The organism is Variovorax sp. dw_308 (assembly GCF_019207085.1).
Taxonomy (GTDB): Bacteria; Pseudomonadota; Gammaproteobacteria; order Burkholderiales; family Burkholderiaceae_C; genus Variovorax.
The window spans coordinates 567124-681812 of sequence record NZ_JAATOM010000001.1 but is presented as its reverse complement, the minus strand read 5'-3'; the positions used below and the strand labels follow the sequence as shown (position 1 = coordinate 681812).

Sequence of the window (114689 nt, the reverse complement as noted above, 5' to 3'; positions counted from 1 at the left end):
TCGTGCGCCTGGGCCCGCGCCAGGCCAACCTCACGATCTCCCTGCCCTGATGGCCGCTGAAACCATGCTCGACCTCGACGCACTGCTTGCCCCGATTCCCGGCCCGTCCCCCTGTGGGCCGGACATGCTCTTCTCACCCCAGTTCGACGCGATCCAGGCGGCGCGCTTGCAGGACGACCCATCGCTCGAGCAGGGCGACTGGGTGATCGATCTCAAGGAAGCCGACTGGCCCTTCGTCATCGCCGAGTCGCAGAAGCTGCTGACCGATTCCACCAAGGACCTGCGCCTCGGCGTGTGGCTCACTGACGCGCTGGCCAGCCGCCAGGGCTTTGCCGGATTGAACGACGGCTACCGCTTGCTGACCGGCCTTTGCGAGTGCCATTGGGACGACCTGCACCCCCAAGCCGAAGACGGCGACATGGACATGCGCTTTGGCAGTGTCAGTTGGCTGGCATCGCGCTCCATCGAACTCGTGCGACGCGCGCCGATCGTGAACGACGGGAAGATCTCCTACGGCGCCCACGCCTGGGAGCAGGCCCTCGCCCTCGAGCAGGCCGTCAAGCGCGCGCCATCCGACGCCGACGAACTGACGCGGGGCAAGATCACGACCGATCAGTTCGACCGCGTGCGTCGTGCGACGCCGGCAAAGTTCCTGCAGGCCGTGCATGCCGACCTGTCGGCCTGCGAGGCGTCCGTGAAGCGCTTCGAACAGGTCTTCGACGCGCGCACCGACTCGCAGGGGCCGAGCTTTGCGCGGGTCAAGGACATGCTGGAGTCCGTTCGCGCCATCATCGAGCGCTTTGCGCGTGATGCCGGTGTTTCACTCGGCCGCGCAGCCGCGCCACCCGCGCCAGTCGCCAACGACGAATCGCTGCAACGCGTCGAGCGCATGCTTGCAACACCCATCGGCGAGGCACCCGGCGCCGTCGCAGCCCCGCAGCGCGGCGGCATTCACACCCGGGCCCAGGCGATCGCGCAGCTCAATGAGGTGGCGGATTTCTTCGAGCGCACCGAGCCTTCGAGCCCGACGGCGTACATGGCCAAGAAGGCAGCGTCCTGGGCCAACATGTCGCTGCATGCCTGGCTGCGCAACGTGGTCAAGAACGAGCAGGAACTCGCGCAACTGGAAGACCTGCTCGGCGTCCGCGGGCAAACACCGGAAGACGGCAACTGAGGGAAGGCCACCCTCCCCGGGGAAAGGCGCTCAGTTCAGCGCCCGACCCTGAACTCGATGCGTCGATTGCGCGCGCGGCCCGCGTCGTTGTCGTTGCCCGCCAGCGGCTGGTCCGGCCCGACGCCACTGGTGGTCATGGTGGCAGGATCGATGCCCTTGCCGACCAGGTACCCCTTGACGGCCTCCGCTCGCGCCTGGCTCAACGCCAGGTTCGACGCCCGGTTGCCGGAGTTGTCGGTATGGCCAATGATCGCCACCGACTTGTTGCTGAGCTTTGCCAGCGCTGCGGCAATCTCGTCGAGGATGGCCCGACCCTTCGCTGTGAGCGTCGCGCTGCCGACTTCGAACTCGATGATGCGGTTGCCGAGGGCCTGGTCCACCACGACCTGCTCGGACGCCGGCACCCGAAGGCTGTTCTTGATGGTGTAGGTCGGATTCAGCGCGCTGGCCATGTCGCTGACGATCTTCTGGCGCAGCGCTTCGTTGCCGACTTCACCTTGCGCGGTGATCTGGGTGCCCTGGATCTGCAGTTGCCCGCGATGAATCTGCCTGAGCGAAGGGTTGAGCAGCTTCTGCACATTGGCCGACCAATTGGCTGGCGTCCCGACGGAACTGACGACCTCGATCCGGTCGATCACGTTGGCCGGGCCATAGACCTGGCGCAATGCGCCGATGACTGCGGCGCGCGTCGCCTCGTCGGGCACCTGGCCGCCCGCCACGACCTGCTCCGGCTTGCCGGCGGTACCGCCCGGGCTTTCGATGTTGGCGCCCTGCGCGGGTGCGATTGCAGGCGACTGGGCCTGCGTCGGCGGCGACAACGCAAGGAGCCCGGCCCAGGCCAGGATGCGCAACGACGCGATATTCAATTTGCGCATCTCAATCCCCGATGAAGACTTCGCGAAACGCGGACAACACGATTTCCAGCGGCAACTGCGGCTGCTCGAGATAGCTCACCAGCTTGTACATCGCGTAGTTGCTGTGAATGCTTTCCTCAACCCATTCCGGGTTGTCGATCTCGATGTTCTGCTCGGCATGCACCTGCAGGTGCAGGACGCTCTGCAGCGTCCGTGGCGACAGCCCGTTGAACCCGACGATCAGGCGCGGCAGGCCGCTGACGGCCGAGACGCAGAGCACCAGCTCGAAGTCCGCCCTCGCGAAGAACCTGGACACGATGTCGAGCCAGAAGGTCGCAAGCAACGGCTGGAGGAACGGATCGCGCGGCAGCGGCAGGGTCAGCCCCTTCTCGAGATGCGACACCGTGCTGGCCATGACCGGTTGCAGCAGCAGGCCCAACGCCAGCGTCAAGCGCCGCAGCGACACCTTGTGGCCGTCGGAGTTGAGCGTCTGTTCGATGCGCAGCAGGCTGTAGTCGCGAATGAAGTTCTGATAGGCCGCTTGCGCGCTGGAGCCCTTGAAGATGGTTTCGACATGGCAGGGCACGGCCTCGAGGCTGCGCAGGTCGGCCTCGATGTCGCGGCTCGTCTCAAGGTCGGCCACACGCCGCGACACCGTGTCCCACCACGGCTGCAGCAAGGCCGGCGCGCCGCTCATGAAATCGGTCGCCCTTTCGACGTCCAGCGGCACCGCCGCCAGGAACGGATAGCGGCGCGACGACTCGTCGTGGCTGGGCCGCACATGACCCGCGATGGCCAGGCGGCTGCGCGAGCCAAGGCACACGAAATGCAGCGGCGCCGCATCGTCGTAGATGAGCTTCCAGCGCGGATCCTCGGACAGGAGTTCCATGCCTTGGGAGAGCCAGTTGTCGAGCACGCGCAGCAATTGCGGGTTGTAGATGCCCTTGACGAAATCGCCGCGCATCGGCAGCTTGCCGAAGTACGACATTTGCTGGGCCTGGAGCGACGGATGGCTCATGGGGTCGCTCCTGTCATTACCGCGCCGCCCGGAGCGGGCGCGAGTGCTGCTGCACCCGGTGCAGAGGCCACGGGGCGGACATCGACCACCGATGCGGGCAACGCGATGCCGCGCAATCCTTTGCCCTGCGGCGAGTCGGAGCTGCTGGCGCCGGCCTGCGCGCTCTGGATCAGGCGCAGCTTCACCGAGACGGAGGCAGTGCCCTTGCTCCACGTCAGCTCGAAACTGTTGTCAGGCAGCTTCTTGCGCTGCGCAGTGGCAAAGAGCTTCTCCAGCCCGAAGTTGCCCGGCTCGTTGACCAGTTCGACCGTTGTGCCATCGAAGGTCACGGCGCTGATCTTCGAACCCGGCGTGCCCTGCGCGTTGGGCCAGACGAAGTTGGACCATTGCGGCGGCGTGTTGCGGTAGCGCAGTTGCTGGCCATCGATCTCGATCACGTACTCGGTCAGGCCCGACGCCGGCTGCGGCAGGATCTGGAACAGGGTCTGCGGCTGTGCCGCCGCCGCGCCGCCGGACGCCGCGCCCCCGGCCAGCGGTGCGACCCATTGCGCAAAGCCGCCGACGAATTCCGGGTTCAGGCGCAAGCCTTCGTCGCCCCAGGTGCGCGCAGAAAGCAGATCTCCACGCCGATTGACCAGCGGCCCCATCGTGGTCGCAACGAACTTGCCGATCGCGCCCTCGGGTCCGAAAACCTGCGCAATTTCAGCCGGTGCGGCCTCGATGGTGGAGCGCGCCGCAAACGGGTACTTGGTCGCCAGCGATTGCTGGAACAACTGCTGGACCTGCGCACTCCAGACCTTGTTCAATTCGACCGCGGTCGGCTGGATCGTCACCGAATACGCGCTCAGCAGCGGGCGCACCAGCAAGGGACGCAGAGCCTGGCGCTGCGACGGGTCCATGCCGGTCAGCATCTGCTCGTCGACGTACTTGAGCGCGTCGGCCAGTTCGGAGCCATTACCGTCGAGCGTCTGCTGCATCAGCTGGCGCGCGCCGGGGCCGGGGTCGCCCTGGTTCTTGATCTGGTTGAAGCGCGTCCGCAACTTCGATAACGCGTTCAGATAGCCCTTCAACAACGAGGTGTTGTCGCGGTCCACGACGATGCGGCCGACGCCTGCGAACTCCTTGCCCACGGGCCCCATCGGGATCTCGACCGGGTTGCTGGCATCGATGTTGACGTTGACGTTCAACTGCGACGGCGTGGCGCGTGAGAACAGCCCCTTGACCCATGCCATGGCGCCGGTGCCGGCCTGTTGCAATCCGGCATTGACTACCGACGGGTTGTCCCAGGATGTCTGGTCGTAGACGGTGGTGAACACCTTGCGGATCGGCGAGTTCTGTGGGTCGCCCAGCACGTTCATCGCGCCGACGGCCTGGTCGAAATTGGCAAGGTCGCGCACGGCGATGCCCTGGAGGAAACGCCTCCACTCCTTCGCGTACTCGAGCTTGTACATGTTGACCAGCGTCTTGCGGATCTGCTCCGGGCTGCCCTCGAGCGTGAGGTCGTCGTTGCTGGCGACGTTCAGCACCCAGTCCTTGTTGCTCGTCTCGCGATTGGCCGCGTCGCGGATGGCCTGGTCGACGTACTGCCGCCAGGCCTCGCGGGTGAAGGCGCCCGAGATCGCCGTGCTGCCTGCGATGACCGCCTCGCTCTCCCCTGTGCTGGCGCCGCCGATGATGCGCGACACGGTCATCGGCGCGAAACGGGTCGATGCGCGCGCCTTGATCTCGGCATAGACGCGCTCGCGCGCCGGCATGCCGCGCACCACGTGACGCAGGGCGTCGCGCGTTTGCTCGACCGCCGTGAGATTGATGTCGGTGATCACCGGCCAGTTGTCGTCGCCGACGCGGCTGAGGTAGAAGCTGATCGCGCGCTCGGCATCGCGGATGACCTGCTGGCGCGTCATGTCGCCACGGTTGGCCTCGAGCCACACACGCCAGAAGCGGGAGATCTGGTCGGTCAGGTGCGCGGTCTCGACGTGCCGCTTGTCGGCCAGCATGAGGTAGGTCTTCAGGGCGTTGTACGTGTCCTGGACATCGGTGGGCGATGAGCCGGCATACAGGCCGCCGGCATCGGCGCGCGGGGAAGCGTGGGTGGCCACGACGGGCGTCACCGCCGGCGGGGCGCCGTCGGCGAGCGGCACGTTGGGGCGCTTCAGCAACTCCGGGTGGGCGTTGACCTCTTTCAGGAAAGCCTGCAGGTTGTCCGACACCGGCGACAGCATGAGCTGCTTGATGCCGCCGTAGTACTCGGCCAGCAGCTTGTCCTCCAGCGCGTTGCCCTGGTAGAGGCCCAGTGACAACGCCAGCGGTCGGTCGCTGCGGAATTTCTCGAGTTGCTCGATCCGGTCCTGCAGGATGCCGAGGCTCTCGAAGCGTGCCTTGAGCCCGGGTCCGCCAGCCTGCAGCTTCACGACCTTGTCGAGGTCGGCCTGCACGTTCTCGATCAGTTGCCGGTTGCCCAGGTAGGACCAGGTCCAGCCGCCCAGCATGAGGCCGAGCGCGGTGACGAAGCCGAAGAAGACCAGGTATCGCAGGCGCGTCTTCATCGGGCTGGAGAACTGGCGGACTGTCTTCTTGTCGGCGAAGATGACCTTGGAGAACAGGTCGCGCAGGAAGAATCCGTTCTGCGAATAGACCTCCTTCGCCTTGCTCGACGGGTCGGTCAGCCGAAGCCCGAAGCGCGATGCGATGCGCTCGGTCGACAGGCTGCGCAGCGTGCCTTCCTGCAACGCGCTGGTGAAGTAGAAGCCGCGAAACACGGGCTTGTACTGGAACGGATTGCTTTCGAACAGCGTGGACAGGAACGCGCGCAGCGCCGGCTTGGTGGCCGCGAACTCCAGCGGAAAGATCAGCAGTCCAGGCGATGGATTGGTGTTGCGGCGCGTGGCGATGTGCGCCACGCTGATTTCCTTCAAGCCGGTGTAGAGCTCGTCAAAGCGCTCGTCGAACAGCGCGACGGCATCCTGCTTCTCGTCATGCTCGTAGGGCAGCGTCGCGCCCCAGACGCGGTCGCGCTCGACCTTGTCGCTGTCGCCGAAGAATTCGGCGAAGCCGGTGATCAGGTCGGCCTTGGTGAACATCACGTAGACCGGCGCGAAGATCTCCAGCCGCTCAGTGAGTTCCTGCACGCGCTCGCGCAGGCTCTTGGCCAGTTCGATTGCGAAGTCGGGGCGGTTGCCGATGAGTTCCGGCACGCTGGCCGTCACGATGATTCCGTTGATCGGCGCCTTGGGCCGGTACTTCTTGAGCAGGTCGAGGAAGCCGAACCATTCCTTGCGGTCTTCCTGGTGCACCGAGTAGCGCCCGGCCGTGTCGAGCACGATGCCTTCGGTGGTGAAGAACCAGTCGCAGTTGCGCGTGCCGCCGATGCCCTGGATGACCGCGTTGCCTTTTTCCGCGAACGGGAACTGCAGGCCTGAATTGAGGATGGCCGTGCTCTTGCCGGCGGCGGGGTTGCCGATGACCATGTACCAGGGCAGTTCGTACAGGGCTTCGTTGCCCGAGACCTGGCCGATCTTGGAGGTCTTGATGGTCTTGACGGCCTCGATCATGCGGGCGCGCAGCACCTCGATCTCGGCCCGTCGCGCGGGGTCGGCGACGGGTGTGACCGGGGCCGTCTCGCCCTGGTGCTCCAGCATGTCGCCGAGCTCCTGGTTGGCCTTGCGCCTGCGCCAGCGGCGGATGAGCCAGACCACCAGCCAGATGCCCAGGGCCACGGAGAACGCGGCCACGGCCCACATCAGCGCGAGTTCGAGCTGTTGCACGCCCAGGAACAGGACCCCGGCGAGCGCCAGGAACCCGATGGCGGACAGCGTGCGCGTGTCCAGCAGGAAACTGAAGAAGCGACTCATGACTCAGGCGGGCCGCGATGCGGCAGCGGTCATGGCGCAGGGCGCTCGGCCGGAATCCGCGCGCATGCCGCGGCGGCTTGATGATGTCGATTGATTGCTGGACGCGGCATCGGAGACGCCGTGACAGTCGGATCCATCGCCCGGCACGTTGTGCGGTCGATTCATTTTTATCTACTCCCTTGGCTGCCCTGCGCACCGCATTCTTGGCGGCGCGCAACTCACACAATGTCAATCCCGTGGCAGCTTGAAACCTGGCCTGCGGTATTCCACGTGCCCGTAGTCCTTGAACGACCACCGGCCGCCCCAGACAAGCCCGAGCGACTCGGCCACTTCGCCATACAGGCGGTAGCCCTCCATCGCCCACGCATCCTTCTCGGAAATGACGAGCTTGCCATTTCGATAGAACGCGTTGTCTGCTGCCAGACCATACTGATGGTAACTTTGATTTGCCTTCGCTCGCGTCACGTGCTCGCCCAAAGCAGCAAGTTTTGCCTGACGCTCCGGACTTCTGTAGCCCTCGAGCAGCGCCAGGTCGTAGCCGTGCTTGTCCTTCATGACCTTGTAGACGAGCAGCAGGCGCGCGCGAAAATCGGGGTCCAGCACATCCCAATTGCGGCTGCCTTCGCGGGTCAGCGGCCGCACCTGCTCCACCTCGGCCGTCGCGAAGACCTCGGGTGGCAAGGCTTGCGGCGGCACCAGTTGCTCGCCTCGAAGCAATGCCTCGACCTTCTCGTCGGTGTCGCGGGCGGCGTCTTCATAGAACACCGTCTTGCCGCTGCGCAGCACCACGCTCAGCAGCACGGGAACGGCCACGACCGCCAGCACGCCGAGCAGCATGAGTCGGCGCCGGACCAGGAACTGCATCGCGCCGGACCCCGCGTGGCCCGCGGCGCGCACCGATGCGGCGGAGGTCTGCGCGGCGCCATGCCGCGCACGACGCCAGCTATCGGTGAAGGACCGCCACGCGCCGCTCGCCGCGGCCATGGCTCGCGCCCGCGCAGCCGGCAGAAAAAAAATGGCGGCCGCGGCCACCATCAGTACGAAATAGAAGAAAAGCGCGAATGCGAACAAGCAAAACCGTGAGCGATGCGAAGACACGGAAATTGTAGGTTGGCGGAATCATTGGAAAACCTGCTAATCTGCGACGGCTGTCACCTTGTGCTGAAAAGTACTGGTTCATCAGGGGGAAAACAAATGAGCAATTCAAACAACAAGGCGTCCGCGAGCCGTTGGCCCAGCCTCATGGACTCCGCGCCTTCCTCGCCTTCGGACCCGCGAAATTCCACGGAACCCACCCGCGTGCTGGCCGACCTCGGCGGCCACAAGCCGCCGGGCATTTCGGGCGGCATGATCGCGGTGGCCTGCTGCATTGTCGCGATGGGTATCGGGGCCGGCTTCTGGGCCACGTCGGGCGCACCCAGGACGGTTGCGGCGGCGGCGCCGCCCGCGGTGGTCGCAAGCGCGCCCGCGCCGGTTGTGGCGCGCATCCTATCGACCGCGCCCGCCAGTTCGCCCGCGCCCGTCGTGGCCGAGGCGCCGAAGCCGACAGTCGCGGCCCTCGCGCCGCCGAAGGTCGAAGCAGCGCCCGCTGCGGAAATAAACGTCGCAAAGATCTCCGAAGAGCCCTCGGCCCCGCCCAAGGCCGTTGCGGCCAAGCCCATCGGGGAACACAAGGCGGCCGCACCCGTGGCGGTTGCCGCCAGGGTCAAGGCGCCAAGCGCATCGAAAGCCGGATCCGACAAGCCACGAAAGCTCGCGGCGAGCAAGCCCACTCAGAAAACCGCGTCGGTGAAGCAGCCTCGCCAGCCCGTCAATGTGGTGGCCACGCGGGACAGGGCGCACGCGCCAGGCAAGCCCGGCAGCACGATCGTCACGAGGGCACGCGACGACAAGCGGCGCGAGGCAGGCAGCGCCGCACCCGCCGCCCGGAAGTACACCGATCCGGACACCGACCTGCTGGCGGCCATGTTGCGGCGCAACGGCGGCGGCCCGCAGTAGCCCTCACGGGTTCCTGCCCGACCTCTCTTTCAATTGCCACCACGCACGGGCGCAAAGGTGAGCGGCGCCTCGAGCTGCCCCACCGCCTTCACGAGTTCGGCCAGCGAGCGCACCTCCATCTTTTCCATGACGTGCGCGCGATGGGCCTTGACGGTGCGTTCCGCCGCACCGAGTTCCCAGCCGATCTGCTTGTTGAGCGCGCCATTCACCACCATGTCAAGCACCTGCCGTTCGCGCGGGCTGAGCCTGGAATAGCGGGCTTGCAGCGCGGTCTGGCGCAGTCGCGCGCGGCGGCGCACGGCGTCATCCTCGATCACCTTGGCCACGACCGGCAGCAACGCATCGCTGTCGACCGGCTTGAAGAAGAAATCGGCGGCGCCGGCCTTCATGGCGCGCAAGGTTTCATGCACCGTGGCCTGCGCCGTCACGAAGATGACGGGCAAGGGTTCCGGCTGCGTGGCAATCATTTCCTGCAGGTCCAGCCCGCTCGGTCCAGGCATGTGGATGTCCAGCACGAGGCACCCTGGGGCGTCTCCGATTCCGTCGAGCAACATCTCGCCGACGGAACCGTATTGCGCCGTCCTGTACCCTGCCGCGCAAAGGACCCCGTGAAGCGCACGCCTGAACCTCACGTCATCGTCAATGAGACGTATCAGCGGCGCAGCTTCGCTGTCATCCAACAAGTCGCTCTCGATCATCTCGACCTTCCGCGCCCCATGCGCGTCCATGCAGTCAACTCCCTGACGGCTGTTATGTCGTTGCAGGCGGCTATTGAAACTGGCGGGTCGACGCGCGGCAACCTGACTTTTGGTCTAGTTCCGCATGCCGATGCTTCCGAAGAAAGCGGGCGCCATGGGAGCACACCGGCAACCCGCGGACAAGGCTGTTCACAAATATTTTCATATTTGCCGACCAGAACCCAGCAGGTGTCCAGCGGCTTTCTGCGGCGCTTGGAGACCCGGCGCTCCGGCGCAAATGCGTCTCTCAGGCCGGCGCCACGTGTGTCGGGGGGCGCCGCAGAATCAGCCGCGCAGACCGATCAATCGCAGCGGAAGCTCACCTCGGCGCCGGGCGCCGGCTTGACCTTGGGGTTGGTGAGCCGCATCGGCGCACCGAAATTGCGGCAGTAGGCTTCCGCCTCCTGCAGGGTCGGCGACGTGAAGACGCCATCACCCAGCCGCGTGACGCGAGGCGCAGGACCTGACGCGCAGCCGGCGACGACCGAAACGATGACGAGGGCGAAGAAGCGTGTGGCGAACATCGGGAGCAGCATGACTGCTGTATAGCTTGGAGGAAGTGCGCCACTTTAGCCGCAGTGCCCTGCCGCGACGATGCAGTGTCAGAAGCTGTGGCGCATCCCGAGGTCCATGCCCCGAGAAGACCGGTTGGGCGCGGTGCTGGCGCCGTTGAGCGCAGTGGTCGAGCCACCGCTGTTGTGCACGTACGCGCCAGTGGCGTAGAGCGCGGTGCGCTTCGACAGGTTGTAGACATAGCCGAGCGACAGCTTGCGCGCCGCCGGGTCGCCGGACTCGCGCGTTCCGTAGCTCGAGTACGCCATCTTGAGCTGGTTCAGGCCCACCGGAACGATGGCGCCCAGCACGAAGCCCTTGCGGACAACGGGCAGCACGCTGTCCACCTCGTCGCGGTAGTAGCCGACCGTCATCCTGACGAATTCGAAGTCATAGGCGGCGCCGATATTGAAGACACGGACAGTCCCGAAGTCGGCCGTGGACGCATAGCGGGCTCTCGATCCCGCCACCGCCAGCGCGAAATTGCCGGCGCTGTAACCGAGCCGGGCCGCATACCCCGTGCCGTCGTGCGTTGGCGGCAGGCCCGTGCCGGTCACGTTCTCGCCGAGGAAGTACTGGACTTCGCCGAAGAAACCGTAGAAGTCCGGGGGCAGGAAGTAGCCCACCATGTTGGACGCGCGCGTCGACGTGGGTCCTGCGATCGATTCGACCTGCGGCTCGGTGGTGCCAACGCCGTTGTTGGCGAAGGGGTCCATGTCCTCCCTGTTGCGGTACGAAGCCGTCTTGTCGCGGCCCAGGCGCAGCTCACCCCACCGGTCGATCAGGCTCACCGTCGCGCGACGATTGAACGAGATGACGTCCGATGGCGTCGCGCCGCCGGGCTGGTTGTTGGAGTTTCCGGCCATGCCCAGCCCGTTGTCGAGCGTGTAGCCCGCCTCGAGCCAGAACCCCGCCGCGAGCCCGCCCCCCAAGTCCTGGACGCCCCGGATTCCGAAGCGCGACGTCGCGTTGCCGCCGCTGTATAGCTGGATGAGACGCGATGTGCTGCCCTCGCCGTAGCCGATCGCTATGTCGGCAACACCGAACAGGGTCACTCCGGTGCGGTCGACGGTCGTCTGGCTCGTCTGCGCGGAGACCGTCAAGCTGGCACCGCCCAGTCCCGAGACAAGAACGCCGAAAACGGCTCGCTTCATCGTCACGCTCGTGGCGCTCAGGCCAGCATGCCCCGCCACGTGCCGCGATGGCCCGCCAACGAGCATCCGTTGCGAGTCATGCGTGCCGCGGCATCGCCAACCAGTGCAGCTTCCGCGAGGAGCGCCTTCATGGTGTCGTCGGGCGCGAAGCGATGGCCGAAGCGCATGCCGATCTGCGCCAGGTGGAAGCGTTCGAGCGGCGTCACCGCGCCGGCCGGCTCCTGCTCGACCAGTTGGCCGAGTTGCTCGAAGTAGCGATAGTCGGCGGGCGCGCTCGTGTCGATGGGGCCATGGGACCGGTTCAGGTACTGCACGGCCGGCACCCCCGATGCCTGCTGCGCCAGCGGATAGATGCGCAGCCCGGCGAAGCGACGGACGGCCCGCAGCGGATCACCATCGACCGGTTGCAGCAGCATCCATACCCCGTAGGTCGGCGAGCGCAGCACGAGGTAGCCCGGCCAGTCGCTTTCCGCGTCCCCCGGCCGGTCGCACTCCGCGTCGCCAGGCGGCAGCACCAGGTACTTCCCGCCCTTGGCCACGGCCCGCCCAATGCGCGCAACGTCACCCACCGGGCGCTGCCACATGTCGTCGAACACGCTCGCGATCCCGGCCGGAACGTCGATCACGATGGGGCCGTTGCGGAGGTTCAGGAAACTGCACACCTGCACTCTTTCGCGGACGCCGGACGTCGATTCTCCAGCGCCCTCCTGCAGGGTCTTCCAGATGACGACCTGGCAGGTCTGGCGGATGCCCGAGTTGGCCAGTCCCTGCCTGAAGCGGAACATGGCGACCGCTTCGGCGTTGTGCTGGTAGATGTCGACGGCGCGGCTGAAGGTCAGCATCTGCGCCAGGTGCTCGGCCGATTCGACGGTGGGGTGGCCATTGTTGAAGGTCAGGGCGCCGTAGCGCGTGTTGAAGGTTCCGTTGTCGATGCAGCGGTCGGGCGGGCGCTCGCTTCGAATCATCATGGTGGCATAGTTCTACTTCTTCCCGCGCAAATTTCCAGTCGTCTGATGGGGATGCTGCACCTGCACCTTGGTGCAATCCGCGGCACAAGTGCAACGGCTGCGCGACACTTCACCCCTCGCCCGAAGTACCGGAGGTGTGCGTTGACCCACGATGCAGAACAAGCCAGGCTCGATGAGGCGCGCATGAAGCGCGCGGACTGGAAGAAATGGGGACCGTACCTCAGCGAACGCCAGTGGGGCACCGTGCGCGAGGACTACAGCGACAACGGCGACGCCTGGAACTACTTCACCCACGACCACGCCCGCTCCCGCGCCTACCGCTGGGGAGAGGACGGCCTCGGCGGCATCAGCGACGACCACCAGGTGCTGTGCTTCGCGCTCGCGCTATGGAACGGCCAGGACCCGATCCTCAAGGAGCGCGCCTTCGGCCTGGCGAACGAGGAAGGCAACCACGGCGAGGACGTGAAGGAGTGCTACTTCTACATCGACTCGACGCCGACGCACTCGTACATGAAGTACCTGTACAAGTACCCGCAGGCGGCCTATCCGTACCTCGACCTGATCCAGACGAATCGCCAGCGGGGCAGGCTGCAACCCGAGTACGAGTTGCTCGACACCGGCGTGTTCGACGGCAACCGCTACTTCGACGTCTTCGTCGAATATGCCAAGGCGGGGCCCGAGGACGTCCTGGTGCGCATCACCGCGGTCAACCGCGGCCCCGATGCCGCGCCGCTGCATGTGCTGCCGACGCTCTGGTACCGCAACACCTGGGCGGCCCCTGGCGGCGGCACCCAGCCCGTGGTGGAGAAGATCGACCTGCACGGCCCCGCGGCGATATACGCGCATCACACCGATCCGTTGTTTCGGGAGTCGCTGTCCGACTACTACCTGAGCTGCGATACGGACGCTCCGTTGCTGTTCACCGGGAACGAGACCAACAACGCGCGCCTGTTCGGCACGCAGAACGCAACGCCCTATGTGAAGGACGCGTTCCACGACTTCGTGGTGCATGGCAACGCCAACGCGGTGAACCCGGCGCAGCAGGGCACCAAGGCCGCCGCGCACCACGCGATGACGCTGGCCGCGGGCGAGACCCGCGTGATCCGCCTGCGCCTGAGCACGCGCAAACCCGATGCCTCGACCTTCGCCGACTTCGATGCCGTGTTCGCCGAGCGCCTGGCCGAGGCCGATGCGTTCTACGACGTCGTCACGCCGCCCGCCGTGCGCGCCGACCCGGACCGCGCGAACGTCATGCGGCAGGCGCTGGCCGGCATGCTGTGGTCCAAGCAGTACTTCTACTACGACGTCGGCCTGTGGCTCGACGAGCACGGCGCGGGCTCTGACGTACCACAGGCGCGACGGCGCCTGGGCGTGCGCAACATCGACTGGGGCCACATGTTCAACGACGACATCATCTCGATGCCGGACAAGTGGGAGTATCCGTGGTACGCCGCGTGGGACCTGGCCTTCCACATGATCCCGCTCGGCATGGTCGACCCCGAGTTCGCCAAGCAGCAACTCGGCCTGATGCTTCGCAACGATTACCTGCATCCCAACGGCCAGTTGCCGGCCTACGAATGGAACTTCGGCGACGTGAATCCACCGGTACACGCCTGGGCGACGATGCAGCTCTACCTCGTCGACAAGGAGCATCGAGACGACGACGGCGACATCGAGTTCCTGAAGTACGCCTTCTCGAAACTGCTGGTCAACTTCACCTGGTGGGTCAATCGCAAGGACCGCACCGGCGCCAACGTGTTCGAGGGCGGCTTCCTCGGGCTCGACAACATCGGCGTGTTCGACCGCTCCAAGCCGCTGCCCACCGGCGGCTACCTCGACCAGGCCGACGGCACCGCGTGGATGGTGTTCTTCAGCCAGCAGATGTTGCGCATTGCCGGCGAGCTGGCGGTGCATGAGCCGCTGTACGAGGAGTTCGTCGAGAAGTTCTACCACCACACCCTGTCGATCGCCGGCGCGATGGACCGCGTGGGCGAGTGCAACGACGAGATGTGGGACGAGGAAGACGGCTTCTTCTATGACGTGCTGCGGTTGCCGGACGGCAACGCCCAGCGGCTGAAGGTGCGCTCGATCGTCGGGCTGCTGCCGCTGGCCGCCGTCGCGATCTTCGAGGAAGGCACGCTCGAAAAGCTGCCCAACTTCCGCAAGCGCGCCGCCGAGTACCTGATGCGCCATCCCGAGCTGCGGGGCAGCATGCACCTGCCCGACCGGCCCGGCGTGGCAGGGCGCCGCATGCTGGCGATCGTCGACGAGAGGAAGATGCGGCGGCTTTTGTCGCGCATGCTCGACGAGTCCGAATTCCTCAGCCCGCACGGCATTCGCGGGCTGTCGCGCCAACACCTGGAACACCCCTACGTGTTCGAGCATGCCGGCGGGCAGTACCGCGTGGGCTATGTGCCGGGCGACTCCGACTCCGGCATGTTCGGCGGCAATTCCAACTGGCGAGGCCCGGTGTGGATGCCGATCAACTTCCTGCTCATCACGGCGCTGCTGCGCCTGTATGCGTACTACGGCGACGACTTCACCGTGGAATGCCCGACCGGCTCCGGCCAGATGATGACGCTGATGGAAGTGGCGCACGAACTGGGCGAGCGCATCACCCGCCTGTTCCTGCGCGACGCCTCCGGCGCGCGGCCGGCGAACGGCAGCGCGCACAAGTTCAGGGACGATCCGCACTGGCGCGACCTTGTGCTGTTCCACGAGTACTTCCACGGCGACACCGGCGCGGGCGTGGGCGCCAGCCACCAGACGGGCTGGACCGGATGCGTGGCTCGCATCATCCAGACCAATGCCGTGCTGACCCCCGACATGCTGACTTCGACTGGTGCGGAGGCTAAGGTGATGGACGCGCTGCAAACGGGCCGCACGCGGCCGCCCCCTTGAGCCGTCAGCGATTCTCGAGCCGGTTGTAGTCGAGCACACCTGCTTCCAGGGGCTGCGTCTTGCGATAGCGCGCGAGCACGTCGTCGCTGACGGCCCAGAACGCCGGATTGGTGCGACGTACGGCCCAGCGTTGCGAGAAGACGGTGTAGTCCCTCTCCGAGCGCAATTGGCGTATCGCATCGGCCAGCGCGGGAATCTGCGCGACATCAAGGCGGTAGAACGCATTCGGATAGCTGCCGACGATGCCGGGCACGACAGTGAGGGTGTCCTCCTCGGGCCGCAGCTCCCGCTTCTCGCCGACCAGGTGCGAGACGCTGGCATGCCCGGTGTCGCGCAGCAGCGTGAAGGTACTGGTTGCGCCGTCGGGCGTGTCGATGACGAGCAACGCCACTTCGGGCAGCCACTGCAAGGACGTGCCGCTGATGGCGGCGAGGTCGCGCAGCGGCGCACGCAGAGCGGGGGGCGCGTTAAGCGCAAGGTCGAGGCGTGTGTCCAGCACCGGCGCGAGCCGCGTCTTCATCTGTTCCATCAGCTCGCGCCTTGCATCCGAGGTCTTGTAGCGCACATCGCTCTCGGAGCGCAGCGTGGTGCCCTTGCCGCCGTAGACCTGCTCGCGCGTGCTCCGGCTGTCGCCGCGGTACCAGGCGTCGCGCGTGGGGATGCGCTGCGCGCGCGGCAGCAGCGCGATGAAGTTGAACTCGCCCTCCATCCGGAGGAAGTCCATGTACATCCGCGAGTTGAGCTGGTGCCCGACGTTGCCGTAGACGTCGTAATCGGCCACCAGCAGGTAGTGGATGCGCTCCAGCAACGGATAGCCGATGACCCAGGCGGTGCGCGGCGTATCGCCCACCATGCCCTTGACGACGCTCGCGCTGTCGTAGTGGCGGAAGATCGTGAGCGCCGCGTTGTCGTTGCGGCCGTCGCCATCCCAGACCAGGTTGAGGCCAAGCTTCACCCGTTTCTCGAACACGCCGGTCAGGAGTTTGGACCGGGACTCGAGGTATTTGTTTTCCAGGCGGGCGTACTGCACCCACGGCACCAGCAGGTCCGTGTTGCTGCTGCCCGTGGGCAGTCGCAGCAGGTTGGCATCGCGCGCCAGTGCTGCGGACAGCGGTTTGTCGAAGCGTTCATCCGGCGCAAGGAACACCACCCAGAAGCGGTCGCGGATCACGTCGAGCGCCATCTGGCCACGGCAGACCGGGCCTTTGATGAAGCCCATGATGGTGAACTCCGCCTCCTCGAGCATGAAGCGGTAGCGCGCATTCACCGGCAGCGCCGCGAAGGTCGAGAACGGGTTGGCTGCATCCTGCGCGCTGTAGCCAGGCAGGCTTGTCACGGCATAAGGCGGATCGAGGAACATCTCGCGCCAACGGGCCATGCGCTGCGCCGACAGCACATACGGCATGTGCGTCTTGGCGACGATGGTCTCGCGCTCGGGGACCATGCGGTAGTAGACGCGGTCCACGCCGGGGCTGTCGACAGGCCGCCGGCTCGCGATGACACGCACCGGCTGGCCCGGCGGCGTGGCCGAGCGCACCAGCTTGAAGAACTGCCGCTGCGGGTCGTCGTCGAAGTACAGGTGCGCGAGGAACAGGTGCTCGTAGGCGTAGCGGCTGAACAGCTGCGCCTTGAGCGAATCGCCGTTGAGGAACTGCTCCCACTGCGCGACGCGTTGCATGGCCAGCGCGGTCGGTGCGGATGGCGCGACCGCGGGTGCGCCCTCCGCCAGCCAGCGCGTCAGCGTGTCGTTCTCGGTCGTGCTGAGGGCGGGCAGGCCGAAGGGCATCCCGGCCATCGGCGTGTTGCGCTCGTAACGGTCGATTTCCTCGCCGGCCGGGCACGATGCGGCACGCTCCAGCGAGAAATCCAGCCCGCCGCCAACGACGCCTTCGGTGGGCCCTGGGTGAGCCTGCTTCAGCGCCAGCAGGCGGTGCATGAGCCCGGCTGTCCGGTTGGCTTCCGGCGTCTGGACCGCGTGCTCGTTCAACACGGCGAAGAAATCGAGCGCACGCCATTCCGAAGTCTTGTCGGCATCGACATACATGCGCGAGGGCTGCGCGGCGCGCAATCGCGTGGCGTCATACACCGGCGTCTTGCTGGCGCCGCGGGCAAGCCCGTCCCAACTCGTGGCCTTGAACTGGCACGGCGCGTCGTTGCAGGCATGGCACACGACGCAGCGACGGTCGAGGATGGGCTGGATCACCTGCGCGTAGGAGGCCGATGCGGGCCCGGCAGGCGGCGTGTCGAAGCGCGTCGGGTCGGCGGGGCCGAACAGCTTGTCGAAGCCGGACCCGGCAACGACCGCGCAGCCAGCGACCAACAGGATGACGATCAGCCACAGGATCCGTTTGCTCGGCACGAGGTTGCTCCTGACGAAATGTTGCTCGCGGCAATTCTCACCCAGGTGATTTGAAGCGGCGCCAACCTGGCTTGCTTGTAGGAGGGTTGCCAAAAATGCCGGGTCCATGCAAGTCGCGGGACAGGCCATGGTTGGCCCCGCGGCGACAGGGGCCGCTTGGATCGGGCCCGGGATGGCATCGACAATGGCACTTCATGCAAGCCCCAACCTCCGCCATCAACTCGCCAGCTCCCCAAACCCCATCGACGCCGCGCCCGATACGCGCCGCAGCCACGCTCCTCGTGCTGCGCGACGGCCGCGACGGTCTCGAGGTCCTGCTCCTGCGCCGCGCTGAAAAAGCCAACGACCAGAACAGCGGCGCCAGCGTGTTTCCGGGCGGCATGCTCGACGCGCACGACCGCAGCCTGCATGGCCACTGCACCGGCCTGGACGACACGACGGCGAGCGCACGTCTTTCGGTGAGCGCGGGCGGGCTCGACTACTACGCCGCCGCCGTCCGCGAGTGCTTCGAAGAGGCCGGCGTGCTCTTCGCGAGCGATGCCAGCGGCAAGTCGATCGATCTGGCGGCGCTCCCCGCGCAGGAGCTCGACGCCATGCGCCATGCCGCGGCGCAAGGCACGGATGCGCTGCTGGCGCTGTGCGACCAAAGGGGCTGGCGCCTGGCCGTCGATCGCCTGGCCTATTTCGCCCATTGGCTCACGCCGCCCGGCATGCCGCGCCGATTCGACACCCGCTTCTTCGCGGCACTGATGCCGCCAGCGCAGGTGGTCAGCGAGGACGGTCTCGAAACCGTCGAGCACATGTGGCTGCGGCCAGCCGATGCGCTGGCCCCGGCGCGTGGTCTCAAGCTGATGAACGTGACGCGTCGCATCCTGCAGCAACTGGACGCATTCGGCAGTGCCGGGGATTGTCTGGCCCATGCGCGTTCGCTGCAGCAGATACCCCTCAACATGCCGCGACTCGCACAAGGCCCGCAAGGCCAGCGGGCAGTGAACATCGAGGAGCCGGCATACGAGGAATTGGGCCACGTCGATCCAGACGGCCAATGCACCGGGCGCTACGCGCTGGAGGCGGGCCTTGCGATGCGGCTCTCGCCCCAGGTCTGGCGCGTGACGGACAGCGCGGATGGCACGCCGACGGCACCTGGCCTGAACAGCTACTTCATCGGCGAGGCGGGTGGCGACTGCGCACTGATCGACCCGATGCCCGCGGGATCCGCGCACTTCGCCGCGCTGCGTAGTGCAGCACCCGGGCCGGTCCGCTGGATTCTTTCGACAGGACCGCGCGGGAGCCTGGATGCGGCGACAGTCGAAGGCCTGCGGGCGGCATGGCCCGAGGCCCGCCCGCTGCAAGCTTCAACGGACGAAGTGCTGAAGGTGGGCGGCACGACGATCCGTGCGGTGGTCGACGCCGAGGACGCCGACGCGCTCGCTTTCCTGCTTGTCGAAGAGCGACTGCTCTTCACCGGCAGCGGCGCCACGGTGCCTGCGCACATGCGCGATTCCGTCGACTGGATCGTGCCGGCCCAGGGCTTCATGCGCAGGCGCGCGCGCTGAGCGTGCGGTCTGCGGCTTGTCGCCGAAGAGCGCGCCTACGCCCCCAGCAGATGCAGCACGAGTTCCCGCCGATGCGGGCGCGTCCGGTGTTCCCAGAGATAGATGCCTTGCCAGGTCCCAAGCGCCAGCCGGCCACCGTATAGCGGAATCGACAGTTGCACGGCCGTCAGCGCCGCACGCACATGCGCCGGCATGTCGTCAGCGCCTTCGTCCCGGTGACGGAACAACGGATCGCCGTCGGGAGCCAGGCGCGCAAAGAATCGATCGAGGTCGCCTCGCACATCAGGGTCCGCGTTTTCCTGGATCACCAGGCTCGCCGAGGTGTGCCTGACGAAAACCGTCAGCAATCCTTCTGCCAGCCCCGCCTTGGCCACCCAGTCAGCCACCTCCGGGGTGACCTCCAGCAGCCCACGACCGCGCGTCTGGAAGATCAACGACGTGGTGAACTGCTGGATCATCCCGCCTCAGGACACGTTGGCCAACTGCGCACGCAGCGGCAACTGCCGGATTCGCTTGCCGGTCGCTGCCGCGATCGCGTTCATCAGCGCCGGCGCGATCACCGGCACCCCCGGCTCACCCACGCCGCCCAGGGGCACGTCATAGCTCGAGGGCATGATGTGCACGACGATCTTCTTCGGCGCCAGGTTCATGCGCATCACCTCGTACTGGTGGAAGTTGTCCTGCTCGGCGCGGCCGTTCTTGAAGGTGATCTCGCTGACCACCGCCTGGCTCAGCCCCATCACGCAAGCGCCCTCGATCTGCGAGCGCACGCGGTCGGGGTTGACCGTCGGGCCGCAGTCCACCGCCACATCGATGCGCGGAATCAGGATGTCGCCCGACGGGTCGACGCTCACCTCCACGACCGCGGCAACATAGGTGACGAAGCTGTAGTGCGCCGCGAGGCCCAGCCCCTGGCCGTTGCCCATCTTGCGGCCCCATTGCGCTTCCTTCGTCGCGCGTTCGATCACCCCGCGCAGCCGGCCCACGTTGATCGGGTAGCGCTCGGGCGACTCGCCATGGTTCCAGCCGTCGCTGATCTTGGTCGGATCGATCAACCGGTTCGGCCCCAGCAACTCGATCAGCAAGTCGCGATGGTCCTTGCCCTGCGCCTGCGCAATCTCGGCGATGAACGACTGCGACGCGAACGCATGCTGGATGTTGTTGACTGAACGCAGCCAGCCAATGCGCGCATGCGCGGTCGCCTCGGGGTTCTCGATGCGGATGTTCGGAATCGCGTACGGCAGACCGGCCAGGCCCAGCCCCAGTTCGAATGGCGCCAGCGTCTTCGGGTCCGGCGCGAAGATCGACGCAATCGTCGGTTCTGCCGTGCGGTGCAACCAGGCCGTGACCTTGCCGTTGGCGTCCAGGCCCGCTTCCAGGTGCTGCGCGCAGACCGTGTGGAAGTAGTCGTGGTGCAAGTCGTCCTCACGCGTCCAAGTGAGTTTGACTGGCTGGCCGCCCATCTCTTTCGACGTCAAGGCGGCCTCGACCACGAAGTCCTGCTTCGACTTCCGCCCGAAGCCGCCGCCCAGCAGCGTCACGTTGACTTTGACCTTGTCCGCAGGCAGGTCCAGCCGTTTCGCGACGCGGTCATGCGCGGCCTGGGGCGACTGCGTGCAGGCCCAGACCTCGCAGGCGCCATTGACGATGCGTGCAGTCGCAGCCGGGCACTCCATCGACGCGTGCGCGAAATGCGGCACGTAGTAGTTGGCCTCGATCTTCTTCGTCGCCTTGGACAGCGCAGCGTAGGTGTCGCCTTCGTTGCGGACTTCCTTGCCGCCGGTCTTCAGCACGGCCTGCTCGAGTTCGGCCCTGAAAGCGGGCGAGTTGTAGCTCGCGTGCGCGCCGTCATCCCATTCGATCTTGAGCATGCGACGGCCCTTGATCGCGGCCCAGGTGTCGTTGCCGACCACGACGATGCCGCCGACGGGCTGGAACTCCGAGGGCGGCGGCGTGCCTTCCATCGCAAAGACCTTGATCACGCCGGGCACCTTCATCGCCTCGGTGGCATCGAAGCTCTTGACCTTGCCGCCGAGCACTGGTGGGCGCGCGATCACCGCGTACAGCATGCCCGGCAGGCGGGTGTCGATGCCGTACCAGGTCTTGCCGGTCGCGATCGCCTGCCCGTCGGTCAGGAAAGTGTCCTCCTTGCCGATGTAGCGGTACTGGCTCGGGTCCTTCAGCTTGACCGAGGCGGGTTCCGGCACATCCAGCTTCGCGGCAGCGAGCGCAAGGGCGCCATAGCCGAGCTTGCGACCGCTGGGCTTGTGCACGACTTCGTGGTTCCTGGCCTGCACCGAGTCGAGCGGCACCTTCCATTGCGCGGCCGCGGCCTGTTCGAGCATCACGCGGGCACTCGCACCGCACCGGCGCATCGGGTCGAACCAGTGGCGCGTGCTGCGCGAGCCGTCGGTGTCCTGGTTGCCGTATTTGGCCTCGTCGCCCGGCGCCTGCACCACGCGCACCCGCTTCCAGTCGGCCTCCAGCTCATCGGCCACGATCTTGGGGATGCTGGTGCGCACGCCCTGCCCCATCTCGGAGCGGTTGACGACGATGCTGACGGTGCCGTCAGGCGCGATCGAAACGAAGATCCTGGGGCTGTCGCGCAGGCCTTCCGGCATGCCGTCGCCGCCGTACTTCACGGGCGCATCGGCCGCGGCGCCAATGGCGGGAAGGCCGACGTACAGTACGAGGCCCGTCAACGGCGCAGCCTGGAGGAAGCGGCGGCGGCTGGTGCCCGCCGAGGGCGCCGACGCAGCCATCGAAGCGCCGGAAGCAAGGTAGTCGGCAAGCGAATGGGGTTGGCGGCGCGCGTTCATGCTGCATCTCCCATGCCGGCAGCGGACTTGATGGCCGCTCGGATCCGGGTGTAGGTGCCACAGCGGCAGATGTTGCCGCTCATGGCCTGGTCGATGTCGGCGTCGCTGGGCCTGGGGTTGGTCTGCAGCAGCGCAGTGGCGCTCATGATCTGGCCCGACTGGCAGTAGCCGCATTGCGCCACGCCGACTTTCATCCACGCGGTCTGCACGGCTTTGCCCGCCTGGCTGGCGCCGACGCCCTCGATCGTCGTGATCTTCTTGCCCACCGCCGTGGACAGCGGCGTCTGGCAGGCGCGCACCGGCGCGCCGTTGAGATGCACGGTGCATGCGCCGCACAGTGCCATGCCGCAGCCGAACTTGGTGCCGGTCAGGCCGACATGGTCCCGCAAGACCCAGAGCAAAGGGGTGTCATCCGGCGCCGCGACGGTGGTCGCCTTGCCATTGATAGTCAACGTGGTCATCGTGATGTGCTTCCAAGGTGGGTGGAAATCACCAAGCCGTTGATCTTTGCTCGCCGAACTCAGCCTCGCCACGCTGTGCCGTCTACCGGTGCGGGCCGAGGCAGGCACGCACTGTCGACGGCCCTGGCATCGAGCGCGCTTGGCGCTCCGCACGATTGTGCTGCCGCGGCCTGGCAAGCACAACTACCTCGAAGACGGGACTCAGGGCGCCATCGGTTCGATGGCTTGCCGCTTTGCGTCGAAGACCTTGACCTCCGCGTCGATCTCGAAGCGTGTCAGGTCCTCGCCAATTACAAGGGGGCCGTCGTAGGTCGTTCGTGTACGCGCCAGCACTTCGGTCGGCGGCACGTCCAGCGGCGCGTTCGCCCTGAACACGATGATGTGCGTGAAAGCGGCCACCTTGGGTCGTGCCATCGAGAAGATGCGGCCCGCCTCTTCCGGCGTGGTGTGGTGTGCCGCGATCTCCTTGAAGCGCGGGTAGGCCTTCAACAGGCCGGGATCGATGTCCGCCACCTCATGGATCAGCAGGTCCGCGCCCTTGGCCTGGGCAGCGATGCGCTCGTCGTAGGTGGTGTCGCTGGAGATCACGACCTTCTTGCCCTCGTACTCGATCCTGTAGCCGAAGTTGTGTTCGATGAGGTCGCCATGATGTGTAGCAAAGGCGGTGACCTTGACGCCGTTGCGCTCGTAGACCACGCCCGCCCCGATGTCGTGGGCGTCGAAGGCGATGCCCGCCGGCGGCAGCTTCTCGTCGGCGATGCGCGTCCGGATGTCCTCGGCAAAGGCGGCCGTGAGGTTCCGGGTCATGGCCTCGGTGCCTTTGGGTCCGTAGATGACCATCGGCGTGGTACGCGAACCGAAGGGCGTGGGCAGCCAGCCGGTCAACCACAGGTCGGGCAAACCCACCAGGTGATCCGAATGAAAGTGTGTGATGAAGCTGGCCGTGACGTCCTTGAACGGGATGTTCAGTTGCGCGAGCCGGATGCTGACGCCGCGCCCGAGGTCGAACACCAGCTTCTCCTTGCCGGCTTCGACCAGGATCGACTGGCTGAAGCGCACGTTGCTGGGCACGGGACTGCCGGTGCCGAGCAGCGTGACGTTGAGGGGTGCGGCTTGCGCAGTGACAGCGGCGCATGCGAAGGCGAGCGCGCCGAGGGCGCGACGGGCGAGGGAGAGGCTGTTCATTTGAACCATCGATTTAGTTGGGTGCTTTGCCCGGCCGCTGGTGTTGGCCCGGTCGGGTGGCAGAGTGAAGCGAAACCGGGGGGCGCGTCAGGCCTTTCCAGGCGCGGTTTCCTTGAGCGACAGCGCCACGAAGAACCCGATCACCAATGCCACGGCTGCCAGATGCATGATGTATTGAATGCCGAAGTGCTGGGCCACATAGCCCGCGATCACCGGCGCAATGCCACCCCCGAAGATCTCGCCCGTCCCCACCACGATGCCCGACGCCGTAGACATCAGCTTCGCCGGCACCGACTCGGCACTCAGCGGGCCGACCGTCAGGCAGATCATGCTGAAGATGAAGAACAGCGTGACGAACAACCATGCGAACAGGCCATAGGGCTGCGCACCGGTGTGCATGAGGAAGTACAGTCCGATGCCCGCGCCGATGACCGAGATGATCATCACCGGCTTGCGGCCGATGCGGTCCGACAGCGCAGGCATCACCAGCGTGCCCATCGTGCCGCCGAAGCCGATCGCCGAAAGCACCAGCCCCATCTGCTCCAGCGACAGGTGCAGGTAGTCGATGAGGTAGCTGGGCAGCAGCGCGCTCAACACGACCAGGTTCGTCAGCCAGCACAGCATGCCGATCATGTTGAGCGGTACGTTGCGATACCGGAACACGTCGGACCACTTGTGCGGCAATGCGTCATGCGTCGACGTGTGCGTCGCGGCGACGGCAGCCGGCGTGTTGCGCAGCGTGCGATACAGCAGGTACGCAATGAGAAGCCCCGGGATCGACACCATCGCGAAGATCCAGTGCCATTCGACCACCTTGAGCAGTTGCGTCACCAGGATCGGCGCGATGCCCAACCCGAACAGCGGCAGCGCCGCCTGCTGGATGCCGATGTTCATGCCCTGCCGCGAAGGCTTCGACGCATCCAGCGTCGCGACGATGCTCGACGGCGTGTACGCGCCCTCCGCAAAGCCGATCAACGCACGGATGAACATCAGGCTCATCACGCCGGTCGCGAGCCCGCTGAAGCCGGCCAACAGCGAGAACACGATGATCGCGGGAATGATCACCTTGCGATGCCCGAGGCGGTCCGACAGGTTGCCCATGAACAGCGCAGCCACGCCCCAGGCAATGGCCAGCACGCCGGTCACCTGGCCGAGTTGCTGGTAGTTCAACCCCAGGTCTTTCGCGATGACCGGGAACAGCGGCAGGATCATGAAGCGGTCGATGCCGACCAGGCCGAAGCCCAGGCACAGCAACGCAACGGCTTTCCATTCATAGCTGACGTCCCGGCGTGATGAGGTCGGCAGGACGCCCGGGTGGGCGGCGGTGTGGATGTTCATGGTGCTTGTCTCCAGTTGTCTTCGTGCTTGCTCAGGCGGCGAGCGCTTGCGGTTCTTGTGCGGAAGCGATCTTCACGCCATGGAGCTGCAGGTCGGCCGCGAGGTCGTCGACCAGCGCGTCGAGGTCGGACGCATCGACGGCGGCGCCGTAGAGGTAGAAGTCGGGCCGCACCAGCATCGTCTCGACGCCATGGCGTTCCATCCAGGGGATGAACTTCGCGTCCACATCCGTCAGTGCGCCGGCGGTGTCCCGTGCCGCGACCGTGACGCGATGCGCGCCGAGCGCATCCAGGAAAACCCGCTGCGACGCGCCGAGTCGCGACAGCGCGCCAGCATTGCGCGACACCAGCACGAAGCCCAGCCCGACGACGTCGTCGAAGCGACCGGTGCGGCTGCCCGAGCGCACGATGCCGTGCGGGCACAGCAAGCCGGCCGGCGACTGCACCGCGCCGTCCTGGCCCCGGCGCAGGATGCCGTCGGTCAGGCTCGGGAACGGCGGTGGCGGCGGCACTTCGCCAGCGAAGAAGGCGCGGTCGCGCTCGGCGGCCGCTGCGGGGTCGGGGATGCAGATGATCTTGCCGAGGAACATCGACAGGTCGATCACGTCGCTCACATGCGGGCGGCGCTCGGGCTGGTAGGTGTCGAGCAGCGAATCGTCAGCCCTGCCCTTCAGGATCAGGTCGAGCTTCCACGCGAGGTTCCAGTCGTCGCGCAGGCCGGCGCACATGCCCTGGCCCATGAAGGGCGGCATCACGTGCGCGGCGTCGCCGGCGATCAGCATGCGGCCCTTGCGCCAGGTGTTGGCCAGCAGCGAGCGGAAGGTGTAGACCTTGTGCCGCACGATGGTGGCTTGGTCGCGCCTGACCCACGGTTCGAGCAGGTCCCAGGCAACGTGTTCGTGTTCCAGCTCGGCGGCCGTCTCGTGCGGCAGGCGCATGAACTCCCAGCGGCGGAAGTAGCGGCCGTCCTTGACGCCGGCCGGCACGATGGTGGTCGGGCGGACCGGGTTGCAGTACTGGGCGGCCGGCGGGATGTCGAGGGTGACGCCTTCGTTCGGCAGCACGTCGATCACGAGCCAGTCGGCTTCGAAGCCGCGGTCTTCCTGGGTCGAGCCGATGGCCTGGCGCACCAGGCTGTTGGCACCGTCGGCGCCGATCAAGTACTTGCAGCGCACGGTGCGCGTTTCACCTGATTCGGTGTCGCGCACCACGAGCTGCGCATAGTCCGCCGTCTGCGTCGCCTCGATGGCTTCCCAGCCCAGGTTGAGCGTGACTTCGGGGCGCGCCTGCACGACTTCCTCGAACATCTTCTCCAGCGTCGGCTGGTGCACGAAGTTCACCTCGGGGCCGCCTGAGATCGATTCGGATTGCCAGTCGATCGAGAGCAGTTCCTTCCACTCGGCGTTGAACCACTTGTAGTGCGGGCCGGCATGGCTCACGGCGGGCAATTGCTCGCTCATGCCCAGCGCCGAAAGCACCCTGTACAGCTCATGGTCGATGCACACCGCACGCGGCAGTGCATAGCGCTCGCGCCAGCGTTCGAAGATAGCTACCTTATGGCCTTGCCGCGCGAGCGACAGGGCCATGATCTCGCTGACTGGGCCGTAGCCGATCTGCACGACGTCGTAGAAGGGAATGTTGCTGCTGTTCATGACGAGTCTCCTTGCGGCGGTGCGGCTCAGCGCGCGGCCAGTTCGTGGTTGACGATGAAATCCTCGGGAAGCGATGGGCCCCAGACGTAGAGCGAGTCCTCGCCAGGGTGGTCGGCGGCGGGCCAGGTGTTGCCGGGCTCGACAAAGTCGATGTCGAACGAATACTCCGCATAGCTGCCCCACGGGTCGCGCACGTAGCGGAAGTAGTTGGAGCCGAGCACGTGGCGGCCGACGCCCCAGCCCTTCTCGTAGCCAGCCTCTGCCATCTGTTGCGTGCCCTGGCCGACCTCGTCGATGGACGGCACGCACCAACTGCTGTGATGCAGTCCGCCACCGTTCGACAGCGCCAGTGCGATCAGGTGGTGGTCGCTGCCATGCGGCGTGTGCAGGAAGGCGATGACCGAGCCCGACTTGTCGGAGAGGCGCAGGCCCAGCACGTCTTCGTAGAAGGCGCGCGCCGCATCGACGTTGGCGCTGAACAGCAGGATGTGGGAGAGGTACAACGGCCGCGCCGCCTTGGCCTTGCTGCGACTTGGCGACCGGCCGGCGTTGGCGTTCTCCGGCGGGAACTCGCGCGGTGCCGGTTGCGACGGCGACGACTTTTCGGCGACACGCAATTGCAGCGGCATCGCGTCCGGCCCTTCGATCCAGATGCCGCCTGCATCGGCACGCGCAGGCGGCGCAATGGCCGGGATGCCCCTGGCCGCCAGGTGTTGCTGGAAGCGCGCCTCGTCTCTTGCGTGGATCCCCAGGCTGACCCATTCCAGCCGCTTGGCGTCGCCGCCCTTCAACGCGCGGGCCCAGCGGTGCGGATGGCCGAAGGTGTAGAGCGCCAGCGCGTCGCCTTCGTCGCGCACATCGAGTCCGAAGGCCGTGTAGAAGTGGCGCGCCTGTTCCAGGTCCGGCACGCTGTAGACGAACTCGTCGACGGAGTGCACCGCCAGGAAGTCCTTGTCGTCGTGATGGCTTGTCGTTGCAGTCATTCGTTGTCTCCTTGTTGACTTTTGGCGCGGGCAAAGCTCCGCCTGCGGCGCGCTGCATTTCGTGCAACGCGGCCTTTTCTTGAAAGGGTTCAGCGGCTGGGGCGGACGGTCAGATGACCCGTTGACGCTGCGTGCCCAGCACGCCCGCGCTCAGCGTCATGACGTCGCCGCGCTTCAGGAACTGCGGGCTTGGCTTCATGCCCAAGCCGACGCCCTGCGGGGTGCCGGTGATGACCACGTCGCCGGGCAGCAGGGTCATGAACTGGCTCAGGTAGGACACCACTTCCGCCACCGGAAAGATCATGTCGGCCGTGTTGCTCTGCTGCTTCACTTCACCGTTGACAGCCAGTTCGAGCGGAATGTTCTGCGGGTCAGGCAGCTCATCGGTGGTCACCAGCCACGGACCGATCGGGCCGAAGCCGTCGAAGCTCTTGCCCTTGCCCCACTGGCCGTTGCGCTTGATCTGCCAGTCGCGCTCCGACACGTCGTTGGCCAGGCAGTAGCCGGCCACGTGCTTCAGCGCATCGGCCACCGGCACCTTCCTGCACTGCGTGCCGATGACGAAGCCAAGCTCGATTTCCCAATCGCCGGCAACCGAGCCCTCGGGAAGCTCGACGTCGTCGTCGGGGCCGGCCAGCGAGGTCAGTGCCTTGGTGAACACCACCGGCTCCTTGGGGATCTCCAGGCCCGACTCCTCCGCATGCTTGCGGTAGTTGAGGCCGATGGCGACGAACTGGCGCACGCCCGCGACCGGCGCCCCGAGCCGCGTGCCTTCCGGCACCAGCGGCAGCTTCGACAGGTCGATGGCGGTGAGCGCCTGCAGCTTGGCCGGCGACATCCACTCCGGCGTGAAGTCGGGGATCAGCAGGGACAGGTCGCGGATCTTGCCGTTGGCGTCGAGTGCGCCCGGTTTTTCTGCCCCTGCGGGGCCGTGACGTAGCAGCTTCATGGGTGTGCCTCTTGAGTGGTTGATTTGGACTGTTTGTCTAAAACGAACTTTAGTCGAACTGACAAAAACATCAATATGACAAACCAGAGAAAATGGTAGGTGGTTTCCCTGAGCGCCATTGCCCGAGTCCGGTCGAAACCCATCGTGTACCCTCGACAGCCATGGCAATGAAGCAAGCAGAAACAGCCCCCGAAGATCACCGTGTGCGGGTCGGCGCGCAGCGGCGCGAGAAGACGAAACTGCGCCTGCTCGAGAGCGCGCTGTCCGTGTTCTCGGAGAAGGGACCGGACGTCGCCGTCATCGACGACTTCATCGCCGCGGCCGGGGTTTCGCGCGGCACCTTCTACAACCACTTCAAGACGACGAACGAGTTGCTGCTCGAACTGGCGGCAGCCATGAGCGACGAGGTGCTGCGGATCGTCGACCCGCTCGTCCTGCAACTTGAAGACCCTGTCGCACGCGTCGCATGCGGCACGCGCCTCTACATGCAGATGGCCGTGCGCTACCCGCTGTGGGGCGGCTTCATCACCCGCGTTGGCACCCGCATCGCCACGCGCGGCCAGCTCATCGACCTCTACCTCACGCGCGACCTCGAGGCCGCGCGCAAAAGCAAGCGGATCCAGGTCGACAGCGTGACGGTCGCGCGCGACATCGTGCTGGGCTCGATCTTCTACGGCATCGAGACCATGCTCACCGAGCCGACACAGAAGCACCATCCGGAACACATCCTGCGCAGCGTGCTGGTGGGTTTCGGTCTCGATCCGAAAGAGGCGGAGACCATTGCCTACATGCCCCTGGCCATGCCCGGTGCTGTGGAAGGCCCTATCTTTTCCGGTTTGAAACGCGTCGACGGCACGACCGGCCGCAGCAAGCGAAGCTGAGGTGGCCAGCCAGCTGCCGGCCGAGCTGAAGAGCTTGCCTGCGATCGCGCCCCGCGCGCTTCTCACTCAATCCGAAAAGTAGCTTTCCGGCGCCTGCTCGCGCAACGCGGCCAGGTGCCCGCTGATGTGATTGATGTGGGAGGACACGCTGGCGCCAAGTCCCGCGACGTCGCGCGACGCCATCTGCGCCAGCATTTGCTCGTGCTCCTGCAGCGCGCGTTCGGCATGGCCCGCCACGTGGCCCAGCAGCAGCCAGCGCACACGGTCGAACTGGCGCTTGATGGGCTCCAGCATCTCCCAGACGTGTCCTCGCCCGGCAAATTCGAACAGGCGGCGATGCATCAACTCGTCGAGTTCGGAGAATCGATCGATCTCTCCGCTCGACACGGCGCTTCGTTGCCGCTGGACGATCTGTCCGAACTCTTCCAGCTGTGAAGGCGTGATCGTCTGCACCAGTTGCACGTGGCTGGCGCACTCCAGCGTGCTGCGCACGAACCGCCCCTCTTCCAACAATTGCGTGCGCACTGGCGCGACGATGGTGCCCACCTGGCGATAGATCAGGACCATCTGCTCGTCGGCCAGTTGCGCCAGCGCCTCCCGCACGGGCGTCCGGCTGACGTCGATCAGCTTGGAGATCGTGGCCTCAGACAACGCGGTGCGCGGAGGCAAGGTACCGCGCACGATGGCCTGCAGCAGCTGGTCATGCACCTGCGCCGTGTAGGAGCGCGCGGGATCGAGGCGGAAGCCGGCAAGCGCAGTGACCAGCGGACCCTCTGCGGGCGACGGTTCGGCGGTCTTTCGCCCCTTGACGGGCACGCGGTCGGACGTGGCGATGGCTGTTCCTTTAAACGAGGTTTCCGCCATGGTAGTACACAAAACAAAAGCCACTTGCATGGGGTTTTCCCGGTATTGCGAGACGACATTCGCATCCTAGACTTCGTTGCACCACATTTACTACCATGGTAGTGCGGTAACAGGAACAAGCATGACAACGAGCGTCCTCGATCAATTGCATCTGTCATCGGACCATCTGCGCGCCGCCAACGCTTCGGTCACCCAGCCGAACTACGATCGAACGCGCCTGCAGACAGGCATCGTGCACCTGGGCCTCGGCGCCTTTCATCGTGCGCACCAGGCCCTGTACACCGAAAAGGTGATTTCAGAAGGCGACCTGCGCTGGGGCATCCTCGGCGTCAGCCTGCGCGACCCGCGCGTGCCTGATGTCCTGACGGCGCAGGACAACCTGTATTCGGTGACCGAGCGGCACGGCGACGAGGCCCGCACGCGTGTGGTCGCTTCGCTGCGCGGCGCCCTCTTCGCACCGCGCGACCTGGCGCGGGTCATCGCGGCCATCGCCGATCCGTCCGTCTCCATCGTCAGCAGCACGGTGACCGAGAAGGGCTATAGCCAGAACCCGGCGAGCGCCGACCTCGACATGGACGACGCGGATGTCCGTCACGACATCGCGCATCCAGAGGCGCCACGCACCACGCTCGGCGTGCTCGCCGCCGGCATCCGCCTGCGCCCCGACAGTTCGCCCCTGACCCTGGTCTGCTGCGACAACATGGCCGGCAACGGCGACACCCTGCGCAAGCTGCTGGTGCAATACGCCGGCCAGTTCGACCCGAAGCTCGCGCGCCGCATCGAGACGGAGATCGGCTGCCCCAACAGCATGGTCGACCGCATCGTGCCTGCGGCGACACCCGCTTCGCTCGACTGGGCGGCAGCGCGGCTCGGCCTGCGCGACGAGGCGGCGATCGTCTGCGAGCCCTTCACGCAATGGGTGATCGAAGACCGCTTCGCAAGCCCTCGCCCCGCATGGGAAGACGCCGGCGCCTTGCTGACCAGCGACGTGCGCCCTTACCAGGCGATGAAGCTGCGCCTGCTGAACGGCACGCACTCCGCTCTCGCCTATGCAGGCCAGCTGTGCGGAATGGAGACGGTGGCCGACGCGATGGCGGACCCGCTCGTCGGCGCCTTCGCGCGCCGCCTGATGCTGGAAGACCTGCGCGCCACGGTGGCCGCGCCATCGGGCTACGACGTGACCTCCTATTGCCACGACCTGCTCAAGCGCTTCGAGAATCCCACGCTGCAACACCGCACGCAGCAGATCGCGATGGATGGCACGCAGAAGATTCCGGTGCGCTGGCTGCCCGCCCTGCGCGAGAGCCTGGCGGCCGGCGTCGAACGCCCGTTGCTCGAGCGCGCATTGGCAAGCTGGCTTCACTACCTGGCCACGGGCCGCAGCGACAGCGGCGCCGCGTTGGTCATCAGCGACCCGGGCGCGGAGGCCCTCGCATCGCTCTTGCGACAAACCGGCAACGACGTCGATGCGGCCCACGCCGCGTTGGCGCACGGCCCCGTGTTCGGCGCGCAGCCCTGGCCGCACGCCTTCGTCGAACGCCTGGCGCTTCACCTGAGCACCTTGCGTCAAGGCGGCATGAAGACGCTGCTCGCCCCCTGAACCCGCACATTCGTCCATTCACAAGACCCAACGGAGACATAGCCATGACTTTCGCGCCCACACGCCGCCAGTTCGCCACCACGCTCGCCGCTGCCGGCGTCGCCGCATCGCTGCCCCGCTTCGCCTTCGCCGCGGGCGAGATCAAGCTCAAGTACGGCACGGCCTTCCCCGCCGACCATCCGGGCACGCTGCGCATCAAGGAGGCGGCCGAGGCCATCAGCAAGGACACCGGCGGCAAGGTCGACCTGCAGGTCTACCCGACCAGCCAGCTCGGCAGCGAGCCCGACATGATTTCGCAGACGCGCGCCGGCGCCATCGACATCATGTCGACGGCCGGCACCAACCTGCAGACGCTGGTGCCCACGGCCGGCATCAACGGTGTGGCCTTCGCCTTCAAGGACTACGACGCGGTCTGGGCCGCAATGGACGGCGACCTGGGTGCGTACGTGCGCAGCGCGCTGGCCAAGGTCAACCTCTACGCCTTCGACAAGTGCCTCGACAACGGCTATCGGAACATCACATCGGCCAGCAAGGCCATCGCAACGCCGGCCGACCTCAAGGGTTTCAAGATCCGCGTGCCGGGCATCCCGCTGTGGATCTCGATGTTCAAGGCCCTCGGCGCCTCGCCCACGGCGATCCCCTTCGGCGAGTTGTATTCGTCGCTGCAGACCAAGGTGGTGGACGGCCAGGAGAACCCGCTTGCGCTGATCCAGAGCGCCAAGCTCTACGAGGTCCAGAAGTTCTGCTCGCTGACGGCCCACACCTGGGACGGCCACTTCATCTTCGGCAACGCGAAGAAGCTGCAGGCCCTGCCCAAGGAAGTGCAGGAGTCGCTGGCGAAGAACCTTAATGCGGCGGCGCTCAAGCAGCGTGCCGACATCGCAAAGCTCAACACCGATGCGCAGGCGCAGTTGACCAAGCTTGGCGTGACCTTCAACAAGCCCGATGCCGCGCCGTTCCGCGAGATGCTCAAGAGCGCCGGCTTCTACACCGAGTGGAAGGGAAAGTACGGCGACGAGGTGTGGGCCAAGCTGGAGAAGTATTCGGGCAAGCTCGCCTGAGGACCTGCGCCATGCAGTCCACCATCGACCCCCTCGACATCGTGCCGGACACCAGCACACGCTGGTTCGACCGCTTGCTGGCCTGGATCACCGAGGTCCCGGCCGCCGCCATCGTGGTGGCTGAAGTCCTCATCCTCGGTGGCGGCGCCTTTGCGCGCTATGCGCTGCATGAGCCGCTCACCTGGACCGACGAACTCGCGAGCATCCTGTTCCTGTGGCTCGCGATGCTCGGCTCGTGCATTGCGTTGCGGCGCACCGCCCACATGCACCTCACGACTTTCGTCAAGGACCTGTCGCCCGAACGGCGCGCCTGGACCGACGCACTGGGCATGTGCCTGGTCGTGGCGTTCCTGGCCATGTTCATCGGGCCGGCCTGGGAGCACTGGCACGAGGAAATCGAGGTGTCGACACCGGTGCTCGGCATCAGCGAAGGCTGGCGCGCGGGCGCCGTGTTCGCCGGCGCGATCCTCATGCTGGTGACCGCGGTGACGCGTCTCGTCGAGCAGTCGCCATGGAAGCAGATCGCCGTGTGCGGCATCGCGGTCGCCGTGGGTGGCGGTGCGCTGTGGCTGCTGTCGCCAGCGCTGGCAAGCCTGGGCAATCTCAACCTGGTGATCTTCTTCCTGGTGATGCTGGTCGGCTGCATCGTGATCGGCGTGCCGATCGCGTTCGCCTTCGGCTTGGCCACGATGTCGTACCTGGCCTTCTCGACGACGACACCGATGTCGATCATGCCCAACCGAATGCAGGAGGGCATGTCGCACCTGATCCTGCTGGCGGTGCCGCTGTTCGTGTTCCTCGGTTCGCTGATCGAGATGACGGGGCTGGCGCGCGCCATGATCAACTTCCTCGTGAGCCTGATCGGCCATGTGCGCGGCGGCCTGCAGTATGTGCTGCTGGGCGCGATGTACATCGTCTCCGGCATCTCGGGCGCCAAGGCGGCCGACATGGCGGCGGTGGCGCCGGCCCTGTTCCCGGAGATGAAGAAGCGCGGCAGCAAGGACGGCGACCTGATCGGGCTGCTGTCCGCCTCGGGCGCCATGTCGGAGACCATTCCGCCGAGCATTGTGCTGATCACGGTGGGGTCGGTGACGGGCGTGTCCATCACTTCGCTCTTCGTCGGCGGCCTGATGCCTGCCGTGGTGGGCCTGTTGCTGATGGCCTTCGTCGTCTGGTGGCAGACGCGCCGCGAAGACATGACCGGCGTCACCAAGGCCTCGCGCAAGGAGATCGGCAAACTGCTGATGGTGGCGCTGCCCGCACTGCTCCTGCCGGTGATCATCCGCACGGCGGTGGTGGAAGGCGTGGCCACGGCTACCGAGGTGTCGACCATCGGCATCTTCTACACGGTGCTCGCGGGCCTGTTCATCTACCGGCAGTTCGACTGGAAGCGGATCTATCCGATGCTGCTCGACACGGCGTCGCTGTCGGGTGCGATCCTGCTGATCGTCGGCTGCGCGACGGCGATGGCCTGGGCGCTGACGCAGTCGGGCTTCGCGCAGGACCTGGTCAAGATCATGACGGCCGTGCCGGGCGGAAAGATGGGCTTCCTGCTGGTGTCGGCGCTCGCCTTCGTCGTGCTCGGCAGCCTGCTGGAAGGCATCCCGGCGATCGTGCTGTTCGGGCCGCTGCTGTTCCCGATCGCCAGGATGGTCGGCGTCAGTGAAGTGCACTACGCGATGGTCGTGATCTTCGCGATGGGCCTGGGCCTGTTCGCGCCGCCTTTCGGCGTGGGTTTCTATGCCGCATGCGCCATCGGCCGCGTGTCGCCGGACGTGGCGATGCCGCGCGTCTGGCCGCACATGGCGGCGCTGTTCATCGCGCTCCTGTTGCTTGTCTTCGTGCCCTGGTTCTCGGTCGGCTTCCTCTGAAGCGTCCCTCATCTTCTTCCTGGAGTCTCACTTGAAAATCGAACGCATCACGATCATCGTGACCTGCCCCGGCCGCAATTTCGTGACGGTGAAGATCGTCACCGACGAAGGCGTGGTCGGGCTCGGCGATGCCACGCTCAACGGCCGCGAACTCTCGGTCAAGTCCTACCTCGAGGACCACCTGGTCCCCTGCCTCATCGGCCGCGACCCGCGCAATATCGAGGACATCTGGCAGTACATGTACCGTGGCGCCTACTGGCGGCGCGGCCCGGTGACGATGACCGCCATCGCCGCCATCGACATGGCGCTGTGGGACATCAAGGGCAAGCTCGCCGGCATGCCGGTGTACCAGTTGCTCGGCGGCAAGAGCCGCAACGGCCTCATGGTGTACGGCCATGCCAACGGCCGCGACCATGAAGAAGCCATCGACGCCGTGCAGAATCACATCGAGGAAGGCTACAAGGCGATCCGCGTGCAGTCCGGCGTGCCGGGGCTGGCCAAGACCTATGGCGTCGGCAAGACCAAGGGCCACTACGAGCCGGCCGAGAAGGGCCTGCCGCCCGAGGAGCCGTGGGACACCTCGCTCTACCTGCGCCACACCCCCGAGCTGTTCCGCAAGGTGCGCGAGGCGGTCGGCTTCGGACCGCACCTGCTGCACGATGCGCACCACCGGCTCACGCCGATCGAGGCCGGCCGGCTCGGCAAGGAACTGGAGCCCTACAGCCTGTTCTGGATCGAGGACGCGACGCCTGCGGAGAACCAGGAGGCCTTCCGCCTCATCCGCCAGCACACGACCACGCCGCTGGCCATCGGTGAAGTGTTCAACTCGATCTGGGACTGCAAGGACCTGATCAGCGAGCAACTGGTGGACTACATCCGCTCGACCATCGTGCATGCGGGCGGCATCACGCACGTGCGTCGCATCGCGGACTTCGCAGCGATGTACCAGGTGCGCACGGGCTTCCATGGCGCAACGGATCTGTCGCCGGTGTGCATGGCCGCCGCGGTGAACTTCGGCATGTGGGCGCCCAACTTCGGCATCCAGGAACTGATGCCGCATTCGCCGCTCACCGACGAAGTATTCCCCCACAACTATCGCTACGAAGACGGCTACCTGGTCATGGACGAAGTGCCCGGCCTGGGCGTCGACATCAACGAGGAACTGGCCGCGAAGTACCCGTACGAGCGCGCCTACCTGCCGGTGGCCCGGCTCGCCGACGGCTCGATGTGGAACTGGTGAGGCGCACCGCGCCTCCTCTCCCAACCCAAGGAATTCAACATGCTTAGCGTCGTCGTCGACCAACCCAACCACATGGCCGTGCAAGAGCGGCCCATGCCTGAGCCACAAGCCGGCGAAGTGCGCGTACGCGTGCGCTTTGCCGGCATCTGCGGCTCCGACCTGCACATCTTCCACGGGCACAACCCCTTCGTCTCCTACCCGCGCGTGATCGGCCACGAGTTCGTCGGCCGCATCGAATCGGTGGGTGAAGGCGTCAGCGCATCGCGCATCGGAGAGACCGTGGTGGTCGACCCGGTCATCAGTTGCGGTCAATGCCATGCATGCCTCATCGGCCGGCAGAACGTCTGCAGCCGGCTGCAGGTGATCGGCGTGCATCGCGACGGCGGCTTCAGCGAATATGCCTGCGCGCCGGCCAGGAATGCCTACGTAGTGCCGAAGGGCCTGGCGCATGCAAGCGCCTCGGTGATCGAGCCCTTTGCCGTTGCGGCCAACGTGACGGGGCGCACCGGCGTGTTCCCGAGCGACGTGGCGCTGATCTATGGCGCCGGGCCGGTGGGGCTGAACCTGATGCAGGTGCTCAAGCGCGTGTACGGCATTCGCGCCTTCATCACGGACCACTTCGACGAGCGGCTCGCGCTGGCATTGAGCTGCGGCGCGGGCGAGGACGAGATCATCAACACATCGCGCGAACCGCTGCAGGAAGCGTTGGCGAAACGCGGCGTGGAAGGCGGCCCGACCCTGACCTACGACGCCGTCTGCCACCCGTCGATCCTGGAGGAGGCCGTGCGCATCGCCGCGCCCGCCGGTCGCATCGGCATCCTGGGCTTCTCCGCTTCGCCGTCCGCCATTCCGCAGCAGGAGTTGACGAAGAAGGAACTCACGCTCTACGCCTCGCGGCTGAACTGCGCGATGTTCCCGACCGTCATCGACTGGATCGAGCGCGGCCTCGTCGACCCGGGCCGCATCATCAGCCACAAGGTGGACTTCCGCGACGTGGCCGGCGCCTTCGACATCGCGGAGAAGAATCCGCGCTACAGCTGCAAGGTGCTGCTGGACTTTGGCGAGGAAGTCGGGGCGACCTGAATCGCGTATGCGGCCTGTCGTTCCGCTCCTCGCATGGCGTGCGAAACCAGAGGCCGCCTCGGTGACCAACGGGTTCTAGTGGTTTACCAGATTCGCCGGATTGCCGCGCCACTTGTATGGTCGTCACGCCCGCCTGACGCTCGCGCAGGCACTTCCCCAATCCCGGAGCGCCGGGGCTCGAACAACAGGAGACCAGAGATGATCCCACCCATCAGGACCTTGATCGCAGGCGCGCTGCTCGCCACCTTGGCGTGCCAGGCCGCGGCGCAGGCCGTCCCGGCGCCCGGCACGAGCGCGCGCATCGACGCGATCAAGAAGTCCGGCGTGCTGCGTGCCGCCGTGCTCTCGAATCCGCCGTGGCTGGTCGAGAACACGACCGGCTCCGGCGACGCATGGGCCGGCCCGGCGTGGCTGCTGGCTGTGGAAGCAGCCAAACAGTTGGGCGTGAAACTGCAACCCGTACCGGTCTCGCACGAGACCAAGGTGCCGGTGCTCGCGTCGAACCAGGCCGACATGACGATCTCTCCACTGTCCGTCACGCCGGAGCGCCTGAAGGTGGTCGACTTCGTGACCTATTCGCGCACCGCCTTGTGTGTGTTCGGCCGTGCCGACAACCCCAAGGTGGCCAACGCCAAGTCGATCGACGAGTTCAACAGCCCGGACGTGACGGTCGCCTACTTCACCGGCGGCGGAGAGGAGAACTGGGTCAAGAAGCGCTTTCCCAATGCCAAGCTGCGCGGCGTTTCCACCGCGGGCACGGCCGCGCCGGTCGAGGAGATCATGGCCAGGCGCGCCGACGTCACGCCGATCAACCGCGTGCCATGGCAGGCGCTCAACCGCAAGGTCAAGGGCCTGAAGGCATTGCCGGATGGCAACAACTGCCAGGACTCGACCGAGATGGCGACGCCAATCGGCCTGGCGATCGACAAGAACCAGCCGGAATACCTGGCCTGGCTCAAGGCGCTGAATGAATCGATGAAGGCGAAACTGGACGCGGACGAGGCGCGCATCATCAACGCCATGTAGGCATCCCGACGGCTCGCCCGATGGATTTCGACTTCTCGCCTCTGCTCGACAGCTGGCAGTACCTGCTGGGCGGGTTGGGCATCACGCTGCTGCTGTCGGCGATGACGGCCGCGGGTGCGCTGGTGCTGGGCACCCTGCTGGGGCTGGGTCGGGTCTACGGCCCGGCATGGCTGCGCATCCCGATCGTGTTCTACATCGACACACAGCGCGCGATCCCGGTGCTGGTGATCCTCGTTTGGTTCTACTTCGCCGTGCCGATCTTCACGGGCATCAGCTTCCATCCCTTCTGGGCGGCCTTCATGGCGCTGACGCTGCACATCGCCGCCTACGTCGCGGAGATCGTGCGCGCGGGCATCGAGTCGATCCGTCCCGGCCAACTTCGCGCGGCGCTCGCCCTGGGCATGTCGCGCTTCCAGGTGGTGCGCAAGGTCGTCATGCCGCAGGCGCTGGTACGCATGCTGCCGGCATTCGGCTCCATCCTCTCGATCACCATCAAGGACACCGCCATCGCCACCGTCATCGCGGTGCCTGAACTCATGAAGCGCGCGGAGACGATCGCCGGCCAGAGCTATCGCCCGATCGAGGTCTTCACCGTCACGATGGTCATCTACTTCGTGATCCTGTTTCCCGGTACGCGGCTCATCGATGCGCTGTACCGCCGCGTCGCGCACCTGGGACGCTCATGAACCTGGACTGGAGCATCGTCTGGGACCATCGCGAAGATTTGCTGCACGGCGCCCTCCTCACCGTGTTGCTGACCGTGCTCACCATGCTGGTCGCCGTGCCGGCCGGCATCGTGCTCGCACTGATGCGCCTCTCGCGCTCGAAGATCCTGTCGGGCGCCAGCCAGGCCTTCGTCGAATTTTTCCGGAACCTGCCGCTGATCCTGGTCGTGTACTGGGCCTTCTACGTGATGCCGGTGCTGTTGAATATCCAGTTCTCCGCCTTCACCACCGGCCTGGCGGCACTGTGCCTCAACGTCTCGGCCTACAACGCCGAGACCTTCCGTGCCGGCATCAACTCCATCCGCAAAGGCCAGACCGAGGCCGCCATTGCGGTCGGCATGAGCCGCTGGCAGGCCATGCGCAAGGTGGTGATTCCGCAAGCCTGGCGGCGCGTGCTCCCTGTGCTTGCAAGCACCTGGGTGTCGCTGTTCAAGGACACCTCGCTGGTCTCGGTGATCGCCGTGGGTGAACTCGCGCACGTCGCGCTGCAGATCCGGTCGTCCAGCTTCCGGGTGCTGGAGATGCTCACGGCCATGGCAGTGATCTACTGGTTGATGGGCTACCCGCAGGCCAAGCTCGTGGACTGGGTGCAGAAGAAGTTCGAGGTCAAGGAATGAGCGTGCCAATGGCTGAACGCAAGGGCGCCGAGCGCCCTGCCGTGGTCGTCTACGAGAACGTGCGCAAGCTGCATGGCAGCTTCGTCGCCATCGACGGCGTCTCCCTCCAGGTTCACAAGGGCGAGGTGATGTGCCTCATCGGGCCCTCGGGTTCCGGCAAGTCGACGCTGCTGCGTTGCACGAATGCGCTCGAGTCCATCGAGGGTGGACGCGTGCTGATCGACGGCGTGCCCCTGCCCACCAACGAGCGGGAAGCGCGCAAGGTCCGTCAGCGCATGGGCATGGTGTTCCAGAACTTCGAGTTGTTCCCGCACAAGAGTGCGCTCGACAACGTCGCGATGGGGCCCGTCACCGTCCTCGGGCTCAGCCAGCACGAGGCACGCGAACGCGCCATGGCACTGCTGAAGAAGGTCGGCCTCGCGGACAAGGCGCACAACTTCCCCAGTGGACTGTCTGGCGGCCAGCAGCAGCGCGTGGCCATCGCGCGGGCGCTTGCGATGGAACCCGAGGTCATGCTCTTCGATGAGCCCACGTCCGCACTCGACCCCGAGACCATCGGCGAAGTGCTCAACGTCATGAAGCAACTCGCCGAGGAAGGCATGACGATGGTCGTCGTGACGCACGAGATGGCGTTCGCCCGTCGTGTCGCGAACTGGGTGGTGGTGCTGGACCATGGCAAGGTGGTCGAGCAGGGGCCACCGGCGCAAGTCTTTGAAGCGCCGAGAGCGGAGCGCACACGCGACTTCCTGAGCCACCTCGGCTGGCACGGCTAGTCGTGGCGGCCAAAGGACTGCCCGCGTCACGCATCGCAGAAACAAAAAAGGCCACCCCGGTGGGGTAGCCTCATATTCCAGGAATCTGGAATTCAGGCTCCGGTGCTACGATTTTCATAGCACTGGAACCAGTGTGACTGGCGGAGTGGACGGGACTCGAACCCGCGACCCCCGGCGTGACAGGCCGGTATTCTAACCAACTGAACTACCACTCCTGGTAGGCAACGTTCACTCTGAAAACAGAGCCAAGTGTTGCCACTTGTGCCTCGCTGACTTGTAAGTCAATTTGGCGACCCTACGGGGATTCGAACCCCGGTAGCCACCGTGAAAGGGTGGTGTCCTAGGCCTCTAGACGATAGGGTCAAAACCTTGGAACATCTTCCGACTCGACAAGAAATTTTGGTGGAGGTAAACGGGATCGAACCGATGACCTCTTGCATGCCATGCAAGCGCTCTCCCAGCTGAGCTATACCCCCGAATTCCCATCAAGACTTTCGTCTTTTCGCTGAGCCCCTGCTCCTGCGTGTCGAGCCTCAAATTATATACCGAAAATCAGGCCGTTCTCAATCTCGTCAAAATAGTTTCGCGAGAAAACAGTGCGAGCACTGAATCCAGCGACGGTGTCTGCGGTGTTCCGAGAACAAGCACACGCACCGGCATGGCGAGAGCCGGCATTTTAAGGCCGTGGGCAACCAGCACTTCCTTGATGGCTGCGGCAATGGTCGGCTTGTCCCATGAGACGTCGGCCAACTTGTCGGCAAGCGCAGCAACCGCGGGTCGCACCGCATCGGTCAGGTGTTGCGCGCGATCGGCCTCGCTGGCCGTCACGTCGGCATAGAAACCCGTTGCCCAATTGGCAAGTGCGACGGTGGTGTCGCAACGATCCTTGAACAGTGCGCAGATGTCGGCGAGGCGTCCGTCGGCATCGATGCCGCGCTTCTTCAATTGAGCGGCCACCAGTCCGGCCAGCGCCGCGTTGTCCATCTGCTTGATGTAGTGCGCGTTGACCCAGCTCAACTTGGCCGCATCCCATTGGGCAGGGCTCTTCGACAGGTGCGAACCATCGAACCATTGCACCAGTTGCTCGCGCGAGAACAGCTCGTCGTCGCCATGGCTCCAGCCCAGGCGCGCGAGGTAGTTCAGCATGGCCTCGGGCAGGTAGCCGTTCTCTTCATAGGCCGTCACGCTCACGGCGCCGCGGCGCTTGGAGAGCTTCTGCCCGTCATCGCCGAGGATCACCGGCACATGGCCGAACTGCGGCAGCGGCGCACCGAGCGCGTTGAAGATGTTGATCTGCCACGGCGTGTTGTTGATGTGCTCGTCGCCGCGGAACACGTGGCTGATGGCCATGTCCCAGTCGTCGACCACCACGGCGAAGTTGTACGTGGGCACGCCATCCGGTCGCTGGATGATGAGGTCGTCGATCTCGCGGTTGTTGATGGTGATCGGTCCCTTGACCAGGTCGTCCCAGGTCACGTCGCCTTCGACGGGGTTGCAGAATCGCACCACGGGCGGCACGCCTTGCGGCACCGGCGGCAGCACCTTGCCCGGTTCCGGCCGCCAGCGACGGTCGTACAAGGTCTTCTCGCCGCGCGCGCGCTGCGCTTCGCGCATGGATTCGAGTTCCTCCGGCGTGCAATAGCAGTGGTAGGCGGTGCCCGCCGCCAGCATCTGCGCGATCACTTCCTGGTAGCGCGCGAGGCGCTGCATCTGGTAGATCGGGCCTTCGTCGTAGTCGAGGCCGAGCCAGTGCATGGACGCGAGAATCTGGTCGGTCGATTCCTGCGTCGAGCGGGCCACGTCTGTGTCTTCGATGCGCAGCACGAATTCACCACCGTGGTGGCGCGCATAGGCCCACGAATAGAGGGCGGTGCGGGCGGTGCCGAGGTGCAGGAAGCCGGTGGGGGAAGGCGCGATGCGGGTTCTGATTTTTCGGGTCATGTGATTCAAGGTGCGAGCGTGCCGAGGCCGCGCAGCAGGTCGGCCTGGATGTCGTCGATGTGGTCGAGGCCGGCCGCGATGCGGATCAGGCCCTGGCCGATGCCGGCCGCTTGGCGTTGCGGTTCGGAGAGGCGGCCATGCGACGTCGTGGCAGGATGGGTGATGGTGGTCTTCGTGTCGCCGAGGTTCGCGGTGATGCTCAGGACGCGCGTGCTGTCAATGACATGGAACGCATTCGCTCGCGCCTCATCGGGCGTGTCGCCGATCACGTCGAACGACACCACGGCGCCACCCTGCCCCGACTGCTGCTGCATCGCCAGTGCATGCTGCGGATGCGATGCCAGGCCGGGGTAATAGACGCGCTTGACCGCTGGTTGGGTTTCCAACCACTTTGCCAATGCGAGTGCGTTGTCGCAATGCGCCTTCATGCGCAGGCCAAGTGTTTCGAGGCCTTTCAGCACGACCCACGCATTGAACGGCGAGAGCGCCATGCCTGCAGTGCGAACCACCGGTCCGAAGACTTCGTTGACGAGCTTTGCGCTCGTGCAGATGGCGCCGGCCAGCACGCGGCCCTGCCCGTCCAGGTACTTGGTGCCAGAGTGCAGCACGAGGTCGGCGCCAAACTCGATGGGTCGCTGCAACGCCGGCGAGCAGAAGCAGTTGTCAACCGCCAGCAGCGCGCCGACACCATGCGCGATGTCGGCCAGCGCGCGGATGTCGCAGACCTCGGTCAGCGGATTGGTCGGCGTCTCGGCGAACAACAGTCGCGTGCTGGGCCGGACGGCAGCGCGCCATTCGGCCACGTCGGACTGGGATACGAAGGTCGTCTCCACGCCAAACTTGGCAAATTCGCGGCCCAGCAGGTTGAAGGTCGAGCCAAACAGCGAACGCGAACTCACCACATGGTCGCCCGCCTTGAGCAAGCCCATGCACATCATGAGGATCGCGCCCATGCCGCTCGATGCGCCGATGGCTGCCTCGGTGCCCTCCAGCGCGGCCAGGCGGCGCTCGAAGCTGGTCACGGTCGGGTTCGATGTGCGGGTGTAGGTGAAGCCCTCCTCCGTGCCCGCGAAGCGTCGCGCCGAGGTCTCGGCATCCGGCTGCACGAAGCTGCTGGTGAGGAACAGCGCCTCGGAGTTTTCGCCGTACTGGCTCGGCTCCAAGGACGTGCGCACCGCCAGCGTGTCGCGGTGCAGGCCCGCGGGCAGGGATCGATCTGTCACGGGGTCTTTCAGTTCAGGTTGGGCAGTGCCAGGCGGGAGGCGTCTTCCTCGGTCTCTTCGACGCGCGGGCGGTTGTTGTTCATGCGGTTGATCGCATCGGTGTCGATGTCGCCGGTCACGTAGACGCCGTCGAAGCACGAGGCCTCGAAGCCCGCGAACTTCGATGCGCCTGCGGCCACGGGCGCGGCCTTCATCACCGCGCGCTTCATGGCGTCGACGTCCTGGTAGATCAGCGCGTCGCAGCCGATGAGGGCGCGGATTTCCTCGATCGTGCGGTCATGCGCCACCAGCTCGCCCTTGGTCGGCATGTCGATGCCATAGACGTTGGGATAGCGCACGGGCGGCGCGGCACTGGCAAGGTAGACCTTGCGCGCACCGGCGTCGCGCGCCATCTGCACGATCTCGCGGCTGGTGGTCCCGCGCACGATGGAGTCGTCGACCAGCAGCACGTTGCGGCCCTTGAACTCGCTCGCGATCGCATTGAGCTTCTGGCGCACCGACTTCTTGCGCTCGCCCTGCCCGGGCATGATGAATGTGCGGCCGACGTAGCGGTTCTTGACGAATCCTTCGCGGTAGGGAATGCCCAGCAGGTGTGCGAGCTGGGTGGCGCTGGGCCGGCTCGACTCGGGGATCGGAATGATCACGTCGATGTCGCTCGGCGGCACCGTCGAGACGACCCGCTTGGCCAGTGTTTCGCCAAGGTTGAGGCGTGCCTGGTAGACCGAGATGCCATCCATCGTCGAGTCGGGGCGCGCGAGATAGACGAACTCGAAGATGCACGGATTGAGCGTGGCCGCCTCGGCGCACTGGTGCGCATGCACCTGGCCCTGCATGTCGATGAAGACCGCCTCGCCGGGCGCGATGTCGCGCTCGAACTTGAAGCCCAAGCCTTCCAGCGCGACCGACTCGCTGGCCACCATCACGGTGCCTTCCGCATTGCGGCCGAGGCACAGCGGCCGGATGCCGTAGGGGTCGCGAAACGCGAGCAGCCCCTGTCCGGAGATCAGCGACACCACGGCATAGGAGCCGCGCAGGCGCTTGTGCATGCTCTTCACCGCGGTGAAGAGTTGCTCGGTGTGCAGCTGAACGCCGCGCGTGGCACGCTCCAGCTCATTGGCAAGCACGTTGAGCAGCACTTCCGAGTCGCTCTCGGTGTTGGTGTGCCGATGGTCGGTGGTGAACAGTTCGGCACGCAGCGCATGCGCGTTCGTGAGATTGCCGTTGTGCACCAGCACGATGCCGAAGGGCGCATTCACGTAGAAAGGCTGTGCCTCTTCCTCGCTGTAGGCATTGCCCGCGGTCGGGTAGCGAACCTGGCCGAGGCCCACGCTGCCGGGCAGCGCGCGCATGTTGCGGGTGCGGAACACATCCTTCACCATGCCCTTGGCCTTGTGCATGAAGAACTTGCGGTCCAGCAGGGTCACGATGCCGGCCGCGTCCTGGCCCCGATGCTGCAAGAGCAGCAGCGCGTCGTAGACCAGTTGATTGACGGGGGCGTTGCTGACAACGCCGACGATTCCACACATGAAGCGATCCTCTCAGGGCAAATAGCTTGCCAATTTCTCGGGCAACGCAGGCTTGATGGCCTGCAAGGCCGTATCCAGAACAGTGGCACTGCGCGACTCGCGCCACCAGGCACTGTCGCTCAGCGAAAAAAGGTGGATCCCTGTGGCCAACGCGAGCAATGCGACGGCCCCACGCACAAAACCAAAAGCGGCGCCCAGGGTGCGGTCGACAGGCCGCAGCCCCGCCGCCACGACCATCTTGCGCACCAGCGCGGTGATCAATCCGGCGGCGAAGGCCACTGCCACGAACACCAGCACGAAGGCCACCGCGTAGCGCCACACCGCATCGGGCGCTCCCACCGGCAGCCAGGCCGCGACAGGGTCGGCAAACAACTGGGCACAAATGAAGGCCACGACCCAACCCGCCAGCGACATCAACTCGAACACCAGGCCGCGCACCATGCCGACCAGAACCGACAGCAACAGCAGCGCGACGACAACCCAATCCAGCAACGCCACGGAACGCGATGCTTACAGCGTGAGCACGGCCGCGGACAAGGCCAGGCCCTTGACGCGGGCGGCCGCCTTGTCGGCATCGGCACGCGTGCTGAACGGGCCGACGCGCACGCGCGTGCGCTCGCCATCGGCCGTCTTCGCGACGTGCGTATAGGTCTTCAACCCGGCCCGCTCCAGCTTCTGGCGCACCTCGCGCGCCTTGTCGGCGTCGGCGAAAGCGCCCACCTGCACCACGAAGCGGCCCGCTTCGTCGGCGGCCGATGCCGGCTTGGCGGCGGCGGCATCGGCAGACCGGCCATCGAGCAGGGCGCGAGCGCGTGCTGCATCGTCGTCGGCCGGCTTGGGCGTCTTGGGGTCGGGTTTGGCCTCTGCCTTGGCTTCCTTCGTGTCGGGCTTGGGCTTGGTCTCGGGCTTTGTCTCGGGCTTCCGTTCCGGCTTGGCCTCGGCCTTCTTGGGCTCGGGCTTGGGTTCCGGCTTGGCCTCCGCCTTCGGTTCCGGCTTGGCCTTGGCTTCCGGCTTTGGTTCGGGCTTTGGCGGCGCATCGGCCATTGGCTTCGAAGGCACGATTTCCGTGCCGTCGGCCGCCTCGGTGATCATGCCGCCGCCCGGGGTAGCAGCTGCCACGCGGGTCGATGCGTCCTTGCCCGGCGCAGCGGATGTGGTGGGCGCGGGCGCGGCCGGCAGGGCCAGCGGCTTGACCTTGTTGCGATCCGGGATCTCGATCGGGATGTCGACCGCCACCGGGCGCGGTTGGGTGTCGAACAGCAGCGGGAATCCGACCACGCCCAGCAGCACCAGCACGGCCGCACCGAGCAGGCGGTGGCGGGCGCGGCGGCGCATGGTCTCGACGCTTTCCGCAGGCACCGCACCGGCGACGTTGCGGGCTTCGTTGCCTTGCGGACCGCGTGCGCGGAACTTGAAAAACGCCATGAAAGTTCGATTCCTGATGGAGAGAAGCGTGGGTGCGATGATGCGGCGGAAATCAGGCCTTGTCAGGCCCTTCAGGTCCCATTTCAAGCCCCATTTCAAGCGTCCCGCAGCAGGTGTCTGGCTTGCAGGCGGGGTGTTCCGTTTACGAGCACGCCACCGACGGTAAAGAACGATCCGAAGACCACGATTCTATCAGTGGGGTCCGCCTGATCGATGGCTGCCTGGAGGGCCTGCATGGGGCTGGCGCACGCCGTCCCCGACGCATCCTTGCGCGTGTTTTGCGCCTGCCAGCGCGCCTGCAGATCCGCGGCCGGCGCGGCGCGCGGCGTGGGCAGGTCGGTGAAGTACCAGCGGTCGATCAGCGGCCCGATGCGCGCGAAGATCGGACCCAGGTCCTTGTCCGCCATCACGCCGAAGACCGCGTGCGTGGTCGGATAGAAGCCCATCGCATCGAGGTTCTCTGCCAGCGCCGCCACGGCATGGCCGTTGTGTGCCACGTCGAGCACCAGCGTCGGCTCGCCCGGCACGATCTGGAAGCGGCCGGGCAACTCGACCATGGCCAGCCCCGTGCGCACGGCTTGCGCGGTGATCGGCAGCACGGGTCTCAGCGCCTCCAGCGCTGCAAGAACGCCCGCCGCGTTGATCAACTGGTTGGCGCCGCGCAGCGCCGGATAGGCCAGCCCGCTGTAGCGCCGGCCGCGACCGCTCCAGCCCCACTGCTGCTTGTCCCCCGCCACGTTGAAATCCTGGCCGAAGCGCCAGAGATCGGCGCCAATGGCTTGCGCGTGCGCGATGACGCTGTCCGGCGGCATCGGGTCGCTCACGATGGCGGGACGGCCGGCGCGCAGTATGCCGGCCTTCTCGTAGCCGATGCTCTCGCGATCCGGCCCGAGGAAATCCATGTGGTCCAGGTCGATGCTGGTGATGACGGCGCAGTCGGCATCGACGATGTTGACGGCATCGAGCCTGCCGCCGAGGCCGACTTCGAGGATGGCGACCTCGACGCCGCTGGCCGCCATGCAACGCAGGAGCGCCAGCGTGGTGAATTCGAAGTAGGTGAGCGAGGTCGATCCGCGCGCCTCCTCGACCGCGGCGAAATGCGGCAGCAGCGCGGCGGCATCGACTGACTCGCCACGCAGGCGCAAGCGCTCCTCGAAGTGCACCAGGTGCGGCGAGCCATAGACGCCGGTCCGGTAGCCGGCATGCCGCAGGATCGATTCGAGCATGGCGCAGGTCGAGCCCTTGCCGTTGGTGCCCGCCACCGTGATCACAGGGCAGTCGAAGCGCAGGCCGAGCCGGTCGGCCACGGCGCGCACGCGGTCCAGGCCGAGGTCGATGTTCTTGGCGTGCAGTTGCTCGCAGTGGGCGAGCCAGTCGGCGAGGGTTTCCATGGCGGGCGGAATTGTCGCCGACCCGCCGACGCGGCATCATTCCGGGATGACAACAACCCTTTTCGGCATTCCCAACTGCGACACGGTCAAGCGTGCGCGCACCTGGCTGGACACGCAAGGCGTGCCCTACACCTTCCACGATTTCCGCAAGAACGGCCTGCCTGGCGCCTCGCTGGACCGCTGGTTGCGGGCTCCGGGCTGGGAGGCGCTCCTCAACCGGCGGGGAACCACGTGGCGGCGACTGGACGAGGCCACCCGCGCTTCGGTGGTCGACGCGGCGTCGGCTCGCACGGTGCTGGTCGCGAATCCGACGCTGATCAAGCGTCCGGTCGTCGAATGGCAGCCCGCGAGCGTTGTGACTGTCGGCTTCGACCCTGCCGAGTGGGCGGCCCATGCTGCCGGGAAGGCGACGCGGTAAGGCTTCCGCAAAAGCCAGGCAAAAAAATGTGAAGCAGTGAACCCGGCGCGTCGGACTGCATCCAACCCACGTGAACAAGCGGAAGCGCCGCGATCTTGAGGAGAAATTTCATGCGCACCCCCACCCGAACCATCATCAGCCTCGCCCTCGTCGGCCTGCTCGGCGGCGCCGCGTCGCTGGCACAGGCGCAGCAGGTCTCCGGCCGCGTCATCTCCAGCACCCCGATACACGACGCGAACGGCCAGGCGGGCTACAGCGTGACCTACGAATACGCCGGCCAGCGCTACGCCACGCGCACAGACAGCCCGCCCGGCCAGACCATTGCGCTGCAGCTGAGCCCGATGGGTGTTGCCACCAACTCGCCCGCGCCCGACCAGCCGCCGCCGGCCGCGTACAACGACGGCAATCCGCAGAACTGGAACAACGTGGAGGCGCAGCCCGGCGTGGTGGTCGGCGCCGGCGGGGCGCCGGCGCCCGCTTACGGCGCTCCCGTCTATGGCGGCCCGGTCTACGGCGCGCCGGGCTACGCGCAACCCATGTATGTGCAGCCGGCCTACGGTTACGGTTACGGCTATGCGGCACCGTGGCTCGCGGTCGCGCCCATCGGACTGTCGCTCAACTTCGGCTATTCGCACGGCTGGGGCGGCGGCTACTACCGGCACGGCTGGCATTGAGCGCCTGCGCGCTGGATAAACTCGGGCGATGACCGAAACCATCCACAGCGTGGCCGTGGCCACCAAGGCCAATGTTTATTTCGACGGCAAATGCGTGAGCCACAGCCTCACGCTGGCCGACGGCACGCGCAAGTCCGTGGGCGTGATCCTGCCCTCGACGCTGACCTTCAACACCGGCGCGCCAGAAATCATGGAAGGCACTGGCGGTGCCTGCGAATACCTGCTGAACGGCACCACCGAGTGGAAGAAGGCGGGCGTTGGCGAGAAGTTCAGCGTGCCGGGTGATTCGTCGTTCCAGATCCGCGTGGCGGGCGAGCCGTACAGCTACATCTGCCACTTCGGTTGAACAATTCACCGCGTCACATCCACCGAGCCACCTCCGGGTGGCTTTTTTGCGCCGGCCGGGCTCGTCAGTCGCCTCCGCCGCCGCAACCGCCGCCACAGCCGGAACCGCCGTCTCCACCTCCGCTGTCGCCTCCTCCGCTGTCCGAGGAGGACGACTCGCTGCCGCCGAAGCCGCCCGCGTCACCCGATCCAGAATCGGAGTCGCTGAAGCTGGTTCCGCAGTCGGAGCCGGCAGCGCGGTCGATGGCATTGCAGTCGGGCGTGTACTTGAAGCCGCCTTCGACGTCGAACTTGGCATCGAGCGCGAACAACAGCGGCAGGCGCGTTGGCTTGCGCGGGTCGATGCTCTCCTCCTTGCAGGCCCAGTACCAGGTACGGCGCAGGCCGTCGTTGCGACGTGCATCGTTGCCGAGCACTTCGGCCGGCGTGTGGTGCAGCATCCCGCCGAAGGCCGCCTTGCACCAGCGTTCGTAGCCCCGCGTATGCAGGATGTACTCGTGCCAGGCTTCGTCCACGATCCTCGATGGCATTGCCACGAACTTGCGGCCCGAGCGCAGGTGCGCCATGAAGAACTGCCGCAGGCCGCGCAACACCAGATCGGTGTCACGCCGCTGCAGTTGCGGGAAGGCGGCCGTCAGCTTGCCGACGAGGAATCCCGGGAATTCGGCCTCCCGAATGAACTGGCGCCGCAGGCTCGCTTGCCATGACACCAGCGCGCCGAGCAGCGTCATCACCAGGATAGCCCCTGCCACCAACCAGCCGAATCGGCAGGTCCAACCCAGGACCAGCCCTGCCGAAACGCCGCCAAGAATCGACAGCCGGCGAGCCCACGACAGCAAATGGATGCGACGGCGAAAGTTGAGCTGCGGCAGAACATTCATCGTCGACTCCCCGTCACTTCCCCTCGCTCATCGGCTTGCCGTTGAGCAGCACCGCGCCCTTCTCCAGGACAACGGTGCTTGCCAGGAATTCGCCATCGCGCACGGCGAAGCCCTTGCCGACAGCCAGGTCGACCATCGAGTGGGCCTGCGCCACGCGCTGCGGTGCGCCGGCCGGGTCGCCGCTGCGCTCGCCGAGCAACTGGACCCAGGCTACCGGCAGCCTGGCACTGGCCTTCACGAGCATGTTGGCATGCAGCTTGGCCTTCATGACCACCGGCTCTTCGACGTCCTCGGCCGTCAGGCCCGGCGCACTGGCCGAGAAAGACATCTCGCCGCGCTGGCCCTCGTAGGTGACGGCCAGTTTGTCGACCGATATCTCGGGTGCGTGGGGCAGCAATTGCGCCAGCGTCCGCATCATCTCCAGGCCCAGCGCGGCGGCGTCTTCTTGCGACACCTTGCCGCCCTCGCAGGTCGACGATAACTGCGCCATCGACGCTTCAAGGACCTTCTGCAGGGTCGGCCCGTGCAGATGCTTCAGCGACTCCTGGAATTCGAAGTTGTCGAGCTGGATCGGCTTGGCCTCCTCGCCGATGCGCAGCGTGGCATCCGCGGTGAAGGCGGCCTTGGCGTCGAGCAGGTCCTTGTCGGCCTTCACTTCAGCGAGGTACTTGAACTTGCCGATCTGTGCCGAGACCGGCTTGCCGCCGGCGTTGGCCAGCACTTCCAGGCGCTCGATGTCCAGGGTGCTGGTGCCGGGGCGCAGCCAGAAGCTGTCCGCGGGCAGCGAGGTGCCTTGCCAGCGCAGCTTTGCCAGCTTGACATCCAGCGTGGACTTGCCGCCTTTCTCCGCGCCGACGAAGGCCAGCTCTGGCAATGTGCCGTCGAAGGTGAAGGCGCCGCCGTCGAAGTTGCCGGCGCCGCTCAGGTGCACGTCGGGCCAGGTGAGCTTGCCCGTTGGCAGCGCGATGTCGCCGCCCGGCAGCCGCACCCTGGTGTTGTAGTCGCCGCCGTAGCCGACCACCGTGCGGATGTCTTGCGGCTTCATGCCGGCGAGGTATTTGCGCACGCCCTCCGGCACTTCGTCTGGCAGGACGACTTCGGATTCGATCACCGCCGCGCCGATGGTGCTGAAGCCCGGCAGCGGACCGGCAAGCACACGGTCCCGGAAGCCGATGTCGAGGGTCTTGCCCGCCTTGGCCGCCTCGCCGCCCGCTCCCGCGGCCGGCGCGCAGCCGATGCGCAGCTTGCCGCTGTAGGTCGACGAGAACATGCCCTTCTCGGCCTGCCGGTGCACCACACGCACGAACGGAAACTGCTTTTCCAGCTTTTCCGCGCGCGCATCGTAGGCCGCCGCGATCTTGTTGCCCGTGACGACCGTCGCGCCCAGGTACCCGCCCACCACGACGACCGCAACGGCCGCCAGTGCTTTCATCTTCACTTTCACACTCCCTGTTGTTGACTCTTTGTTCTGGCTATACGACGACCGGCTCGGGCTCGAGCAGGATGCCGAATCGCTCGTAGACGCTGGTCTGGATGGCCTTTGCCAGCGTCATCACCTCGCCTCCGGTGACCGGATGCGTCCGGCCGCCGCGGTTGACCAGCACCAGCGCCTGCTTCTCGTAGACGCCGGCATTGCCGATCGATTTTCCCTTCCACCCGCACGCGTCGATGAGCCAGCCGGCCGCCAGCTTGATGCTGCCGTCGGCCATCGGGTAGTGCACGATCTTCGGGTCGCGGGCGATGATATCGGCGCACTGTTCGGCCGTGACGGTCGGGTTCTTGAAGAAGCTGCCTGCATTGCCGAGTTGTCGCCAGTCGGGCAGCTTGGCGCGGCGGATGGCGCAGACCCAGTCGAACACCTCGCGCGCGTTGGGCGTGAAGTTGCCGGTTTCGGCCATCTTGCGTTCGAGGTCGAGGTAGCCCATGACGGCCTTCCACGGCTTGGGCAGGCGGAAGCGCACCCGCGTGATCAGCGCCCTGCCCGCCAGGCCGAAGCTGTTGGTTCCGCTGGCGATGTGCTTGAACACCGAATCGCGGTAGCCGAAGGCGCACTGCGCGGCATCGAGCGTGAAGGTGCGCCCGGTGTCCAGCGCGATGGCATCCAGCGACTCGAACCGGTCCTGCAGCTCGACACCGTAGGCGCCGATGTTCTGCACCGGCGACCCGCCCACCGTGCCGGGTATCAGCGCCAGGTTCTCCAGGCCAGGGAAGCCGTTGTCCACCGCCCACTCGACGGCCTCGTGCCAGTTTTCCCCGGCGCCGGCCTCCACGATCCAGGCGCGCGGCGTGTCTTCGACCAGGCGCAGGCCCTTGATCTCGACCTTCAGCACCAGCGGCTTGACGTCGCCGGTCAGCACGATGTTGCTGCCCCCGCCGAGCACGAACTTGGGTGCATCGCGCCATGCCGCATCGGCCAGCACAGCCAGCACGTCGGCCTCCGAGGCGATGCGCGCAAGGTGCTGCGCGCGCGCCACGATGCCGAAGCTGTTGTAGGGCTGCAGCGGGACATTGTGCTCAACGATCATGGGAGAATTGTCTCATTCAAGCTTGCGCCATTGGCCTTACAGGAGGCATCACATGCCCTCATTCGATACCGTCTGCGAACCTAACCTCCCCGAAGTCAAGAACGCCGTGGAGAACACGGCCAAGGAAATCGGCACCCGCTTCGACTTCAAGGGCACCTCCGCCGCGATCGAACTCAAGGAGAAGGACATCACCCTCATCGGCGATGCCGACTTCCAGCTCGTGCAGGTGGAGGACATCCTGCGCAACAAGCTCACCAAGCGCAGCGTGGACGTGCGCTTCCTCGACAAGGGCGACGTGCAGAAGATTGGCGGCGACAAGGTCAAGCTGGTCATCAAGGTCAAGAGCGGCATCGAGAGCGAGCAATCGAAGAAGATCCAGCGCCTGATCAAGGACAGCAAGCTCAAGGTGCAGGCCGCCATCCAGGGCGATGCGGTGCGCGTGACCGGCGCCAAGCGCGACGACCTGCAGGCGGCGATGGCATTGATCAAGAAGGACCTGCCCGACATGCCGCTGAGCTTCAACAACTTCCGGGACTGATCTTGCAGCGAACCCTCCTCGTTGCCGCGGCTCTGTTCGCGGCCAGCATGCTGGCGCATGCCGATTCGGTGATGCTCACCGGCACCATCGGCAGCCGCGCCATCCTCATCGTCAACGGCGGCGCGCCAAAGACGGTGGCGGTGGGTGAGACCTGGCAAGGCGTGCGCGTGGTGTCGGTGCAGTCGGACCAGGCGCAGGTCGAGATGGGCGGCAAGCGGCTCGCGCTGCGGATGGACACGCCGGTGAGCGTGGGCGCTTCCGGCGGTGGCAAGCCGGAGGGCAAGCGCATCGTGATGACGGTCGACAGCCGTGGGCACTTCATGGGCGGCGGCATGATCAACGGACGACCGGTGAGCTTCATGCTCGACACCGGCGCCACCAGCGTGTCCCTCTCGGCCGCGGACGCGGTGCGCATCGGACTCGACTACCAGAAAGGCACCGCGGTGCAGATGAACACGGCCAACGGCGTGATCCAGGGGTATCGGGTGAAACTGGGTTCCGTGCGCGTGGGCGACGTCGAGGTCTACGACGTCGATGCGGTCGTGTCGCCGCAGCCGATGCCCTACGTGCTGCTGGGCAACAGCTTCATCAACCACTTCTCGATGCGGCGCGACGCGGACCAGATGGTCCTCGAGAAGCGCTTCTGATAAAAAGCGCGCGGCCCCTCGTCTCGGTTTTCCACCGCGCGACCCGAGGCTTCGGGGGTGGGTTTCGTTTCAGCCCTGCGCGGCAGTGACCACGACCTCGATCTTGTAGCCCGGGTTGGCCAGCTTGGCCTGCACCGTGGCGCGCGGCGGCGTGTGGCCCGGGGCGACCCACGCATCCCACACCTCGTTCATTACGGTGATGTCGGCGATGTCGGGCAGGAAGATCTGCACCATCAGCATGCGCGACTTGTCGCTGCCCGCTTCGGCCAGCAGGCGGTCGATCATGCCGAGCACCTGCTGCGTCTGGCCGCGCATGTCGGCGGTGGTGTCGTCGGGCACCTGGCCCGCCAGATAGACGGTGCCGTTGTGGACAGCCGTTTCGCTCAGGCGCGGGCCGACGTGGAAGCGCTGGAGTTCAGCCATGGTGTGTCATTCCTTCTTTTTCTTCGAGCCGAGCTTCGACTCCGTGCCGGCAATGAGCCGCTGGATGTTTTCGCGATGACGCCAGGCGAGCAACAGGCTCATGCCGACCATCGCGACGAATGCCGTGGCGTCGAGCTTCCAGACGATGCCGCCGCCGAGCAGGTAGTAGGCCGGCGCGAACAGCGCCGCAGCGAGCGAGGCCAGCGACGAATAGCGGAAGAACAGCGCCACGATGAGCCATGTGCCGCCCGTGGCCAACCCGAGCAGCCAGTCGAGCCCCAACAGCACGCCGGCCGCCGTCGCCACGCCCTTGCCGCCCTGGAATCCGAAGAACACCGGATAGAGGTGGCCGAGGAATGCTGCCAGGCCAGCCAGTGCGGCGATGCCCATGTCCATGCCCCATGCAGCGCCGAAATGCATGATCAGGAACACCGGCAACCAGCCCTTGATGGCATCGAGCAGCAGCGTGGCGAATGCGGCGGCCTTGTTGCCCGAACGCAGCACATTGGTCGCGCCGGGATTGCCGCTGCCATAGCTGCGCGGGTCAGCCATGCCCATGGCCTTGCTCACGATCACCGCAAAGGACAGCGAGCCGATCAGGTAAGAGGCAACGATGGCGACGACAGACGGCCAATGAAAATTCAACGTGGACTCCGACCGGAAAAATGGTCGCTCATTCTGCCAGCGCGCACTGCACTGGTTTCGCGCCCAGCAAGGTGATGCACACCTGAGGGTCGATGCCGACGAGATAGCCGCGCCGGCCGCCGTTGATCGCAATCCTGGGCAGCTCGAGGATGCTCGACTCGATGTACACCGGCATGCTGCGCCTGGTGCCGAACGGTGACGTGCCGCCCACCAGGTAGCCGCTGTGCCGGTTCGCGACGTCCGGCTTGCAGGGCTCGACCGACTTCGCGCCGATCTGCCGCGCCAGGTTCTTGGTCGACACGGTGCGGTTGCCGTGCATCAGCACCAGCAGCGGCTTCGCGTCCTGGTCCTGCATGACCAGCGTCTTGACGACGGTGAAGGGGTCGAGGCCGAGCACCGCCGCGCTGTGCTGCGCGCCGCCGTGCTCGAGATACTCGTAGGGGTGCTCGGTAAAGGCGATCTTGTTCGCGCGCAATAGTTGCGTGGCGGGGGTTTCGCTGACGTGCGCTTTCTTCGCCATCGGCCGGTCACATCGCAGGGTCGCGAATCTCCCAGCGGATCTTGTCGATCTCGACCAGAACTTCCGCCGGCAGCGTGGTGCCGAACGCATCGATGTCCTCGTCGAGTTGCGCCACCGTGGTGACGCCGATGATGGTGCTCGTGACGTGCCACTTCGTGTAGCAATAGGCGAGCGCCATCCGCGTGGGCGTGAGGCCGTGGTCGCGCGCCAGCTGGTTGTAGCGGCGCGCGGCGCGCAAGGCGTCGGGGCGGCCCCAGCGTTGCTTGCGCACAGACTCGAAGCTGGAGATGCGCGCACCCTTCGGCGCATCCGGGCCGTCGATGCCGCCCTGGTCGTACTTGCCGGTAAGCAGCCCGAACGCGAGCGGCGAATACACGAGCAGCGACACATGGAGCCGATGCATCGCCTCGTCCATGCCGTTCTCGTGCGCGCGGTTGACCAGGTTGAATGCGTTCTGCACGGAGGCCACGCGCGGCAGGCCGTGCTGCTCGGCCTGCCGCACGAACTCGTGCACGCCCCAGGGCGTCTCGTTCGACAGGCCGATGTGGCGCACCTTGCCGGCCTTGACGAGGCCCGCCAGCGCTTCGAGCTGGTCATGGATGGGTGTGGCCGAAGTCTCCTTCGCGGGGTCGTAGTAGATGTTGCCGAACTGCGGTACATGGCGCTCCGGCCAGTGGATCTGGTAGAGGTCGATCACGTCGGTCTGCAGGCGCTTCAGGCTCGCGTCGCACGAGGCCACGATGTCGGCCGACGTCATGCCCTTGCCCTCGCGCACCCACGGCATGCCGCGCGACGGGCCGGCGACCTTGGTGGCCAGCGTGATCTTCTGGCGCACGCCCGGGTTGGCCGCGAACCAGTTGCCGATGATGGTCTCCGTGGCGCCGAAGGTTTCCTTGCGCGTCGGCACGGCATAGATCTCGGCCGTGTCGATGAAGTCGACGCCGCGCTCGAGCGAGCGGTTGAGGATCTGGTGCGAGGTCGCTTCGTCGACCTGCTCGCCAAAGACCATGGTGCCGAGGCAGATCGGCGTGACATGAAGATTGCTCTGGCCGAGCGGGACTTTGCGGAGTTCGGTTTTTTGCATGCGCGGGATGCTACCGCCGCGATCGGGAACGCGTGACCTCGCCGCCAGAAACCCGCGCGGGCACGGACCGATGCCGCATGGCAGGGCCGCGCCAGGCCGCGCCCGCGCAGTGGCGCGGCAGCGCCACGAGCCTTCGAAGGTGTCACGTGTGGCTCCGCCTCTCGCGGAGTCGCTGCTTATGATCGGCCGCATGTACCAGCCTCTCCGTCCTGCCCGCAGCGAATTCATCCCGGTGCGCGGGCTCCAATATCACGTGTTGCATTGGGGCGATCCGACGCCCGGCCAGGCGCCGCTGGTGCTGCTGCACGGCTGGATGGACGTGGCGGCGTCCTGGCAGTTCGTGGTGGACTCGTTTGCCCAGGAACGCCACGTGATCGCCCCCGACTGGCGCGGCTTCGGCCTCACCGAGGCGCCGGGCGTGGACAACTACTGGATCGCCGACTACATGGCCGACCTCGACTGGCTGCTCGACCACTACGCGGGCGAGGCCAAAGTCGACATCGTCGGCCACAGCATGGGTGGCAACGTGCTCATGCAATACGCCGGCGTGCGGCCGCAGCGCGTGCGTCGCGTGGTCAACCTCGAAGGCTTCGGCATGCCGGCCGCACAGGCCGATGAAGCGCCGGCGCGCTACGGCAAGTGGATGGACGAGATCAAGCGCATGCACCGCGGCGAACTGGACCTGCACCCCTACACGACGCTGGCGGGCGTGGCGCGGCGGCTCATGAAGACCAACCCGCGCCTGAGCCCCGACAAGGCCCACTGGCTGGCCAGCCAATGGGCGCGCGAGACCACCACCGAGGACGGCCGCCCTCAATGGCAGATCCGCGGCGAACCGGGCCACAAGATCACCAGCGCGCAGAACTACCGGGTCGATGAAGTCCTCGCGATGTACCGCCGCATCACGGCCCCGGTGCTCGCGGTGATCGCTGACGGCAACAGCCTGGGCGGCTGGTGGAAAGACCGCTACACGCTCAACGACTACCACGAGCGCCTCAAGTCCGTGCCCGATGCGCGCGTGGAGACGGTGGCGCAGGCGGGTCACATGCTGCATCACGACCAGCCGGCCCGGGTCGCCTCGCTGATCGCCCAGTTCCTGGCGGGCTGAGCGGCCAGGGGAACGCGCGGCTCGCGCAGGGCGCGAGGCGTGGGTGCCGTTTCCCTCTTGACACGTGCCGCAACGCGCGGTCTTCTCCGACACGGCGAGCGGGCGGGCTCGGGCAGACTCCTCAGGTTTTGCCCCACCCGCCCTTGCCCATGAATCGCCAGACCCTGATCGACAACCAAGCCTTCCAGCGCGTGCTGAGCCGCAACGTCAAGTTGCCGCTGATCGCGGGCCTCGTGGGGGCAGTGATTTTCGCGGGGCTGATCTTCTACCTGCTGTCCGTGATTGCCTGGGTGGAGCACACCGACCAGGTGACGCGCAGCGCGACCGAGGCGCAGCGCCTGTCGGTGGACATGGAGTCCAGCATGCGCGGCTTCCTGATCAGCGGGGACGCACGCTTCCTGGAGCCCTACGAGTCGGCCCAGGCGCGCATCGAAGGCAGGCTGTCGGCCCTGCGCGAACTGGTTTCCGACAACCCGCAGCAGGTGCAGCGCGTCGACCGCATCACGGCGGAGCAGAAGAGCTGGCTCGCCTACGCCGGCGAACTGATCGCTGCACGGCGGCTCGACGAGGACTATCGCAAGGCGGTCGTCTCCGGCCGCGGCCGTGCGCTCAGCGAGGCCATGCGCGACGAGTACACGGCCTTCCTCGAAACGGAACAGGCCCTGCGATTCCAGCGCAACAACACCGCCAACAACACCAGCATGGTGGTGGTCGGCTCGTATGTCCTGTTCAGCCTCCTGCTGACCGGGCTGCTGGCCTACTTCGGCCGTCGCCAGCTCACGCAGCTCTCCGGCAGCTATGAGGCCGCGCTGGCCGAGCAGGCCGCACATGCCGAGATCCTGCACCAGCAAGCCTGGTTGCGCAGCGCACAGACCGAACTGGCGGCCGAACTGGTGGGCCAGCTCAGCGCCCGCGAGTTGGGCCGCAAGGCGCTGGCATTCTTCGGGCGCCACGTTGGCAGCGGCGTCGGCGCCTTGTATGTGCGCGAGCCGCACGGACAACTGCGCCGCGTCGCGAGCTACGGATTTTCCGCGGAGGCGGAGGCCAGCCCGCAGGTCTTCGCGCCCACGGAATCCCTGCTCGGCCAGGCCGCGGCGGAAAAGCGGACGATGCTCGTAGAGCCGGTCGCGGCCGACTACCTCAAGGTCAACTCGGGCCTCGGCGATACCGCGCCGCGCGCTGCGCTGCTGCTACCGGTGACCAATGAAGGCCAGGTCAACGGCGTGATCGAGCTGGGCTTGATGCACCGGCCGAACGACCGCGCCTCCTCGCTGCTCGACGCCGTGGCCGGCAACATCGGCAGCGCCGTCGCCGCGGCGCGCTATCGCGAGCAACTGCAGGACGCGTTGGCCGAGACGCAGCAACTCAACGAGGAGCTGCAGGTGCAGCAGGAAGAGCTGCGCACCGCCAACGAGGAGCTGGAGGAACAGTCGCGCGTGCTGCGCCAGTCGCAAGCCACGCTGGAAAACCAGCAGGCCGAACTGGAGCAGACCAACAGCCAGCTCTCCGAGCGCACCGAGGCGCTGGACCAGCGCAATGCCGCGCTCAAGCGCGTGCAGTTGGACCTGGAAGACCGTGCCGACGAGCTGCAGCGCGCCAGCCGCTACAAGTCCGAGTTCCTGGCCAATATGTCGCACGAGCTGCGCACGCCGCTCAACAGCGCACTGATCCTGGCCAGGCTGCTCGGCGACAACCCGCAAGGCAACCTGACGCCGGAGCAGGTGAAATTCGCCGAATCGATCTATTCGTCCGGCAACGACCTGCTGGTGTTGATCAACGACATCCTCGACATTGCCAAGGTCGAGGCCGGCAAGCTCGACGTCGTGCCGGAGATCATCACGCTCGCAAGCCTGGCCCAGGGCCTGACGATGACCTTCACGCCGCTGGCCCAGAACAAGAAGCTGGACTTCAAGCTCGAGGTCGCGCCCGACGCACCCACCAGCCTCGTCAGCGACCGGCAGCGGGTCGAGCAGATTCTGAGGAATCTGATGTCGAACGCCATCAAGTTCACCGACCGCGGCGCCGTGCGCCTGCACGCGATGCGCGGCACCGATGGCGGCGTGCGCCTGGCCGTGAGCGATTCGGGCATCGGCATCGCACCTGACCAGCAGGAGGTGATCTTCGAAGCCTTCCGCCAGGCCGACGGCACCACCAGCCGGCGCTATGGCGGCACCGGCCTGGGCCTGTCGATCTCGCGCGACCTCACGCGGCTGCTCGGCGGCACCCTGTCCGTCGACAGCGCGCCCGGCGAAGGCAGCACCTTCACGCTGGAACTGCCGGCCGACATCGACAAGCCGCTGGAAACATCCGGCCGCAAGGGCGACGCCGTGCCGGCCGCGCGGACCGCCCCGGCCATGCGCTCGCTCCATGTGCCCGTGGTCGCCAAGCCAGTGGCGTCGCCAACCGTGCCGGCCCCCGAGATCCCGCAGTTCTCCGATGACCGCGAACTGCCGCCCGATCCGTCGCGCCGCGTGCTGGTCATCGAGGATGAGCCGCAGTTCGCCCACATCCTCTACGACCTGGCCCACGAGCTGGGCTACCGCTGCCTGGTCGCGCACGGCGCCATCGATGGCTTCGACCTGGCCGCGAAGTTCGTGCCGGACGCGATCCTGCTCGACATGCGCCTGCCCGACAGCCCCGGCGTGCAGGTGCTGCAGCACCTCAAGGACGATCCGCGCACGCGGCACATTCCGGTGCATGTGGTCTCGGCCCACGACCAGTCGGAGGCCGCGCTGCACATGGGCGCGATCGGCTATGCGCTGAAGCCCACCACGCGCGAACAGTTGAAGGCCGTGTTCCGCAAGCTCGAGGAGAAGCTCGCGCAGAAGGTCAAGCAGGTGCTCGTGGTGGAAGACGACGACCTGCAGCGCGACAGCGTGATCCGGCTCATCTCGGACGAGGACGTCGCCATCACCGCGGTCGCCACCGGCGAGGAAGCGCTGGCCCTGCTGCGCCAGCGCGTATTCGACTGCATGATCACCGACCTGAAGCTGCCGGACCTGCAAGGCAGCGAACTGCTGAAGCGCATGGCGTCGGAGGAGATCGTCTCGTTCCCGCCGGTCATCGTCTACACCGGTCGCAACCTCACGCGCGACGAGGAGGCTGAACTGCTGCGCTATTCGCGCTCGATCATCATCAAGGGCGCACGCTCGCCGGAGCGGCTGCTCGACGAGGTGACGCTTTTCCTGCACAAGGTCGAGTCGAAGCTGTCGAGCGAGCGCCAGACCATGCTGAAGACCGCGCGCGGGCGCGACCGCGTCTTCGAAGGCCGCCGCATCCTGCTGGTGGACGACGATGTGCGCAACATCTTCGCGCTGACGAGTGCGCTCGAACAGCGCGGCGCCGTGGTAGAGATCGGCCGCAACGGCGTGGAGGCGCTCGACAAGCTCGACCGCGTGCCCGACATCGACCTGGTGCTGATGGACGTGATGATGCCGGAGATGGACGGCCTCGAGGCCACGCGCCGCCTGCGCCGCGACCCGCGCTTCCAGAAGCTGCCGGTGATCGCCGTCACAGCCAAGGCCATGAAGGACGACCAGGAGCAATGCATCGCCGCGGGCGCCAGCGACTACCTGGCCAAGCCGGTCGACCTCGACCGCCTGTTCTCGCTGCTGCGCGTATGGATGCCGAAGATGGAGCGCCTGTGAACCAGTCCGCAGCGTCCCCGAAGGCGCAGCCGCCCGACAACACCGCCATCGAGCTGCGGCTGTTGATGGAGGCGATCTACCTCAAGTACAACCACGACTTCCGGGACTACACCGGCGCCTCGCAGAAGCGCCGCGTGTTGTACGCGCTGGACCAGCTCGACCTGCCGACCATCTCAGCGCTGCAGGAGAAGGTGCTGCGCGACCCGGCCCTGTTCGCGCGACTGCTGCAGTTCCTCACGATCCCCGTGAGCGAGATGTTCCGCGACCCGGCCTACTTCCTGGCGCTGCGCCGGCAGGTGGTGCCGGTGCTGCACACCTATCCGTCGATCAAGGTCTGGGTGGCCGGGTGCAGCACCGGCGAAGAGGTCTATTCGCTGGCCATCCTGCTGCGCGAGGAAGGCCTGCTGGAACGCGCGCTGATCTACGCCACCGACATCAACCCCGCCTCGCTCGACAAGGCGCGCCAGGGTATCTTCGGGCTCGACGCGGTGCGCGGCTTCACGGCCAACTACCAGCGCGCCGGCGGCCAGCGCGCCTTCTCCGACTACTACACCGCGGCCTACGACGCGGCCCGCTTCGACCCCAGCCTGCGCGCCAACGTGATCTTTGCCGACCACAGCCTGGCCACCGACAGCGTGTTCGCGGAGACGCAACTGGTGTCCTGCCGCAACGTGCTCATCTACTTCAACCGGCAGTTGCAGGACCGGGCGCTCGGGCTGTTCCACGAGTCGCTTTGCCATCGCGGCTTCCTTGGCCTCGGCAGCAAGGAAAGCATCGATTTCTCGGCGTACGCCGAACGCTTCCGTGCGCTCTCGCCGCTCGAGCGGATCTACAGGAAGGCGCAATGAGCCAGGCCTTGTCGTCCGGAACTGCCCGCACCGAAGCGCAAGGCCCGGAGCTCGCTTCATGAACGGCCGCATGTTCGAAGCCATCGTGATCGGTGCGTCGGCGGGCGGCGTCGACGCATTGATGGTGCTGCTGGCCGACCTGCCCGCCGGCTGGCGCATCCCGCTCGTGGCAGTGCTGCACCTGCCCGAAACCCACGAAAGCCGACTGCCCGAGGTGTTTCGCCCGCGCGTGCCCATCGACGTTCGCGAGGCCCGTGACAAGGCGGCCATCGCGCCCCGCACGCTCTACTTCGCGGCACCGGGCTATCACCTCTCCATCGAGCGCGACCGCTGCTTCTCGCTGAGTTGCGAGCCGCCGCTGCACTGGTCGCGCCCTTCCATCGACGTGCTGATGGCTTCGGCGGCCGATGCCTATGGCCCTGCACTCGCCGGCCTCGTGCTGACCGGCGCCAACGAAGACGGCGCCGACGGCCTCGCACTGATCCACCGCGCGGGTGGCTTCACCGCCGTGCAGGATCCCGACGAAGCCCTGGCGCCCGCCATGCCCCGCGCCGCGCTGGCGCGGCATCGGCCCGACCACGTCCTTCCCTTGCGCCAACTGCGCGACCTGCTCCTGAAACTGGATTCCGCCCATGCCCCTTGAACACGAAAGCAAGCTGTTGCTGGTCGACGACTTGCCTGAGAACCTGCTGGCGCTCGACGCCCTGGTGCGGGGCGAAGGGCGCACGGTGTTCCAGGCGTCGTCAGCCGATGCGGCGCTCGCCCTGATGCTGGAGCACGAGTTCGCGCTGGCGATCCTCGACGTGCAGATGCCGGGCATGAACGGCTTCGAGCTGGCCGAGATGATGCGCGGCACCGAGCGCACGCGGCACATCCCGATCATCTTCGTGAGCGCCGCGGGCAGCGAACTCAACTATGCCTTCAAGGGCTATGAAAGCGGCGCGGTCGACTTCCTGCAGAAGCCGCTGGATGGGCACGTGGTGCAGAGCAAGGTCAGCGTGTTCGTCGACCTCTACCGGCACCGCAAGGCGCTCAGGCGCGAGATGGACGCGCTGGCCGCCTCGCACCGGCAGACCGAGCAGCTGGTGAAGCAGTTGCAGGCCGCGCAATGCGAGCTGGAGCGGGCAGTGCGCATGCGCGACGACTTCATGTCGATGGTGTCGCACGAGTTGCGCACGCCGCTCAACACGCTCTACCTGGAGACGCAGGTGCGCAAGCTGCACCTGTCGCGCGGCAACAGCGCTCCCTTCGAGGCGGAGCGGCTGCCCGCGATGATCGAGCGCGACCAGCGCCAGATCCAGAACATGGTGCGGCTGATCGACGACATGCTCGACGTGTCGCGGCTGCGCAGCGGGAGCCTGTCGATCCAGCCCAAGCCCGTTGATGCTGCCGCGCTCGCGCGGCGCGTCGTCGAAAGCCTGGCGCAACAGGCCGAGGCCGCCGGCTGCGTCATCACGCTGGGAGCGCCGCTGGCGGTTCATGGTGCGTGGGACGAATTCCGCATCGAGCAGGTGCTGACCAACCTGCTCACCAACGCGATGCGCTATGGCGCCGGCAAGCCGGTCGCGGTGACGGTCGCGGCCAGCGACGGGCGGGCGCACATCAAGGTGCGCGACAACGGCCTGGGCATCGCGGTGGTCGACCAGGAGCGCATCTTCGGCCAGTTCGAACGCACCGAATCCAGCCGCAAGCAGGCCCCGGGCCTGGGGCTGGGCCTCTACATCGCGCGGCAGATCGTGCATGCCCACGGCGGCGAGATCCTGGTCGAGAGCACACCCGGCCAGGGCGCCTGCTTCACCGTGGTGCTGCCGCTGCAATCCCCGGGGGGGTAGACCCGCAGCGGGCGGTCCCGCCGGTTGGCCGACAATCTCGGGTTTCGAAAATCACGACTCGGGATGTTCATGCACAAGAAATCGAAAAGGCTGGGGAAAGTCGCGCTGGCCCTCGGCTGCCTGGTCGCGCCCGCCGCGTGGGCGCAGGATGCTTCCGTTGCCACGCCTGCCGACCCCGCTCCCGCTACCGGTCCCGCTACCGCCGCGGTCCAGCCCAGCGCCCCCGCGGCCTTCCCGACACTGAAGGACGGCGCCAAGTGGGAATTCACCTTCTCGCCCTACAGCTATCACTTCCACAGCGATCCGGAACACAAGAACGTCTGGCTGGTCGGGCTGGCGCGGCTGCGGGAAGACGGCCAGATCTGGGGCTTTGCCGCTTTCACCAACTCCTTCGGCCAGCCTTCGGCCTATGCCTACTACGGCCATATCTGGGAAAACCTCTTCGATCAGCCGAAGCTCTATGCCAAGCTCACCGCGGGCATCCTGTACGGCTACAAGGGCAAGTACAAGGACAAGGTCCCGTACAACCACAACGGCTGGTCGCCGGGCCTGATCCCCTCCGTGGGCTGGCGCGTCACGCCGAACGATGCCTTCGAGCTGGCCACCCTGGGCACTGCGGGCATCACCTTCATGTACAACAGACGGTTCTGACCCTCCCGGGCCGGGCGGCACCCGCCCGCCGCGCGCCCTCGCTTGTGCCCTTCGCCGCAGACAGTATTCCAGCGTGAGAAAATACCGGGTTGCCTCCCGGTCACGCCGGGCCACCGAACACACACAAGCAGGACACATCATGGACGCAGAACAAATCAACCAGATCGGCACCAACCTCGCGGACCTGAGCGTCCGGACGGTCGATCTCCGGAGGTATCTTTGACTACGATGCCAAAGCTGAACGACTGAGGACAGTCAACGCATCGCTCGAAGACCCGACGGTCTGGAACGACCCCAAGAAGGCCCAGGAGCTGGGCCGCGAGAAGAAATCGCTCGACGACGTGGTCGAGACGATCAGCAAGCTCACGAGCGAGCTGGCCGACAACACCGAGCTGTACGACATGTCGAAGGCCGACGGCGACCTCAATGGCCTGCAGGCCATCTCGGACGACGCCGCCAAGCTCGAAGAGCTGATCAAGCAGCTCGAATTCCGCCGGATGTTCAACAACCCGGCCGACCCGCTCAACGCGTTCGTGGACATCCAGGCCGGCGCCGGCGGCACCGAGGCTTGCGACTGGGCCAGCATGCTGCTGCGCCAGTACCTCAAGTACGCCGAGCGCAAGGGTTTCAAGACCACCATCGAGGACGAGTCGCCCGGCGACACGGCCGGCATCAAGGGCGCGACCATCAAGGTCGAGGGCGACTATGCCTTCGGCCTGCTGCGCACCGAGACCGGCGTGCACCGCCTGGTGCGCAAGTCGCCGTTCGACTCGTCGGGCGGCCGTCACACCAGCTTCGCCAGCATCTTCGTCTACCCGGAGATCGACGACTCGATCGAGATCGACATCAACCCATCCGACGTGCGCACCGACACCTTCCGCGCCAGCGGCGCCGGCGGCCAGCACATCAACAAGACCGACTCGGCCGTGCGCCTGACGCACATCCCGACCGGCATCGTGGTGCAGTGCCAGGACGGCCGCAGCCAGCACAGCAACCGCGACGTCGCGTGGAAGCGCCTGCGCTCGCGCCTGTACGACCACGAGTTGCGCAAGCGCCAGGAAGAGCAGCAGAAGCTCGAGGACAGCAAGACCGACGTGGGCTGGGGCCACCAGATCCGCAGCTACGTGCTGGACAACAGCCGCATCAAGGACCTGCGCACCAACGTCGAGATCTCGGCCACGCAGAAGGTGCTGGACGGCGACCTCGACGCCTTCATTGAAGCCTCCCTGAAGCAAGGCGTCTGATGAAGGTCGAAGCGCTGATCTTCGACATGGACGGCACCATGATCGACTCCATGCCCTGGCATGCGAAGTCGTGGGTGGTGTTCGCGCGCAACCACAAGCTCGACATCGACGTGAGCGACCTGCTCGCGCGCACCACCGGCCGCACCGGCGTCGAATGCATGCGCGTGCTGTTCGACGACCGCGTGCTGAGCGACGCCGAATGCGAGGCGCTGGTGCACGAGAAGGAAACGATCTACCGCGATCTGTTCCACGACAACTTCACGGAGGTCGCGGGCTTCACTGCCTTTGCCAAGGCCGCCGTCGCACGCGGCCTGAAGATCGCCGTCGGCACGGCCGGCGACAAGCACAACATCGAGTTCGCGATGTCGCGCCTGAAGATGGACCCGCTGCCGCTGGCCATCGTCGGTGGCGACGAAGGGCTGACCGGCAAGCCGACGCCGGCCATCTTCCTGGAGGCCGCGCGCCGCATCGGCGCCGACCCGGCCCGCTGCATCGTCTTCGAGGATGCGCCCTTCGGCATCGAGGCCGCGCGCCGCGGCGGCATGCGCGCCGTGGCCGTCTGCAGTACCCACACCGCCCAGGAGCTGTCCGGCCCGCATGTGATGGCGGCGGTCAGGGACTACGAAGAACTCGCTCAATCAAATTTTCTGGAGACACTCGATGCAACTGCGTGATGCACAACCCGTGGCGGTTCGTCGCGAGGACTACGCCGCACCGGCGTGGTGGATCGACACCGTCGACCTCACCTTCGACCTGGACCCAGCCAAGACCCGCGTGCTCAACCGCATGCGCATGCGCCGCAACATGGACGTTCCGGCACAAGCGCTGCGCCTGGACGGCGACGAACTCAACCTGGCGCGCGTGCTGGTCGACGGCCAGGGCGCATCCTTCCGCATGGAAGGCGACCAGTTGGTGATCGACACCCTGCCCGACGCCTTCGAACTGGAACTCTTCACCACCTGCTGCCCGAGCAAGAACACCAAGCTCATGGGCCTGTTCGTGAGCGAGGACACCTTCTTCACCCAGTGCGAGGCCGAAGGCTTCCGCCGCATCACCTACTTCCTCGATCGTCCCGACGTGATGGCGAGCTACCAGGTCACGCTGCGCGCCAACAAGTCGCTCTATCCCGTGCTGCTGTCCAACGGCAACCTGGTCGACCAGGGTGACCTGCCCGAGGGCCGCCACTTCGCGAAGTGGGTCGATCCGTTCAAGAAGCCCAGCTACCTGTTCGCCCTCGTGGCCGGCAAGCTGGTCGCACGCGAGCAGCGCATCAAGGCGCGCAACGGCAAGGAGCACCTGCTCCAGGTCTATGTGCGTGCCGGCGACCTCGACAAGACCGAGCATGCGATGAACTCGCTGATCCATTCGGTGACGTGGGATGAGGCCCGCTTCGGCCTGCCGCTGGACCTGGACCGCTTCATGATCGTCGCCACCAGCGACTTCAACGCGGGCGCGATGGAGAACAAGGGCCTGAACATCTTCAACACGAAGTATGTCCTGGCCAACCAGGCCACCGCCACCGACGCCGACTACAGCAACATCGAAAGCGTCGTCGGCCACGAGTACTTCCACAACTGGTCGGGCGACCGCGTCACCTGCCGCGACTGGTTCCAGCTCTCGCTGAAGGAAGGCCTCACCGTCTTCCGCGACCAGGAGTTCAGCCAGGACCTGTGCGCCGACGCCTCGGCGCGTGCCGTCAAGCGCATCGAGGACGTGCGCGTGCTGCGCACCGCCCAGTTCCCCGAGGACGCCGGCCCGATGGCGCACCCGGTACGGCCTGACAGCTACATCGAGATCAGCAACTTCTACACCGTCACCATCTACGAGAAGGGTGCCGAGGTGGTGCGCATGATGCAGACGCTGGTCGGCCGCAAGGGCTTCGAGCGCGGCATCACGCTGTACTTCGAACGCCACGACGGCGACGCCGTGACCTGCGACGACTTCGCGCAGGCCATCGCCGATGCCAACCCCGAGTCCGAGCTGGCCGCCCTGCTGCCGCAGTTCAAGCGCTGGTATTCGCAGGCCGGCACGCCTCGCGTCACTGCACGCGGTCTCTACGACGCCGCCGCGCGCACCTACACGCTGGACTTCACGCAGGGCTGCGCGCCGACGCCCGGCCAGGCGCACAAGGAACCCTTCGTGATCCCGGTGACGCTCGGCCTGCTCTCGCAGGACGGCCGCGAGCTGCCGCTGCACCTTCAGGGTGACGAAGACGCGGCCACCGTCCAGTCGCACACGCTGGTGCTCACGCAGCAGCACGAGAGCATCACCTTCAACAGCATCGACAGCGAACCGGTGCCGTCGATCCTGCGCGGCTTCAGCGCGCCGGTGGTGCTCGACTTCGAGTACACCGATGCCCAGCTGCTCACGCTGCTGGCCAACGACCCCGATCCGTTCAACCGCTGGGAGGCCGGCCAGCGCCTGGCCATGCGCCGTGCGCTCGGCGCCATCATCGGGCAGGCGGCGGATGCGGCCGGGCTGGACGATGCCTACATCCAGGCCATGCGCGGCGTGCTGCGCGACCCGAAGCTCGATTCCGCCTTCAAGGAACTGGTGCTCACGCTGCCGTCGGAGACCTACATCTCCGAACAGCTCGAGGTGGTCGACCCGCAACGCGTGCATGCCGTGCATGAGGCGATGCGCGCCCAGCTCGCCACCGCGCTGTTCAGTGACTGGGAATGGGCCTATGAGCAGAACCATGACACCGGCGCCTATCACCCCGACCCGCTGTCGGCCGGCCGCCGCGCGCTGTCCGGCCTGGCGCTGGACAACCTGTGCCTGGCGGCGCGTGCATCGGGCGACACCGTGTGGCCCGGCAAGACGCTGCAGCGCTTCAAGGACGCGGGCAACATGACCGACCGCTTCAACGCGCTCTATGCGCTGGTGTCGTCGGGCCATGCGCTGGCGCAACAGGCGCTGGCGCGCTTCCACGCGATCTTCAAGGACGAGGCACTTGTGCTCGACAAGTGGTTCTCGCTGCAGGCCGGCGCGCCCGACCGCGGCGGCGACGTGCTGCCGCTCGTCAAGCAGTTGATGAAGCACCCGGACTTCTCGCTCAAGAACCCGAACCGTGCGCGCAGCGTGATCTTCAGCTATTGCAGCGCCAACCCCGGCGCCTTCCATCGCACCGACGCCGCAGGCTACGTCTGGTGGAGCGACCGCGTGATCGAACTCGATGCGATCAACCCGCAAGTGGCGGCCCGCCTCGCCCGCTCGCTCGACCGCTGGAGCAAGCTGGCCGAACCCTACCGCAGCGCCGCCCGCGAAGCCATCGCGCGTGTTGCGGCACGGCCAGACCTCAGCAAGGACACGCAAGAAGTCGTCAGCCGCGCCCTTGCAGGCTGAAAAACTTGAATTGATATGCCACAGAACATTTCACTGACCCGTTACCTCGTCGAGCAGCAACGCATCGACGACAAGATCCCCGCGCAGTTGCGGCTGCTGCTCGAAGTGGTCGCACGCGCCTGCAAGAGCATCAGCCAGGCCGTCAACAAGGGTGCGCTCGGCGGCGTGCTCGGCACGGCCGAGAGCGAGAACGTGCAGGGCGAGATCCAGAAGAAGCTCGACATCATCGCCAACGAGGTGCTGATCGAGGCCAACGAATGGGGCGGCCACCTGGCAGCCATGGCCAGCGAGGAAATGGACACCATCCACCTCGTGCCCAACCGCTATCCGCAAGGCGAATACCTGCTGCTGTTCGACCCGCTCGACGGCTCCAGCAACATCGACGTGAACGTCAGTATCGGCACCATCTTCAGCGTACTGAAGAAGCCGGAAGGCCAGGCCGGCGTGCAGGAGTCCGACTTCCTGCAGGCCGGCAACAAGCAGGTCGCGGCCGGCTATTGCATCTACGGCCCGCAGACCACGCTGGTGCTCACGGTCGGCGACGGTGTCGCGATGTTCACGCTCGACCGCGAGCAGGGGTCCTTCATCCTCACCGACGAGAACCTCACGATCCCCGCGGACACGAAGGAGTTCTCGATCAACATGAGCAACAAGCGTCATTGGGCGCCGCCCGTGACGCGCTACATCGACGAATGCCTGGAAGGCAAAGACGGCCCGCGCGGCAAGGACTTCAACATGCGCTGGATCGCCAGCATGGTGACGGACGTGCATCGCATCCTCATGCGCGGCGGCATCTTCATGTACCCGTGGGACAAGCGCGAGCCCGAGAAGGCCGGCAAGCTGCGCCTGATGTACGAGGCCAACCCGATGAGCTGGCTGGTCGAGCAGGCCGGCGGCATGGCCACCAACGGCCGACAGCGCATCCTCGACCTGGAGCCGGGCAAGCTGCACGAACGCGTGGCTGTTGTTCTGGGCTCAAAAAATGAGGTCGAGCGCGTGACTCGGTATCACGACACGCTATAATGGAAGGCTAGCCGGTGTAGCTCAGTCGGTAGAGCAGCTCATTCGTAATGAGAAGGTCGGGTGTTCGATTCATCTCTCCGGCACCAATCGCAGCAAAGCCCCGTTGCTATCAGATCGATAGCAACGGGGCTTTTCTCATTGTCAATCTGCGTGCGGCTCGCCGTGAAGCGACGCGGCCGGATGGCCGGCGGCAAGTGCGCGCTTCGTCCTATCGCATCCGCTCCACGTCCGGCAGCTTCCAGCTCTTGTCGAAGAAGACCTTGGTCGGCGCGTAGGCGCGGAACATCAGCTCGAAGCCGCGCCTGGGATCGGTCGGCACCCAGTTGGATTCCTTGCCGGCAGGCGCCTTCGGACCAAAGTAGACGTCAACAGAGCCATCGGGGTTCTTCTGCATCTCGGCAATCTGCGACGAGCGGCTCGCACGCGGCATGTTGCGGATCAGGGCATGCGTCTCGCGGTCGTACGCGGTGATCGACCAGTACTGCGCCACCGGCGCATCGGCCGGCACCGTGATGCGATAGGTCTTGCCGCCCTGGAACGCGTTGCCCTCCTTGTCCTTGATGCCGATCAGGTAGAACTGCCCGGCTCCGAGCCGCTTGATGCCGATGTAGGCATAGGAATAGGTCAGGCCGCGAAGGTCGACCGGGTACTTGTCGGGCTCGTTGAAGGACTTCTGGGCCGCCTCGATCAGCTCGGGGAATGTCGGCCCGGTCCAGTGGCTGCCGGGATAGAACGGCGGCAAGCCCGCGTCGTAGCGGGCCTCGAGCCAGGCGCGCGCCTCCTGGGCGCTCGCGGCGAGCGTGGCCCGGGTCCTTGCATCGGGGTTGAACGGCTTGCCCTTCTCGATGCCGAGCGTGCGCAGCGGATCGATCATGGCGCGGTCGCGTTCGAGCCAGGGCTCGGCCTGCACGATGCGGTCGAGCGATTCGAAGAAGCTGGCGTCGTAGCGGATGGTGGCGTCGAACAGCACGTCGGCCGCGTCGGTGAACACCGTCGCAGCCGGTGCGCCCGCCTGCGCGAGCGGGTAGACCTTGATTCGCTTTCCATAGGCCACCGACTTCGCAACGTCGGCCGCGCCGTGGCTCTTGAGGTTGGAGCGCAGCAAGGCGTAGCTGCCGAAGGTCGCGGGCCGCAGCACGATGTAGCCCTCGGGAATCGGGCTCGCGTACCCCGGCGGCACGAGCAGGTACTTGCCGCCCTTGCCTGCATCGGCGCCGGTCGGGCCGGCGTCTTCCAGCGGCATCTGCCAGATGTCGACGATGTTGCCGTTGAGGGAGCCGTCCTCACCCGCCGGCGGCACCTCCAGAACGACCGGGCCATCCTTCGTGTTGAAGAAGGCCATCAGGTAGATCGCGTCGGGGTTGGGCGTGAGGGTCTGGTTGTGCCAGTCGAGTGGCCGCGACCAATAGACGATCTGGTTGACCTTGCCCGGTGTCCCGGTGAGCATCTGCTGCAGCATCAGGTCGTAGTTGACGGCGGGGATGCCCCAGTTCACGGCCTCCACGGCACGGCGCTGCAAGGCGCGGTCGGACAGTTGGGCCGCCGTCGGCGCGCGCGAGGCAGGGGCCGCCCACGCGGCGAGCGACGCTGCGACGGCCAAGGTTGCAAGGACTGCTTTCTTCATGAAGAGCCTTCATTTGCGTTGAAAGGACGCGCGAGTTCATCACAGTTCTCGCCGCGTTGCCACCGAGACGATCGGCCTTGACATGAGCGCAGCCAGGAGCAACCCTCTGTGCCTTTCAACGCACCACCCGGGATCGCCATGGACATCGGACGCAAGGCTTCGTTCTGGAAAGGCTCGCGCGCGCGCACCGGCTGCCTGGCCCTGGGCGCGCTGCTGGTGTCCGCCTGCAGCACGCCACCGCCCACCACCGAGGCCGTGTCGCCTCCTGCGGTTCAGACCCGTGTCGGCAAGGTGGAACTGCAAAGCGGCTATCCGAGCGAAGCCTCGGTGCGCATGCTCTACGACGAGATGGACTTCCAGCGCGCCGTGCAGGCCTACATCTGGGCCACGCCCATCGTGGCGATGGACGCCCTGCGCATTGCCAACGTGCGCGACTGGGGGGTCGACTACAACGGCGTCGGCATCGTCGACCAGTACACCGGCTCGGCGGTCGTGGCCCTCACCGGCAACTCCACCACCATCTACGCGGCAGCGTTCTCCGATCTTTCGCGCGACGGACCCATCGTGATCGAGTCGCCGCCGGGCGCCTACGGCGTGATCGACGACTACTGGCAGCGCCCGGTGGTGGAGGTCGGCCCCTTCGGCCCCGACAAGGGCAAGGGCGGCAAGTTCCTGGTCGTGCCGACGGACTACAAGGGCACCGCGCCCCGCGGCTACATGGTGGTCCGCTCGAAGACCAACCGCTTCATGTACCTGGTGCGCGGCATCGTCAAGGACGGCAACGTAAAAGCCGCGGTCGACACGCTTTCCACCATCCGCATCTATCCCCAGAAGCAGGCCGCCAGCCCGCCGCCCACGCAAATCTTCAAGGCCGGCAACAAGGGCATGGATTCCATCGCGCCACGCGGCTACGCCTACTGGGAACGCCTGGCCGACATCATCGACAAGGAGCCGGTGGAAGAGCGCGACCGCTTCTTCCACGCGATGCTCAAGCCGCTGGGCATCGAGAAGGGCAAGCCCTTCTCGCCGGACGAGCGGCAGAAGAAGATCCTCACCGATGCGGCCCCGGTCGGCTTCCTGATGGCCCAGACCATCAGCATGGCGCCGCGCTTGTCGAACGCCAACGCCTACCCCGGCACGCACTGGGAATGGGTGCTGACGCTGAAGCCGAACCAGGAGGCGCCGAACTACTCGCAGCTCGACGAACGCACCGACTACACCTTCGAGGCCATCACCGTGGCCGAGGGCATGGTCAAGGAGATCGTCGGCGCGGGCTCGCAGTACATGAGCGCAGCCAAGGACAGCACGGGCGCGTGGCTGGACGGCGGCAAGTCGTACAAGCTCAAGGTCCCGCCCAACGTGCCCGCCAAGGACTTCTGGTCGTTCACCGTCTACGACAACCTGACGCGCTCGATGGTGCAGAACGGCACGGCCAAGGTCGCCCTCTCGTCCTACGACAAGCTGCAGCGCAATGCCGACGGAAGCATCGATCTGTACTTCGGTCCGGCCGAACCTGCCGGGATGGCATCGAACTGGGTCAGGACCATGCCGGGCAAGGGCTGGTTCGCCTACTTCCGCTGGTACGGGCCGACGCAGGCCTTCTTCGACAAGAGCTGGCGGCTGCCCGATATTGCGCCGGCGAGCTGAGGCCCGGAGCCGGAAGGTTCTACTGCTGAACGGTCCTGCTTCGGGTACAGGGTCCTCTGCAACCCGCTACTCATTCGCATCGATGAACAACCGCTGGATCATCGGATAGCGCTCGCGCACCTCGCGCTGCAGCCGCGCCACCGTCTTGCCGGCTTCGCTGGCCAGCGTGGTGGGCGTGAAATCGATGTCGAGCGTGACGAGCACTTCGTCGGGGCCGAGGTACATCGACAGCACATGGCCCACGTGACGCACATTGGGCTGCGCCATGGCCATCTCTCGGATGGCGTCGGCGGTCTCCGTGCGGATGCCTTCGCCGATCAGCAGGCCGCGGGCCTCGCGCACCAGCGCCACGGCCACGGCGGCGAGCAGGAGCCCGATGACGATCGACGCAGCGCCGTCCAGCTCGGGCATGTCCAGGCGATGGCTGGCATAGATACCGAGCGCCGCCACCAGCAAGCCCACGAGTGCCGCGGAGTCTTCCGCGAGCACGGTGTAGGTTGTCGGATCCTTGCTGCGATGGAGCGACTTCCAGAATGGTGCGTCGCCCTTCTGCTTCATGAACTGCCGCAGCGCGACCGCGAAGCTCGTGCCCTCGAACAAGGCTGCCGCCGCCAGCACGACGTAGTTCCACGTTGGGTCCGCCAGTTCGACCGGATGCCGGATGTGCTGCACGCCCTCGTAGAACGACACGCCGCCGCCAAGTCCGAAGATCAGCACCGCGACGATGAGGCCCCAGAAGTACAGCTCCTTGCCGTGGCCGAACGGAAACTCCGGCGTGGGCGGCCGCTTGCTGAGCTTGATGCCCACCAGCAGCAGCACGCCGTTGAACGTGTCGACAGAGGAATGGATGCCTTCCGACAGCATCGCGGAGCTGCCCGAGAGGCCGGCCACGATGAACTTGGTGATCGCGATGGCGATATTGGCCGCGATCGCGCCATAGACCGCAACGGGCGACTCGGCAGCGGCGCGCGGCATGGCGGTCAAGCGCCCATCAGGGCTTCGGCAAGGCGTAGGCGATGACGTAGTCGCCCGGCTTCGTATGTGTCGAGCCATGGCCGCCGGCCACCACCAGCAGGTATTGCCGCCCGTCGCTGCCGGTGTAGGTCATGGGCGTGGCCTGGCCGCCTGCGGGCAGGCGGCTTTGCCACAGCTGCCGGCCATCGGTCACGTCATAGCCGCGCACGTAGTCGTCCAGCGTGCCCGACAGGAAGGCCACGCCACCCGCTGTCATGACCGGGCCGCCGAGGTTCGGCACACCCATCCTGAACGGCAGCGGCACCGGAGCGAGGTCGCGCACTGTGCCGTTGCGGTGCATCCACGCAATCTTGCCGCTGGCCAGGTCGGCACCGGCCACGTAGCCCCACGGAGGCGCCGTGCAGGGAAAGCCCAGTGGCGACACGAACGGGTTCAGCTTGATGGCGAAGGGCGCGCCGAAGTTCTCGTTGAGCGCAGGCAGCGCACCCTTCGGCGCACCTCCGTCCTGCACCATCAGCGCGGTGTCGTTCGACCTTGGCACCAGCTTCGACACGAAGGCCAGGTAGGTCGGTGTCGTGAAGGCGATCTGCCGGGTCGGATCCACAGCCACGCTGCCCCAGTTGAAGACGCCGAAGTTGCCGGGATAGATCAGCGAACCCTGCGTGGTCGGCGGCGTGAAGCGGCCGTCGTAGCGCAGGCGGTGGAACTGGATCCGGCAGGCCAACTGGTCGAACATCGTGGCGCCCCACATGTCGCTGCCGGCGAGCCTGGGTGGCTCGTAGGAGAGCGCGGCTTTGGGCTGCGTCGGCGCGGTGTGGTCGCCCGGTTCGGCGCCCTGCGGCGCGGGCACTTCGGTGACCGGCGTGATCGGCGCGCCGGTGCGGCGGTCGAGCACGAAAAGCTCGCCCTGCTTGGTCGGTTGCACCAGCGCCGGCACGCGGGCGCCGGCGATGGTCAGGTCCACCAGGCTCGGCTGCGACGGCACGTCGTAGTCCCAGAGGTCGTGATGCACGGTCTGGAACACCCAGCGCACCTTGCCGGTCGCCAGGTCGAGCGCCACCACCGAGGAAGAGTACGTCTCGACGGCCGGGCTGCGGTTCGCGCCCCACTGGTCGGGCGGCTGGTTGCCCATCGGCACGTACACCATGCCCAGCGCCTCGTCCACGCTGGAGATCGACCAGCTGTTCGGCGAGTTGGCGGTGTACTTCTGGCCCGGAGCGATCGGCGCCGTCGCATCGGGGTTGGCGGAATCCCAGTTCCACACCAGCGCGCCCGTGTCGATGTCGAATGCGCGGATGACGCCGGACTGCTCCTTCGTCGAGACGTTGTCGAGCACGGTGCCGCCGACGATCACCAGCCTGGCCGTCACGACCACCGGCGAGGTCGAGTAGTAAGAGCCCGGATCCAGGTTGGGCATGTTGGCCCACAAGTCGATCTGGCCCTTGCCGTTGCCGAAGCGCGTGCACAGCTTGCCGTCGTCGGGGTTGAGCGCGAGCAGGCGGCCGTCCGCCGTGGGCATGAAGAGCTTGCCGTGCGGGCAGTCGGTCGCCGCGTTGGCCGGCGTGGGCGGCTGCCAGGACAGGCCCCGGCAGGTCAGGTGTTGCAGCGCGAGCTTTCCGTCCACCTTGACGTTGGGCTCATGGCGCCACGCCTGTTCGCCGGTGGTGGCGTTCAGGGCGATCACCGACTGGTGCGGGTTGCAGAAATAGAGCCGGTCGCCGATCTTGAGCGGCGTGACCTCGTAGGTGGTCTCCTCCGGGTCGCCCGGCTTGCCGCGCAGGTCGCCGCTGCGAAAGGTCCAGGCTTCCTTCAGGTCGGCGACGTTGGCCGGCGTGATCTGGGCCAGCGGCGAATAGCGCTGGCCGTCCGCGGTGCGTCCATAGGCTTGCCAGTCGCCGTCCGGCACGCCATGCGCGGCCGCCACCGTGGGAATGGGCGTTTGTGGGGGCGGCAGCATGCCGGCGGTGTCGTGGACATCGTGCAATGCCGCGGTCCCCGCCGCCACCGCGCTGGCCGCCAGCACCAGGCTCAGGAACAGGCCGCCGCCGCGACGCCAACTCGTCTCGAGCGGACCGGTGATCCAGGGTGTCAGCAGCAGCAGGCCGAATACGACGAGCACGTCGAGGCGCGCAGCCAGCGGCCACCAGTCGAGCCCGACCTCCCACAAGGCCCAGAGCAGGGTGCCCAGCACCAGCACCGCGAAGACCGCCAGCGCACCGTCCGAGCGAACCGTTACGAAAACGCCGGTCAGGCCCAGCAGCAGGCCGGCGATGAGGTAGTACCAGCTGCCGCCGAGCGCGACGAGCCAGATGCCGGCGCCCAGCAGGGCCAGTCCGAGGACGAAGAACAGGATGCCCAGAAAGGCAGTAAAGGATGAGGAACGCGTGGTGCGGGACGAACGGCGGTAAGAAAGGGGCGTGGGCTGCAAGTGAAGACTCCGGTTCCACCAACCGTACGGCTTGCCCGGGCGGAGGCCCGTAGGCCGGCGGCTTCAACCGGCGTCTGCTTGCGACGATAGACGCCGCACCGCCCCGCCCTGCTGAAGGCGCAACGATGCGCAGCCGGCGTCAGCGGCGGCCGGCGATGCCGGAGTCGCCCTGCGGTGTCGGGCGCATGGAAACCGGCGCCATGCTTTCAAACACGCCATCGCGCCGGACCCACGCATGGAACAGTGCGGCAGCAAGATGCAGCAGGATCAGCGCGAAGAAGCACAACGCCAGGAACTGGTGCGCATTCCACAGCATGCTGTGCAGCGCCGCGTTGGGCGCCACGATGGCCGGCAGGTGCAGGCCTGCGACCACCACCGGATAGTCCGCCGCCGACAGCATGCCCCAGCCGATCAGCGGCATCGCGATCATCAGCAGGTACAGCAGCACGTGCGACGACCTGGCCGCAAGCTTCATCGGCGCGGGCATGTCGGACGGCAGCGGCGGCGTGCCGGAGCGCCAGCGCACGAGCAGCCGCAATAGCGCGAGCAACAGGATGGCGATGCCCAGTGGCTTGTGGAAGTTCACCAGCGTCAGGTACACGGGCCGGATCGTCGAGACCATGCCGACGCCGACGAAGAGCATCGTCCAGATGCAGATCGCCATGACCCAGTGCAGCACGCGTTGCAGGGGCGTGAAGCGCAGGAGATCGCGGCTCACGGCTTGGCTCCCGATGCGGTGCGCGGATAGTCCTTCTCTTCGGCGGTGCGGCGGTTGAACGACACGGCGTACGCAGCCGAACGCGCGGCCGGGAACGGATCGTCGGAGGTGCGCATGCCCGAGGGCAGCACGGTCGGGTCGAAGTTGATGTCGCGGCAGGGCCCGTCAGGCTCGGGCTCGATCTTGCTGACCAGCAGCGTTCCGACCTCGACCTTGCGACGGTCGTCCGGCCATGCCTTGCTGGGTTCGGCTGTAGGGTCCCCGGCATTGGCAACAGTGACGATGAAGGTCCAGCGCTGTGGCGCGCTGGCAACCCTGTCGGTGATGTCCTTGAACAGGAAATCCGGGCCGCGCTTCTTGAGTTCATCCTGCGGCACGGGCACAGGCGCCGCAGCCGGCACGAAGGACCAGCGCACCGTCTGCTCCTGACCTTGGGCGTTGGTGAAGACGAAGCTGTTGAGGCTGTTGAAGCGGTTCTCCGCATAGGAGCCGGTGAACGGCGCGCTGCCGGCCCACGCGCCGAACGCGCCGAGTTCCGGATGTGCCGCCACGAAGGTCTTCATGGCATTGGGGTCCTTCGAATGCGATGCCAGTTGCAGGTCGTAGAAGGCCTGCGGCGTGGCGACCGGAAAGAAGGGTGCATCGAGCATGGCGGACCGCCATTCCTGCCCGTCCGGCGACTGGATGCGCAGGCTCAGGCCGCGCACGCGCGAGGCGGCATCTGCGGTCTTGGGATCGGCCACGGCCAGGTTGAAGCGGCCTGTCACCGGATAGCTGCCCTTCGAAAGGATTTGCGCCTTCGACAAGTCGACCCCAGCGCCGTTGGCCTCGAAGCTGCCGGTGAAGCAGATGCCCTTTGCATGATTGCGCCTGAACCCGAGGGCCACGCCCGCGGGCGGCGCCAGGTTGTCGACGAGCTTGGCCGGAGTGACCCGCGCCGGCGTGAGCCAGCCGGCGGTCCAGGCGAATGCAATCGCGATCACGGCGACGATGGCTGCGATCAGCAAGAGGCGGATCGGGGTCGATCCAGAAGGGGGCGGCTGGCGGTCCATCATTTGAATTCCCGTCCAAGGCAAAGCGCCTGCACGGAATCTATCCGTACGCTGCGCTTTTTTCTGTCGGACATTGCCTACCGCGCGGCAAATAGCGTGCGGACCCGGGGTCAATTGCTGTACGGTCATCGCTCCACCCCTTGCGGCAAACCATGACACCTCGACCTTTCATGCTCCATGTGGATGAGAAGGCGCTCGCCGATCTGCGCGAGCGGCTTGCGCGGACCCGGTTTCCGGACGCCATGCCTGGCGCGCCTTGGGAAGCAGGCGCCGACCTGGGATGGATGCGCGAGCTGGTCGACCATTGGCGCAACCGCTTCGACTGGCGCGCGCAGGAGGCGCGACTCAATGCCTTCGACCAGTTCAAGGTGCCGATCGCCGGCATCGACCTGCACTACCTGCATGTGACGGGCAAGGGCAAGGCGCCGCTTCCGCTGTTGCTGTCGCACGGCTGGCCGGGCTCGGTGTTCGAATTCCTCGACATCCTCCCGATGCTCACCGACCCCGAACGCTTCGGCGCTGATCCAGCCGATGCCTTCACCGTGGTGGCTCCCAGCCTGCCGGGCTATGGCCTCTCGTTCGTTGCAGACCAGCCACGCTTTTCCATCGAGCAGATCGCGGACGTGTTCGCACAGTTGATGAGCGAGGTGTTGGGCTATCCACGCTTCGCCACGCAGGGTGGCGACTGGGGCGCATTCATCTCCTCGCGCATCGGACTGGCGCACCCCGACAAGACGATCGGCGTGCATCTGAACTTCCTCCCGATCCGACGCGATCTGCAACCTGATGCCGATCCCAGCCCGGCCGAGCGCCAGTACCTTGCCGAGTTGAAGCATTGGCTCGCCGAGGAAACGGGCTACAGCCTCGAGCAGGGCACGCGACCGCAGACGCTTGCCTTTGCGCTCACTGATTCGCCCACCGGCCTGGCCGCGTGGATCGCCGAGAAGTTCCGGAGATGGTCCGATTGCAACGGCGATGTCGAATCGGTCTTCACGAAGGACGAGATCCTCGCCGACGTGAGCCTGTACTGGTTCACAGGTGCGATCGGCTCGTCGTTCTGGCCGTACTACGCCCGCCAGCGCGGGCCGTGGCCCCTCCCCGCGGGCCGGACTGTGGACGTGCCGATGGGCTATTGCGAGTTCCCGGCGGAAATCCTGCACCCGCCTCGCCGGCTGGCCGAGCAGACCTTCACCGACATCCGCCGCTGGAGCGTCATGGCCCGGGGCGGCCATTTCGCAGCGATGGAGCAGCCGGAGGCGCTCGCGGCAGAGATTCGCGCGTTCTACCGGCCTTTGCGTTCCGGTGAGTGATGAATATCAGAACGCGTGCCGGATCCCGAAGTCGTAGCCGTAGCCGCGGTCCGCGCGGTAGCCCGCCGCATTCGAGTTGACCGTGTTGGTGTAGCCCGGCCCGACGTCCGCGGACGCCACGTTCACCACCCCCACGGCGGCGCCGTTCTCGTTCTTGGTCACCGCAAAGTTCGTGTACAGCGCGGTGCGCTTCGACAGGTTGTACACATAGCCCAGCGCGAACTTGGTGGCCTTGGGGTCGGGCGTGGTCATCGGCAACGGGCCATACGGCGTGAAGTTGTAGAACTGTCCCTTCACCTGCGCGTACGAAGCCTTGATCTGGCCGGCGCCGATGGGGATGCTCAGGCCGACCAGGAAGTTGCGCGTGTCCACGTTCAGCGGCGGCGTCAGGGCCGGCGTCAACGGGAAGGTTGCGGCATTGGCAAAGTCGGTCTCGACGTCGATCATCGAATATTCGCCGAACAACTTGACCAGGCTGAAGTCATACGACGCGCCGAGGTTGGTCGTCGTGACGGTGGTGGTCGAGCCGTAGTGGTAGTTGTCGCCGATGTTGCTCTTGCCGTACGAAAGGGCAATGTCGAACGGGCCGTTGGCGTAGCCGATGCGTGCGCCGGCGTAGCCGCCGGTGCGCGAGTTGTTGACCGCCTTGGGATCGTCCTGCAACTGCGGACCCGACACGTTCTCGCTGAACGCGTACATCGCCTGGCCATAGAAGCCGCCGAGGTTGGCCGGCAGGAAGTAGCCGACTGAGTTGGCCTTGCGCGCGTAGTAGCCGCGGTTCAGCGAGATCGTGGGGAGCGAGCCGCCCATCGTCTGCGCGATCAGGCTGGTGCCCGCGCCGACCACGCCGAATGGATCGAACACGGCGTCGTTCCAGAAGGTCGGGGTGTAGTCGCGGCCCATTCGCACTTCGCCGAAGGGACCGAGCAGGCTCACCGTCGAGCGCCGGTCGAAGTAGGTGCCGGCACGGCCGATCGAGCCCACGTCGGGCCACAGCGTCGACTCCAGCCAGAAGGCAGCGGCCAGGCCGCCGCCCAGGTCTTCCTGGCCGCGAAAGCCGATGCGGCTGGATACGTTGCCGCTGTTCGACAGCGCCCATTGGCTTTGCTTCAGGTCCGGCTTTGGCGCCGCCGGGGTGGTGAGGCCCTGGTACTTGCTGTTGGTTTCGTAGTAGCTGACGCCGGTGTCCAGTGCGCCGAACACGGTCAGGGTCGATTGCGCCGAAGCGATGCCGGCGGCCGACAAGGCGGCCACGGCGACGAGAGTCTTTTTCATGGGGGATCAAGTGAACGAATGGATGACCGCGTCGAAGGTAGTTCGCGCAATCCATTCGCCCTCCCCCCGAACAGGGTGGAAGGGTATGCCCGCATTGACGGTGGTGCGCGGCGGCGACCCGCATTCAGGCGTGCGCGGCGCTTCGATCCAGCCGATCAACGCCGATGGATCGGATCCCTCATGTCGGCCGATGCGGCCGGCAAGCGGCCGATGTCGGATCTACCTTGAGAAGGCGATGCCCAATGCCCCGCCGCCCGCCGCCACCGCCGGCGGGACCATCGGGCTGAGGGCGCCCGACGTGCCATCGATGGTGAAGGCCGACACGGTGCCGGCGTCGATGCTCGGCGCGTACACGAACTTGCCTGTGGGGTCCACGCCGATCGAATAGGGCGCACCGCCGGTCACCACCGTCGGCACGGCCAGGGGGCTGAGGGCGCCCGCGGCATCGATGGCAAAGGCCAGCACAGAGTTGGCGCCGGCATCCGACACGTAGGCGAACCGGCCCGTGGCGTCGATGGCGACCTGGTACGGGCGGGTTCCCGTCATCACCGTCGGCAAGGCCATTGGGCTGAGAGCGCCCGTCGTCTGATCGATAGTGAACGCCGACACGTTGTGGTCGGAAGAATTCGCAACGTAGGCGAACCGGCCCGTGGGGTCCACGGCGACGTTGGTGGGGTTCACTCCCGTCGTCACCGTCGGCACGCCCATCGGGCTGAGGGCGCCCGTCGCGGCATCGATGGTGTAGGCGGACACGTTGCCGGACGTGTAGTTCGCGACGTAGGCGAACCGTCCCAAAGGATCCACGGTGACGGATTGGGGATTGGTCCCTGCTGCCACCGTCCCGATCAGGCTGAGGGCGCCCGTCTTGGCCTCGACGGTGAAAGCCGACACAGTGTTGTTGTCGGCTTTCGGAGGGTCGTTGTCGGCATTCGCGACGTAGGCAAAGCGGCCCGTGGGATCCACGGTGATGGAATAGGGGCGGCTCGTCGGCACCGACGGCACGGCCATCGGGGTGAGCGCGCCGGTGGTGACGTCGATGGTGTAGCCCGTCACGGTGCCGGAGTCGGCATTCGGGACGTAGGCAAAGCGGCCCGTGGGGTCCACCGCGACGGGGTGGGGGAAGCTCCCTGTCGCCACCGTCGGCACGACCATCGGGCTGAGGGCGCCGGACGTGGCGTCGAGGGTGTAGGTCGACACGGTGTTGTCGCCGGAATTCGCGACGTAGGCAAAGCGCGCCGCCGGTGCGGCACAGGTCACCACCACGTCCACCACGGCGGCCGCGGCGACTGTCCCGCTGCCGCTGCTGACGGTGCAGACGCGGGTCAGGATCCTGGACTGCGACTTGACCGTGACGGTGTAGCTTGCCCCGGTGGCAAGCGGCGTGGTGAATGTGAAGCTGCCGTTGGACGCAACGACCAGGTCATCCGCGGCGTTGTCCTGGAGCACCAGGCCGGTGCCGAGCAAGCCAGTGACCGTGCCGCTGACGGTGAACGTCGGCGGTGGCGGTGGCGTGCCGCCTGCACCGCCAGCACCCGTACCACCACCTCCAGCACCTGTACCCCCGGCGCCCCCGGCACCCGTACCGCCGCCCCCACCACCGCCGGCACCCGTGCCGCCACCGCCACCGCCACTCGGCGCGGGTAGTGCCGGTGGTACGGCTACCGGCGGCGCTGGCGTCACCGCAGGCGCGGGTGTCACGGCAGGGGCTGGCGGTTCAGCAGACGCTGGCGCTGGCGCTGGCGGTTCCACGGGCGTTGCCGCCGGGGACGCCGCCGATGGCGAGAGCGCCGGGAAAAAACCACCGCCCCCTCCTCCGCCGCAGGCGGTCAATGCGAGCGTCGCGCCAGCTACAAGGGCGTAGCCGACGCGGCTCGGCCGCGTTGACGAAAAACGCTCGCCGACGGGGGCGGGGGCGGGGGCGGGACGCATGAAAAGCTCATACATGACATCAGGCACCAACGAGTGCAATAGTCAACGAATGTGAACAAGTCTACCGACTACTCCCGGTCGGTCACCGATATATTTGTTAACCCTCACTTCGCTGGCAACAGGCGCCGCTCGGCGCCGCAAGAGATGCAGGCCCGGATCCGCACGCCACGGCCGGGAGGCCTGGCGGCAATGCCGAAAGCGACCGCCGGGGCCCCTTGATGGGCCCTGTGCAAGCCGCAGACTCAAGCGTCCACGGTCAACGCCTCGGCAACGGAGCGCATCGCCAACAAATATCCGCTGACCCCCAATCCGCAGATCACCCCCGTTGCCGCCAGCGAGATCAACGAATGCTGGTATTGCACGCTGCGCTTGTGGATGTTCGTGATGTGCACTTCGACCAGGGGCTTCTGGATCAGCTTGACAGCATCCAGCACGGGAATGGACCCGAACGAGAAGCCGGCCGGGTTGATGATGACTGCGGCGTCCTTCTCGAAAGCCTCTTGCAGCCAGTCGACCATCACGCCTTCGTGATTGGTCTGTCGGAAGTCCACGCGCAGGCCGAGTTCGGCGGCGAGGCTTTCGCAGCGCGTCTTGACTTCGGCCAGCGTCGTGGTGCCATAGAGGTGCGGCTCGCGCTTGCCGAGCATGTTGAGGTTCGATCCGTTGAGGACGAAGACGGTTTGAGTCACGGGGATGTCCTTGCGGGCCCGCCCCGCCAGGTGGGGCAGTCGGGCCTCGTTGCGGTTTCAGTGGTGTGAGACCCTGGCGGCCGGGTCCACGCGGTTCATGTCGATACCGCGGGTTTCAGGGCCGGTCAGGATCATGATGAGCGAGACCGCGTTCAGCGCGACGCACAGCGCCACGACGCCCCACGGCGAACCGTTGAACGCGCTCACCAGGTAGACGGCCACGAGTGGCATGGGGCCGCCTGTCAGCAGGTTGGCGCCGGTATAGGCCAGGGCGGAGCCGGAATAGCGCACGTTGGTCGGGAATGCTTCGGCAAACCACACCGGCTGGATGCCGCTCTGGAACTGCGTGAAGCCCAGGAACAGGCCCATGATGCCCAGCATCGGCCAGAAGCTCCTGGTGCCCAGGATGCCGAAGTACACGAACAGGATCAGCAGCGTCGCCGTCGAGCCGATGGCGAGCGCCTTCTTGCGGCCGATGCGGTCGCTCAGCAGGCCACCGGCGAGCGCGCCAACGATGGCGCAGACGTTGGCGCCCATCAAGAGCAGGAAAGCCGTCTGCTTCGGAACTTCGAGGTTCTTGGTGATGTAGCTCAGCGAGAACACGACGATCAGGTAGAAGATCGCCGCCGGGCCGCAGAAGAAGAACATCAGGCGAAGGATGGTCCTCCAGTGCAGTTGCACGGCGTCGCGCAGCGGGTTGCCCACTTGCGCCACCTTGTTCTTCTTCAGTTCGACGAAGGCCGGGGTTTCCTCCACCTTGAGGCGGATGTAGACGCCGACCACGACCAGCACGAAGCTCAGCAGGAATGGAATGCGCCAGCCGAACCTGTCGAACGACTCGGGACTCAGGCTCGAAGACAAGAGTAGCAGCACCGCGTTCGCCAGTATCTGGCTCAAGGGCGAGCACAAGCCCAGCAGGCCGGAGTACTTGCCGCGCTTGCCCGGGTGGGCGTGCTCGAGTGCCATGAGTTGCGCACCGGTCGACTCGCCGCCCAATGCGAAGCCCTGCACGATGCGCAGGATCACGAGCAGGATGGGCGCCCACACGCCGATCTGGTCGTAGGTTGGCAGCAAGCCCATCAGGACCGACGCCAGGCCCATGATGCTGACGGTGCCCAGCATCAGGTTGCGCCGGCCGAGCTTGTCGCCCAGGTGGCCGCAGATGATGGCGCCGAGCGGTCGTGCGGCCAGGCCGACGCCGAAGGTTGCCAGCGACGCCAGCAGCGCCGAGGTCGGGTCCATCGAAGGAAAGAACAGCTTGGGCAGCACGGTCGCGGCAACGGTGCCGTAGAGCGTGAAGTCGAACCATTCCAATGCGGTGCCGATGGTTGCAGCCGTCACGGCGCGCGTGGCCATCGAGTCGGTCGAGGCCGCTGCCGCGGGCGCATGGGCCGGTGCGTCAGATGCCATGGAGTTTGTTGTCATGCGTGTCTCCGGGAGTTGGTGGGCTGGAGCCGATTGTTTGGGCTCCGCCGCCCGGGCGTTCCGAATTGGAATTCGGTTTTATATTGCGGGATCTGAAGCTGGAATCGACACCATGAGCACGGCACTCACACGCGGGCTGGAAGTCCTCGAATACCTCCTGGCGCACCCCGGAGGCATGCCGCTGGCACTCATCGCGGACGCACTCGACATTCCCAAGAGCGCTTGCCACCGAGTGCTCGCCGAACTCAAGCTGCGCGGTTATGTGCGCCAGATCAGCGAGCGCGGTGAATACGTCATGACCACGCGGCTGGCGTCGCTGGGACTCGGCTTCCTGAGCAGTTCGGGCATCGTCGACATCGCGCACCCGGTCATCGAGCGGGTCGCGGAAGTCTCCGGCGAACTGGCGCGCCTGTCGGTCGTCGACGGCGACCGGCTCACCTGGGTGGCCAAGGTCGAAGGCAACCGCAAGGGGTTCCGCTACGACCCCGACATGGGCCGCGACGCGCGGCTTTCGTGCACGTCGTCAGGCCATGCGTGGCTGATGACACTGTCGGATGAACAGGCCGTCGCGCTCGTTTCCAGGCAGGGCTTTGGCTCGCCAAAGGACTATGGCCCCAAGGCCCCGACGACCGTGAAAGCCCTGCTCGGCTTCCTGCACGCCGCTCGCGTGCGTGGCTACGCGATGATCGACGAGGTCTTTGCCCCGGGCATGACCGCCGTCGCGGCGCCGGTGCGGCGCGGCGAGCGGCCGGCGATGGGCGTGATCAGCATTGCCGGACCGAAGACGCGGCTCGACTTCGCCCGGATACAGCAGCTCGGTCCGATGCTGCTGGAGGCCACTCGCGAACTGGCATCGTTGAGCAGTGCCTCCGGGCTTTTCTCCCGGCCGCCGCTAGGCAAGGCTTGAAGCACCGGCGATGGGCCGGGACGCATGCTGCGCACATTCGCCACGCCCATAAGCTCGGGACGATTTCGTCTTTGCCACGCCGCACGGGATCGCATAAAAGGGCAGGGTTCCCATCTCCGCCCCCTATGCCCTCCACCCGCCAACTCAAGCTCGGCGCGTTCATGCGCCCGGTCAGCATCCACACCGGCGCATGGCGTTATCCCGGCGCCTTCCCCGATGCCAACTTCAACTTCGCGCACCTGAAGCGTTTCGCGCAGACGCTGGAGCGCGCGAAGTTCGATGCCTTCTTCATGGCCGATCACCTGGCGGTACTGAACATGCCGATCGAGGCGCTCAAGCGCAGCCACACCGTGACTTCCTTCGAGCCGTTCACGCTGCTGTCGGCGCTGAGCCAGGCGACCGGGCACATCGGCCTCGTCGCCACCGCATCGACCACCTTCGACGAGCCCTTCCACATCGCGCGCCGCTTCGCCTCGCTCGACCACCTGAGCAACGGCCGCGCGGGCTGGAACGTGGTGACCACCTCCAACCCCGATGCGGCGCTCAACTTCGGGCTGGAAGACCACATGGAACACGACGAGCGCTATGCCCGGGCGCGTGAGTTCTACGACGTGGTGACCGGCCTGTGGGACAGCTGGGCCGATGACGCCTTCATCCGCGATGCCGCGAGCGGCCTTTACTTCGACCCGGCGAAGCTGCACACGCTGAACCACAAGGGCAAGTACCTGTCGGTGCGCGGACCGCTGCACATCGCGCGACCGGTGCAGGGATGGCCGGTGATCGTGCAGGCCGGCGCCTCGGAGCCCGGCAGGCAACTTGCCGCCGAGACGGCCGAAGTGATCTTCGCCGCGCACGGCACGCTGGCCGAGGGCCGCAGCTTCTACGCCGACGTGAAGGACCGCCTTCCCGCGCTCGGCCGGGAACGCGATCACGTGAAGATCCTGCCGGCCGCCTTCGTGGTGGTGGGCGATACGGTGGAGGAAGCGCGCGCCATCCGCGCGAAGCTTGACAGCCTCGTGCATTACGAGAGTGCCATTGCCTCGCTGTCGATCTCGCTCGGCGTCGATGCCTCGAAGTTCGACCCCGACAAGCCGCTGCCGCCCGTGCCCGAGACCAATGCCAGCAAGAGCGGCCAGCAGCGCGTGATCGCGCTGGCCGAACGCGAAGGCTTCACCGTTCGCCAGCTGGCCCAGCGACTCGGCGGCTACGGCGGGCTCGCCTTTGTCGGCACCGCGCAGACCATTGCAGACGAGATGCAGGAGTGGCTGGAGTCCGAAGGCTCGGATGGCTTCAACATCATGTTTCCGTGGCTGCCGGGCGGGCTGGATGCCTTCGTGGACAAAGTCATCCCCGAACTGCAACGCCGCGGCATCTTCCGCCGCGAGTACGAAGGCAAGAACTTGCGCGAGAACCTGGGCTTGCCGCGGCCGGCGAACCGGTTCTTTCCGGGTTGAGCACGAACGCGGGAACCGAACGCAGAGGTCGCAAAGGTTTCGCAGAAGTCGCAAAAGAAGACACCAAAAAATCTGGAAGTCCTTTGCGTCCTTTGCGTGTCTTTGCCTTCCTTCTGCGTTCGGCTGCCCGCTCCTGTATCTGGTTCAGGCCGTCGCGCGCCCAGCCCCCAAGCCCTGCGCCGCAGCCGTCCCATACCCATACAACGCCAGCTTCCGGCACCCCGCGAACATCGACTTGGGCGTGAGCCCGTACACCTGCCGCACCGAGTGGCTGAAGTGCGTGGAGTCCGGGTAGCCGACGTCCAGTGCGATGTTGGCGAGATTCGCGCTCTGGGTCACGAAGTACAGCACGCTGCGCGCGCGCTGCCAGGTGCGGAAGCTGCGGAACGGCGCGCCGACCTCGGCGCGGAACAGGTGCAGGAAGCGCGACACCGAGAGGTGGCAGGCCACGGCGCAGTCCTCGGCCGACGTGTGGCTGTTGGGGTCGTGCTTGATGCGGTCGAGCACGGCGCGGATGCGGCGTTCGATCCGCCGCGTGGGCAGCGCGAGCCCGAAGAAGTGCCGGTCGAAGTCCTCGGTGCGATCGAACTGCCGGCGCGGCGCGGCCTTGAAGCGGTCGAGCGCATCGCGCAGGGCGGCGAGCGTGTCGGCATCGTCCACGGCACCGCCGCCATCGCGAATCCATTCCGGCAAGGCCGGCACGTCGACCGTCTCCGCCTCGACGAGGATGCTGAAGATCATCCGCTCGCCCGCCACGATGCGATGCGGCACACCGGGCGGCACCACCGATAGCTCCGCAGCCTCCCACGCGCCGCCTTCCACGCTGATCCGGTGCGGCTGCGTCAACGACACGTAGATCGAGAACGCACCCAGGGTGCGAACCGTCGGCTCGCCCAGCAGGCCGACGTAGAGCACGCGGTCCGCGTTGAGCCACATCACGCGCTCGGGGCGCCGGGTGGAGGGTTCGATCCGAATCTGCTCGTCCTGATGCATGTTCTTGTCTCCTTGGGTTGTCGTTGCGTGCTCTCTCAGCGTGGCGCCGCTCAGCGGTACTTGGCCAGTTCCAGCTTGCCGATCTGGTTGCGGTGCACTTCGTCGGGGCCGTCGGCCAGGCGCAGCAGGCGCGCCGTGGCATAGGCCGAGGCGATGCCGACGTCGTTGTTGGTGCCGCCACCGCCGAAGGCCTGGATGGTCCAGTCGATGACCTGGCAAGCCATCTGCGGCGCGGCCACCTTGATCATCGCGATGTCGGCCTTGGCCACCTTGTTGCCGACCGTGTCCATGCGGTACGCCGCGTTCAGCGTGAGCAGGCGCGCCTGCTCGATGAGGATGCGCGACTGCGCGATGCGCTCGATGGTCACGCCCTGCTGCGAGATCGGCTTGCCGAAGGCCGTGCGCGACTGGGTGCGCCTGCACATCAGCTCCAGCATCTTCTCGGCCAGGCCGACGAGTCGCATGCAATGGTGGATGCGGCCCGGCCCGAGGCGACCTTGCGCGATCTCGAAGCCCCTGCCCTCGCCGAGCAGCATGTTCGACGCCGGCACGCGCACGTCCTTGAACGTGACCTCGGATGCGCGGTCGGGCACGCCGTAGAAACCGAACACCGCGATGGGGCGCACCACGGTGACGCCGGCCGTGTCCATCGGCACGAGGATCATCGACTGCTGCCGGTGGCGGTCGGCGTTGTCGGGGTCGGACTTTCCCATGAAGATCGCGATCTTGCAGCGCGGGTCGGTGGCGTTCGTCGTGTACCACTTGTGGCCGTTGATGACGTAGTCGTCGCCGTCGCGCACGATGCTCGACTCGATGTTGGTGGCATCGCTCGACGCCACGGCGGGCTCGGTCATCGCGAAGCAGGAACGGATCTCGCCGGCCAGCAGCGGCTTGAGCCAGCGCTCCTGGTGCTCCGGCGTGCCGTAGCGCGCCAGCACTTCCATGTTGCCGGTGTCGGGCGCCGAGCAGTTGAAGACCTCGGGCGCGAGGTGCGAGCGGCCCATGATCTCGCACAGCGGCGCGTACTCGAAGTTGGTGAGCCCGGCGCCGTGCTCCGACTCGGGCAGGAACAGGTTCCACAGGCCGGCCGCGCGGGCCTTGGGCTTCAGTTCGTCGAGGATCGGCGCGACCTTCCACGGCCCCAGTTCCTCTGCCTCCTTGTAGTAGCGGGCCTCGTTGGGATAGATGTGCTCGTCCATGAAGGCGCTGAGGCGCTTCTGCAGGTCCTGGACCTTGGGGGAGAACTCGTACACGTGAACCTTTCTGTGGGTGACCCGCGCCTCAGCGCTCGCCGGCCGGGAAGTGGGCCTCGACCTGTCGCCATGCAGCCTCGGCGATCGGCCGCGCGCGGGCCCCGGTCTCGGCGGCCTCCGCGCTGGATGCCGTGCCGTGGCGCGCGCGCTGCGAGATGCCATGGAGGATGGCGGCCAGCCTGAACATGCTGTAGGCCAGGTAGAACTCCCAGTGCGCCGGGTCTATCGCCGGACGGCCGACACCTGCGCAATAGGCTTGCAGGTACGCCGCCTCGTCGGGAATGCCCAGCGCCGCATAGTCGGCGCCCGCCATGCCGCGGAACTGCACGGCGGTGAGCCGCCAGGGCAGCGCGTGATAGGCAAAGTCGGCCAACGGATGGCCCAGCGTCGACAGCTCCCAGTCCAGCAGCGCGAGGACGCGCGGCTCGGTCGGGTGGAAGATCATGTTGTCGATGCGCAGGTCGCCGTGGAAGAGCGTGGTCTCGTCGTCGGGCGGCACATGGGCCGGCAGCCAGTCGATGAGACGCTCCATCGCCGGAATCGGGTCTTCTGCCGCGGCGGCCTGGTACTGGCGCGTCCAGCGACCGATCTGGCGCTCGAAGAAGTTGCCGCTGCGGCCGTAGTCGCCAAGACCCGGGGCCTGGTAGTCGACGGTGTGGAGCGCGGCCACGGCCCGGTTCATGCCGGCGTAGATCGCGCTGCGTTCGGCATTGGCAAGCCCGGGCAAGGCCGGGTCCCAGAAGATGCGGCCGTCGACGAAATCCATGACGTAGAACGGCGTGCCGATGACCGATGCGTCGTCGCAGTAGCCCCGCGCGCGTGCAACGGGCACGTCGGTGTCGTGCAGCGCCGCGATCACGCGGTACTCGCGGTCCACCGCATGGGCCGATGGCAGCAACTCTCCGTCAGGCTTCTTGCGCAGTACGTAGCGCGTGCCGGCAGCATCGGTGACGAGGTAGGTCGGGTTCGACTGCCCGCCCTTGAAACGCTCCAGCGTGAGCGGTGCGCGGAATCCCTCGATGTGCACGAGCATCCATTCCGCGAGAGCCTTCACGTTCAGCATCAACGAATTGTACGAAGATCTTGTCTGACAATCAATTGGTGTTTGTCCGACAGAATCAAGGGGAATCAAGGGGCCTCCGGGCCGAACACCGGAGCCCGCTTCCCGATGAATGCGGCCACGCCCTCCGCTGCGTCCCCGGTGCCGCCCGACTCGACCATGTAGCGATGCTCCAGTGCGAGATGCGCCTCCAGCGAACGCTGCCCGGCGCCATCGACGAGGTCCTTGATGCGCCCCAGCGAGCCGGTCGCGCCACGCGCCAGCGACGTCGCCAGCGCATGCGCCTTCGCCTCCAGTTCGGCGTCCGGATGCACCTGCGACACCACGCCGAGCTGCAGGCACTCGCGTGCCGACAGCGGCTCGTTGGTGAAGAAGATCTCCTTCGCGCGCGCAGCCCCGACGCGGCGCGCGAGGAACCACGAACCGCCGACGTCGGGCGTGAGGCCGATCGCCGAATAGCCGCCGCGCAGCTTCATCGACTCGGCTGCGAGCACGATGTCGGCGCACAGCGCAAGGCCGATGCCGCCGCCACCGATGGGGCCGTTCAACGCGCTTACCACCGGCACCGGCAGCGTGGCCAATTTGTGGATCGCGCGGTGGAGGGGCGGGATGTGCTCGTCGAGCATGTCGGCCAGGCGATCGCGCGCATGCACGAAGCCGCCGATGTCGCCACCCGCGCAGAATTGCCGGCCTCGTGCTTGCAGCAGCACGGCGCGCACGCCAGCGTCGCCCGCCACCGCATCGATGGTCGCGATGAGTGCGTCGCCCATTTCGAAGTCGAGCACGTTGGCGCGCTCGGGCCGGTTCAAGGTGATGAAGGCGACGCCGTCGCGGTGTTCGAGAAGGATGGGCAAGGTCATGGCGGAAGGGCTTCGTGAAGGAATCAGATCGGCGAGATGCCGTGCGGCTTGTCCGGCCATGCGCGGTGCTTCTTGCGCGGTGCGCAGCGCTCCAGCGTGGCCACGATCACGGAGCGCGTGTCGCGCGGGTCGATCACGTCGTCGATGCCGAAATGCTCGGCCGCATGCAGGGCGCCCAGTTGCTCGCGGAAGCGGCCGATGAGTTCGGCCCGCTTCGCCGCAGGGTCGGCCGCCGCCCTCACCTGCTTCTGGTAGGCGACATCGACCGCGCCTTCGATCGACATCGCGCAGATCTCCGCCGTGGGCCAGGCCACGCAGAGGTCGGCATCGAAGCTGCGGCCGCCGCACATCGCGATGTAGCCGAGCCCGTAGCCCTTGCGCAGCACGATCGACACGCGCGGCACCGTGGCCTGCCCGAGTTCGTACAGCAGGCGCGCGCTGCGCCGCGCCAGCGCGGTGTCCTCGGCCTGGCTGCCCACCAGGAAACCCGGCAGGTCGACCAGGTAGACCAGCGGCAGCCCGAAGCCGTCGCAGACCGAGACAAAGTGCGCGCCCTTCTCGCAAGCCTTCGCGTCGAGCGTGCCGGCCAGGTGCATCGGCTGGTTGGCCACGATGCCGACGGCGCGACCCTGGATGCGCGCGAAGCCGGTGACGAGGTTGGGCGCGAAGCCCGGCTTGATCTGGAACAGCGAGCCTTCGTCGACCACGCCGCGGATCACGTCGCAGATGTCGTAGGGCTTGCGCGGGTTGTCGGGCATCACGTCGAGCAGGCCGCGCTCGAATTCGGCATCGGGCTCGCGCGGGGCCTTCGTCGGTACGGGCAGTCGCGCATTGGATGGAAGAAAGGCCAGGTAGTCGCGCACGTATTCGATGGCTTCGGCGTCGTCGCCGGCGGCGATGTCGGCCAGTCCGTTGAGGTCGGCCTGCACCGCGGCGCCGCCGAGCGCGTCCTTGTCCGTGGTTTCGCCCGTGGCGGCCGCGACGAGCGCAGGGCCGGCGATGCCCATGGTGGACGTTCCGCGCACCATCACGACAAAGTCGCACAGCGCCGCGAAGTTGGACGGCCCGGCAAAGCCCGGCCCCATGACCACCGCCACCGTCGGCACCCAGCCCGACAGCGCCACTGCGATCTGGAAGTAGCGCGAGCCCTGCGCGAAGTGCCGGCTGTCGAGCCCTTCCTGGATGCGGTGACCGCCGCCATCGAGCAGCAGCACCATCGGGCAACCGTGCTCCAGCGCGTGCGTCGCCATGCGCTCGACCTTGGTCTCGCCGATGCGGCCGTTGGAGCCGCCGAGCACCGTGAAGTCGAAGGCGCACAGGCACACCGGCCGCCCGTCGATGCTGGCGTAGCCGGTGAGCACGCCATCGGAAGGCGCCTGCAGCGACTCTGTGTCGAAGGTGTCGCGCTTCGGTTCGACCAGGCCGCCGAATTCATGGAAGCTGCCGTGATCGACCAGCAGTGCGATGCGCTCGCGCGCCGACAGCTTGCCGAGTGCATGCTGGCGCGCGATGGCCGCGGGTCGCGCCGCATCGACCAGGCCGTCCCGCTTGGCCGTGAATTGCGCGTAGGCGAGGCGCGTCGCGCCGAGGTTGGTGTCGTCGCTCATTTCTTCCTTGCGGGGGCGGCCGGGTCGCTCGTGCGGTCGTAGGTGCCGGCGGTCACACCCGCTTCGCGCAAGACCTGCTTGCGCACCTTGGCGGTCGGCGTCTTGGGCAGCTCGGCGATGTACTCGACGTAGCGCGGCACCATGAAGTACGGCAGCCGCTCGTCGAGGAAGGCCAGCAGCGCGGCCGGCGCCACGGCCGTGCCTTCGCGCAGCACCACGCAGGCCTTGATGTCGTCCTCGCTGGCATCGCTGGCCACGGCAACGACGGCGCATTCGAGCACCGCGGGATGCTCGTTGATCTCCTTCTCGACCTCGAAGCTCGACACGTTCTCGCCGCGCCGGCGCATCGCGTCCTTGATGCGGTCGAGGAAGACGAACTGGCCATCGGGCTCGCGCCGGAACGCATCGCCGGTGTGCAGCCACTGGTTGCGCCACACACCGACCGTGGCCTCGGGCATGTCGTGGTAGCCGTCCATCACCATCCAGGGCTCGCGCGTGCGGATGACCAGTTCGCCGAGTTCGCCGTCGGCCACCTGCTGATCGTGCGCGTCGACGAGGCGCACCTCGAAGTCCGGGCGCGGCCAGCCGACCTTGCCCGGCTCGGCCTGCCCGACCGGCGCACGCAGCACGGTCGAGCCCTCGGTGAGCCCGTAGGCGGTGCAGACCGCCTCGATGCCGAAGCGCGTGCGGAACTCCTCGATCTGCGCCATCACAGGAACCATCATCACGCGCCGCAACGGATGGGTGGCATCGTCCGCGCGCGGCGGCTGGCGGTAGAGGAAGTTGGCCATCGCGCCGAGCAGCATCGTGTAGGTGCAACCGTACTGGCGCACGTCGTCCCAGAAGGTGGTCGCCGAGAAGCGCGGCAGCACGACGTTGCTGCCACCCGCGATGAGGTTGTTGTAGATGGCGGCCCACTGCCCGCCGATGTGGAACAGCGGCAGCGTGCAGAGCGAGACATCGCTGGCATCGGCCAGCCCCAGCACCTGCGGCGCCGAGTAGCCATAGGCGTGCGCGTGCGTGACGCGCACGCCCTTCGACGGGCCGGTGGTGCCCGAGGTGTACATGATGCCGATGAGGTCCCACGGCGCGAGTTGCGCCGGCGCCTCGCGCGGGCCGCGCAGCGCATCCCACGGCACGAAGCGCAGGCGTCCGACCGCCGGCAGGCTGCCCATGGCGCCGCGCACCACCACGTGCTCCAGGTGCTGCAAACGGTCTGCCACGTCGAGCAACAGCGGCAGGTAGTGCGCCTCGATGACGATCACCTTCGCGCCGCAGTTGTTGATGACGTGGACCAGGATCGAGCCCTTGTAGGCGGTGTTCACCGGCACCTCGACGCGCGCCGTCAGCGACAGCGCCCACCAGGCGATGACGTAGTCGAGGTGGTTGTCGAGCATCAGCAACACGAACTGCTGCGGGCCGACGCCGAGCCGCACGAAGCCAGCGGCGAAGGCGAGCGATTCCTCGTACAGCGCGGCGTAGCTCATGCAGCGCTCGACGTCGCGCACGGCGGGCTTGTCCGGCGCGGTGCGCAGGTGGCCCTCAAGCACCGCGCCGAGCGTGCGCGCCGCGAGCGGCGGCAATGCGGACTGCGAGTGGTTGGGAGGGCTCATGGGTGATGTGACTTCTGGCGGCGGCATCGAGAGGGTTCGCCCCGATGCATTTACGTTGATTGTCAGCCACGATTGCCAGACAATCAAGCCATACGACCGATGGTTTCCCCGAGGTGGCCGCGTCGCAGTTCTAAGCGCTGCGACGCAAGCCCTCTCCTAGAATCCAGACCGCCCAAGCTGCACGCGCGAACCCGAATGACCGTCATCACCAAAGCCCCCTCCACCAAGACTGCCGCCGCCAGGAAAAGGGCGGTGGCCGAGGCGCCTGCCAAGCCGCGCAGCACGCCCGACCGCGTGGCCGACGCGATCAGCAAGGGCATCCTCACGCGCAGGTTCACGGTAGGGCAACGCCTGGTCGAGGCCGACCTGACGCGCGACCTCGGCGTGAGCCGCAGCACCGTGCGAGAGGCGCTGCGCATCCTGGCGTCGAGCGGCGTGGTCGACCTGACGCCCCACCGCGGCGCCGTCATCCGCTCCCTGAGCCGCGAGGATGCGGCCAGCCTGCTCGGTGTGCTGGAGGTGCTGACCGGCCTCGCCGCACGCCTGGCCGCCACCAACATCCACATCGGCAACAACGCCAAGCGCTTCGAGGCGGCGGCACAGACGCTGATCTCGGCCAGCACGCCAGAGGCGCTCGACCGCGTGCTCGACGGGCGGGCCAACTACTACCGCGTGATGTTCGAGATCGCCGACAGCAGCGAACTCAGCCGCGTGCTGCCGCAGGCGCGCGCGCACCTGTTCCGCGCGCAGTTCTACAACTTCCTCACCACCGCCGACCTGCGCTCGATGGTGGCGGAGTACCGCGGGATCACCGAGGCGATCCTTGAAGGCGACCCGGTGAAGGCCGAGGCGCGCACGCGCAAGCATCTGCAGAAGTCGGGGGAGCGGACGCTGCCGAGGATGTCGGCGTTTTCGCTGGGGTGAGTTCGCGGGTCTGATCGAGCCGAGTGAGTCGGGAAGTGGTTGCGGCACCTCCCGACCGTGTGCCGGTCGCTTGCAGTCCGCCAGGGATACCCGCCCGATTGCGATCGACCCCACGCACCTCATCGATGCTGATGCCGGAACCGGCGCGGAGACTCGCCGATATGCGCAGTGAATACCCTGGTGAAGTGACTCTGGTCTGAAAAACCGAGCTCCAGCGCGATCTCGGACATGGGTCTGTCCGTCGATTCGATCAGCTTCGCCGCCGCAAGGACTCTGCGGGAAGTCACGTATCGATGCGGCGGCATGCCCACGCTTTGCTTGAAGGCGCGCGAGAAATGGCAGGCCGACAACCTGGTGAGCGTCGCGAGGTGACCTACCTCGATGTGCTCGCCAAGATGGTTCTCGATGTGCTCGCGCACCCGCCGCAATGCAGACGGAGCGATGCCGCCTTGCGGGCGCGCCGCAGTGGTTGGCTCGGTCCTCGCATGGTCTCGCACGGCCGGAGAGTCCTGCAGCCCAGGGCGATCCGAACCAATCAGTCCGCACACCGTTTTCAGCAAGTCGTCCTGGCCGCAGTTCATCGGCAAGCATGCGCTGATGCCTGGCGGCAAAGGAGCCGCGCTCGACTTGCACTCGGCTGTCGCCGTCAGCAGCACGATCTTGGGCATCGAGAGCGTGCGGGCCGAGCGCACCAGCGAATCCGAGTCAGAAATCAGCAGGTCGACGTTCTCAAGCGAGGTTTCGAAATGCGGATCATCGCCGGCCGCGCTGAACTGGACATCGCATCCATGAATCCTCTGCATCGTGGCCACCAGGCCAGCGGCCACGAGCGCGTTGGAATGCGACACCAGGATGTTCATGGCAACGGGCACCTGCCCGACCGAGGCAGAAGAGTATGTATTCATGAGGAGCCCTCGAAATCAGATGTGGATGAGGAGCCGGTAGATTGACAGGGCGTTGCCCGCGCACGATGTCCGACCTCCGCACCGCGTCTGTCAATTGACACATTCGAGCCGCCACATTCGCGAGGCGATGCCATCCAACATGTCGGTTGACATATGGACCATGACGAATATGAGTGCGCGCCGCCCGCATGTCGGGTCCAATGCAGCGAGGCAGTCAAAGGGCTATGGATGACATGAAAGCGACAGGCCGAATTGCGGTGATCGAGGGAGACGATCTGGTGCGAGAGCTCGTCCGGCAATGGCTGGTCGATGCGGGGTACTTCGTGGAAGCCTTTTCAACGCCAGCGCGCATGGCCGCTGTCGATCTCATCATCGCCGACGTCGCGAGCCCGCGCGCCGCGGAACCGCTGTTGCTCCAGCTGTTTCAGCCCGGGCGAAGCGTGCCTGTCCTGTTGCTCTCGGCAAGGTTCCGCACAGGTCAGGGCGGCTCGGTGGATCTCGCAGATGAACTGGGCGTCAAAGGCGTGCTGCCGAAGCCCTTTACTCAGCGCCAATTGCTTGCCGCAGTTCGGCAGTCGCTGGCGAAGTGACTCGTCGCGGTTGTCAGCCTCGAACGACATCGACGTTCGCGTTGAACGCGTAGCCCCTGCCTCGCTCGGTGACGATGAATGTCGGAACCTTGGGGTCGGACTCGATCTTTCGACGCAGTCGACCAACCTGCACATCGATCGCCCTGTCGAAGACCTCGGCGTTGTGAAGCCGTGACAACTCCAGAAGCTGTTCGCGATCCAGCACCTTCTGCGGGGCAGCCAGGAATGCCACGAGAAGATTGAACTCGCTGTTGCTCAATGGCACCGGCTTGTTCAGCGGGGAGGTCAGGCGCCGCAGGCGGATGTTCAGTTCCCAGCCGTCGAATCGATAGGCTCGCACGCTCGCAAGCGAATCGGTCACGCGCTCATGCATCCGGGTGCGACGCAGCAATGCCCGAACCCGCGCGAGCAACTCGCGCGGGGAGAAGGGCTTGGTCACGTAATCGTCAGCACCCAATTCGAGGCCCATGACGCGGTCGGCCTCTTCGAGACGACCGGTCAGGATGATGATGGGAACCTTCGACCGCTCGCGCAGGCGGCGCGCGATTTCCAGCCCGTCTTCACGTGCCAGCCGTAGATCCAGCACGACGATGTCGACTGCATCCCGCGCCATTACCTCGCACATTTCGCGCTCGTTGGCTGCCGTACTCACGCGAAAATCGTGATCGCCAAGGTAGCTGCTGATCAGGTCAAGCACATAGGGATCGTCATCCACGGCCATCACGTGAGCGAGCGCCGAAACGGCGACAGCCTGCATCGCGCGTTCTCCTGTCATGGCGCTGCCTGCCTGCGATGCGGCTTGTCCGCCAGGGCTTCTGATAGTGCAAGGGCAAGGTCGCGCCGTGACAGCGGCTTGGTCAAGAGGATGTCGGCGCCCGCGTCGCGCGCCTGATCGGCAGCCGTCCCCGCAAGAAATCCGCTGACCAGCAGTACCGGGACCTCCGAAGGCAATCCGCGCAGCGCGCTGATCAACATGAGGCCCGACATGTGCGGCATGCGCAAGTCGGTGATGACAGCGTCGAACGAATCAGGATCGAGGCGGAAGACCTCCAGCGCTTTCTCCGCGGAGGTGAACGCAGCGGGCCGATAGCCAAGCTCGGCCAGCATGTTGCTGCTCAATTGCACCAGGGACTCTTCGTCGTCGACGACAAGGATCCGTTCGTTCTTTCCTCGCGCCAGCGGAAGCGCCTTTTCCTCCTTTTGACCCGGAGCAGTTTCACCGCTGCGAGGGACGTAGACCGTGAAAGCGCTGCCAACCTCCAATTCACTCGATACATCGATCGCGCCGCCCAGCTCGGTCACGATGCCATGCACGAGGGAAAGGCCCAGACCCGTTCCCGTGCCAACGTCCTTCGTCGTGAAGAACGGGTCGAAGATCTTGTCTCGTATGGCGGGGTCAATGCCTGCGCCGCTGTCACGAACGCACAGCACCACGTATTCGCCCGGGGGCAACGGGCCTGTGGTCGCCATCCGCTCCTGCGCGAGGCTTTCGCAAGTCAGCCCGACCTGCAACGATCCGCCTGAAGGCATCGCCTGCATGCCGTTCGTGGCCAGGTTCATCAGCACCTGGTGCACCTGCGTGGGGTCGCCGATCATCGTCGCGTGGCCCGATTCCAGCCGGGCGTGCAGACCCACGTTGGGAGGGCGCGTCGCTTCGATCATCGCCAGCGACTCCGCGACGACGCTTTCCATGTTCACGACAATGCGCGCGCCGACGCTGCTGCGGCTGAACGCGAGGATGCGTTCGACCAATGCGCGCCCCCGTTCGCCGGCAGACAGGATGCGCTCCAGATCCCGGCGCATTCGGCTGCCGGGCCGCGTGTGCTTCATCGAGGCTTCGCCAAAGCCGAGGATCACCGCCAGGATGTTGTTGAAATCGTGCGCCACGCCGCCCGCAAGCGTGCCTACAGCTTCGAGGCGTTGCATCTGCTGCATGGCGGCTTCTGTGCGCCGGCGCGCATCCACGTCGCTGACCGAACCCGCCATCCGCGTTGCGCGACCCTCGGGGTCCCGCAAGCAGACGCCGCGAATTCGCACCCACCTGTACAGGCCGTCCGGGTGCAGGACCCGCCATTCGCCGTCGTAGCTCGGTACCGATCCATTCAAGTACGCATCGATCAATTGGCCTTGGTGACTGACGTCCTCGGGATGCAACCTGACAGTCGCGACCCAGTCGCGTCGCGGCCGTATCAAGGCGCCAGGCTCGAGCCCGTACAGCTGTTGTGCCCGATGGGACAGGAACATCTGATGGGTGTCCAGGTCCCAATCCCAGAGCCCGTCATTCGAGCCTTCGGTTGCAAGCGCGAAACGCTGCTCCGATTCACGCAACGCAGCCTCGCCTGCCTTGCGTTCCGTGATGTCGCCCACGGAACCTGTGTAGCGCCTGGGTCGACCTTGATCATCGCGAGACAGCAAGCCGTTGGTGTGAATCCATCGCACCTCGCCATGGCGTACCAATCTCAGCTCGATCTCGAGGCGAGACCTTGTGCTGGCGAAATGCTCGGTGACGGCAGCCTGCCACCTGGCGCGATCTTCCGGATGGAACGGGAAGCGGTCGAGAAAGTCCTGTCTGCCGTTGAAGCGGGTGTCCGGGGGGAAGCCGTAGATTTCGAGCATTCGCGGCGACGCGTAGAACTCGTCCGTCTCGGCAATCCAATCCCAGTGACCGTCGCGCGCAGCCTCCATGGCCAGCGCATGACGGTCTTCCGACCGCTGCAATGCGAGCACGGCCGTGCGCTGCGCAGTGACGTCCGTCGCGATACCGCTCACCCGGCGCGATCCTTGACCCTCGTCAGGAAGGAACACGCCGCGTTCGTGGATCCAACGTATCGCGCCGCAGGGCTGAACGACCCGGAACTCGACCTCCCACGCCGTGCTGCCGTCCGATTCGATCCAGTTGCCAAATGCCATCTTCACGCGCGCCCGGTCATCGACGTGGATGCCGTCCAGCCACACTTGCGGGTCCCGGTAGAGTGCCGCCAGATCGACGCCCCAGATTCGTTCGAAGCTCGGACTCGCATACAGCACGCGTTCCGGATCCATTTCGGTGATCCAGATCACGTCAGGCGTGGCATCTGCCATGGCGCGGAACCGCCCTTCGCTCTCGCGCTGGGCGCGGGCCGCGCGCTCGGCGCCCTCCTCGGCCAACCGGCGATCGCGGTTCTCCCGTTTCAGATCGAGGTAGAGCCGCGAATTCTCCAGTGCGACAGCCGCTTGCGCCGCGACGAGCCTGAGCACGGCGGTGCGCTTGCGTGTGAACGCGCCAGTCATCAGGTCGTTTTCGAGGTAGAGAACTCCGGCGAGGCGCGCCTGCTTGAGCAATGGCAGGCACAAGACGGAACGCGTTCCACGTCGTTGGAAATAGGGATCGCCGGAGTGCTGGCCCGAATGCGCTGCATCATCGAGGAGCACGGTGTCCAGGCTCTTCTCGACGAGCTCCAGCACGGAAGTGGGCCGGGGCACTTCAAGGGTCATCGCACCGCGGCGCATGACCTTGACGCCGTCGCCGAAGATCTCCGCCTGCGCCTCGAATTCCATCCCGTCCATGCCGCGCAGGAACAGCAATCCGCGCTGGGCACCGGCGTGTTCAAGTGCGACCTTCAGCAAGGTTTCCATCAAGTGCTCGGATTCGATCTCGCTGGAGAGCGCCTCCGAGACGGCCTGGACGGTCTCGAAGTCGAGCAGCTCGACGAGCGTGTGTGGCGCGCTGTCCGCCTCAGGCAGCGCGTCTGCGGAAAGCCAGGGATGTCCGAGCTCGAGGCGCTTCACCTTGCCGATGGCGCCCCATCTGAGATAGGCGTAGCGCGCCTGGCGCAGATAGGCGTGCGCGATCGTGACCAGACCCCGATCGGAATGAAATCCAGCCGCCACTTCATTGGCCAGCGCTTCAACACAGGTACAGCCATTGACGCGCGCCAGGCGGACAGCTTCCTCGAAGTGAATCTCTGCATCCAGGTACCGGCCCTCGCAGCGCGCCAGTTCGCCCTCCACCAGTTCGCTCTTGTCCGCAAAGGTCGCGGGGTTGCAGGCGCGCCAGGCGCGCAGGCGTTCAAGGTGCACCACGACGGTCGCGCGCCTGTCCGCGGCGTCCTCCTCGGACAAGGCGCCCGCGCCGGCCGCAGCGGCAAGCGCCGTGTAGAGGTGGTAGTTCACCAACTGGCTCTGGATGGCCGAGGCTTTCCAGGGCGTCGCCCGTTCAAGAGCGTCGCGGGCTTCGTCAAACCGTCCGGCGATGAACCGGAGCTGGCCTTTCAAGACCCAGTACCAGAAGAACATCGTCGGCAGGCGCCCTTCGACGACCTGCGCCTCGAACACGGCTTCCTGAAAGCCCTCTCCGTCGAACTCCGCCAGCGCCGGGGTGAGCCCGCGCAGTGCCGCGACAAAGCGCTGCTGATGCACCAGTTCGTCGGCAATGTCTCGGAACCGTGCGCGACGGACGAAGTCGAGGGATCTGTCGATCTCGCTCGCCACGTCGTCGAGGTGATCGCCTCGGACCAGCAGGTCGTTGACGGTGTGGTTGCAGGCCCAGCAAGCGACGGCAACGTCACCCCGGTTGATGCCAGCCGCGTGGGCGGCGCGCCCCGTCTCGACCGCGATCGACAGCGGCTTCGCCCAGACGCTTGCGATCTGCAAGGCGAGGATCGTCTTCGCCTCGCTCGCGGCGAATGCGTGCTTGTCGACGATGCTTCGAGCCAGCGTCGCGAATCGATGCCCCTCGAGGTAGCGGCCGAAGTGCTGGCCCATCATGACGCCGAACCAGGCGAATCCGTGCGCGGATGCAGGGGTCAACCCGTGCTGGAGCGTGAGCCGCACCATTCGGCAGAGATGCACGACCACCAGCGACAGATCGGTGAAATAAGCGACGGAGAAAATCTCGCCCAACACGTTCATGGCTGCTGCAACGGCAGGATCCACGGAAACCGGCAGGTCGACCAGCGATTCGATGGGACGTTCCGCGAGCAACTCCATCGCCTCGGCGAATGCGCGGTCCACTTCCGCGACCGGGGGGTGCGCCTCGATGTCGATGCCGAAGAGCCGCAAGCAGGTCACGGCCTGCTCGACGGCCTCTGCATGGCGGGAGCCCACGACATAGAGCTCGATCAGGCGCCGACCGACGGCCGCGCTTTCCAAGGGCGTGCATGCCAATTCCATGAGGCGGTGCAACGCGCGTTCGGAGGGCTCGATCAGTCCCGCGAGGAAGTCGCTTTCCGCGCGAGTCAATTCGAGTTCGAAGCTGATGCGTCGCTGTCGCGCATGGCCATCCGGTCCAAGGAGATCGATTCCCGCCTGTGCAAAGCCGCGGGCCGCGGCATGGGCCGTTGCCGTCAGTGCGTGCTGCGCTGCCTTCAGGTTCAACCCGGCAACGGCGTCGCGTTCTTCCTGCGATCCCAATGCGGTGGCGGCGAGGTTGAACTGTCCCACGAGATCGAAGCCGCCCGGATCGCGGACGGCGTCGAAGGCCGGTGACGACATCCCGCGGAGTCGGCGGGCGATCTCGAGGTGTGCCGCCGCACGTTGATCGTCCGGGATCATCGCGTAGGCGGCCTCTTGAAAACGGTCGTGGAGGAATCGATAGTCGCCCTGCGATCTCAGGCACAGCCCGCCCATGACCGCGGGCCACAGCGCCGAATGCAGATCGTCCTCCACAAGTCCGACAACGTGCGCCAGCGTCGCCGTTGAACTGCGGACGCCCAGGCACGCGAAGGCCTTGAGCGTCTTTCGCGTCGTCGGCGGCAGCTTGCGGATTCTCTCGATCATCAGCGCCGGCAAATCCGCCTGATGGGAGTGGCCGCGAAGCCGTGTCATGTCCCAGGTCCACTCGCCGGAATCGCCTCTTTGCTGGAACAGGCCTTCATCCGACAGTCCGCTGATGAACTGCGTGGCAAAGAAGGGGTTTCCGGCGCTGGCCCGATACACCAGCTGAGCGACTTCCGCACAAGCCTGCGGCGCACACGCAAGGGTGTCGCCAACCAGCCTGGAGATCTCTCCGGCCAGCAACGGCTCGAGGAAGATTTCCTCGACGTCCGCGATCCGGCTTCGCAATCTTCCCAGCCAGTCACGCAGTGGATGGTTCGACTCGACCTCGTTGCTCCTGTAGGCACATACGAGCAGCAGCTTCGGATTCGATTCGGCGAGGAGGACGTGTTCGATCGAATCCAGCGTCGCGCGGTCCGTCCATTGCAGGTCGTCCAGAAAGAGCACCAACGGCGAGGGCTCCGAACCGAAGACCTTGAGAAACCGGCTGAGCGTGGTTTGAAACTGGACTTGATGGTCACGCGTCGACAACTCCTGCAGCGCTTGTTGAGGGCCGAGAAGTTCGACCAGCTCAGGCGCCATGTTCGCGATGATTCGGCCGTTGCCAAGCACCGCCTCCTGCAGGCGTTGTCGCCAGCCCTCGCGCTCGGTCTCGGGCAAGGTGAGCAACGGGCGCACAAGGGATTGCAGTGCCTGGGCCAGCGTGGCATGAGGGACGCCGGACTGGTATTGATCGGCCTTTCCGGAAGCGAAGAAGCCGCTGCCGCCGGGCAGCGAACGCTGAAACTCGGCGACGACGGCCGACTTGCCAATGCCCGAAAAGCCGGACAACAGCACGATCCTGATCCGGTCTTGCGAGGCCACTTGCGCGAGCGCGTTGTGCAGCGACTCGACTTCACGCTCGCGTCCGTAGAGGCGGTCCGGCACCCGCAATCGACCCGCGGTTTCCGATGACGCCAGCGCAAAGGGTTCAATGTGCCGGTGCGCGCGCCAGGCGTACAACGACAAGCGCAGATCTGCTTCCAACCCCACTGCGGTCTGATACCGGTCTTCGGCGGCCTTGGACAAGAGCTTCAGGACGATGCGCTCCAGGACAGGCGGCACGCCCGCCACGATTTCCGATGGCGGCGCAGGCGGCTTGGCAAGGTGCGCATGGATCAGTTCGCGAGCGTCAGCGGTGACGAAAGGCAGTCGACCCGTCAGCAACTGATAGAGCAGGACGCCGAACGAATACAAGTCGCTGCGGGAATCGACACGGCGGTTGATTCGCCCGCCGATTTCGGGGGACGCGTGGGACAGGGCCGAGGTGGCGAGGCCTTGCCCCGGAATCACTGGCGCCGTCGCCTGCGCGGCCGAGGCGTTCGCGAATCCGCTGAGCCAGGCACGACCGCTCGACAGGTCCACGAAGACATTGCTGGGCCGAACGTCCTTGTGAACGAGCCCGGCATCATGTGTTCTGCGAATCGCTTCCGCGATTCCAACCGCCACGCGCAGGAACTGGTCGATGTCCCAGGGCTGCCCGATGACGTGCTCGAGAAGCACGCCTCCAGGGTCCGTCGTCCTCAAGGCCGGACGCTCCGCGGTGGCATCCAGTTCCAGCGGAACTGCCGCCCAGGACGTTTGCAGCCGGTTGCGCAATGCAAACTCATGCTGCAGGCGCTGGCGCCCCGCCAGGCTGAGATGGGCGCGGGGACGCCGCGACAGTTCGGTCCGGCCGGCATCGAAGGTGTGACGCATCAGCAGCGTTTCGCCATCGTCGTGCAGTTTCATCACGGACATCGAAGCGGGACCGCTTGCAATGTCGGCCGCGTAATCGATGGCGGGTTCGTCCATGCACGAATTGGACGCGCATTCGCCGATGGTGTGTATGGTCAGCGATGGAATCTTCGGAAAGCCGATGTCAGCTGACACAAACGGATGCCGAAGCAGCGTGTCGGCGAGTGGGCCCTCCCGACCGCTACTGCCGGCCGCCAAACGATATGGGGTAGGCCTGGGTCCGGAGCGTCAGCATCGGATCCGCCGCTTCGATCCCCGCGTGCACCGAGCCCGGGAGAAAGAGCGTCTTCTTGTCGGTGGCCTCATCGTCCGCCAGCGCGTCGATGGTGAGCGTGCCGAGCCTGGTGAGTTTCCGGTCATCGGGCCAGGCGATGGAGGGGTCGTCGATCTTGTCGCCGGCACCCGAGATCTGGGCAAACCAGTCGAAGACGATCGGACCTTTCGCGACGCGTTGGGAAATCTCTTCGCGAAGATAGCCCGGTCCCTTCGCCTTCAACTCGTCTGCCGACAGGTAGTGCTCACCGGCCCTTGGCACGAAGCGATAGCGGACATAGACCGCCTTCCCCTCGGCGTTGGTGTACTTGAGGGCGTTCACGCCGAAGTAGGCGGCCGTCGCGTAGGAAACCGGCGGCGGCTTCTGCGTGGTCAGGAAGGTCTTGGCGACAGGATGATCGGCCAGGAATCGCTCCACCGGCGTCGGATGCGCCGCTTCCGGACCGCTGGCGCCGATGCTGCGCAGCAGGGCCGCGAACTCGTCGCTCGTCGGTGAGGGAAAACCGTTGAAGCTGTGGGTCACGACGTCGAATTCCTCCGCGTCCCGGGCCTTGATCTTGACGGCGAAGCCACGCGGATTGGCTTCGGGAATGGTGTCGGGAATGTCCGGGATGCCTGTGAAATCCGAGAAGCGGACGGTCAGCGGCAAGGGGCCACCGGCCGCGAAGATCGGCGCCTTCGACAGCGACTTGGCGTGGGGATCCGCAACGAAGGTCCCCTTCAGGATGACGCCCTTGGCATGCACGGCGCGGGCGTGGTGTTCGCCGAAAGCGCTGTGCAGCGCGTCGACGAGGTCCTTCGGCGACTGGTTCGGGACGACCGCATCTGGCGCAGCCTCCGCGTGGACGGGCGTGACCGCTCCCATCACGCCGGCGATGGTCATTGCGGTGGCAACGCCGAGTTGTGCCGCACGAAGGTTCAGCTTGTCGAAGTAGTCGTCCTGGTTGCGCATGGTCGGAGCTCCTGGTGGTGAGTTCAGTGGTGGTGCCTGCCCATCTTCATCGGCGTCATCCGGAGCGTCTTTCACAAAGCGAGGGCCATTGGACGAATCCGTGCAAAGGCATTGGCGACACCGACGCCGCGACAGCGAATCTCCGTCTTTCGACGCAGCCTTTCATGGACCTCGTGCGGGACGCAGGACCTTGCGGCCAGCGTCACAGTCATCTCCATGCCCGACGCCCCTTCGCTTCCGCCCGCACCGGCCCCACCGCCGGTCGCGTCGATCACGCCGCCCGCACCGGTCGCGCGCACGTGGCGCACCCTCGCCCGCATGGCCTTGCTCGTCGCGCTGGTGCTGCTGGTGTTCGTGATCGCGCAACGCTGGGACGCATGGACCGGCGGCAGGCTGCACCAGACGACCGACGATGCTTTTCTCCAGACCGATATCACGCCCCTCGGCGCCAAGGTCTCGGGCTACGTGCTGGAAGCGCCGGCCGGCGACTTCGCGGCCGTGCGGCGCGGCCAGTTGCTGGTGGCCCTGGCGCCCGACGACTACCGCGCCCAGCTCGCGCAGCAGGATGCCAACGTGGCCGCGGCGTTGGCGGCACTCGCCAACAACAGTGCACTGGTCGATCTACAGCATGCCAACGTGCGAGCCGCTCAGGCGGTGATCGCGAACGCGCAGGCCGTGCTTGCGCGCAACCAGCGCGAGGCGTCGCGCCAGCGCCGGCTCGCCAGCGATGGCGCCGGCACCGAGCAGTCGCGCGAGACCGCCGATACCAGCGAGCGGCAGAGCACCGCGCAGCTCGAACAGTCACGCGCCCAGTCGACGGCCGCCGAACGCCAGCTCGACGTGCTGGCGGCACAGCGCAAGCAGGCGGACGCGGCCCTGTCGGCCGCCCGTGCCAACCGGGAAATCGCTGTCCTCAATCTCGGCTACACGCGCATCGTCGCGCCTGACGATGGCGTGGTGGGGCAGCGCCAGGTGCGCGTCGGCCAGTACGTCTCGACCGGGCAGCAGGTGGCGGTGCTGGCCGCGTTGCCCCGCCTGTGGGTGCTCGCGAATTTCAAGGAAACGCAGATCCGCCGCATGCGCATCGGCCAGCCTTGCGAGATCGCCGTCGATGCGTTCCCCGGCTCGCGCCTGGCGGGGCATGTGATCGGCTTCGCACCGGGCACCGGCTCCCAGTTCGCGCTGCTGCCGCCCGACAACGCGACCGGCAACTTCACCAAGGTCGTCCAGCGCGTGGGCGTGAAGATCGCACTCGACGACCAGGGTTCGCTCGCCGAACTGCTGCGGCCCGGGCTGTCGGTCGTGGCTTCCGTCAGGACCGACGAATGACACCGGCAGCCGCGTCGCGTCCGCAGGCGCCGCCCCTGCTGGGCCTGGGCGCGGTGCTGCTCGGCGCCTTCGTCTCGACGCTCAACGGCCGGCTGTCGACCTTCGGCCTCGCCGACATCCGCGGTGCGATGGGCCTGGGCTTCGACGATGCAGCATGGCTCACGACGGCGCAGACGGCCGCGCAGATGATGGTCGCGCCGCTGGCGGTCTGGGCCGCGACCGTGTTCGGCCCGCGGCGGGTGCTGCTGGCCGGTTGCGTGGTGTTCGCGACCGCCTCGGCACTCGCGCCCTTCAGCCGCGGTATCGCTCCCCTGCTCGCGCTCCAGTTCATCGGTGGCCTCGGCTCGGGCTGCTTCATGCCGCTGACCATCATGTTCGTGTTGCGCAACCTGCCGCCGCGCTACTGGGCACTCGGCATCGCGCTCTATGCGCTCAACATCGAGGCCTCGCTGAACATCGCGGCATCGGTCGAGGGCTTCTACGTCGACCGCCTCTCGTGGCAGTGGATCTTCTGGCAGAACCTGCCGCTTGCGGTCGCGATGGCTTTCTGCGTGCACTTCGGCATGCCGCGCGAACCGGTGGATCGCAAGGCCGCGCGGGACGCGGACTGGTTCGGCATGGCCTCTGCCTCGCTCGGCTTCGGGCTGCTCTATGCCGCGCTGGACCAGGGCAATCGTCTCGACTGGCTGGCGTCGGGCCTGGTCGTCGCGCTGCTGGTGGGCGGCAGCTCGCTGGTGGTCGCCTTCTTCGTGCACGAGTCGATCACGCCACAGCCCTGGATCGACGTGAGGCTGCTCACGCGAGGCTACCTCCCGATCCTGCTGCTGCTGGTGATCGAGGTCCGCTTCGCATCGCTGGGCACCGGCTTCCTGGTGCCGCAGTTCCTGACCGCCGTGCGCGGCTTCCGTCCGCCCGAGGTCGGCGCCGTACTGCTCTGGCTCGCGCTGCCGCAGTTGGTCGCGGTCCCGCTGGCCGTGCTGCTGCTGCGCCATGTCGATCCACGATGGGTCGCCTTCACCGGCATCGCGATGATCGGCAGCGCCTGCGCCATCACGTCCAACGGCCTGACGGCCTCCTGGTCGAGCGCCGACTTCCTGCCGACCCAGTTGCTCCAGGCCCTCGGACAGACCTGCGCCATCAGCGCCGCGATCTTCATCGGCGTGCTGAACCTGAAGCCGCCCGACATTCCGACCTTCAGCGTGATGATCCAGATCGCCCGCCTGTTCGGCGCCGAGGTCGGCTTCGCCTTTGCCGTGACCTTCGTGCGGACCAGCGAGCAACTGGCATCGCATGTCTTCGGCAATCATGTCCAGGCCGGCGCGGTCGGCACGCTGGCGCGCTTGCAGGGCATCGGCGCGGGCCTTGGTGTTGCACCTCAAGGCGCGGGTGCGGCATTGGCAAGATCGACGGCACTGCTCGCGCAGGCGGTGCGCACGCAGGCCAACCTCCAGGCCTGCATCGAGGGATTCGGGCTCATCGCGGCCAGCACGGCACTCGCGTTCTGGCTGCTGCTCGCACTCGATGCGCCACCCAAGGGGCCGGCCTCGCCGCATGTCCTGCGCTGGCGCGGGGGCGGAACGTGAAGGCCCGTCGACCGATCGCGATCGTCGCGATGGCCTCGATGGCCGCGATCTCGGGCTGCACGCTGGGACCGGAATTCAGGCAGCCGCCGTTGCCCGCCAGGTCCGCTGGCGCCTTCGTGAGCGCATTGCCGGATGCCGAGGCGGCCAGCGAGGCACCCGATGCCTGGTGGCGCCTCTACGACGACGACGCCCTTGCCCGCCTCGTGACCGAAGCCCTGGACCGGAACACCGACCTGGCCGTCGCTGCGGCCAACCTGGCGCTCGCGGAGGCCGTGTGGCAGGAGGCCCGCGCCGGACGCTATCCGACCACCACGCTGACTTCGGGCGCCGTCTATGGCCGCAACCTGATCGCGAATTCGATCGCCGCCGCCTTCAAGGGCCATGCCGAGAACCTGACGACCCTGCTCGGCGGGATCGATGTCGGCTACGAAATCGATCTCTACGGCCGTGTCGCGGGTTCGATCGCTGCGTCCAGCTTCGATGTGGAGGCGACCGCGGCGATGCGTGACGTGGCACGCGTGGCGGTCGCGGCGGAGACCACGCGCGCCTATCAGACGGTGCGCAGCGCCGGCCGTGAGCTCGACGTCGCACAGCGATCGGTCGCGATCGCGGAACAGGCGCTGGCGATCGTCGCGCGCCAGGCCGCCGAGGGCGCAGCATCCGATTTCGATGTCGCCCGCGTGCGCGTGCTGGCCGACCAGGCCCGCTCGCAATTGCCCGCCTTCGAGGGGCGGCGTCAGGCCGCGTTGTTCGAACTTGCGGCGCTGCTCGGACGGGTGCCCGCCGAGGCGCCGTTCGAAGTCGCGCAGGGAAGCACGACAGCGCGCCTGCCGATGCCACTGCCGACAGGGGACGGTGCCGCACTGCTGGCGCGTCGGCCCGATGTTCGCCAGGCCGAGCGTCGCCTGGCTGCGGCCACCACGCGCATCGGCGTCGCGACGGCGGCGCTCTACCCGCGCGTGAGCCTTGGTGCGAGCCTCGGCTTTGCGAACAACGAGGTGCTGAGAAGCTCGAATGCCGTCAGCTTCGCCATCGGGCCGTTGATTTCGTGGAGCTTTCCGGACCAGGCCGTCGCCCGCGCGCGCATTGCCCAAAGCGACGCGGCGGCCGCGGCTGCGCTGGCGAACTTCGACGGCACCGTGCTGCGGGCGTTGAAGGAAGTCGAGCAGGCCATCACCGCATGCAACGCCGAGACGCAGCGTCGTGCGTCGCTGGCCGATGCCGAGGCGCACGCGGCGGACGCCTATCGCCTGTCGGGAATTCGGCGCCGGGAGGGGGCGCTGAGCCAACTCGACCTGCTCACCGTCGAGCAGACCCTGCTCGTTGCGCGCGCCGTGCTGGCTGCCGCCGACACCCGGATCATCGACAGCCAGGTCAGCCTGTTCAAGGCGCTTGGCGGTGGCTGGCGCTGACGCTGCGGCTTATTGGCGTTCAGAAGGGAAATCGTTGTGAAATGTCCGTCGCACCGCGACAGTGGAGCCCTCCCCTGCCCATACCAGACCCAAGGAAATCGACATGACCACCGACACCCGCACGCCCGTCGTCTTCATTCATGGCCTCTGGCTGCATGCGAGCAGTTGGGAGCCATGGCTTCGGCTGTTCGACGAGGCCGGCTATGCGTCGACGGCGCCGGGTTGGCCCGGCGAACCCGCGACGGTGGCCGCCTCGCGCGAGTCGCCCGAAGCTGTCGCCGACCGCGGCATCGACGACCTCGTCGCGCACTTCGGCCAGATCGTCGACGCGCTGCCCGCGCCGCCGATCCTGGTCGGCCATTCGTTCGGCGGCCTGATCGCGGAAAAGCTGCTCGGCCAGGGCGTCGGGCGAGCCGCGATCGCAATCGACCCGGCGCAGATCAAGGGTGTGCTGCCCCTGCCGCTCGCGCAGTTGCGGTCTGCCCTGCCGGCGCTTGGCAATCCATTCAACAAGCACCGCGCGGTGTCGCTGACAACGAGCGAGTTTCGCTACGGATTCGGCAACGCCCTGAGCGAGCAGGAGTCCGATGCCCTCCACGAAAGGTGGAGCATCCCGTCTCCGGCGCGCGGGCTGTTCGAAGTGGCGCTGGCGAATTTCACGCTTCATTCGCCAGCCAAGGTCGATACGCGCAACGATTCCCGCGGTCCGCTGCTCCTGATCTCCGGCACGGCGGATCACACGGTGCCCGACGTCACGACCCAGGCCACCTTCCGCCAATACCGTGACTCGACGGCTGTCACCGAACTCAGGCAGTTCGAAGGCCGGGGCCATTCGCTGACCATCGACCATGGCTGGCACGATGTCGCGGCGGCCTGCATCGCGTGGCTGAAGGCACACGGGATGTGAGGCATGCCCTGCCGCCGCCGATCATTCGATGCGAACGGCGAGATGCGCTGTCATGACGCGGGCACGCCCTCCGGCGTGCGACGAAAGCTGATCGCCATGCGGTTGTAGGCGTTGATGACGCCGATCGCGAGGGTCAGCTCGACCAGTTCCTTCGGCGAGAACTGGGCCATCGCCGCTTCATAGTCGGCATCGGGCGCGCCCTGTTCCGAGATCAGCGTCACGGCCTCGGCCCAGCGCAACGCGGCCTGCTCCCTCGCATCGAACAGCCCGGCCGTTTCGCGCCACGCCGACAGCAGCATCAGTTTTTGAACCGGCATCTCGGCCTTCAACAAATCCCGTGAATGCATGGCGATGCAATAGGCGCAGCCATTGATCTGCGACGCGCGCAGATAGACCAGGTCGATCAACATCTGCGGCAGGCCAGACTTGGTGACGACGTGGTGGTAGAGGCCGTTGAGCCCGCGCATTCCTTCAGGCGTCAAGGCGAGGTGATCGAGGCGTTGGGTCATGGGAATCTCCTTTCAGCGAGGGTCTGGAACCTTGAGCGGCGCGCCGGTCGGGCCGACGAACACCACCAGAAGGCGCGCCGCTTTCGTGCGGCTGGCGTTCTCCGTCAGCACGTGGTGAGCGCCAGGCGCTTCGTACCAGTTCTCTCCGGCGCGATAGACCTTCGCCGGCGTGTCGTCGAGCTGGCTGCGTACGCTGCCCGAGAGCACATAGGCGTACACGAACGCTTCGCCATGCCGATGCGGTCCGGCCTTCGCGCCGGGAGGGAATTCGACGACCGCGGAAGTGAACGTCTTGCCGGGGAGATTGGCGATCGGCTGGCCAAGCAGCGGCGTCACGTTTTCCGAGGGCGGCGCAGCGGATGCCGCCATGCAGCCGAAGGTGCAGGCGAGTGCAGCGAAGTGAATCAATAGCTTCACGAGCTTCTCCTGAGATGTCGAAAAGGCGAGGCCTGGTCAATGGTCCAGGCAGACCATGCCGAGGCGATACGCCTTGTGTACGGCCTCGGTCCGCGAGCGCGCGCCAAGCTTGTTCATGATCGCCCGCACATGGCTCTTTGCAGTGCCGACCGTCACACCCAAGCCTCGCGCGATGTTCTTGTTGCACTCGCCCTGCGACAGCAGGGCAAGCACCTCGGTCTCGCGGTTCGTCAGGTCCATCAGCGTGAGCGCTTCCGCCAGTTGGACCGCGACCGTTGGCGCGATGTATCGGCTGCCTTGCGCGACTGCCGATACCGCCGCATGGATCTCGCGGGCATCGGCCGTTCTCTCGATGATCGCGCTGGCGCCCGTTCTGATCGCTTCTCGAACGACGTGGGGCTGATGCAGATCAGTCATCAGGATGACACGCAGTTTCGGCGCGGCCATCCGGATCGATTTCATGAAGTCGCGCATCGGCATGTTGCCCAGCGCGGGATCGACAAGCGCGACGGCCGCACCATCCCGGGAGCAGCAGGCCAGGAAGCCTTCGATGGAGGTCGATGAGCCTGTCAAGGTGGCGATGCCTGACAGCAGCAGCAGCGACCTCAGTCCGCACACCAGTGTCGGCGAGGGCATGCCGATGACGATCCGCGTGGCGGGCGCTGCGACAGTCGATCGGGGCGCGGCGGGCGGATCGAAGAAGTCGGATGAACATCTGTCGGTCAGCGACTCGTTGCTCGCATCCGGGAACAGTGCGTTCGAGCTCGCCACCGAGGACTTGGCCAGGAAATCGGTCATTGGGCGCTCCTGAGGTATGGGTCCCACCTTAGGCGCTGGCAGGATTTCGCGCCTGCTCAGTCCGAGCGCAGCTTGTAGGAAACCGGCATGACCGTGCGCTGGCGACGGGTCAGGTCTGACAAATGGCCAATCGACATCGCCTCGGTGACGGCGCAGATCGCGTGCCTGGCCGCGAAGTCGTTGGCGTCGAAAGCCGCCCGGTACCGCTGGAGCGCAGCTCGCATGTCGTCGCCAATCTGGAAATTTTCCTCATGGCCGGATCGCGCGCAATGAAGCATCAAGGCCCCAGCTTCAACGCCCTTGCCAGACCGCCCCGCGCCTCTCCGCGAACATCTGCAGAAATCGGGGGAGCGGACGCTGCCGAGAATGTCGGCGCTATCGCTGGGTTGAGTTCGGATTGGCGGCGACTCTGCAAGCGCGTCGTCAGCGTGCGCAGAGCGCCGTGCAACCGTCCAGGGCAACCGCGCACCAGGAGATCGGTCCTGCCAGGGCTTCGAGAAGGTCGGGGGGCAAGCTCATGCAGGCCGCGAGCGCGCCTACACGCCGCTGGCCCTGCGGTTTGCTCGTCCAGTCCCGCTGCCGCACGAGGCCGCGCGTGGCTGCGATGGTGGCGGCATGGGTGCGCGAACTCGCACCGAGCTTGCTCATGATCGCCGTCATATGTGACTTGACCGTTCCCGCCTTGATCGCGAGATCCCTGGCGATCGCCTTGTTGGAATCGCCGCTCGCGACGAGGCGAAGGACCTCGATCTCGCGCGACGTCAGGGATGCATGCATCAGGCTGTCGACCATGCGCTGCGCGACGGAGCGGGAGACGTAGCGGCGGCCGGCGGCCACCGAAGTCGCGCCCTCGATCAGCTCGTCCAGCGGGCCGCCCAGGACGATGTAGCCATGGATGCCCGCCTCGATCGCGCGTCGGATGTCCACCTCGCAATCATTGGTCGTGAGCACGAGGATCCTTGCCCCCGACAGCTCCCCGAAGGAGACGGCAAGGCGCATGGCGTTGTCATAGTCGGTGACGACAACGTCGATGCAGGGTCGGCCTGCAGCCACGGCATCGCCTTCATCGACGAAGGTCTCGAAGGCCGAGAACTGGCGCAGGGATGCCACGAGTCCTGCGCGGAGCAGCGGGTCAGGGTGCATGACAAGGATGGTCGAGGGGCGAGGCGCAACGTGGTTCATCGTTATCTCCACAGGGGCAGCAGGCAGCGTTCGAACGCGCCAGACGAGAGCTTCGCTTTTTCCACGGCCGATGTCATTGGCGCCGGCCTGAAGATTTCCTGATGTCTTGGGGTGGCGGCGTAGACTCGCTTTCGCACAGGCGCCTGGCATCGCTTCCATGACCGCTCCAGCTCGATGGGTCCGCTACCGGTTTGAGCGCTTCGAGCTCCAGCCGGACGAGCGCCGCCTGCTCGCGAGCGACCAGGCGGTCCATCTGGGTCCGCATGCCCTCGATCTGCTGGCCGCACTGGTCGAGCGCTCCGGGCAACTGGTCACCAAGGACGAACTGCTGGCCCAGGTCTGGGGCAAGGTGGTCGTCGAGGACAACACGCTGCAGGCGCATGTCTCGGCACTGCGCAAGGTGCTG

97 protein-coding genes and 4 tRNA genes (2 of these 101 only partly in view) are annotated in these 114689 nt (G+C 66.4%); 43 read left to right on the top strand and 58 right to left on the bottom strand.

What is annotated here, in order from left to right:
• On the top strand, window positions 1-50 hold the final stretch of the coding sequence (gene icmH / locus HCU76_RS02985) for a type IVB secretion system protein IcmH/DotU (RefSeq protein ID WP_218508422.1). 742 nt of this gene lie to the left of the window's left edge; 50 of the gene's 792 nt are visible here — the last part of the coding sequence; the start codon falls outside the window, past its left edge; it ends in the stop codon at window positions 48-50.
• The gene (tssA, locus tag HCU76_RS02980) at window positions 50-1174 is read left to right on the top strand and encodes a type VI secretion system protein TssA (protein ID WP_256353928.1); all 1125 of its coding nucleotides are present in this window, start codon (window positions 50-52) and stop codon (window positions 1172-1174) included. The genes icmH and tssA overlap by 1 nt, the downstream gene beginning before the upstream one ends.
• Before the next feature lie 35 nt (window positions 1175-1209).
• Here the strand turns inward: tssA and HCU76_RS02975 are convergent, their stop codons facing one another.
• The 4 genes from HCU76_RS02975 to HCU76_RS02960 all read right to left on the bottom strand — a co-directional run bounded on the left by HCU76_RS02975 (window position 1210) and on the right by HCU76_RS02960 (window position 7968).
• Window positions 1210-2049, bottom strand: coding sequence for an OmpA family protein (locus HCU76_RS02975; protein WP_218508421.1), 840 nt, complete (start codon window positions 2047-2049; stop codon window positions 1210-1212).
• A 1-nt stretch (window position 2050) separates the two neighbouring features.
• Window positions 2051-3046, bottom strand: coding sequence for a type VI secretion system-associated protein TagF (gene tagF / locus HCU76_RS02970; RefSeq protein WP_218508420.1), 996 nt, complete (start codon window positions 3044-3046; stop codon window positions 2051-2053).
• Window positions 3043-6897, bottom strand: a complete 3855-nt coding sequence (tssM, locus tag HCU76_RS02965; protein WP_218508419.1) for a type VI secretion system membrane subunit TssM — start codon at window positions 6895-6897, stop codon at window positions 3043-3045. The genes tagF and tssM overlap by 4 nt, the downstream gene beginning before the upstream one ends.
• 228 nt (window positions 6898-7125) lie before the next feature.
• Window positions 7126-7968, bottom strand: coding sequence for a M15 family metallopeptidase (locus HCU76_RS02960; RefSeq protein WP_218508418.1), 843 nt, complete (start codon window positions 7966-7968; stop codon window positions 7126-7128).
• Between the two features lie 123 nt (window positions 7969-8091).
• Here HCU76_RS02960 and HCU76_RS02955 point away from each other — a divergent pair, with 123 nt between their 5' ends.
• On the top strand, window positions 8092-8895 hold the full coding sequence (locus HCU76_RS02955) for a hypothetical protein (RefSeq protein ID WP_218508417.1): 804 nt from the start codon (window positions 8092-8094) through the stop codon (window positions 8893-8895).
• Between the two features lie 29 nt (window positions 8896-8924).
• On the opposite strand, the gene HCU76_RS02950 is transcribed toward HCU76_RS02955, so the two are convergent.
• From HCU76_RS02950 to HCU76_RS02935, 4 genes are all read right to left on the bottom strand, one after another.
• Window positions 8925-9593 (bottom strand): response regulator transcription factor, encoded by a 669-nt coding sequence (locus tag HCU76_RS02950; protein WP_256353968.1) that lies wholly within the window; start codon window positions 9591-9593, stop codon window positions 8925-8927.
• A 341-nt stretch (window positions 9594-9934) separates the two neighbouring features.
• Window positions 9935-10168 carry a hypothetical protein gene (locus HCU76_RS02945; protein WP_218508415.1) on the bottom strand — a complete coding sequence of 78 codons (234 nt, stop codon included), beginning with the start codon at window positions 10166-10168 and terminating at the stop codon, window positions 9935-9937.
• Between the two features lie 66 nt (window positions 10169-10234).
• Window positions 10235-11338: a porin gene (locus HCU76_RS02940; protein WP_218508414.1), complete on the bottom strand. Its 1104-nt coding sequence runs from the start codon at window positions 11336-11338 to the stop codon at window positions 10235-10237.
• 17 nt (window positions 11339-11355) lie between these two features.
• A complete protein-coding gene (locus HCU76_RS02935; protein WP_213957047.1) occupies window positions 11356-12306 on the bottom strand; it encodes a DUF1254 domain-containing protein in 951 nt (316 codons plus the stop codon).
• 183 nt (window positions 12307-12489) lie between these two features.
• Between HCU76_RS02935 and HCU76_RS02930 the strand changes: the two genes are divergently transcribed.
• Entirely contained in the window at window positions 12490-15207 is a 2718-nt protein-coding gene (locus HCU76_RS02930; RefSeq protein WP_256353967.1) for a glucosidase, read from the top strand.
• A 4-nt stretch (window positions 15208-15211) separates the two neighbouring features.
• On the opposite strand, the gene HCU76_RS02925 is transcribed toward HCU76_RS02930, so the two are convergent.
• Window positions 15212-17566, bottom strand: a complete 2355-nt coding sequence (locus tag HCU76_RS02925; RefSeq protein ID WP_345944725.1) for a fatty acid cis/trans isomerase — start codon at window positions 17564-17566, stop codon at window positions 15212-15214.
• 194 nt (window positions 17567-17760) lie between these two features.
• Between HCU76_RS02925 and HCU76_RS02920 the strand changes: the two genes are divergently transcribed.
• On the top strand, window positions 17761-19122 hold the full coding sequence (locus HCU76_RS02920) for an NUDIX domain-containing protein (RefSeq protein ID WP_213957050.1): 1362 nt from the start codon (window positions 17761-17763) through the stop codon (window positions 19120-19122).
• 35 nt (window positions 19123-19157) lie between these two features.
• Here the strand turns inward: HCU76_RS02920 and HCU76_RS02915 are convergent, their stop codons facing one another.
• From HCU76_RS02915 to HCU76_RS02880, 8 genes are all read right to left on the bottom strand, one after another.
• Window positions 19158-19577, bottom strand: coding sequence for a secondary thiamine-phosphate synthase enzyme YjbQ (locus HCU76_RS02915; protein WP_371319754.1), 420 nt, complete (start codon window positions 19575-19577; stop codon window positions 19158-19160).
• A 9-nt stretch (window positions 19578-19586) separates the two neighbouring features.
• The gene (locus tag HCU76_RS02910; RefSeq protein ID WP_213957150.1) at window positions 19587-21884 is read right to left on the bottom strand and encodes a xanthine dehydrogenase family protein molybdopterin-binding subunit; all 2298 of its coding nucleotides are present in this window, start codon (window positions 21882-21884) and stop codon (window positions 19587-19589) included.
• Window positions 21885-21937: 53 nt separating this feature from the next.
• Entirely contained in the window at window positions 21938-22402 is a 465-nt protein-coding gene (locus tag HCU76_RS02905) for a (2Fe-2S)-binding protein (protein WP_213957052.1), read from the bottom strand.
• Between the two features lie 201 nt (window positions 22403-22603).
• Window positions 22604-23587 (bottom strand): MBL fold metallo-hydrolase, encoded by a 984-nt coding sequence (locus HCU76_RS02900; RefSeq protein WP_256353927.1) that lies wholly within the window; start codon window positions 23585-23587, stop codon window positions 22604-22606.
• An 87-nt stretch (window positions 23588-23674) separates the two neighbouring features.
• A complete protein-coding gene (locus tag HCU76_RS02895; protein ID WP_213957054.1) occupies window positions 23675-24925 on the bottom strand; it encodes an MFS transporter in 1251 nt (416 codons plus the stop codon).
• A 31-nt stretch (window positions 24926-24956) separates the two neighbouring features.
• Window positions 24957-26576 (bottom strand): bifunctional 3-(3-hydroxy-phenyl)propionate/3-hydroxycinnamic acid hydroxylase, encoded by a 1620-nt coding sequence (locus HCU76_RS02890; RefSeq protein ID WP_213957055.1) that lies wholly within the window; start codon window positions 26574-26576, stop codon window positions 24957-24959.
• 26 nt (window positions 26577-26602) lie between these two features.
• Complete coding sequence (locus HCU76_RS02885; RefSeq protein WP_213957056.1) at window positions 26603-27559, bottom strand: VOC family protein; 957 nt, start codon at window positions 27557-27559, stop codon at window positions 26603-26605.
• 109 nt (window positions 27560-27668) lie between these two features.
• Window positions 27669-28508 (bottom strand): fumarylacetoacetate hydrolase family protein, encoded by an 840-nt coding sequence (locus tag HCU76_RS02880; RefSeq protein WP_213957057.1) that lies wholly within the window; start codon window positions 28506-28508, stop codon window positions 27669-27671.
• Between the two features lie 161 nt (window positions 28509-28669).
• Between HCU76_RS02880 and HCU76_RS02875 the strand changes: the two genes are divergently transcribed.
• The gene (locus tag HCU76_RS02875) at window positions 28670-29389 is read left to right on the top strand and encodes a TetR/AcrR family transcriptional regulator (protein WP_256353926.1); all 720 of its coding nucleotides are present in this window, start codon (window positions 28670-28672) and stop codon (window positions 29387-29389) included.
• Between the two features lie 66 nt (window positions 29390-29455).
• On the opposite strand, the gene HCU76_RS02870 is transcribed toward HCU76_RS02875, so the two are convergent.
• Window positions 29456-30253 (bottom strand): GntR family transcriptional regulator, encoded by a 798-nt coding sequence (locus HCU76_RS02870; RefSeq protein ID WP_213957151.1) that lies wholly within the window; start codon window positions 30251-30253, stop codon window positions 29456-29458.
• Between the two features lie 121 nt (window positions 30254-30374).
• Between HCU76_RS02870 and HCU76_RS02865 the strand changes: the two genes are divergently transcribed.
• The 9 genes from HCU76_RS02865 (at window position 30375) to HCU76_RS02825 (ending at window position 40249) form a co-directional block, all read left to right on the top strand.
• Window positions 30375-31853, top strand: coding sequence for a mannitol dehydrogenase family protein (locus tag HCU76_RS02865; RefSeq protein WP_218508413.1), 1479 nt, complete (start codon window positions 30375-30377; stop codon window positions 31851-31853).
• Between the two features lie 44 nt (window positions 31854-31897).
• Window positions 31898-32914, top strand: coding sequence for a TRAP transporter substrate-binding protein (locus HCU76_RS02860; RefSeq protein WP_213957060.1), 1017 nt, complete (start codon window positions 31898-31900; stop codon window positions 32912-32914).
• Window positions 32915-32925: 11 nt separating this feature from the next.
• Window positions 32926-34785, top strand: a complete 1860-nt coding sequence (locus HCU76_RS02855; RefSeq protein WP_218508412.1) for a TRAP transporter large permease subunit — start codon at window positions 32926-32928, stop codon at window positions 34783-34785.
• A 31-nt stretch (window positions 34786-34816) separates the two neighbouring features.
• A complete protein-coding gene (gene manD, locus HCU76_RS02850) occupies window positions 34817-36025 on the top strand; it encodes a D-mannonate dehydratase ManD (RefSeq protein WP_218508411.1) in 1209 nt (402 codons plus the stop codon).
• Window positions 36026-36064: 39 nt separating this feature from the next.
• Window positions 36065-37108 (top strand): Zn-dependent oxidoreductase, encoded by a 1044-nt coding sequence (locus HCU76_RS02845; RefSeq protein ID WP_218508410.1) that lies wholly within the window; start codon window positions 36065-36067, stop codon window positions 37106-37108.
• A gap of 198 nt (window positions 37109-37306) precedes the next feature.
• Window positions 37307-38134, top strand: a complete 828-nt coding sequence (locus HCU76_RS02840) for an ABC transporter substrate-binding protein (protein ID WP_218508409.1) — start codon at window positions 37307-37309, stop codon at window positions 38132-38134.
• Between the two features lie 20 nt (window positions 38135-38154).
• Window positions 38155-38820, top strand: coding sequence for an amino acid ABC transporter permease (locus tag HCU76_RS02835; protein ID WP_218508408.1), 666 nt, complete (start codon window positions 38155-38157; stop codon window positions 38818-38820).
• Window positions 38817-39476, top strand: coding sequence for an amino acid ABC transporter permease (locus HCU76_RS02830; RefSeq protein ID WP_218508407.1), 660 nt, complete (start codon window positions 38817-38819; stop codon window positions 39474-39476). The genes HCU76_RS02835 and HCU76_RS02830 overlap by 4 nt, the downstream gene beginning before the upstream one ends.
• Before the next feature lie 8 nt (window positions 39477-39484).
• Window positions 39485-40249: an amino acid ABC transporter ATP-binding protein gene (locus tag HCU76_RS02825; RefSeq protein WP_218508406.1), complete on the top strand. Its 765-nt coding sequence runs from the start codon at window positions 39485-39487 to the stop codon at window positions 40247-40249.
• Window positions 40250-40387: 138 nt separating this feature from the next.
• Here the strand turns inward: HCU76_RS02825 and HCU76_RS02820 are convergent.
• The 9 genes from HCU76_RS02820 to folC all read right to left on the bottom strand — a co-directional run bounded on the left by HCU76_RS02820 (window position 40388) and on the right by folC (window position 47755).
• A tRNA-Asp gene (locus tag HCU76_RS02820) sits at window positions 40388-40464 on the bottom strand.
• A 72-nt stretch (window positions 40465-40536) separates the two neighbouring features.
• Window positions 40537-40612, bottom strand: a tRNA-Glu gene (locus HCU76_RS02815).
• Between the two features lie 37 nt (window positions 40613-40649).
• Window positions 40650-40725 (bottom strand) — tRNA-Ala (locus HCU76_RS02810).
• Between the two features lie 76 nt (window positions 40726-40801).
• Window positions 40802-42190, bottom strand: coding sequence for a glutamate--tRNA ligase (gltX, locus tag HCU76_RS02805; protein WP_218508405.1), 1389 nt, complete (start codon window positions 42188-42190; stop codon window positions 40802-40804).
• A 5-nt stretch (window positions 42191-42195) separates the two neighbouring features.
• Complete coding sequence (locus HCU76_RS02800) at window positions 42196-43413, bottom strand: O-succinylhomoserine sulfhydrylase (protein WP_213957069.1); 1218 nt, start codon at window positions 43411-43413, stop codon at window positions 42196-42198.
• An 8-nt stretch (window positions 43414-43421) separates the two neighbouring features.
• On the bottom strand, window positions 43422-44939 hold the full coding sequence (gene purF / locus HCU76_RS02795; RefSeq protein WP_213957070.1) for an amidophosphoribosyltransferase: 1518 nt from the start codon (window positions 44937-44939) through the stop codon (window positions 43422-43424).
• A 12-nt stretch (window positions 44940-44951) separates the two neighbouring features.
• On the bottom strand, window positions 44952-45437 hold the full coding sequence (locus HCU76_RS02790) for a CvpA family protein (RefSeq protein WP_218508404.1): 486 nt from the start codon (window positions 45435-45437) through the stop codon (window positions 44952-44954).
• 12 nt (window positions 45438-45449) lie between these two features.
• The gene (locus tag HCU76_RS02785) at window positions 45450-46364 is read right to left on the bottom strand and encodes an SPOR domain-containing protein (protein ID WP_218508403.1); all 915 of its coding nucleotides are present in this window, start codon (window positions 46362-46364) and stop codon (window positions 45450-45452) included.
• A gap of 95 nt (window positions 46365-46459) precedes the next feature.
• On the bottom strand, window positions 46460-47755 hold the full coding sequence (gene folC, locus HCU76_RS02780; protein WP_256353925.1) for a bifunctional tetrahydrofolate synthase/dihydrofolate synthase: 1296 nt from the start codon (window positions 47753-47755) through the stop codon (window positions 46460-46462).
• Between the two features lie 46 nt (window positions 47756-47801).
• On the opposite strand from folC, the gene HCU76_RS02775 reads away from it, so the two are divergent.
• The 3 genes from HCU76_RS02775 to HCU76_RS02765 all read left to right on the top strand — a co-directional run bounded on the left by HCU76_RS02775 (window position 47802) and on the right by HCU76_RS02765 (window position 49193).
• Entirely contained in the window at window positions 47802-48173 is a 372-nt protein-coding gene (locus HCU76_RS02775; RefSeq protein WP_218508402.1) for an ArsC family reductase, read from the top strand.
• Window positions 48174-48283: 110 nt separating this feature from the next.
• Window positions 48284-48847, top strand: coding sequence for a hypothetical protein (locus tag HCU76_RS02770; protein ID WP_218508401.1), 564 nt, complete (start codon window positions 48284-48286; stop codon window positions 48845-48847).
• 28 nt (window positions 48848-48875) lie between these two features.
• The gene (locus tag HCU76_RS02765) at window positions 48876-49193 is read left to right on the top strand and encodes a pyrimidine/purine nucleoside phosphorylase (RefSeq protein WP_218508400.1); all 318 of its coding nucleotides are present in this window, start codon (window positions 48876-48878) and stop codon (window positions 49191-49193) included.
• Between the two features lie 64 nt (window positions 49194-49257).
• Here the strand turns inward: HCU76_RS02765 and HCU76_RS02760 are convergent, their stop codons facing one another.
• Genes HCU76_RS02760 through murB form a run of 3 tightly spaced genes read right to left on the bottom strand, consistent with a single transcriptional unit; the run spans window position 49258 to window position 52598 of the window.
• Window positions 49258-50073, bottom strand: coding sequence for a hypothetical protein (locus tag HCU76_RS02760; RefSeq protein WP_218508399.1), 816 nt, complete (start codon window positions 50071-50073; stop codon window positions 49258-49260).
• A gap of 13 nt (window positions 50074-50086) precedes the next feature.
• The gene (locus HCU76_RS02755) at window positions 50087-51505 is read right to left on the bottom strand and encodes a YdgA family protein (protein ID WP_256353963.1); all 1419 of its coding nucleotides are present in this window, start codon (window positions 51503-51505) and stop codon (window positions 50087-50089) included.
• Between the two features lie 40 nt (window positions 51506-51545).
• A complete protein-coding gene (gene murB / locus HCU76_RS02750) occupies window positions 51546-52598 on the bottom strand; it encodes a UDP-N-acetylmuramate dehydrogenase (RefSeq protein WP_218508397.1) in 1053 nt (350 codons plus the stop codon).
• Between the two features lie 52 nt (window positions 52599-52650).
• Between murB and HCU76_RS02745 the strand changes: the two genes are divergently transcribed.
• Window positions 52651-53136 carry a YajQ family cyclic di-GMP-binding protein gene (locus tag HCU76_RS02745; RefSeq protein ID WP_218508396.1) on the top strand — a complete coding sequence of 162 codons (486 nt, stop codon included), beginning with the start codon at window positions 52651-52653 and terminating at the stop codon, window positions 53134-53136.
• Between the two features lie 47 nt (window positions 53137-53183).
• Window positions 53184-53783, top strand: a complete 600-nt coding sequence (locus tag HCU76_RS02740) for a TIGR02281 family clan AA aspartic protease (RefSeq protein ID WP_213957153.1) — start codon at window positions 53184-53186, stop codon at window positions 53781-53783.
• Between the two features lie 69 nt (window positions 53784-53852).
• Here the strand turns inward: HCU76_RS02740 and HCU76_RS02735 are convergent, their stop codons facing one another.
• Genes HCU76_RS02735 through HCU76_RS02720 form a run of 4 tightly spaced genes read right to left on the bottom strand, consistent with a single transcriptional unit; the run spans window position 53853 to window position 56455 of the window.
• On the bottom strand, window positions 53853-54206 hold the full coding sequence (locus tag HCU76_RS02735) for a RidA family protein (RefSeq protein ID WP_213957080.1): 354 nt from the start codon (window positions 54204-54206) through the stop codon (window positions 53853-53855).
• Between the two features lie 6 nt (window positions 54207-54212).
• Window positions 54213-54851 carry a glycerol-3-phosphate 1-O-acyltransferase PlsY gene (gene plsY / locus HCU76_RS02730; protein ID WP_218508395.1) on the bottom strand — a complete coding sequence of 213 codons (639 nt, stop codon included), beginning with the start codon at window positions 54849-54851 and terminating at the stop codon, window positions 54213-54215.
• Between the two features lie 28 nt (window positions 54852-54879).
• Window positions 54880-55371 (bottom strand): aminoacyl-tRNA deacylase, encoded by a 492-nt coding sequence (locus HCU76_RS02725; RefSeq protein WP_218508394.1) that lies wholly within the window; start codon window positions 55369-55371, stop codon window positions 54880-54882.
• A gap of 7 nt (window positions 55372-55378) precedes the next feature.
• On the bottom strand, window positions 55379-56455 hold the full coding sequence (locus HCU76_RS02720) for an aldo/keto reductase (RefSeq protein ID WP_218508393.1): 1077 nt from the start codon (window positions 56453-56455) through the stop codon (window positions 55379-55381).
• A 190-nt stretch (window positions 56456-56645) separates the two neighbouring features.
• On the opposite strand from HCU76_RS02720, the gene HCU76_RS02715 reads away from it, so the two are divergent.
• The 11 genes from HCU76_RS02715 to HCU76_RS02665 all read left to right on the top strand — a co-directional run bounded on the left by HCU76_RS02715 (window position 56646) and on the right by HCU76_RS02665 (window position 70239).
• Window positions 56646-57563: an alpha/beta fold hydrolase gene (locus HCU76_RS02715; protein WP_213957084.1), complete on the top strand. Its 918-nt coding sequence runs from the start codon at window positions 56646-56648 to the stop codon at window positions 57561-57563.
• A 149-nt stretch (window positions 57564-57712) separates the two neighbouring features.
• Window positions 57713-61210, top strand: a complete 3498-nt coding sequence (locus tag HCU76_RS02710; protein ID WP_218508392.1) for a response regulator — start codon at window positions 57713-57715, stop codon at window positions 61208-61210.
• Entirely contained in the window at window positions 61207-62058 is an 852-nt protein-coding gene (locus HCU76_RS02705) for a protein-glutamate O-methyltransferase CheR (RefSeq protein WP_371319745.1), read from the top strand. The genes HCU76_RS02710 and HCU76_RS02705 overlap by 4 nt, the downstream gene beginning before the upstream one ends.
• Window positions 62059-62116: 58 nt before the next feature.
• Entirely contained in the window at window positions 62117-62701 is a 585-nt protein-coding gene (locus tag HCU76_RS02700) for a chemotaxis protein CheB (protein ID WP_218508390.1), read from the top strand.
• Window positions 62691-63890 carry a hybrid sensor histidine kinase/response regulator gene (locus HCU76_RS02695; RefSeq protein WP_218508389.1) on the top strand — a complete coding sequence of 400 codons (1200 nt, stop codon included), beginning with the start codon at window positions 62691-62693 and terminating at the stop codon, window positions 63888-63890. Before HCU76_RS02700 ends, HCU76_RS02695 begins: the two co-directional genes overlap by 11 nt.
• Before the next feature lie 69 nt (window positions 63891-63959).
• Window positions 63960-64541 carry an ABC transporter ATP-binding protein gene (locus HCU76_RS02690; protein ID WP_218508388.1) on the top strand — a complete coding sequence of 194 codons (582 nt, stop codon included), beginning with the start codon at window positions 63960-63962 and terminating at the stop codon, window positions 64539-64541.
• Window positions 64542-64680: 139 nt separating this feature from the next.
• Window positions 64681-65785 (top strand): peptide chain release factor 2 gene (gene prfB / locus HCU76_RS02685; RefSeq protein WP_218508387.1). Its coding sequence is split into 2 segments (ribosomal slippage): window positions 64681-64761 and window positions 64763-65785, totalling 1104 coding nucleotides; the frame shifts between segments, so codons are not numbered across the junction.
• Complete coding sequence (locus tag HCU76_RS02680) at window positions 65785-66459, top strand: HAD family phosphatase (protein ID WP_218508386.1); 675 nt, start codon at window positions 65785-65787, stop codon at window positions 66457-66459. The genes prfB and HCU76_RS02680 overlap by 1 nt, the downstream gene beginning before the upstream one ends.
• Complete coding sequence (gene pepN / locus HCU76_RS02675) at window positions 66446-69130, top strand: aminopeptidase N (RefSeq protein WP_218508385.1); 2685 nt, start codon at window positions 66446-66448, stop codon at window positions 69128-69130. Before HCU76_RS02680 ends, pepN begins: the two co-directional genes overlap by 14 nt.
• A gap of 15 nt (window positions 69131-69145) precedes the next feature.
• Window positions 69146-70153 carry a class 1 fructose-bisphosphatase gene (locus HCU76_RS02670; RefSeq protein ID WP_213957093.1) on the top strand — a complete coding sequence of 336 codons (1008 nt, stop codon included), beginning with the start codon at window positions 69146-69148 and terminating at the stop codon, window positions 70151-70153.
• A gap of 10 nt (window positions 70154-70163) precedes the next feature.
• A tRNA-Thr gene (locus HCU76_RS02665) sits at window positions 70164-70239 on the top strand.
• Window positions 70240-70361: 122 nt separating this feature from the next.
• Here the strand turns inward: HCU76_RS02665 and HCU76_RS02660 are convergent.
• On the bottom strand, window positions 70362-71777 hold the full coding sequence (locus HCU76_RS02660; RefSeq protein WP_213957137.1) for a DUF1254 domain-containing protein: 1416 nt from the start codon (window positions 71775-71777) through the stop codon (window positions 70362-70364).
• A 138-nt stretch (window positions 71778-71915) separates the two neighbouring features.
• On the opposite strand from HCU76_RS02660, the gene HCU76_RS02655 reads away from it, so the two are divergent.
• A complete protein-coding gene (locus tag HCU76_RS02655; protein WP_218508384.1) occupies window positions 71916-73424 on the top strand; it encodes a DUF1254 domain-containing protein in 1509 nt (502 codons plus the stop codon).
• Between the two features lie 66 nt (window positions 73425-73490).
• Here the strand turns inward: HCU76_RS02655 and HCU76_RS02650 are convergent, their stop codons facing one another.
• The 4 genes from HCU76_RS02650 to HCU76_RS02635 form a co-directional block, all read right to left on the bottom strand.
• The gene (locus HCU76_RS02650; protein ID WP_218508479.1) at window positions 73491-74399 is read right to left on the bottom strand and encodes a cation diffusion facilitator family transporter; all 909 of its coding nucleotides are present in this window, start codon (window positions 74397-74399) and stop codon (window positions 73491-73493) included.
• 16 nt (window positions 74400-74415) lie between these two features.
• Complete coding sequence (locus HCU76_RS02645) at window positions 74416-76758, bottom strand: membrane-bound PQQ-dependent dehydrogenase, glucose/quinate/shikimate family (RefSeq protein ID WP_256353961.1); 2343 nt, start codon at window positions 76756-76758, stop codon at window positions 74416-74418.
• A 208-nt stretch (window positions 76759-76966) separates the two neighbouring features.
• Entirely contained in the window at window positions 76967-77545 is a 579-nt protein-coding gene (locus HCU76_RS02640; protein WP_371319744.1) for a cytochrome b, read from the bottom strand.
• A complete protein-coding gene (locus tag HCU76_RS02635) occupies window positions 77542-78600 on the bottom strand; it encodes a catalase family peroxidase (RefSeq protein WP_218508382.1) in 1059 nt (352 codons plus the stop codon). The genes HCU76_RS02640 and HCU76_RS02635 overlap by 4 nt, the downstream gene beginning before the upstream one ends.
• Before the next feature lie 167 nt (window positions 78601-78767).
• Here HCU76_RS02635 and HCU76_RS02630 point away from each other — a divergent pair, with 167 nt between their 5' ends.
• Window positions 78768-79907, top strand: a complete 1140-nt coding sequence (locus tag HCU76_RS02630; RefSeq protein WP_218508381.1) for an epoxide hydrolase family protein — start codon at window positions 78768-78770, stop codon at window positions 79905-79907.
• 6 nt (window positions 79908-79913) lie between these two features.
• Here HCU76_RS02630 and HCU76_RS02625 read toward each other — a convergent pair whose 3' ends face one another.
• The 4 genes from HCU76_RS02625 to HCU76_RS02610 form a co-directional block, all read right to left on the bottom strand.
• Window positions 79914-81182: a porin gene (locus HCU76_RS02625; RefSeq protein WP_218508380.1), complete on the bottom strand. Its 1269-nt coding sequence runs from the start codon at window positions 81180-81182 to the stop codon at window positions 79914-79916.
• A 219-nt stretch (window positions 81183-81401) separates the two neighbouring features.
• Window positions 81402-82880 (bottom strand): beta-propeller fold lactonase family protein, encoded by a 1479-nt coding sequence (locus HCU76_RS02620; protein ID WP_218508379.1) that lies wholly within the window; start codon window positions 82878-82880, stop codon window positions 81402-81404.
• 473 nt (window positions 82881-83353) lie between these two features.
• A complete protein-coding gene (locus HCU76_RS02615; RefSeq protein ID WP_213957797.1) occupies window positions 83354-83800 on the bottom strand; it encodes a type II 3-dehydroquinate dehydratase in 447 nt (148 codons plus the stop codon).
• Between the two features lie 57 nt (window positions 83801-83857).
• Window positions 83858-85156, bottom strand: a complete 1299-nt coding sequence (locus tag HCU76_RS02610; protein ID WP_218508477.1) for an MFS transporter — start codon at window positions 85154-85156, stop codon at window positions 83858-83860.
• A 181-nt stretch (window positions 85157-85337) separates the two neighbouring features.
• Here HCU76_RS02610 and HCU76_RS02605 point away from each other — a divergent pair, with 181 nt between their 5' ends.
• Both HCU76_RS02605 and HCU76_RS02600 read left to right on the top strand, forming a co-directional pair.
• Window positions 85338-86132: an IclR family transcriptional regulator gene (locus tag HCU76_RS02605; protein WP_218508378.1), complete on the top strand. Its 795-nt coding sequence runs from the start codon at window positions 85338-85340 to the stop codon at window positions 86130-86132.
• A gap of 125 nt (window positions 86133-86257) precedes the next feature.
• Window positions 86258-87586 carry an LLM class flavin-dependent oxidoreductase gene (locus HCU76_RS02600; protein ID WP_218508377.1) on the top strand — a complete coding sequence of 443 codons (1329 nt, stop codon included), beginning with the start codon at window positions 86258-86260 and terminating at the stop codon, window positions 87584-87586.
• 144 nt (window positions 87587-87730) lie between these two features.
• On the opposite strand, the gene HCU76_RS02595 is transcribed toward HCU76_RS02600, so the two are convergent.
• From HCU76_RS02595 to HCU76_RS02570, 6 genes are all read right to left on the bottom strand, one after another.
• Window positions 87731-88579 carry an AraC family transcriptional regulator gene (locus HCU76_RS02595; protein ID WP_256353923.1) on the bottom strand — a complete coding sequence of 283 codons (849 nt, stop codon included), beginning with the start codon at window positions 88577-88579 and terminating at the stop codon, window positions 87731-87733.
• 50 nt (window positions 88580-88629) lie between these two features.
• Entirely contained in the window at window positions 88630-89778 is a 1149-nt protein-coding gene (locus HCU76_RS02590; RefSeq protein ID WP_371319753.1) for an acyl-CoA dehydrogenase family protein, read from the bottom strand.
• An 82-nt stretch (window positions 89779-89860) separates the two neighbouring features.
• The gene (locus tag HCU76_RS02585; protein WP_218508376.1) at window positions 89861-90895 is read right to left on the bottom strand and encodes a phosphotransferase; all 1035 of its coding nucleotides are present in this window, start codon (window positions 90893-90895) and stop codon (window positions 89861-89863) included.
• A gap of 65 nt (window positions 90896-90960) precedes the next feature.
• A complete protein-coding gene (locus HCU76_RS02580) occupies window positions 90961-91752 on the bottom strand; it encodes an enoyl-CoA hydratase-related protein (protein ID WP_218508375.1) in 792 nt (263 codons plus the stop codon).
• Window positions 91753-91775: 23 nt separating this feature from the next.
• The gene (locus HCU76_RS02575) at window positions 91776-93359 is read right to left on the bottom strand and encodes an acyl-CoA carboxylase subunit beta (RefSeq protein WP_218508374.1); all 1584 of its coding nucleotides are present in this window, start codon (window positions 93357-93359) and stop codon (window positions 91776-91778) included.
• Entirely contained in the window at window positions 93356-94972 is a 1617-nt protein-coding gene (locus HCU76_RS02570) for an AMP-binding protein (RefSeq protein WP_218508373.1), read from the bottom strand. Before HCU76_RS02570 ends, HCU76_RS02575 begins: the two co-directional genes overlap by 4 nt.
• A 195-nt stretch (window positions 94973-95167) precedes the next feature.
• Here HCU76_RS02570 and HCU76_RS02565 point away from each other — a divergent pair, with 195 nt between their 5' ends.
• Window positions 95168-95896: a GntR family transcriptional regulator gene (locus HCU76_RS02565; RefSeq protein WP_218508372.1), complete on the top strand. Its 729-nt coding sequence runs from the start codon at window positions 95168-95170 to the stop codon at window positions 95894-95896.
• Window positions 95897-96015: 119 nt separating this feature from the next.
• Here the strand turns inward: HCU76_RS02565 and HCU76_RS02560 are convergent, their stop codons facing one another.
• Window positions 96016-96801 carry a helix-turn-helix domain-containing protein gene (locus tag HCU76_RS02560; protein ID WP_218508371.1) on the bottom strand — a complete coding sequence of 262 codons (786 nt, stop codon included), beginning with the start codon at window positions 96799-96801 and terminating at the stop codon, window positions 96016-96018.
• Window positions 96802-97034: 233 nt separating this feature from the next.
• Between HCU76_RS02560 and HCU76_RS02555 the strand changes: the two genes are divergently transcribed.
• The gene (locus HCU76_RS02555; RefSeq protein WP_213957806.1) at window positions 97035-97391 is read left to right on the top strand and encodes a hypothetical protein; all 357 of its coding nucleotides are present in this window, start codon (window positions 97035-97037) and stop codon (window positions 97389-97391) included.
• 13 nt (window positions 97392-97404) lie between these two features.
• Here HCU76_RS02555 and HCU76_RS02550 read toward each other — a convergent pair whose 3' ends face one another.
• The 3 genes from HCU76_RS02550 to HCU76_RS02540 all read right to left on the bottom strand — a co-directional run bounded on the left by HCU76_RS02550 (window position 97405) and on the right by HCU76_RS02540 (window position 106077).
• The gene (locus HCU76_RS02550) at window positions 97405-98148 is read right to left on the bottom strand and encodes a response regulator (protein ID WP_218508370.1); all 744 of its coding nucleotides are present in this window, start codon (window positions 98146-98148) and stop codon (window positions 97405-97407) included.
• Between the two features lie 14 nt (window positions 98149-98162).
• Window positions 98163-104978 (bottom strand): PAS domain-containing protein, encoded by a 6816-nt coding sequence (locus HCU76_RS02545; RefSeq protein ID WP_218508369.1) that lies wholly within the window; start codon window positions 104976-104978, stop codon window positions 98163-98165.
• A gap of 124 nt (window positions 104979-105102) precedes the next feature.
• Window positions 105103-106077 carry a catalase family peroxidase gene (locus HCU76_RS02540; protein ID WP_218508368.1) on the bottom strand — a complete coding sequence of 325 codons (975 nt, stop codon included), beginning with the start codon at window positions 106075-106077 and terminating at the stop codon, window positions 105103-105105.
• A 285-nt stretch (window positions 106078-106362) separates the two neighbouring features.
• On the opposite strand from HCU76_RS02540, the gene HCU76_RS02535 reads away from it, so the two are divergent.
• The 4 genes from HCU76_RS02535 (at window position 106363) to HCU76_RS02520 (ending at window position 111377) form a co-directional block, all read left to right on the top strand.
• Window positions 106363-107475, top strand: coding sequence for an HlyD family secretion protein (locus HCU76_RS02535; RefSeq protein WP_218508367.1), 1113 nt, complete (start codon window positions 106363-106365; stop codon window positions 107473-107475).
• Window positions 107472-109058, top strand: coding sequence for an MFS transporter (locus HCU76_RS02530; RefSeq protein ID WP_218508366.1), 1587 nt, complete (start codon window positions 107472-107474; stop codon window positions 109056-109058). Before HCU76_RS02535 ends, HCU76_RS02530 begins: the two co-directional genes overlap by 4 nt.
• A complete protein-coding gene (locus tag HCU76_RS02525) occupies window positions 109055-110470 on the top strand; it encodes a TolC family protein (protein ID WP_218508365.1) in 1416 nt (471 codons plus the stop codon). Before HCU76_RS02530 ends, HCU76_RS02525 begins: the two co-directional genes overlap by 4 nt.
• Before the next feature lie 103 nt (window positions 110471-110573).
• The gene (locus HCU76_RS02520) at window positions 110574-111377 is read left to right on the top strand and encodes an alpha/beta hydrolase (RefSeq protein ID WP_218508364.1); all 804 of its coding nucleotides are present in this window, start codon (window positions 110574-110576) and stop codon (window positions 111375-111377) included.
• Window positions 111378-111427: 50 nt separating this feature from the next.
• Here the strand turns inward: HCU76_RS02520 and HCU76_RS02515 are convergent, their stop codons facing one another.
• Genes HCU76_RS02515 through HCU76_RS02505 form a run of 3 tightly spaced genes read right to left on the bottom strand, consistent with a single transcriptional unit; the run spans window position 111428 to window position 112777 of the window.
• Window positions 111428-111886 carry a carboxymuconolactone decarboxylase family protein gene (locus HCU76_RS02515; RefSeq protein ID WP_218508363.1) on the bottom strand — a complete coding sequence of 153 codons (459 nt, stop codon included), beginning with the start codon at window positions 111884-111886 and terminating at the stop codon, window positions 111428-111430.
• A 12-nt stretch (window positions 111887-111898) separates the two neighbouring features.
• Window positions 111899-112303: a cupin domain-containing protein gene (locus HCU76_RS02510; protein ID WP_371319743.1), complete on the bottom strand. Its 405-nt coding sequence runs from the start codon at window positions 112301-112303 to the stop codon at window positions 111899-111901.
• Between the two features lie 36 nt (window positions 112304-112339).
• Window positions 112340-112777, bottom strand: a complete 438-nt coding sequence (locus tag HCU76_RS02505; RefSeq protein ID WP_218508362.1) for a response regulator transcription factor — start codon at window positions 112775-112777, stop codon at window positions 112340-112342.
• Here HCU76_RS02505 and HCU76_RS02500 point away from each other — a divergent pair.
• Window positions 112764-113114, top strand: a complete 351-nt coding sequence (locus HCU76_RS02500; protein ID WP_218508361.1) for a hypothetical protein — start codon at window positions 112764-112766, stop codon at window positions 113112-113114. The genes HCU76_RS02505 and HCU76_RS02500 overlap by 14 nt on opposite strands.
• Window positions 113115-113157: 43 nt before the next feature.
• On the opposite strand, the gene HCU76_RS02495 is transcribed toward HCU76_RS02500, so the two are convergent.
• Both HCU76_RS02495 and HCU76_RS02490 read right to left on the bottom strand, forming a co-directional pair.
• Entirely contained in the window at window positions 113158-113382 is a 225-nt protein-coding gene (locus tag HCU76_RS02495; RefSeq protein WP_218508360.1) for a hypothetical protein, read from the bottom strand.
• 142 nt (window positions 113383-113524) lie between these two features.
• On the bottom strand, window positions 113525-114442 hold the full coding sequence (locus HCU76_RS02490; RefSeq protein ID WP_218508359.1) for a response regulator transcription factor: 918 nt from the start codon (window positions 114440-114442) through the stop codon (window positions 113525-113527).
• Here HCU76_RS02490 and HCU76_RS02485 point away from each other — a divergent pair.
• Window positions 114441-114689, top strand: the beginning of a protein-coding gene (locus HCU76_RS02485; RefSeq protein WP_218508358.1) for a tetratricopeptide repeat protein. It continues 2283 nt past the right edge of the window; only the first 249 of its 2532 coding nucleotides appear in the window; its start codon is at window positions 114441-114443; its stop codon lies beyond the right edge, outside the window. The genes HCU76_RS02490 and HCU76_RS02485 overlap by 2 nt on opposite strands.

What these genes read in the sequence shown, in the direction of transcription:
- tssA (WP_256353928.1), top strand. Translation starts at nt 50, where the DNA reads ATGGCCGCTGAAACCATGCTCGACCTCGACGCACTGCTTGCCCCGATT.
- HCU76_RS02975 (WP_218508421.1), bottom strand. Translation starts at nt 2,049, where the DNA reads ATGCGCAAATTGAATATCGCGTCGTTGCGCATCCTGGCCTGGGCCGGG.
- tagF (WP_218508420.1), bottom strand. Translation starts at nt 3,046, where the DNA reads ATGAGCCATCCGTCGCTCCAGGCCCAGCAAATGTCGTACTTCGGCAAG.
- tssM (WP_218508419.1), bottom strand. Translation starts at nt 6,897, where the DNA reads ATGAGTCGCTTCTTCAGTTTCCTGCTGGACACGCGCACGCTGTCCGCC.
- HCU76_RS02955 (WP_218508417.1), top strand. Translation starts at nt 8,092, where the DNA reads ATGAGCAATTCAAACAACAAGGCGTCCGCGAGCCGTTGGCCCAGCCTC.
- HCU76_RS02950 (WP_256353968.1), bottom strand. Translation starts at nt 9,593, where the DNA reads ATGATCGAGAGCGACTTGTTGGATGACAGCGAAGCTGCGCCGCTGATA.
- HCU76_RS02945 (WP_218508415.1), bottom strand. Translation starts at nt 10,168, where the DNA reads ATGCTGCTCCCGATGTTCGCCACACGCTTCTTCGCCCTCGTCATCGTT.
- HCU76_RS02940 (WP_218508414.1), bottom strand. Translation starts at nt 11,338, where the DNA reads ATGAAGCGAGCCGTTTTCGGCGTTCTTGTCTCGGGACTGGGCGGTGCC.
- HCU76_RS02935 (WP_213957047.1), bottom strand. Translation starts at nt 12,306, where the DNA reads ATGATGATTCGAAGCGAGCGCCCGCCCGACCGCTGCATCGACAACGGA.
- HCU76_RS02930 (WP_256353967.1), top strand. Translation starts at nt 12,490, where the DNA reads ATGAAGCGCGCGGACTGGAAGAAATGGGGACCGTACCTCAGCGAACGC.
- HCU76_RS02920 (WP_213957050.1), top strand. Translation starts at nt 17,761, where the DNA reads ATGCAAGCCCCAACCTCCGCCATCAACTCGCCAGCTCCCCAAACCCCA.
- HCU76_RS02910 (WP_213957150.1), bottom strand. Translation starts at nt 21,884, where the DNA reads ATGGCTGCGTCGGCGCCCTCGGCGGGCACCAGCCGCCGCCGCTTCCTC.
- HCU76_RS02905 (WP_213957052.1), bottom strand. Translation starts at nt 22,402, where the DNA reads ATGACCACGTTGACTATCAATGGCAAGGCGACCACCGTCGCGGCGCCG.
- HCU76_RS02900 (WP_256353927.1), bottom strand. Translation starts at nt 23,587, where the DNA reads ATGAACAGCCTCTCCCTCGCCCGTCGCGCCCTCGGCGCGCTCGCCTTC.
- HCU76_RS02895 (WP_213957054.1), bottom strand. Translation starts at nt 24,925, where the DNA reads ATGAACATCCACACCGCCGCCCACCCGGGCGTCCTGCCGACCTCATCA.
- HCU76_RS02890 (WP_213957055.1), bottom strand. Translation starts at nt 26,576, where the DNA reads ATGAACAGCAGCAACATTCCCTTCTACGACGTCGTGCAGATCGGCTAC.
- HCU76_RS02885 (WP_213957056.1), bottom strand. Translation starts at nt 27,559, where the DNA reads ATGACTGCAACGACAAGCCATCACGACGACAAGGACTTCCTGGCGGTG.
- HCU76_RS02880 (WP_213957057.1), bottom strand. Translation starts at nt 28,508, where the DNA reads ATGAAGCTGCTACGTCACGGCCCCGCAGGGGCAGAAAAACCGGGCGCA.
- HCU76_RS02875 (WP_256353926.1), top strand. Translation starts at nt 28,670, where the DNA reads ATGGCAATGAAGCAAGCAGAAACAGCCCCCGAAGATCACCGTGTGCGG.
- HCU76_RS02870 (WP_213957151.1), bottom strand. Translation starts at nt 30,253, where the DNA reads ATGGCGGAAACCTCGTTTAAAGGAACAGCCATCGCCACGTCCGACCGC.
- HCU76_RS02865 (WP_218508413.1), top strand. Translation starts at nt 30,375, where the DNA reads ATGACAACGAGCGTCCTCGATCAATTGCATCTGTCATCGGACCATCTG.
- HCU76_RS02860 (WP_213957060.1), top strand. Translation starts at nt 31,898, where the DNA reads ATGACTTTCGCGCCCACACGCCGCCAGTTCGCCACCACGCTCGCCGCT.
- HCU76_RS02855 (WP_218508412.1), top strand. Translation starts at nt 32,926, where the DNA reads ATGCAGTCCACCATCGACCCCCTCGACATCGTGCCGGACACCAGCACA.
- HCU76_RS02845 (WP_218508410.1), top strand. Translation starts at nt 36,065, where the DNA reads ATGCTTAGCGTCGTCGTCGACCAACCCAACCACATGGCCGTGCAAGAG.
- HCU76_RS02840 (WP_218508409.1), top strand. Translation starts at nt 37,307, where the DNA reads ATGATCCCACCCATCAGGACCTTGATCGCAGGCGCGCTGCTCGCCACC.
- HCU76_RS02835 (WP_218508408.1), top strand. Translation starts at nt 38,155, where the DNA reads ATGGATTTCGACTTCTCGCCTCTGCTCGACAGCTGGCAGTACCTGCTG.
- HCU76_RS02830 (WP_218508407.1), top strand. Translation starts at nt 38,817, where the DNA reads ATGAACCTGGACTGGAGCATCGTCTGGGACCATCGCGAAGATTTGCTG.
- HCU76_RS02825 (WP_218508406.1), top strand. Translation starts at nt 39,485, where the DNA reads ATGGCTGAACGCAAGGGCGCCGAGCGCCCTGCCGTGGTCGTCTACGAG.
- gltX (WP_218508405.1), bottom strand. Translation starts at nt 42,190, where the DNA reads ATGACCCGAAAAATCAGAACCCGCATCGCGCCTTCCCCCACCGGCTTC.
- purF (WP_213957070.1), bottom strand. Translation starts at nt 44,939, where the DNA reads ATGTGTGGAATCGTCGGCGTTGTCAGCAACGCCCCCGTCAATCAACTG.
- HCU76_RS02785 (WP_218508403.1), bottom strand. Translation starts at nt 46,364, where the DNA reads ATGGCGTTTTTCAAGTTCCGCGCACGCGGTCCGCAAGGCAACGAAGCC.
- folC (WP_256353925.1), bottom strand. Translation starts at nt 47,755, where the DNA reads ATGGAAACCCTCGCCGACTGGCTCGCCCACTGCGAGCAACTGCACGCC.
- HCU76_RS02775 (WP_218508402.1), top strand. Translation starts at nt 47,802, where the DNA reads ATGACAACAACCCTTTTCGGCATTCCCAACTGCGACACGGTCAAGCGT.
- HCU76_RS02770 (WP_218508401.1), top strand. Translation starts at nt 48,284, where the DNA reads ATGCGCACCCCCACCCGAACCATCATCAGCCTCGCCCTCGTCGGCCTG.
- HCU76_RS02765 (WP_218508400.1), top strand. Translation starts at nt 48,876, where the DNA reads ATGACCGAAACCATCCACAGCGTGGCCGTGGCCACCAAGGCCAATGTT.
- HCU76_RS02760 (WP_218508399.1), bottom strand. Translation starts at nt 50,073, where the DNA reads ATGAATGTTCTGCCGCAGCTCAACTTTCGCCGTCGCATCCATTTGCTG.
- HCU76_RS02755 (WP_256353963.1), bottom strand. Translation starts at nt 51,505, where the DNA reads ATGAAAGCACTGGCGGCCGTTGCGGTCGTCGTGGTGGGCGGGTACCTG.
- murB (WP_218508397.1), bottom strand. Translation starts at nt 52,598, where the DNA reads ATGATCGTTGAGCACAATGTCCCGCTGCAGCCCTACAACAGCTTCGGC.
- HCU76_RS02745 (WP_218508396.1), top strand. Translation starts at nt 52,651, where the DNA reads ATGCCCTCATTCGATACCGTCTGCGAACCTAACCTCCCCGAAGTCAAG.
- HCU76_RS02740 (WP_213957153.1), top strand. Translation starts at nt 53,184, where the DNA reads ATGCTGGCGCATGCCGATTCGGTGATGCTCACCGGCACCATCGGCAGC.
- HCU76_RS02735 (WP_213957080.1), bottom strand. Translation starts at nt 54,206, where the DNA reads ATGGCTGAACTCCAGCGCTTCCACGTCGGCCCGCGCCTGAGCGAAACG.
- HCU76_RS02725 (WP_218508394.1), bottom strand. Translation starts at nt 55,371, where the DNA reads ATGGCGAAGAAAGCGCACGTCAGCGAAACCCCCGCCACGCAACTATTG.
- HCU76_RS02720 (WP_218508393.1), bottom strand. Translation starts at nt 56,455, where the DNA reads ATGCAAAAAACCGAACTCCGCAAAGTCCCGCTCGGCCAGAGCAATCTT.
- HCU76_RS02715 (WP_213957084.1), top strand. Translation starts at nt 56,646, where the DNA reads ATGTACCAGCCTCTCCGTCCTGCCCGCAGCGAATTCATCCCGGTGCGC.
- HCU76_RS02710 (WP_218508392.1), top strand. Translation starts at nt 57,713, where the DNA reads ATGAATCGCCAGACCCTGATCGACAACCAAGCCTTCCAGCGCGTGCTG.
- HCU76_RS02700 (WP_218508390.1), top strand. Translation starts at nt 62,117, where the DNA reads ATGAACGGCCGCATGTTCGAAGCCATCGTGATCGGTGCGTCGGCGGGC.
- HCU76_RS02695 (WP_218508389.1), top strand. Translation starts at nt 62,691, where the DNA reads ATGCCCCTTGAACACGAAAGCAAGCTGTTGCTGGTCGACGACTTGCCT.
- HCU76_RS02690 (WP_218508388.1), top strand. Translation starts at nt 63,960, where the DNA reads ATGCACAAGAAATCGAAAAGGCTGGGGAAAGTCGCGCTGGCCCTCGGC.
- HCU76_RS02680 (WP_218508386.1), top strand. Translation starts at nt 65,785, where the DNA reads ATGAAGGTCGAAGCGCTGATCTTCGACATGGACGGCACCATGATCGAC.
- pepN (WP_218508385.1), top strand. Translation starts at nt 66,446, where the DNA reads ATGCAACTGCGTGATGCACAACCCGTGGCGGTTCGTCGCGAGGACTAC.
- HCU76_RS02670 (WP_213957093.1), top strand. Translation starts at nt 69,146, where the DNA reads ATGCCACAGAACATTTCACTGACCCGTTACCTCGTCGAGCAGCAACGC.
- HCU76_RS02660 (WP_213957137.1), bottom strand. Translation starts at nt 71,777, where the DNA reads ATGAAGAAAGCAGTCCTTGCAACCTTGGCCGTCGCAGCGTCGCTCGCC.
- HCU76_RS02655 (WP_218508384.1), top strand. Translation starts at nt 71,916, where the DNA reads ATGGACATCGGACGCAAGGCTTCGTTCTGGAAAGGCTCGCGCGCGCGC.
- HCU76_RS02650 (WP_218508479.1), bottom strand. Translation starts at nt 74,399, where the DNA reads ATGCCGCGCGCCGCTGCCGAGTCGCCCGTTGCGGTCTATGGCGCGATC.
- HCU76_RS02635 (WP_218508382.1), bottom strand. Translation starts at nt 78,600, where the DNA reads ATGATGGACCGCCAGCCGCCCCCTTCTGGATCGACCCCGATCCGCCTC.
- HCU76_RS02630 (WP_218508381.1), top strand. Translation starts at nt 78,768, where the DNA reads ATGCTCCATGTGGATGAGAAGGCGCTCGCCGATCTGCGCGAGCGGCTT.
- HCU76_RS02625 (WP_218508380.1), bottom strand. Translation starts at nt 81,182, where the DNA reads ATGAAAAAGACTCTCGTCGCCGTGGCCGCCTTGTCGGCCGCCGGCATC.
- HCU76_RS02610 (WP_218508477.1), bottom strand. Translation starts at nt 85,156, where the DNA reads ATGGCCACGCGCGCCGTGACGGCTGCAACCATCGGCACCGCATTGGAA.
- HCU76_RS02605 (WP_218508378.1), top strand. Translation starts at nt 85,338, where the DNA reads ATGAGCACGGCACTCACACGCGGGCTGGAAGTCCTCGAATACCTCCTG.
- HCU76_RS02600 (WP_218508377.1), top strand. Translation starts at nt 86,258, where the DNA reads ATGCCCTCCACCCGCCAACTCAAGCTCGGCGCGTTCATGCGCCCGGTC.
- HCU76_RS02595 (WP_256353923.1), bottom strand. Translation starts at nt 88,579, where the DNA reads ATGCATCAGGACGAGCAGATTCGGATCGAACCCTCCACCCGGCGCCCC.
- HCU76_RS02590 (WP_371319753.1), bottom strand. Translation starts at nt 89,778, where the DNA reads ATGGACGAGCACATCTATCCCAACGAGGCCCGCTACTACAAGGAGGCA.
- HCU76_RS02585 (WP_218508376.1), bottom strand. Translation starts at nt 90,895, where the DNA reads ATGCTGAACGTGAAGGCTCTCGCGGAATGGATGCTCGTGCACATCGAG.
- HCU76_RS02580 (WP_218508375.1), bottom strand. Translation starts at nt 91,752, where the DNA reads ATGACCTTGCCCATCCTTCTCGAACACCGCGACGGCGTCGCCTTCATC.
- HCU76_RS02575 (WP_218508374.1), bottom strand. Translation starts at nt 93,359, where the DNA reads ATGAGCGACGACACCAACCTCGGCGCGACGCGCCTCGCCTACGCGCAA.
- HCU76_RS02570 (WP_218508373.1), bottom strand. Translation starts at nt 94,972, where the DNA reads ATGAGCCCTCCCAACCACTCGCAGTCCGCATTGCCGCCGCTCGCGGCG.
- HCU76_RS02565 (WP_218508372.1), top strand. Translation starts at nt 95,168, where the DNA reads ATGACCGTCATCACCAAAGCCCCCTCCACCAAGACTGCCGCCGCCAGG.
- HCU76_RS02560 (WP_218508371.1), bottom strand. Translation starts at nt 96,801, where the DNA reads ATGAATACATACTCTTCTGCCTCGGTCGGGCAGGTGCCCGTTGCCATG.
- HCU76_RS02555 (WP_213957806.1), top strand. Translation starts at nt 97,035, where the DNA reads ATGAAAGCGACAGGCCGAATTGCGGTGATCGAGGGAGACGATCTGGTG.
- HCU76_RS02550 (WP_218508370.1), bottom strand. Translation starts at nt 98,148, where the DNA reads ATGCAGGCTGTCGCCGTTTCGGCGCTCGCTCACGTGATGGCCGTGGAT.
- HCU76_RS02545 (WP_218508369.1), bottom strand. Translation starts at nt 104,978, where the DNA reads ATGGACGAACCCGCCATCGATTACGCGGCCGACATTGCAAGCGGTCCC.
- HCU76_RS02540 (WP_218508368.1), bottom strand. Translation starts at nt 106,077, where the DNA reads ATGACCATCGCCGGCGTGATGGGAGCGGTCACGCCCGTCCACGCGGAG.
- HCU76_RS02535 (WP_218508367.1), top strand. Translation starts at nt 106,363, where the DNA reads ATGCCCGACGCCCCTTCGCTTCCGCCCGCACCGGCCCCACCGCCGGTC.
- HCU76_RS02530 (WP_218508366.1), top strand. Translation starts at nt 107,472, where the DNA reads ATGACACCGGCAGCCGCGTCGCGTCCGCAGGCGCCGCCCCTGCTGGGC.
- HCU76_RS02520 (WP_218508364.1), top strand. Translation starts at nt 110,574, where the DNA reads ATGACCACCGACACCCGCACGCCCGTCGTCTTCATTCATGGCCTCTGG.
- HCU76_RS02515 (WP_218508363.1), bottom strand. Translation starts at nt 111,886, where the DNA reads ATGACCCAACGCCTCGATCACCTCGCCTTGACGCCTGAAGGAATGCGC.
- HCU76_RS02500 (WP_218508361.1), top strand. Translation starts at nt 112,764, where the DNA reads ATGAAGTCGCGCATCGGCATGTTGCCCAGCGCGGGATCGACAAGCGCG.
- HCU76_RS02505 (WP_218508362.1), bottom strand. Translation starts at nt 112,777, where the DNA reads ATGCGCGACTTCATGAAATCGATCCGGATGGCCGCGCCGAAACTGCGT.
- HCU76_RS02490 (WP_218508359.1), bottom strand. Translation starts at nt 114,442, where the DNA reads ATGGAAGCGATGCCAGGCGCCTGTGCGAAAGCGAGTCTACGCCGCCAC.